Source organism: Shewanella sp. SM74 (assembly GCF_025653725.1).
GTDB classification, from domain to species: Bacteria; Pseudomonadota; Gammaproteobacteria; order Enterobacterales; family Shewanellaceae; genus Shewanella; species Shewanella oncorhynchi.
The window spans coordinates 1-115343 of the sequence record NZ_JAKKRZ010000010.1 but is presented as its reverse complement, the minus strand read 5'-3'; the positions used below and the strand labels follow the sequence as shown (position 1 = coordinate 115343).

Sequence of the window (115343 nt, the reverse complement as noted above, 5' to 3'; positions counted from 1 at the left end):
TTTGCCGTAGGCATCGAGCACGACAAATGCCACTTGGCGTTTTGCCATTTCAGTACGCATCACAAGGCAGTGCCCCGCAGCATTCGTAAAGCCTGTTTTGGTTAGATGAATATCCCAGTTATCTTTATAAACCAAACGATTGGTATTACGAAAATCTAAACTGTATCTTGGGTTGGCAAAGGTAACCGTCTTCTTCTCGGTCGAACTCAGCTGGCCTAGCATAGGATACTTTTCACTGGCCTTGAGTAAGACAATCAGATCACTGGCACTCGAAACGTTTTTATAGGATAAACCTGTAGGTTCAACATAGCGGGTATTTTTCATTCCCAGCGCTTTTGCTTTGGCATTCATCGCCTTAATAAAAGCTTTATGACCACCGGGATAATGATGTGCAAGACTTGCAGCTGCACGGTTTTCTGATGACATTAAGGTCAGCAATAACATTTCTTTACGGCTGATTTCACTGCCGATACGAACTCGAGAATAAACACCTTTCATTTCTTTGGTATCACGGATGTTTACCGCAAGCTTTTGCTCCATAGGTAACTTTGCATCCAGTACCACCATAGCTGTCATCAACTTAGTGACAGATGCAATTGACATTACTGCATTAGGATTATTGGAATAAAGCACTTCATTGGTTTTTAAGTCCACGACTATCGCACTACGTCCTGCAATTTCTTGCTTTAATGGTGCTTGCTTCGTTTTTGCTGTCGATTGAGTTTTGGTGCTTTTATATGCGACAGAGGCCGAATCGGCTGAATGCGCTGTCGTGGCAACGGTGAGACTGCTGCACGCAAGAATAAAACTACTGAGCAGAAAACGGATCTTCATATAGATTTCACTGAATAGATAAGGGATCGATTGTGCTATGGCACAGGTTTTGGCTAAGTATAGGAGTTCTACAGTGAAAGAAATAGAATGCAATTAGACTTTTATCAGTAAGATCAGCACTTTCTTCTCAATTTTTTTATATAAAACCAGCTTAACCTGTCACCAATTCAGAGCAATAAAGCATCTAGATCTAGGCTTTTCAATTACAGTAGAGACAAAATCTTAGAAAAAGGCTTTTTTCAGTAGAATAATTTAAAATGAAAATAATGGGCGACTTTTTGCACTTTTAACAAAAGTCCCTGTACAACAGTGGTTTCAAGCATCTAAATACGTCATTTTAGGCGAATGAAAGCGTTAACATACGCCCTAAAATGTCGCGTTATAGCATCTTATCCGCTAGCGTAAGACAAATTCGAGTAAAGCTTCAGTATCTTCACACTCTTGTATCAGTTGGTCTGTCAGCACAAAGCCGTGTCTGAGCAGCACTCGCTGTGAAGCTAAATTATGTTTAGCCACATGGGCAAAGAGGGGTCTTAAACTGACTAAAGGCAAAAATTGCGCTAAGGTCTGTGTCGCGATACCTTTGCCCCAATATTCACGGTCAATCCAATACCCTATAAGCGCTTGTCCATCACTTTGCCAATGCCCAATATTGCCCACAAACTTGCCATCGACCACTATCGCCCTTGGCAATACATTTACTTGTCCCAGAATATTTTGATGCCAATGTTTAAAAAATGCTTCTCGATCCCGAGGAGGAAATTGAGCAAGCTGGTTAGCAATGGGATCGCTTTGATGCACAAAAATAGCTTCAAGATCACTTTCAATAATCGGGCGTAAACTCACGCTGTATTGCGTGTTTGGTTGTTTGTCTGACTTACTAGACATAGGTATCACCATTAATACTATGTATTTCAACTTGGTACAGCATGCCACATTTTATGAAGGTAAGCTCAAAAAAAAAGCGCATAACCGAGAAGGAGTTAGCGCTCGAAGAGGCAAATTTGCCGAAATTGAGTTGTGTAAATTCAAGCCATAAAACTCACACGATAGCATTCAAAGCCTAGATAAAAATCAATGCAAAAACGGGTGCGCCTAATACCATAGCGATACCAATAAAAATCATAGTCAAACTGGCGATAACGCCCTCTTGCTTGCCGATTTCATTGGCTTTTGCGGCGCCAGCACCATGGGCAGATGCCCCTAGAGCAACACCTTTACCTAACGAAGTACGAATACGCATAAATTTAAATAAGGGATCGCACACCAAGATGCCAATAACGCCTGTAATTAACACCATCATAGCCGTCAACTCAGGCACGCCGCCAAAGGCACTGGTCGCCTCCATCGCGAAGGGCGTCGACACCGAACGTACCAGCAAACTCTTAGACAACTCCACCGGCAGAGGCACAAACTTCACCAGCAGCCAAGAAGACATCATCCCCAGAAACAATCCGGCCGTTACACCTAACCCTATCGTCAGCGGATACTGGCGGATCAAGTTACGCTCACGATAAATCGGCAAAGCAAAGGCGATAGTCGCGGGCGCTAACATGGCCATCAACCAATGGGTGTATTCAAAATAGGTTGGCAGCGGGATCTTAAGATTAAACACCAATAAGGTAATCACTATTGGCGCTAACACTATGGGCGCTAACCACCAGACTCTATGGTACTTATAGAGACGCTTGGCACCGAAGTAACAGAATATTGTCAGCAATAAGCTGAATAAGGCTAATCCGGTCTGCGACAACACAAAATCCACCACTTTTGAGTCTGTCATCATTAAGCCGCCTTAGCGTGGCGACGGGCTTGCTTTTTGATGTTCAGTTGGCGCTCAAAACGAAACACTCTATCGACCACAAAGCCTGTACCAAACATCACACACACACTGCCCATCACTAAAGTGAACAATATATTGGTGCCGTATTGCTCAAACAAACCTTCGTACTTAATAACGGATATCACTGGCGGGATGAAAAACAGCAATAACTCACCAATCAACCAAGCGGCACCCAGTTGTACTGCATTTTCAGGAATGAGTTTAAAACCTAATAAAAATAAGAGTATGCCTAAGCCAATCACACTCCCTGGAATAGGAGAATGTGCCCAAGTGGCGAACCAGTGACATGCGAAGGACAGTAAACAGAAGAGGCCGATTTGGCTTAATAACAAAGCCCAATGTCGACACTGACGTATTGCGGCTTGTGGGAATGACATGATTTTCTCGGTTAGAACAAAGTTTTCTATAGGGCTATTCTAGGCTTGCCTATTTGATAAAAAAAATGAATATTAAGAATGTAATGCATGAATTTTAAGAATACATTTAAAGGTGAACCTTAATGGACCTCAAAGTTATCCGCTATTTTATCGAAATCGTCGATGCTGGAGGCTTCGGTAAAGCCAGCGAAAAAGTCCATCTCACCCAACCCGCACTATCAAAGGCCGTACGCCAATTGGAAGAGGAGCTAGACCTCATCTTACTCGAACGCGGTAAACGCGGCACCCAAGTCAAACTCACGCCCGCGGGCGAAGTTGTTTATCGACATGGCAAAGAGTTACTCGCTGGCCGACAACGCATGCTCGCTGAACTCACGGCCCAACGCAGCTTAACCGCGGGCGAACTCAATCTCGGATTGGCTCCTCTAGGTAGTGCCGAAATTTTTGCCCCAATTATTGCCAAATATCGCCAGCAATATCCGCAGATAGAGATGCACTTACTCGTCCGTGGCGGTGTAGAGCAAACCGCGGCAATCCAAAAGGGCGAAATTGAACTGGCCACTGGGATTATTGATTTTGATGAGGGCTATGACGGCATACGCGTGTTTAGCGATCCTATGGTAGTGGTACTGCCTAAGGAAAATCCGTTATCCACCCGACAGATATTATCGTTTAGTGATCTTAGTGCCGACCCTCAGGTGATGTTCGAAACCGAATACACTCTCTATCAATTAGTGCTCAATGCCTGCCGACAGGCAGGATTTGTCCCTAAAAACATTACCCGCGTTAGCCAAGCCGATTTCGGTATTGCCTTAGTCGCCGCGGGCACAGGGGTTATGGTATTACCGCGCTCCATCGCGCGGCGCTACAGCGTACCCGGCGTCGTAAATATCCCGCTGGCGAGTGACGAGCTGCGCTGGGAGTTATCCCTCTTTTGGCGCAAAGACCAAGTCTTATCCTTCGCGGCTCAAGCCATGATCGCCTTAGTCGAGAAGCACTTAACCCATAAATAACCCTATTCTTACCAAGGAACCACTAAGCTTAAACGCACTAGCGTATCACTATCCCATGGCAGAATAGGCAAATACTCAGCCGAGTTAACATCGACTTTAGCATAGTGGTCTAAATTGTATTTAGTATGCTCGGCGCTCAGCATTAACACGCTATTGGGCCGCCAAAAATCGGTTTGGTAACTCAGCTCAAAGCGATATTGATTCTCTAACCATTTATCCTCGTCTTGCCAGGTTTGTGCGGCCACTTGCATATGTAGCTTAGGCGTCACATTAGCCCCTACACTTCCCATAAAGGTATAAGCAAACGTACCATTCCCAAAATCGCCACGATCGTAACCTCGAGTTCTAGGCACATCATCATCGATTTCGAGATAATAATAACCCGCACCCGTCTTGAACTGGGCCTGTAATTGTTGTCCGTCAAAGTTAGCTGTCAGCCCAGGAAATACCTTCGCTTGTTTCTCAACCGAGCTAACGGTATTACGCTTTCCCTGTAAATCGAACTGCCAACCGAATGAAAATGCGGGATTAACACGATAAAGTTCACCGCTCGCGGCATAGGCAGACTTAAACCACACAGGGATGTGGTCAGGGTCGAGTTTATCGACATCTACGTCTATATAGGCATCCAGCGCCGCCGTCAGCAAAATATCGCTTTGGGTTTTATGTTCTAACAATAGACTCGCATTCACCCCTAAGGTGTGAGAATCCTCGACCACAAAATCATGGCTGCCTAAGCTGTAATGCCACTGAGTTTGCTCTTCGGCCTGCAGTGCACCCGATAAGCACAGGGCTAAACACACTAATGCTGAGTTGAGATAGTTCACTTTTAACTCCTGAAACATCGTTTCTAGCTTGATAATCAAATCAGCCAGAGGATTAAACTGCATAAAATAGGAATAACACCAACTAAGGTTGCCGTTAAAGAGCGGCTAAACTAGCCAATTTAATCAAAGAATAATAGGCGATAGTTCAAATTATGACACTCTCATTGAGAAGCCGCTAATAAACACCACAGAAGTATAGATAGCCAAAAACCTAACAGTAACAATAGTTATAGACCAAAGCACAATAATTCAACCCAGAAAAAACAACTTACACACAAATTTGTACAGGAAAGCAGCGGGCCTCAATCTTGCGACTGAAAACTGCAAAATAGAAATGAATTTTTAATCAAATTAAAAGCATAATTATTGACACTTAATGCTCATCTGCCTATAGTCGCCACACTGATAGTGAAATCGAACAAGAGAGTCTTAAATGAAAAAATCCATGTTATTAGGCGGCCTGACCTTAACTGCCACCTTGTTGTTAGCTGGATGCGGAAAAAGCGATGACGTGTTAGTCGTTGGCACTAATGCCGCCTTCCCTCCTTTTGAATATGTTGGCGGCCAAAGTGGCGATGAAATCAAAGGCTTTGATATCGATCTGGCCAAGCAAATCGCTAAAGATGCGGGCAAGACGCTGAAAGTCGAAAACATGAAATTCGATTCACTGATCGTCGCGCTTAATTCAGGCAAGATTGATGTTATCGCCTCAGGTATGACGATTACCGCTGAACGTCAAGCAAACGTAAACTTCTCTGAGCCTTACTACGAAGCGACTCAAGTCGTACTCGTCAACAAAGATAACGATAGTATTCATACGCTTGAAGATATTAAAGGCAAACACTTTGCGGTGCAGTTAGGCACAACCGCTGACATTATGTCGAAAAAATACACCCAAAATATCACCGCCTTTAATACGGGTTTCGAAGCCATTATGGAGCTTAAAAATGCCAAGGTAGATTTAGTGTTATTCGACAGCGAACCTGCCGCTAACTATCTGGCTAAAAATCCTGAATTAAAGATGATTAAACTGGATTTTCCTGCTGAGTTTTATGGTTTCGCCGTGTCGAAAGAGCAGCCTGAACTGTTGGCGAGCATCAATAAAACACTGGCTAACATGAAAGCCGACGGCCAATATCAGACGCTCGTTTCTGCCCATATAAAGTGATATCAGCATGATAGACGCAATTAATACCTCGCTGTTTAGCCCGATTGGCGAAGATGGCATGATAGGCATACTGCTGATATTAAATGGTTTGAAAGTGACCTTAATCGTCACTTTCTTCGCCATGTTATTAGGCGCAGTGTTAGGCATTGGCACCACCTTTATGAAGATGTCGTCTAAGTGGTATATCCGCTTCCCCGCCAATCTTTATGTCGGTGTGATCCGTGGCACCCCAGTAGTTGTGCAATTAGTGATCCTTTACTTCATCGTGCTTTCTGCCTTAGATGTCGATAAGATCACTGCCGCCATTATCGCTTTTGGTCTCAATAGCGGCGCGTATATTTCTGAGATAATCCGCGCAGGGATTCAAGCCGTTGATAAAGGTCAAACCGAAGCGGCCCGTTCACTTGGCTTGTCCCAAGCAATGACCATGAAGTCGATTATTCTGCCCCAAGCGATTAAGAATATTCTGCCCGCACTTGGTAATGAATTTATCGTGCTCCTCAAAGAAACCGCCGTCATTGGCTTTATCGGTGGTGTTGACCTTATGCGCGCCGGTGAAATCATCCGTAGCCGTACCTTCGAGGACAGTGTGCCCTTATTTACCTGCGCCCTTATTTACCTATTCCTGACCTACAGCTTCACGTTTGTGCTGTCGAAATTTGAAAAGAGGTTGAAACAAAGTGATTAAAATAACCAACCTACATAAAAACTTCGGCGATAACCAAGTGCTCAAGGGTATTAGCGAGCATATTCATCAGGGCGAAGTGGTGAGCGTGATCGGTCCAAGCGGCAGTGGCAAGAGTACCTTTTTGCGCTGTATTAATCTGTTAGAGCAGCCAAGCCAAGGCGATATCGAGATTGAAGGTCAATTGATCACAGCGCCAAACGCCTGCGTAGATAAACTGCGGCAAAAAGTGGGCATGGTGTTTCAAAACTTTAACCTGTTCCCCCATAAAACCGTCATCCAAAACATCACCTTAGCGCCCATTAGTCTAAAACTGATGACGCCAGCTCAGGCCGAGACCAAAGCCCTCGACCTACTGGCACAGGTTGGTTTAAGTGACAAAGCCAATGCCTACCCAGCCAGTTTATCGGGCGGCCAAAAGCAAAGGGTCGCCATTGCCCGCGCATTGGCCATGGAACCAGACTTGATGCTGTTCGATGAGCCAACATCGGCACTCGATCCCGAAATGGTCGGGGATGTATTAGACGTGATGAAAGACTTAGCGCTAAAGGGCATGACCATGGTCATTGTCACCCACGAAATGGGCTTTGCGCGCGATGTATCCGATCGAGTGATCTTTATGGACGGCGGTTATGTAGTCGAATCAAGCCCACCCGATGAACTATTTAGCCACCCGAAAGAAGCCCGTACCCAAGCATTTTTAAGCAAAGTATTACGCTAGCTTAAGCGGCTTAAGTCCTGTCACTCACGCTCACTGTCATGACCTTTATAAGTACGTGCAGTGAGCGAAGGATTCAAATTAGGATCCCAACATTCAACGTTTATGACAAAGACTAAATTAGACAAGTCAGGATACAATCATCTTTCACAACACCATAAAAATTATGCCTTTGAATTAATAGGTATTGAACAAAAGCTAAATAGCCGTTTATCTGTTCAGGGAGTTTATTGTCATTGTGTCTCCAGCGACACGCCGTGAATATGTCCTTATAGGCTCGACGGCGACATCCATGTCGCCAACGGTCACTGGTGCCCCAATGCCAATTTTAACTACCAGTTTGCTATATATACGTAAAAAGCTAGTAAATATAAATGGGTTAGAATTCTTGCTCTAATCTATGATTTTCGGATTAAATTTTCTATGGATTAACGCCGCGCTCTAGGACAAACCGAAGCGCAGCGTAGGTTTGTCACAGAGCGCCTTGCTATGCGCTTGCCGCTTCACTTAAATCAATCTCCATTGGAATCTGATATGAATTTGTGTAAAGGCTAGCTTTAAATGATGCCCTCGGCTTGATCAGGACTTTTCCATCTTTTACTGAAATTGTACCGACCAGAGGAAATATATCCGATGGTCCCTTAAGATCAACAAACCTTTTAGTGAAAGTAGCACCTGTTTTGTGGTTAATGTATTTTACAAGCCCATGAGATGCTTCGCCATTTGGGCGCAATTTATATGAAACCAAAACCGAATATGACTTAGTATGTTTTGCCTTAACCGGAAGCTCGACCGCAGAACCAAATCTTTCCACCTCGTTTGAAGCAAGCTTGATTTTTTCGGTTTTTTCTATGCTCAACTTACAAAGGTGCTCAAGACACTCAAAGGTACTGCGAATTACAAATTGTTCAAGTTCGGACTCATTTAATGATTTTAATTTCTCAAAATTTACACCACAGTCTATATACCTAAGCCACTTTTCTGGTGTTCTATCGGAAAAAACCATCGTGCCTTCTGGAATAGCATTTGTGTAGTTTACATATAGGTGATCGAATTCTCCGAGGGATAATCCATTTTCACCAAGTATTGTGGCTATACGAGCACCCCAGTAATGAAGCAGCTTAGGAAATTTGAAAAATCTAGAACAACTCGAAGGTAGACTCTTACCTATCTCATATAGGGAGTCGCTAGCGTAATACCTAATATCTATTAATGCTTTTTCCATTTATATATCCGATCTCTCTTCACGCATAGCCACAAACAGCTGCTTTGTAGTGGATTGTTTTGCGGTAGCGTAGCAAAACAAGGAACGAAAAAGCCATCAGGCTGGTTTGCATTGTTATGTGTTACTCACAGAATGGACAAAATAAGTTGTTCATGAAGTCTAGTGGATCAATGTTGCAGCTAGGTAGTAGAACCGTAACTCTACCGTGCTTTTGACATTCTATTTCTTGGAAGCCACCTTCTGCTTTTAAAGTACTTATTTCCAGATCGCTCCAGCCGCACCAAGGGCAACATTTTATCTCAGCTTCAGTGATAGCAGCTATTTCCTGCTCCCAGTTACACTCTCCGCAATGGACTTTGCGAATCGTTCTGGCTTCTGTGAGGTTTATTACTTTGGGTCTTTCGATCATTAAGATTCCCTTACACATAACGTTGGGTATAAGCGGATCCGCGTTAGCGAATAATAAATCAAGCCATCCATTTTAAACCAACAACATCATGCACTTTTGGTTTGCCTTCAACCAACGATGACTTTGTTAAGCAACTGAAATAATTCAGCTTTGCAGGGTGTTCATTGGAAGCAAGATATTCCGATAATACCTATTCTTGCTCCCAATTATCCCCTTCTCGGCGACAAACATAGTCATAGTAAAGGGTGGAACCAAAGGGCTGAAATTCCATCTCAATGCCGTTTTCGTAATACTGACCATTTTCGCAGTCCATTCTGTCATTAAGTCGTACTAAGGCATCATGAATACCACCACGTCTAGCATTAATAAGCATCTTGACGAGAATCACTCTTTGCTGGACAGTTAGTGACGTTAAGAACTCATTTATTTCTGAATTTTCCTGCCTGTTTGGATAGCTCCCTTCTTGCAAGACCCATTTTTCAAATACTCCATCATGTAACTGAGCAAACTCGTCAACAAAGCATTTCCACAATTCAACTGAACTCATTTTTTCTCCTGAAAGCATAACGCAGTGCCCATGCGCGTAAACTTGTAAATGCCGCAGGCCTCGAATGCCTCACTCTGTTATGTGTCTGCTGCTTCATTAAACAAAATCCTGTTTGAAAACGGATCTGTTACAGTAAAGCAACGATCGCCCCAAGGCGCATCTTCAATACTAGGTTTGTTGTATTTATATGGCTTAGAAGTCACATGAGCAAATAATTGATCAAGTTCACTCACATTCACAAAAATCTTACAGCCAGGAGTACAGTCGCCTGAATGTTCACTCAAGTGCAAAACAAAATTGCCAAGTGAAACTTGTATATAAATCGGGTAGCCATCCTCAAAGCGATGTTCCCAATCTAATTCCATACCCAGAAAGCCAAGGTAAAACTCTTTGGCTTTATCTTCATCAAAGATCCGCATAATTGGGATTGTCTGAAACTTCATGCCATCGACTCCATCACACATAAGCTTTGTCTAGTGCGCATAAACACCCAGTTTCAAATTTTTTTTGAAACTAATACCTGCCTTGATCACATTGTTTTTTACTTAAACCTGCTTAAAATGCTGCCATTGAATTTGTATTCCTTAATGATTTGGAGCCGTTACATGAGTGATTTAAGTTTCTTCGCCAAAAAGCGCTACACCACTAAGGCCTTTGATCCAGCTAAGACGATTCCTGCGGATAAAATAGCAGAAATCAAAACCTTATTGCAGTACAGCCCATCATCGACTAACTCACAGCCTTGGCATTTTGTGTTAGCGAGTACGGCGGAAGGTAAAGCGTTAGTTGCCCAAGCGACCGAAAACTATGCGTTTAATACCCAAAAAATTCTCGATGCTTCCCATGTACTCGTACTCTGTGCTCGTGCTCAATTAGATGAAGCACACTTACTGCAAGTGCTCGAGCAAGAAGCGAAGGATGGCCGTTTTGCTAATGAAGAAGCCAAGCAAGGCCAACATAATGGCCGTTCTTTCTTCGCGAATATGCATAAATTTGAGCTGAAAGATGCCCAGCATTGGATGGAAAAACAAGTCTACTTAGCACTTGGCACTTTAATGCTCGGTGCAAGTGTATTAGATATTGATGCGTGTCCGATCGAAGGTTTTGATGCCACTAAAATGAATCAAGTCCTAGGCTTAAGAGAGCAAGGTCTATGTGCCTGCGTGGTTGTCGCCTTGGGTTATCACTCAGAAAATGATTTCAACGCTAAATTGCCTAAGTCTCGCTTAGATCAAGAAGTGATCTTCACCGAGATCTAGTCCTTCACTCTATGTGAAAAATAAGCATGCCCTTGATTTTATGTGATATAAACAAGGGCATCATGTCTAAAGCTAGCCCTCTCTTAACTACCTTCCCCTAAAACCTAACTGCTGTTAACGGCTTATTTACGCCGAGAAACCATCTAAAGTAGGAGTCAACCATCACGGTATTGCTCTAAAATTCATCTTTGCCTACACTTTGGCTCTGTGGCATAGTTTGCGGCTAAACTTCGTGAATGATCATTTATCGTCGCCTTTCGAGTCATCTTTGTTGCAGCACAGCGGTTTTATCGGCGCATTGGTAACACTCACAATTTAGGATGGGACAGTCAGTATGTTATTTGCCAAACCCTCACTCACTGAAAAACCTCAATCGATTCGAGTTGCAAACACTAAGGGCGATAACCCACTGATTTGGCCGTTGCTTACGGTTTTACAAGCTTCAAATCAAAGTTGGAAAATCCATCACTTAGCCACTGAATTACAAACCCAAGGGCTGATCCACCAACTTGATGAAAACCCGGGTAACGATTTATTCAAACGTAACTTCCTGCTGATGAACGCCCTGTTTGAACTGCAGGAAATATTACTGCCCAAGCAATGGCTGCAAGTCAAAGCCATGGAAATTCAAATCTTCCGCTTAGTACCATCAAACGTTAACCTGCTGATAATGCAAGATACTTCCCTGCGTGAGTATTACCTCGATTGGAATAACTACGACACCAGCGAAAACGTAGTACGAGAATTACTTGAGGCATTCTGGAGCAATTATAAGAGCTATATTGGCTTAAATATCAATCTGATGAACAAAGGTAACGCGCTGCGAGTTTTCGAATTAGACGAGAGTGCTACCGCCCGTGATATCCGCAAGCAATGGCGTCGTTTAGCGCTCAAATGGCACCCAGACAGGCCCGATGGCGATGCGGCGCGTTTTCGCGAGGTGTGCGAAGCTTGGCAGTCGCTTAGGGATATTGCGTAAGAATTTAGCCAGTGGTGATGCAGAACTGAGCTTTAATCAACATGCACCAACTTAGCGATGCGCTCCTGTCTACAGTCCTGCCAAATCTAAGGTAAAACTTCCATTGAGATCACAGATTTAGCCTACTAGCTTCATGCCAATTCAGTCATAATTAAGCCTTTCCATTTAACCTAAACCTATGTGTCAACGCTGCCATTTTGGCTAGCTTAACTCCTAGGTTGAAGCTCACTCTATCTCTTATGTTGACCATTGAATGTCAACGATAACAATGACTGACATTGTGAATTCAATCCCACCGAATTTGAGGAAACTATGATTAAACAATTAGCCTTGGCTGTAACCTTAGCGATTGCACCATTGAGCACCTTTGCCGCCAATTTTGTTGAAGGCACACATTACACTCAAATCTCGACCAAAGCGCCTAGCAGCGAACCAAAACTCACTGAATTCTATTCATTTTATTGCCATAACTGCTTCAATATGGAAACCAACTATTTGCCTGATATCAAGGCAAACCTCAACAAACAGATAAGTTTCGACAATAAGCATGTCGACTTTATGAATAGCGACATTGGCACCGAAGTGATGCGTTCATTAGCCGTGATCCAAAGCGTTGATAACAAAGACGCCTTAACCCATGCCATGTTTACCGCAATCCAAGGTGCTGAGGGCGCAAACGGCCACGATCACAGTGCACCAGGCCATCAGCACGAGCCGCAAATTAACAGCCGTGATGACATCAAAAAAGTCTTCGCCCAATTTGGTGTCGATGCTGCTAAATACGATGAATTAGCCGATAGCAAAAGCACTAATGAAAAGCTTTCCCTGTGGCGCACCCAGCAGAATGAATTCAAAATCGACAGCGTACCCGCCTTTATCGTGAACGATAAATATGCGGTAAATTTAAACAGTATCAAAACCTTAGATGAGTTAGTTGGGTTAATTAACTACCTTGCTGTTGAGAAAGATGCCGCCCCCGCTAAAACCTCATCGGGTGGCAGTCTAGGCTGGTTATTTCTAGTCTTCGCCGCCGCAATTGGTGTGACCCGTCAGCAACGTCTTAGCTAATTCAAAACAATCGTTGAAATAAAAAATGGCCTCCAAATTAGGAGGCCATTTTTATGCGTGTTCAATCCAAGTGATTGGTATAAGCGCTCAATATGGGTTCTGAAGTTTATTGCCGAATAAAATCAAGAATATGGCTCGCAGCCAAGACGAGATGTAGGAGCAAGAAACCAATAAAAGCCTGTGCAAAGACTTGGTGATAACCACGCCATGACAGTGCTGTTGGCGTCCCTTGAACGATAAACCAAACTAGACCCGTAACCCCTGTAGCCACCAGCAACAGCATGCCAATACCTTCTATGGCACTAAACAGCCCTTTGCCACCAGCGACGGGGAATTTGCCTTTAGCAAGTCCAACAATATCTTGCTTTAACTGTGACCAATCGCCCGCCAACCAGCCAAAGTATTGGTGCCACTTGCCACGCAAGATATTGCTGAGTAAGAAAAGAATCCCAAGCACAGTGCACGCTAAACCTAAATATACATGCAAATAATCCCAAAAACTGGCGTTATCGGGTATCCGTCGGCCCATAAAAATCCACGGACTGGAACACACGAGTAAAATAGTCGACACGACAATCCACACATGCAGTTGCGCCATAATGACTCGGCACAAGGAGCGAAGTTTAGTCATCATACTGATCATATTTAATGCTCCTTTGCCCTTGTGACTAAGGCATACATACCGCTTTCAGGGCGCGAATAGAATAGGGCTAAATGAAGCACCGAAATTTGATATCAAGCTTAAGCGCTGTGGATCTGCTCACCAAACTCAGTCACTTTCTGCCAATCCGTATATTCAACATTAGTAACAGGGTCCGTAGGTCCTTTCGTTAACCACATGATGAAACGGATAATATTTCTATCTAAAGCGTTATAGCCTTGGTAATTCAAGTTACCCCCAAAAACGCGCAGCAATTGTGGCCGCCAAGTGGTTTTACTTAAAAATGCCTGCATGTAAGGATTGGTCTCTGGGGTGTTTTTCTCGGGTTTACGTGCCACTAAACTGACAGAGAAAAAACCACTGACCTTATCCGTCAATACGGCTTGATGCTTTTCAATAAACTCGTACAAACTTGGATTATGTTTACCATGGCGAATACTGGCGCCTATGATGATTTTGTCGAACTCAGTGAGCACTGGGGCGGCCTTGATATCGGCAGTAACCACTTCATTACCTAAAGCCATTAACTGCTGTGCGAGCTTTTTAGCAATCTTTGAGGTCTGGCCGTGAACACTAGAGTAAATGATAAGAATTCTTTTCAATTTAGCCTCGATTAATCCCAAGCAAAATAACAATAAGCGGCCTAGAAAAGACGGTGCAGGCGACTTAATTTCGACTCTCTATGCCCGTTTGGCATATCAAATGACATCACAACGCTCAGACTAAATGCGCTAAAAGTAGCAATGGACACCCAGAGTCATTGGCATTCCAGTGGAATTTAACTTGGTATGCAAAAGTAAAATGACAATTATGATATTTCATACTAGGTGATTTACCCGCCAATTTACATGAAATAGATCACGGGCTTAGCGCCAAACAACCCAAGTATATGCGGTAGTTTTAACTGCCTCACAAAAATAACGCCTTAGGTATATTCTCGCTTTAGCGTCTTTGTAACCTAGGGAGTTAATTCGTCTAAACATTGTTACAAAATTGAAAGGGATAAGTCACACCTTATATAGCCAACCTAAGAAAAAAGCATTAGCATTTGAACACTTATCGCCTGAGTCCCTTATCCATGAAAGCTATTCAAGCAAAAGATCCTAAAGCACTCTTGCTGTGGATGACCTTTGTTATGTCGCTCGTGTTTGCCGTTTGGCAGGCATTGCTCAACAACTTCGTGATTGAGAAAGCCCAATTCACTGGTGCTGAAATCGGCATGTTACAAAGCCTGCGCGAAATCCCCGGCTTCTTAGCTTTTACGGCAATTTTTGTGCTGCTGCTCATTCGAGAACAAGCCTTCGCCCTGCTCTCGCTCGCCATTTTATGTATCGGTGTAGTGGTAACAGGTTTCTTTCCTCAGGTCATAGGCCTGTATCTAACGACTGTGTTGATGTCTGTCGGGTTTCACTATTTTGAAACCATCAACCAATCGCTAACGCTGCAATGGGTCGATAAAAAAGACGCGGCTGGATTTATGGGTAAAGCACTGGCGTGGCGTTCGGCGGCCGCTTTAGTCGGTTATGCCAGCATTTGGCTAGTAATGACTTGGTTGAAGCTAGACTACCTACATATGTATTTGATTATAGGCGTATTAGGTCTCATCATTGTGCTAACCATAACATGGTATTACCCCAAGTTTGAGACAACGGAAATACAACACAAAAAAATCATACTGCGTAAACGCTATTGGCTCTATTACCTGCTCACCTTTTTTTCAGGTGCGAGGCGGCAAATCTTTATGGTATTTGCGGGCTTTATGATGGTTGAAAAGTTTGGTTATAGCGTCAGTGAAATCACTGCGCTGTTCTTAATCAACTATGCCGTTAATCTACTGTTTGCGCCTGCTATTGGTCGTTTAATTGGACGTATTGGTGAGCGTAATGCGCTTACTGTGGAATATATCGGACTCATCTTAGTCTTTATCAGCTATGCCCTAGTCGAACAAGCCCATATGGCGGCAGCACTCTACGTTATCGACCATTTACTTTTTGCGATGGCAATTGCGATGAAAACCTATTTTCAAAAAATCGCCGACAGCAAAGATATTGCCGCCACTATGTCAGTCAGTTTCACCATAAACCACATAGCGGCAGTGATTATTCCTGTGCTTTTGGGCTTATTATGGTTAACCGATCCCGCCTTTGTATTTTACATAGGGGCGGGCTTTGCCGTATGTTCGTTAATACTAGCGCTGAATGTTCCGCGCCATCCTGAACCGGGTAATGAAACCTTATGGTCTTGGCCAACTAAAAGTGCGAAATCAATCGCTAAAGTCGTTAAATAAAACGGCATAATAACGAACCAAAGAATTGGCTTAACGAGATGCTCAAACTAAAGAGATGATCATCTAAAGTAAGCTACAACCGAATGTAAGAGTTCACTAAACCCTCACCTCAACCACAGTGCAGGCTCAAGGATTAATAACGCGATGAAGGATTCAGATATTTTACTGTTGGCAGAAGAAGGCGAGTCAGCATCCGAGGTATCCGCTCGCAAAAAAGCCCTGCTACTTGGTCGCCAATTAGGGCTCGCCAGTGAGCAAGAATATCGCCCTGCGAACGCCTCAATTGCCGAGCGAGCTCAACATAGAGCACGCAAGTTATCGAGCGAATATCAGGCTAATGTGGAAACCATTTTTGCCTTAGCCCTCAGTTATACCCACTCAGATGTCACTGGGGTCGATCTTGATCCCGATTGGAGCCATCAATTTTTCTTGATGGCGGAACAAATCCATAACCGTAAGATGCAAGATTTGTGGGCTCGGATATTGTCGAGCGAGATAGTCAATCCGGGCAACTTCAGTCTACGTACCCTAGCGCTACTCAAGCAACTGACTCACAGGGAAGCACAAATTCTAGAAAAAGCCCTTGGCATGGCGGCTAAGGTGAATAACGAGCAGCGCCTAAAACTCATCAGTGGCTACCGCTTGTCGGGTGGGATTGGCCAGTATTTCCGTAAAACCACCTCAGTCAATTTAGGCTTATCCCAGTTTGGGCTACCTTATTCCAGTATTTTGACCTTAGTCGATGCGGGAATACTTCACAGCAGTGAGTTCGAAACTGGTTTACTCAATAACAAAACACCAATTCAATTTGCCCTGCAAGGCATACAAATGAAGCTTACGCCCAAGAGCGGTAATCTGCTTTTTAGCTATTATCGCTTAACACCGATTGGTGATGAACTCGCCCAACTCGTGCAACCTAAGCCGGATCAAGAATACTTGAAGGCTCTGCAGCTCTTGTTTGCTAAAGACTTTAAAATAGAATAATGCTCACGCCATAAAAAATTATGAATCAATGGTATAAGCAGTAAAACCCAGAAATAACAAAGGAGCCTAAAGGCTCCTTTTAAGCAAGATAAGGGCTAAATGTTAAGCTAGCGCTTTTGCCTTATCGGCATTAATGACATTGATCGCCGTTAAATAATCGATTAATGCACGCACTTGAGTCACTAAATCGCCTTTGCTGGTATCTATGGTTAACTCGGCGGCTAATGGCGCTTCATAGGGTGATGAAATACCAGTGAAATTGCTAATTTCGCCACTGCGCGCTTTCACATATAACCCCTTAGGGTCACGCTGCTCGCACACGCTCAAAGGCGTCGCTACATGCACTTCAATAAACTGCCCCGCAGGAAAACGGGCACGAATACCATCACGTTCTTCACGGGTCGGGGAAATAAAGGCCGATAACACCACAAGCCCCGCATCCACCATCAATTTAGCCACTTCGCCCACACGACGCAGGTTCTCATCACGGTCTTCAACCGTAAACCCTAAATCTTTACACAGACCATGGCGCACATTATCACCATCGAGCAAATAAGTGTGGAATCCCGCCTCAAATAACGCCCGCTCTAATGCACCCGCCAGTGTTGACTTGCCCGCGCCAGAAAGTCCGGTAAACCAAAGTAGTACTGGGTTTTGGCCTTTCTGCTCGGCTCTGGCGGCTTGGTCTACAGGATGTTGATGCCACACGATATTTGTCATAAAAACTCCTCAATCCCCATGTTGACTAACCGCTAACATAAGGGCAATAAACTCAAGCTAATCACTAAAATGGAAAGATGATCGGCACCATAAATATCACTATCAGGGAATACAGCACAGATAACGGCAATCCAAGGCGGACAAAGTCACTGAAGCGATAATTACCCGCATTAAATACCATCAAATTGGTCTGATAGCCGTAGGGTGAAATAAAGCTCGCGCTGGCACCAAAGACAACGGCCATAATAAAGGGCCTTGCATCGACACCGTAATTAAGCGCAATCGCGTAAGCAATAGGGAACGCCAGCGCCGCCGCTGCGTTATTGGTCACCAGTTCAGTCAGCAATAAAGTCATTAAATACACGCCGACAAAAGCGCCAAATACCCCATAACCGTTAATAACTGAGAGTAATCCTTGGGCTAAACTGTTCGCAAGGCCTGTACTCATCATCAAGTTGGCAAGCCCTAACGCACTCCCCACGATCACCACTAATTCCAATGGGAAACGGCGTTTAAGCTCAGCTAGCGTGACTGCGCCTATGGCAAAATAACTGAGCAGCAATATCACTAAACCTTTAGCCAAGGGTAATATGCCAGTGACACTCAGGATGATCGTTGCCGCAAAGCCCAGCAATACCCAACGACCACGACGACTGTCTAGACGCACATTCAAATCTAAACCACTGATCGCTGCAAACTCTGAACTCAGCTTTGCGCTATTGCTAAAACCATCACCTGGCGTCAATAACAACACATCACCGGGTTGCAGAATAATGTCACCGAGTCCCCCCTTCAGCGGATGATTTCCGCGGCGAATGGCCATCACAGCCGCATCAAATTGCTCACGAAAACGCGATGCTTTCAATGAACTGCCCACTAAACTGGACGACGGTGCGAGTACAGCTTCAACTAAATTTTGTCCTTTGGCTTGATGTTTACCAAACCAATCTAAACCATCGAATTGGTGCAATAACTCAACCGATTCCACCGCGCCACTAAAGCGCAGCACGTCGTCCGCTTGCAACACTAACTGGGGCGGCACAGGGCAAATACAAATGCCACTGCGTTCTAATTCAACCAGATATAACTTTTTCAGCGCCCTAAGTTTATTATCCACCACACTGCGACCGACCAAGGACGAACCTTTCGCCACATGGGCTTCGAGCAAATATGGCAGCGCTTCTTCACCTGATTCTTCCCGTCTGTCGGGCAGAATGTTCGCCAGTAAGGTCAGTAACAATATACCCGCGACAACGATCACCACTGCAACTGGCGTAAACTCGAAGAACCCTAAGGCGGGTAAGCCGGCGTTTTCTACAAAGGAGTTCACAATCAAGTTAGTCGAGGTACCAATCAGGGTCAGTGTGCCACCTAAAATTGCCGCATAATTTAACGGCAATAATAACTTAGCCGGCGCGTGAGCCTGATTGCGGCGCACAACACCAATCAGTGATGCCACGACCGCAGTGTTATTGGTAAATGACGACAGCAAAGCCGTCGAAAAACCGAGCTTTGCCATTGTCATAGGCAAAGAATTATTACCTATGACTTGACTCAACTTTCCCAGCAGGGACGTTTTTTCTAACGCAGTCGCGGCCAACACCAACAGGACCAGCGTGACTAAGCCAATATTGGTAAAGCTTGTTAATGCGGTATCGAGCGCAACCATGCCAAGCAAATAACAGAGCAAAAATGCAAATAAAAACAATACCGCTGGATTGATACGGCCACTAATTAAGCCAGCCACAAGCCCTAACAAAATAATCGCTAATAGCCACAAGTCACTCACAAATTAAGCTCCAAGCTTAGTGATATCTATCGCTTGCCAATGGGGGAAGTGTTTACGCACTAAGGCATTAAACTCGACTTCAAAGGCACTAAATTGTGACGCTGTTTGCTTGTTAACATGTTGACCCGACACCACCATAACCGCGGCAACCGTCGCATTACTCAGGCGGTCGATTAAGATCATTCCGCCGGTATCGCGTACTAACGAATATGCATCAAACACTATGTCTTCGGTCAGTTCTAAGGTCACACGCGCAATGGCGTTTAACCCAAGAGTGTCCGTCGCACTGCGTGCTAAGGTATTAACGTCAACCACATAATCGATAGCAGTCACAGAAGCTTGCGTCTTCTTACCGGCCACTTTGATGTCGTATAACTGACCGAGTTGTAATGGCTTTTCATCCATCCACACTATATCAGCGCTGATCACGTTAGCAACGGCTGGGGCAGAATCCGGTCTTGCCAGTAAATCGCCACGGGAAATATCAATTTCATCTTCCAGCGTGATAGTCACAGCTTGGCCTGCAACCGCTTCTTGTATGTCACCATCGAAGGTCACAATACGTTCAACCTTGCTGCGTTTGCCCGATGGCAAAGCGACTAACTCGTCGCCGACATTGATGATGCCAGAGGCTAAAGTGCCTGCAAAACCGCGAAAATCTAAGTGAGGGCGCGACACATATTGCACAGGAAAACGCACAGGCAATGAGCTGAGTTCACGCTGAGTATCAATGGTTTCTAGCAGTTCAAGCAGTGTACCGCCTTGATACCATGGGCTTTGGGTGCTGCGCTCAACCACGTTGTCACCATTAAGCGCCGATAACGGCACAAAGTGGATATCGAGGTTGCCGAAATCTTTAACGAAATCCGTAAAATCGGCACGAATACGGTTGAATACTTGCTCGTCAAACCCAAGCAAATCCATCTTATTCACGGCCACAACAAAGTGACGAATACCCAGTAATGACGCGATAAACGCATGGCGCTTAGTCTGAGTCTGCACGCCGTAGCGGGCATCGACTAAAATCACCGCTAAATCACAGGTTGATGCACCCGTTGCCATGTTGCGAGTGTACTGCTCATGCCCTGGCGTATCGGCGATGATGAACTTGCGCTTATCACTTGAAAAATAACGATAAGCCACATCGATAGTGATGCCCTGCTCGCGCTCAGCTTGTAGGCCATCCACCAGCAAGGCTAAGTCAATCGTTTCACCTGTGGTGCCCATCTTGGCGCTGTCGCTCTTGAGGCTCGCTAATTGATCTTCATAGATCTGCGCGCTGTCGTGTAACAGACGGCCGATTAAGGTACTTTTACCATCGTCGACACTGCCACAGGTTAAAAAGCGCAGTAAGCCTTTGTGCTGCTGCAGGGCTAGATATTCTTTCACACCATGGAGGGTAATTTCTGCCGCCATGAGATTGGTTTTATTGACCGCTTTGTCCATCTTATTCTCACTCTTGATCTGCTTGGCTGAAGGTCGCGCTGATTAGCGCCACTTTCGCGAAATAGGGTTAACCCTGTAGAGATTAGAAGTAGCCTTGACGCTTCTTCTGCTCCATAGAGGCACTTTGATCTGAGTCGATCAATCGGCCCTGACGTTCGCTCGAACGGGTTAACAGCATTTCTTCAATAATCTTTTCTAGACTGTCGGCCTCAGAATACATGGCGGCCGTGAGTGGGTAGCAACCTAAGGTTCTAAAACGCACCACTTCTTCTTTAATCTGCTCGCCCTCGGCTAACTTCATCCGCTCGTCATCGGCCATGATTAACTGACCACCGCGCTCAACCACTTGGCGTTTAGCTGCAAAGTACAAAGGCACTAACTCAATGTTTTCTTGATAAATATATTGCCAAATATCCAGCTCAGTCCAGTTAGATAATGGGAACACGCGAATACTTTCGCCCTTGTTCACTGCGCCGTTATAGGTGCGCCATAATTCTGGACGTTGATTTTTAGGGTCCCATCTGTGGTGACGGTCGCGGAAGGAATACACGCGCTCTTTGGCGCGGGATTTTTCTTCATCGCGGCGAGCCCCACCGAAAGCCGCATCGAAACCATATTGGTTAAGTGCTTGCTTTAAACCTTGGGTTTTCATGATGTCAGTGTGTTTCGCACTGCCATGGTCGAAGGGGTTAATCCCCTGCGCCAACCCTTCTGGGTTAATGTGTGTCAGTAACTCGAAGCCAAATTTCTTTGCCTGCGCATCACGAAACGCGATCATCTCTTTGAATTTCCACCCTGTATCGACATGCAGTAGCGGGAATGGGATCTTGCCCGGGTAAAAAGCTTTACGTGCTAAATGCAACATAACGGAAGAATCTTTCCCGATGGAATACAACATCACAGGATTATCGAATTCGGCTGCAACTTCACGAATGATCTGGATGCTCTCAGCTTCCAGTTGTTGTAAGTGGCTTAATTCACGCCCGGCCATACTATTCTCCGTTACCTTAAATTCGCCGTGTTACCACAGCATGGATTAGCTTAATTTGTTTAACTGCTTAATAGCTTTAACTGTTTGCGGCTTAGCTTATCGACGCGACGGCCGAGACTCTAACCGATTGAGTCTGTTCATCGCTGACCTGAGTCGATTCAATCGCTTCAGGTTTGAACCAATGCAAGGTGTCACTCAGCGTGACGACTTCACCTATGATCATCAAAGCTGGCATTTGTAATTCTGGATCGGCGGCAAGCTGTTCAAGCTCACCTAAACGGCCGATAAAACGACGTTGCTCTTTAGTGGTTGCCTTTGACACTATCGCCACGGGTGTTTCAGGGCTTCGGCCCGCATCGACTAGACCTTGGCGAATAATGCCTGCGTTCAGAATCCCCATATACACGACTAAGGTATTGTTAGGATTAGCATAACCTTGCCAATCCATAGGGCGACTCTCTAACTGACAATGGCCAGTGATAAAAGTGACGCCTTGGGCATGGTCTCTATGGGTTAGGGGAATTCCCGCATAGGCTGACGTGCCGTTGGCAGCGGTAATGCCGGGAACGACTTCAAACTCAACCCCAGCTTCAACTAAGGTTTGTAACTCTTCGCCCCCGCGGCCGAAAATAAAAGGATCGCCACCTTTAAGGCGCACCACATTTTTACGGGTGTAGGCTTTAGTGACGAGTAACTGATTAATCTCGTCCTGTGCGGCGCTATGCTTGCCCGCACGTTTACCTACGGCAATCTTCTCAGCGTCTTTGGGAATAAGATCGAGGATATCTTGGCTGACTAAAGCATCGTATAGCACTGCATCAGCGGTTTTAAGGATACGCCATGCCTTTAACGTCAATAACTCAACGTCGCCGGGGCCGGCACCCACCAGCCAGACTTTGCCTTTGGCCGCTTGGCCCGGTAAAGAGAAAATTTCCATCAGAATCCCCAAGATCACTTTAGTCTGTAGAAATATAGCGCGTCTTATATTCCATAATAAATAGATAATAATTAGTTTTTATATCATTTAGATATAAAAGAATAAGGGATCACTCACTTAAAGTGGGGAAAACCTTAGGTTTCAAAATCAAAAATGCCCTAAATCTAAGTTAACCCATTGAAATAAAAATGACTTAATAAGATTAAGCTAATTGCATCAAAATAATTTCTGTCCGCTAAGTGCATGATTTTGGAACTATGTTATTGCCAAAAATTCTACCTAAACATGTCTCTATGGGACTAAAAATGGCTGACGACAAGATTTGTCATTAAGTGACACAGGATTTTTCCATAACCATAAATTCACTTTCTAATGTTAAGCTGGAAATAACTATCTTTGTTGAGTACGACTGACAAATAAATAAACACATCAAGGAGGGCAGATGAAACCACTTTACTCAGGTATTGCATTGGCAGGGCTATTAGCCTGTACGGACATAAATGCCGAAGAATCATTAGTCAAAGGAAGAGTAAAAGATGAACTTGCCACGGCGGATCTACCTTTTGTGATTACGCCACATAAAGTGAATTACCTTTTACCAGTCACCTACAGCCCAGATCCCAACATGGCACCTTTCACCGAAGATGCAATACTCAACCCCTATTCTTTAGATGAGTTTGAGGCTAAGTTCCAAATCAGTTTTAAATTTCCTATTTGGTACAATGTGTTTGGTGATAATGGCCATTTATTTTTTGCTTACACCAATCAATCCTATTGGCAGGTTTATAACAAAGACACTTCATCACCTTTTAGGGAAACCAATCACGAACCTGAAGTCTTTATGCTGTTTAATAACGATTGGAAAATTGGCAGTGTGACCAATTCCTTTTGGGGGTTTGGTGCCGTACATCAATCGAATGGTAAAGCAGGGCCACTTTCCCGCAGTTGGAATCGCCTCTATGCCACTATGATTTTTGATGCAGGCCCACTCGCCTTCTCCACCAAAGTGTGGTGGCGTATTCCTGAAGATGAAAAAACAGATCCATATAAAGCCAGCGGCGACGATAACCCGAATATTGATGACTATATAGGTAAAGCAGAGTTTATTGGCGTTTATGGTATCGATGAACATAGATTCACTTTAACCGTTAAAACGAATCTAGAAGATATCGACAGAGGCTCAGCAGAACTGACTTGGAGTCATCCTATCGTCGGCAACTTACGCTTTTATACTCAATACTTTAATGGTTATGGCGAAAGCCTAATCGATTACAACTATCACAATCAACGTATTGGTATCGGAATTTCACTCAACGATATTCTTTAAGAAAGATATACCCACTTGATCCCGCTATTTAAGATTGTTTGGGTATATAAAGTGACTAAGTACAAAAATCGACCATAATTTGCTGCTAATCTACCAAACCTGCTGCTAAATTGCTCAGATGGACCTGAGTTTAGGGTTAAGTAGGACGATTTACATTGATCCTAATGGCATTTAAGCCGATAGTCGCACACCTTTTTGTGCCCTGAAGCCGCGCCTTAACATCATGGAGGAATATGAGTTTTAGCTACCGCAGCATAGTCATGCTACTCAGTGTCATTATTTTCGCGAGCTTACTTAAGCTCGCGTTTTTCGCTGCGCCAAAAGATAGCGCCGCACCAGTGCTGAATGCACAAGAGGTACGCCAAGATCTCTATGCCTTATTGGATCAAATCGAGCAACACTCAGCGTTTTATGCCTTAACGGCCGACAAAGCCAACCCGCAGCTTAAATTTATGGCTAGCCTTATTGTTGAACAGTATCAAGATATTACGCCCAATGATCGCTTTGCTGCTGAAGTCACTAAATTACTCAATACCCTCAAAGATCCAGGCGCTCAAGTGCATAACTTCGATGATCAAAGCGGCGATCTCCCGTTAACGCTAAGGCCAGTCAACGACCAATGGTTAGCCTTGGATAACGGTAATAATCCAGTCAACAACGACTTCCCCTTTATCACTCATATCGATGGTTTACCTATGAGCAAATGGGTAGCGGCCAGCCAAGCCTACTTACCTGAGCCGGCAAAACAGAGTCAAGAAATGCAGTTAACTTGGCTGAAAAAACTTAACCTACTGCGCGAAGACTTAGGACTCAGCATAAAGCCCTATGTGGTCATTACGCTAATTAATGATGACCTGCAAAGCCAGCAGGTGACTCTCGCCCTGCCAAGCCATAAACCGCAAGTTCAATTAGCAACTATCAGTGAAAAAGACGAGGCTCAAGATATTAATGTGCTCGAATTTATTAACCAATTATCTCAATTTGAGCGCACCGAATTTCAAGACATGCCAAATCAATTAGAGACGGTCAACAATACGACGGTCAAACTTAAGATCAGCGACCTCTACGCCTTTGAATTAGATAAAGAACAACAGCAAGAACTGCTAAAAGGCATGACACATCCCTTACTGATCATTGATTTACGTGATGCCAGTGGCTTTAGTCCGAAATTATTGACTATGCTGTCGCGATATCAAGATGCGGATTTAAATAACACTTTAGCACCTAACGTGATGGGATTTGCGCACTATCGCCGCTCACCAGAGCTGAGAAATGATTATCTACAGCCGCTCAATTTTATGCCTCTGGATGCGTTAGAGTACAGCCCTCCTAGGCTCAAATCTCTCACCCGTAACTTACCCTCTGTCGATAAAGAGAAATTCAGCCCTTGGTATGTCCGCACTAAGCCTGCGGTGGCTCCTGAAGGGCGAAATCGCTTAGCGCTACTCGTGAGCCCCCATTGTCGCCAAGAATGCGAGTGGATTGCCTATCGTACTAAATCTTGGTCTAGGGCAAATTTGATTGGTGAAAAAACCTCAGGCGACTTTGCACGTCAGTATCATTTCAAACTGCCAAACAGTGGATTAAACATAAGATTCAGCAGTTCGTTAACCTATGATGCACAGGGGAGACTCCTGTCCGGTATCGGGACTGAACCGGATATTTTGCTCCCTCAGAACAGTGATATTCAATGGCAAGGGCTCGTTAGTTTAATGCGCTCCGCCAAGCCCAAAGCGCAACTTGTTCTGCCAGCACAGCACACTAAGTTGGCTCAAGCTAAGCTAAATTAAGCCAAAAAAAGAGCCAGCAATCTGCTGGCTCATTTCAAACAAATATGAGTTTACTAACGCATTACTTCTTTTCAGTCGCTTTAGAATTGGCGACTGAACCTATGACCAATCCTTGCTTATTCACATCGAAGCTCATTTGAACTCGCATGTTGTAATCTTTAAGCATTTGCATTTCTTCAGGGATCGGCTCACCGCTCATTTCTAACAGTGTTAGCACTGGCGTAAACATCTTGCCGTAATCAGCAGACAAGCTGTACATGCCATTTGCTGACAGTTTCTCGCCTGCTAATTTGTTGGCTAAAGCCAAGCCTTTATCACCGCTATACACCACTAAATGTTGGCCTTTAATCGCCAGCATTGGCTTAACACCTAACTCTGGAGGCAACATCAATATTGGAGATAAATCAGTAGCATCGCCATTATCGGCTAATTGCACTTCAGCCAGCATAGGGGCGAAAGGTTTGACCATATTGAACAACATGGATGGGTTTTCGGCGCTGAGGCTGACTAAAGCATCTAAGCTTTCTAACTTAGGCTCTTGATCTTGTGTGCTCATTTTAAAATCGAGCAATGAAACGCTCATGCCTTTCACACCGTTAGCCATACCAGTGAACATGCCTAGCATAGCTGGGCTCTGTTGGCTCAACTCAGCCTGCAACTCTGCCAATGGTGCACAGGTCAGTTGTGGCTTTTGCAGATCATCCCAAATAGCCGTTAATGAAGGGGTAATTTCATTGATATCTAGGCCTATTCCCATGGAGAAGATAGTGCTGTCGATATCCGCCAGATGCGATGGAATAAAACCACGCATCTTTTGCATTGCCGCAAGAATAGGTTGATTCTTCGTTTCGACAATAAATGAAGCCGCCATATGGCTTTCTTTTTCAGTCACAGAAAACGCCGTTAAACCAGCAACGGTACGCGGCCAGTTAGCGGCAATCGCAGTCAGTTCGGTACGACATTCTGGTGTTCTGATTTGAGCTAATGGATCTTCACCCTCACTTTCATCAGCAAAAAATTGAGTCAGTTGCTTAGCTAGCATATTGCTATCTGCAGAGGCCAATGCCTTTACAATTTCCACATGGTTAATAAAGCTAATGCTGTCATCTTTAAAACCATGGGTCTTAATAATATCTTCTAATATGCCAGAAGCGGCTAATGACTGCGGCGCCTTCTTAATACCAAATGCCATATCTAATAACTCAGGCTCGGTAATAGAGGTGCTGAAAGTCATCGTTAATATGCCATCTTTCTGGGCAAATAGCAGTTCAGCTTTCTCTGCTGAGCTTTCATCCGATAGTGCATAAGCGCGATAATCAACATCGCCCACTTTACGCATTTCGTGGGTTACACCACTGTCTTTTTCGGCTTTATCTAATACAGCCCAAAATGCTTCGGCCTGATTAACATCAATCTTTAATACTGGCAAAGCACCTAAAGTATAAATATAAGGTTTAACTTCATCGGGGAAACCGAAGGTTTTTAACAGTAAGGCAGGATCTTTCATCCCATCCATATACTGCTGATAAATGCTAACGAAGAACTTGCCCATAGGGCTATCCTGCACACCGAGTTCATCAAGCGTGTTACTTGGATATTGCTGATAATTTCCAGAAATAGACTGTAAATACGCTTTTAACGGGAAGGGTTTTAACTGGCCCGAAAATATCGGCGTATCGGCAGGCACATAGTCGAGCAAAGGATTAGCAGAGGCACTAGAACCCGCGCCATTCTGCATATACCAATAACCACCAGCACCTGCTGCAATAATTGCCGCGGCAATCACAATCTTTTTCATTTAAGAAACTCCATTTAATGACATTCAATTTTATGAAAACAATACCTAAAGAACTCACCTTAGGTATTTAAATATTTATCCGCTCTTACATATCCCTTATGCAGATAATGCAAAATCAGAAAACGCAACGACTCAGCCCTACGCAATACAAACCCAGTTTAAAATGCTTAGGCTAAGCGAAACTAAGGTATAAAATATTCCCGATAATTTAACATTAAACCGACACAGAAGCGAACAGGATAGGAGTTCGCAGCATTAAAAACGTATTAGAACTAACGTTTATTCAACATGATTCCAATCTTATTTCAATTCGGTAATAAAACATCTCAAAGTCATCGACGATTAAGCAAAGAACCCAATGACAAATTAAGCTCATCTCACTCAAACTAACTCACCAGAGCGTCATCGTGCTTCGTGGACTTTTTTAAGCGTGACGTCACCTAGCTGACGCATTTGCTTACGGATCCAAGCTGAGCGCTGCTGCACATAGGATGACGGTGGAGACACCTTATAGCGCCAAGGATTGGGTAAAATGGCTGCGAGTAATGAGGCCTCGTATTGGGTAAGTTTTGCCGCTGACTTTCCAAAATAATGCTTTGATGCCGCTTCGGCGCCATAAATGCCTGGGCCAAATTCTACAATATTTAAATACACTTCAAGAATACGCGACTTATCCCAAGTCAACTCCATCAATAACGTAAACCAAGCTTCCAATCCCTTACGAAAGAAACTGCGACTCGACCACATAAAAAGGTTTTTCGCCGCCTGCTGACTTAAGGTACTTGCCCCGCGGACTTTGGTACCTTTTTGGTTGTATTTCAGTGCCGAACTTATCGCGGCTAAATCGAATCCAGTATGCTCAACAAAACGTTGATCTTCCGCAGCAATCACAGCCAATTGTAATTCGGGAGAAATTTGCGCTAAATCGCGCCATTGATGCCTGATCTCACCGATATGAGCAGGTGGAAATAAGGCACGTTCGATACGCCAAGTCCACATAGGAGGATCGACAAATCGTAGTAGGATCACTAATAAAATTGAGCAAATAAATGCCCAAACTAATCCCTTAAATAACCAAGACAATAAACGACGAAAACCACGCTTTCGTCTCTGAGGTGCTGGGTCACTCGACTTATTGACACTTGGACGCCTGACATGATCTCGCATCGCATATAAAGGGGCCGTCATTTATACCATCTCATCCACACACTCTCATTTCTTGTTTCTCATCTATCCAGTCAAGCCATCCCATTGCAAGGATTCTTTGGGGCAACCTAGGCTTACAGAAAATATTCTAAAGCTTTACGCGAGTTGCAAGCTGATCATGCTACGAGAGTAAAGGAAACACCAAGGATATCTTACTCGATAATCAAAGATAGGTTGAGAAATAACCATAACAAGAACAAATCACTATTGGAGATTGACTGGGGTCGACTTAACTTGACCTCGGCAGCTTTGACGACAGCTGACCGAGGTAATGATGGCTGATTAACGAGAGCTAGCAAGTCAATCAAACTGCTTGATACTCGCAGGTGCGAGTCAGGTTTTCAACGCTTTCACTGCATCCAATCAAGCCATATCGATACACAGCAAACCCAGCCCATAAATACCGATATACAACAACTTAACCTCATAAAAGACATGAATCATGTCAATTAACGCAGTAAAATGCTTCAAAACCATCTACGGGAACTTCAAAATATAGCGCAGGCTTAACCAATGTGCATAACTCTGTGAGTAAAAATGTACAACATTTTTAGCATTTAAAAATGAATGCAAACTAACTCTATGAATATCAATCTATCTTAGTTAAATGACGCTTAAATGACATCACTTAGTTTCCTCGACAGTCCTGAGTATTAAATTCAATCCCACTTATCTTAAAATGATAAAAAAACGCCCCAAACTAAGTTGAGGCGTTTAATATTTAAAATCAATAAAATGACTAGATTTCGTAGTGCAGACCACACTCACGTTGTAGGCCATTAAAGCGAGTTTCTTCCTCTGTCATCCCTAATTCGAGTGGTTTACTCGAATGGGTATCCCCCACAGAAACATAGCCTTGGTCCCAAAGTGGATGGTACGGCAAGTCAAATTGCGTCAGATAGAGGTGAACATCTTTATTCGACCACTCGATAATTGGCAGTAGCTTAAAGCGCGTGCCATGAATCGCCAGTATCGGCAACGCCTCACGGGTACTGGCTTGGCTGCGTCTAAGCCCTGCAAACCAAGTGCCGACCTCAAGCTCGGCTAAAGCACGTTGCATAGGCTCAACTTTGTTTAACCGGTTGTATTGCTCTAGTCCGTTTACCCCTTGCTCCCACAACTGGCCAAAGCGCGCCTCTTGCCATGCCGATGTCATCACTGCTTGGTACACTTTTAAATTCAGTGATAAACGCTCTGTCAGTTCGTCGATAAACTGATAAGTCTCAGGAAATAAATAACCCGTATCCGTCAGAATAACCGGAATATTCGCCTGTGCCTGACTCACCATATGCAGCATTACAGCGGCTTGGATCCCAAAGCTTGAGGACAGCGCATGATTACCGGGCAAATAAGTTAAGCCCCATAGCACTCGCTCTTGCGCGCTCAATCCGGCTAAGAACTGATTTATGCGCTCAAGCTCTATCACTTGCTCTGCCTTAGGCGCACTCAATAATGCCTTGAGTTCGGCAGCGCTGACCACAGTCGGCACTTTATCACTGGTTTTTTGCTCAAGATCAGCCATGAAAATCCTTAGCGGCATCGATCACCGCCTTCACTACACCCACGCGGACTGTGAAGTTACCAAAGGTTTCGCCTGCATCACGCTCTACGGCGTAGCGGCCAAACAGGGCATCCAATTCGGCGAGAATGTCCGCCTCTTGGATATTTTCTCTGTGCATTTTGTTCAAACGAGTCCCTTCAAAACTTGCACCTAAGTACAAGTTATAGCGACCCGGCGCCTTACCCACAAGCCCAATTTCAGCAGCAAATGGGCGAGCACAACCGTTAGGACAACCCGTCATACGCACGACAATCGCTTGCTCGCTAATGCCGTGTTTTGCCTGCAGTGCATCGATATGATCGATAAACTCAGGGAAATAACGCTCGGCTTCCGCCATCGCTAATGGGCATGTCGGCAACGCAACACAGGCAATCGAGTGACCGCGGGTTTGCGTCAACACTTGGCCCAGCAGACCATGTTTACGGGCTAAACCTTCAATGGTAGCTTTATCTTCCGCTGCGACGCCTGCGATGATCATGTTTTGATTCGAGGTCATGCGGAAATCGCCCTTGTGGATCTTAGCAATTTCACGCAGCCCCGTTTGCAGGGTTTGGCCTGGTAAATCTTTAATACGACCGCTTTCGATAAATAAGGTTAAATGCCACTTACCGTCAACGCCTTCGACCCAACCATAACGATCGCCGCGATCGCCGATAACAACCTCACGTTTAGGTTCAAATTTCACCCCAGCACGTACTTCAACTTCGGCTTTGAACTTTTCATAGCCGTGGTCAACGATAGTGTATTTAAGGCGCGAGCGCTTACGATTAGATCGATTACCCCAGTCGCGTTGCACTGTCATCACAGCTTCGGCAAATTTCATCACGTCTTCAGTTTTAATAAAACCAAAGTCGTCAGCAAGACGTGGGAAAGTCTCCACCTCGCCATGGGTCGAGCCCATGCCGCCGCCCGCGGTTAAGTTAAAGCCAACCAACTCACCGTTTTCAGCAACGGCGATAAAGCCTAAATCGTTAGTGTAAACGTCAACATCGTTATCGGGAGGAACCGCAACCGCCATTTTGAACTTACGTGGCAGATAAGTTTTGCCATATACAGGTTCAACGGTTTCATCTTCGGTCGAAAGTAGCTTTTCTTCATCTAACCAAATTTCGGCGTAGGCGCGCGTATGGGGCAACAGATGATCTGACAGTTGTTTCGCCACCGCATAGGCTTGCTCGTGCAGTTTCGATTCCACCGGATTAGGATTACACATCACGTTACGGTTAACGTCACCACAAGCGGCAATCGAATCCAGCGCTTCACGATCTAAGTCTTGAATAATGGTCTTCAAGTTACGCTTAGGAATACCGTGGTATTGGAAGGTTTGACGGGTCGTCAAACGAATGCTGTTCGAGCTGGTGAGCGTCGACGCAATTTTATCTACGCCTAACCATTGCTGCGGAGAACAAATACCGCCAGGTACACGGGCGCGCAACATAAAACTATATAAAGGTTCGAGTTTTTGCTCTTTACGTTCATTACGTAAATCGCGGTCATCCTGCTGGTAGAAGCCATGAAATTTGATCAGCTGCTGATCGCCGTCACTGAAACTGCCAGTCACAGAAGAATCTAAACCTTCTTTGATGGTCCCGCGCAGGTAATCACTGTCGGTTTTTAGGTATTCGTTTAACGCTAACTTTTGCTCACTCATGGCAACTGCCTCTTAAAATTGGGTTCGCTGGCTGCACAGCTCATCACGTGTGCAGCTTTGGCTATTTTTATGCGTTTCTTATCTGTGCAACGGTTGAGATTAATACACGTCTTTTTGGTAACGTTTATCGCTGCGCAGGGTTTCAAAATAGGCTTCGGCAGCTTCGGTATTCAAACCACCGACTTCGACTGCCACCTCAATCAAGGCTTGGTGAACATCTTTGGCCATACGTTCAGCATCACCACAAATATAAAGATGCGCGCCATTTTGCAACCATTGCCACAGGGCTTGGCCTTGTTCTTTAATGCGGTGCTGCACATAAATCTTATGGGCTTGATCGCGTGAGAACGCCACGTCGATACGGCTGAGATCGCCATTTTTCAAATACTGTTGCCACTCCGTTTGATACAAGAAATCCTGCTCAAAGTGTGGATTGCCGAAGAATAACCAGCTATCGCCTTGGATCCCTTGTGCTACGCGCTCCTGCATAAAGGCACGGAAGGGTGCAACACCGGTACCAGGACCCACCATGATCACCGGTGTTTCTGGATTTTCAGGTAAACGGAAATGCTTGTTCGACTCAACATAAACCTTAACTTGTGTGCCTTCCTGCGCAGATGCTAAGAAGTGTGACGCGCCGCCAAAACGTGCTGAGCCGTGGCGCTCATCTTCCACTAAAGCCACAGTTAAGTGGACTTCTGTTTCGACTTCGCTTTGACTTGAGGCGATAGAGTAAAGTCTTGGCGTTAATGGACGCAGTAGTTCAAGCAGTTTTGCTGCATTTAAGGTTACTGAGTTATTTGATAATGGATACTGAGTGACTAAATCGGCAAATTGATGCTTAAGGATAAAGTGGCGCACTTGTTCTTTATCTTCGCTCAATGCCAGCAGTTCAGCGCTGCCGCTCAATTCGGCCCATGCTTTGACTAATCCAGGGTATAACTGAGTCAGTTCTTTCTTATCAACCAAAGCTTGCTTAAGGGACAAGGATTCTGTGCCTAGGGTTACTAACTCATCGGCGACCAATGACAGGCCTGCTAAGACTTCATCGACTAAGACTTCGTTATTACTAAACCACACACCAAGGGCATCACCCGCTTGATAGGTTAAGCCTGAGTCGCCAAGGTCAATTTCAACATGGCGCACGTCTCGGTCTGATCCACGGCCGGTAATTTTCTGGCTCACAAGCACTTCGGCGCTATAGGGGTTTTGCTTAGTAAATTCACTTTCGCCAATCGCTTTAGCGGTGCCGATGGATACCACACTGGCGGACGAGGTTTCGATTAGCGGCTTAACGGCCTCTAATACATCGGCGTGCCACTGGCCAGCGGCTGCTTCATAATCCACATCACATTCAATTAAAGGTAATAGTGATTTAGCACCGAGTGCTGCTAGGCGGGCATCGAAGTCTTTACCAGTTTGGCAGAAAAATTCATAACTAGAATCCCCCAGCGCAAGCACAGAGTAATGTAGATTGTCTAACTTAGGGGCTCGTTTCGATGCTAAAAACTTGTGTAATTCAATCGCATCATCCGGCGCTTCACCTTCACCATGGGTGCTGACCACCAATAAAAGCACAGCTTCTTGCTTTAATTGGCGAACATTGTATTCGCCCATTGAAGCCAGATTGACCGCATAACCTTGCGCTTGCGCCTTATCGGCGAGCGCTTTGGCGACACCACGGCCATTACCAGTTTGGCTGCCATAGAGGATAGTCACAGTTTGAGCCGTTTGCGCCTGCGCGACGGGCGCTAATTGGCCCGCATTAGCTGTAGCAGCAAGATAGCCACTCACCCAGGCCAATTGCACAGCACTTAACTCAGAAGTGAGTTGTTTTAGCTTATCGACTTGTCCTTGAGACAATGGCGAAGCCAGCGATGAAAGTTCTTTTAACAACATGAGACGGCCCTATGACAGTGTAATGTCCACAAGCTTATCGCGGTTTAAGAAAAGCAAAAAAGAATAAAATAGGATTTTTAATTCCATTTTGGAATATACAAAGTGCAAAATTTAAGCTACAAAAGTGTGCACTGGTTAAAAGTTTTTGATCCGACCAGTGCAGAAACGGCCTGCTTGAGAAATATGCACTTGTGCCAAGCTAAAGTATTGCCACAATGGTCATGAGCCTGTCGAACAATAATTTCTGTTGCCCACAGAATAGTTTGTTTTAAAAACAAAAAGTGTCCATCCTAGATTGAATGCCCTAACTGACTCGAATCACCCGCCGAATAAACGCTGGTGACGACAGATTTTGCAGTTGAGTACGATGAAGGAAGAACAGCAGGCGGAACGATTATATAAACCATCAGGGAGTAGTCATGCAGATTGGAATACCGAGAGAAAGTCTCGCCGGTGAAACTAGGGTCGCCGCGACCCCAGCCACCGTTGAGCAGCTTAAAAAACTCGGCTTTGAAGTTGTTATTGAGGCCAATGCGGGTCAACTGTCAAGTTTCGATGATGCAGCCTTTGAAGCTGCGGGCGCGAAGGTGACATCAAACGTTTGGCAAGCCGATCTGATCTTTAAGGTCAATGCGCCAAGCGACGCCGAAATTGAACAAATCAAAGACGGGGCGACTATCGTCAGCTTTATTTGGCCCGCACAAAACCCTGAGCTGGTTGCGAAGTTATCTAAACGTAAGATCAACGTGATGGCAATGGACATGGTGCCACGCATCTCCCGTGCCCAGTCACTTGATGCCCTCTCCTCTATGGCAAACATTGGTGGATATCGTGCAGTTGTTGAAGCCGCGCATCAATTTGGCCGTTTCTTTACCGGTCAAATTACCGCTGCCGGTAAAGTGCCACCCGCTAAAGTGCTAGTCATTGGTGCTGGTGTTGCAGGCCTTGCTGCCATTGGTACTGCTGGTTCGCTTGGCGCCATAGTGCGCGCCTTCGATACTCGCTTAGAAGTGGCCGAGCAAATCGAATCCATGGGCGGTCAGTTCCTTAAACTCGATTTTGGTAACGAAGAAGGTGCATCATCCGATGGTTATGCTAAAACCATGTCAGATGAATTTATTGCTGCCGAAATGGCGCTGTTTGCTGAGCAAGCCAAAGAAGTCGATATCATCATCACCACAGCGCTAATCCCTGGTCGTCCAGCGCCTAAGCTCATCACCAAAGCAATGGTCGATAGCATGAAGAGCGGCTCAGTGATCGTCGATTTAGCCGCTGCGACGGGTGGTAACTGCGAATACACTCAATCGGGTGAGCTGTTTGTTACTCCTAACGGCGTAAAAGTGATTGGTTATACCGACCTTCCCGGTCGTCTACCGGCACAATCCTCACAGCTTTACGGCACTAACTTAGTCAACCTGATGAAGTTAATGTGTAAAGAAAAAGACGGCACAGCCAGCATCAACTTTGATGATGTAGTCATGCGCAATATGACAGTGATTAAAGAAGGTGAAGTGACCTTCCCGCCACCACCGATTTCGGTTTCTGCGGCGCCAGCAAAACCAGCGGCGAAAATCGAGCCTAAAAATACCGCCCCGAAGGCACCATCTAAGCTCAAATACGTGCTCGCCGCCTTAGGCGTTGCAGGATTTGCTGCCGTGGCATCGGTAGCACCACCAGAGTTCCTGTCGCATTTCACAGTATTCTTGCTGTCCTGCGTTGTTGGCTATTACGTGGTATGGAACGTATCCCACTCACTGCATACGCCTTTAATGTCAGTCACTAACGCGATTTCGGGCATTATCGTGGTCGGCGCCCTACTGCAAATCGGTCAGGGTTCAACTTTGGTCACTGTACTGGCGTTTATCGCCGTGCTGATCGCCAGTATTAACATCTTCGGTGGCTTTACCGTCACTCAGCGCATGCTGAAGATGTTCCGTAAGGATTAAGGGGGTTTAACGTGTCTCAAGGACTGGTAACAGCAGCTTACATTATTGCCGCCATTCTCTTCATCTTCAGTCTCGCGGGACTGTCGAAGCAAGAGACGGCAAAACACGGCAATTTATTCGGTATCTTAGGTATGGCAATCGCCCTACTGGCTACCATTTTCAACCCCGATACTAACGGAATTGCGTGGATCTTAATCGCTATGGTGATTGGCGGCGCGATTGGTATCCGTTTAGCACTAAAAGTCGAAATGACTGAAATGCCTGAACTGGTTGCCATCTTGCACAGCTTTGTGGGTATGGCCGCGGTATTAGTGGGTTTCAACAGCTTTATCGACTTACACCCACAGGAAGTATCACAAGTCGTGGTGGCAGTCGGTGGTGATATCAATACGACCCTCGCCGCAGTACAAGATGCGCTAAGTGAAGCGGTGAAGACCGCCAGCAAAGAGCACCTCACTGGCGCTATGCTTAACATTCACTTGGTCGAAGTCTTCCTCGGGATCTTCATTGGTGCGGTGACCTTTACGGGTTCTATCGTTGCCTTTTGTAAGTTACGCGGACTGATTTCATCTAAACCTCTGATGCTGCCACATCGCCACAAGCTGAACCTAGTCGCAGTGCTAGTGTCTTTCGCCCTGTTGGTATACTTCGTACAGACAGGCGGCACTATGCCAGCACTGCTGTTGATGACCTTGATTGCCTTCGCCTTTGGCTGGCATTTAGTGGCATCCATTGGCGGCGCGGATATGCCAGTGGTTGTGTCTATGCTGAACTCCTACTCAGGTTGGGCAGCGGCAGCGGCAGGCTTTATGTTGTCGAACGACCTCTTGATTGTGGTCGGCGCGTTAGTGGGTTCATCGGGTGCTATTCTGTCTTACATCATGTGTAAGGCCATGAATCGCTCATTTATTTCAGTTATCGCTGGCGGCTTTGGCACAGATGGTGTGGCCTCGACTGCCGATGAAGAAATGGGTGAATACCGTGAAACCAACGCAGAAGATGTGGCGGATATGCTGAAAAATGCCACTTCAGTCATCATCACCCCTGGTTACGGTATGGCAGTGGCGCAGGCGCAATATCCTGTTGCGGAAATCACTCAAAAACTACGTGATCGCGGCGTGAAAGTGCGTTTTGGTATCCATCCAGTTGCTGGTCGATTACCAGGCCATATGAACGTACTGCTCGCTGAAGCGAAAGTCCCCTACGATATCGTGCTCGAAATGGACGAAATCAACGAAGACTTTAAAGACACAGATGTCGTGCTCGTTATCGGCGCCAACGACACGGTTAACCCCGCGGCAATGGAAGATCCAGGCAGTCCAATCGCAGGTATGCCAGTACTGGAAGTGTGGAAAGCACAAAACGTGATTGGCTTTAAACGTTCGATGAACACAGGTTATGCCGGCGTGCAAAACCCACTGTTCTTCAAAGAAAATACCCAAATGCTGTTTGGGGATGCTAAGGCCAGTGTTGAAGCCATTTTAAAGGCACTTTGAGTTTGATTTAATATCAACAGAGTAGAAATCGCTTAGGCGATAAACACTATTCTAAAGAAATAAAGGGAGCCACTGGCTCCCTTTATTTTCACATTTTTTTAAGCCTATTAAGCTAGTCTCTGCACCAATATGATGCAAGGCTTATCTGCCCCAAATGCTGATACGCTTAATGTAAGCTAAAACACTAAGTTAAATCTAAAGCTGGTTTAAGGAAATAATAAATGTTGCTTGGGCTGTTTATCCTGTCTGCCGTATTAATCAAAACCTCATTACTCGGGCTTGGCTGGATATCGATTACCATCGGCCTGAGTGGGTACCTATTTTGTCGATGGTGTAATATCAAGTTAGATATCAAACTGATTAATAAATTTAGACGACTTTTTATTACTGGCGCGACCCTGCATCTTCTCGTCTATATCGGCTTAATCACTAAGCTTTTCCTTATCGATAGCTTTGAAGACTTGCCCACATTCCTGATAAGTCACTTAGTCTTCCACCACGCAATCAGTGCCGTGATTGCTGCCGCATTAACCTTCTTGGCGATTCGCATCTATCTACAACAGCAAAAATTAACTCAAGCCTATCGACAGGAATTAAGCTAACTCAACAAGGTTTTGATGACAAATACCGACGGAGAAAATCTGACTAGATTCATCGTTAGCTTAAGTGCCATAAAATAATGGGGACTAAAGCAGATCAGGCAAAGGTGTTGTCAGCAACACTGAATTCATCAATGGATTCAAACATCAGGGATAAGAATGACCCCTGATGTTTGGGGGGAGCTAAGCCAAGATACGTTAGTCGACGGCAATATCGTTATCTTTAAGCTCTTTTGACAGGGTTTCATAATTCGTTTTGAGTTTTGGCAAAGTATCTTCTTTGATTTTACTCAATACATTTTGCAACTGATCCTTACCGTAAGAAACGCTATAGTGACGGGTTTCAATATTGCTAATGATCTTCTCAGACTCTAAATACAAACGACGAATATCAGACAAAATATCACTCGGTGTTTCTAGCGCATTAGCAGAATAGCGCATGTTATCCCAGACAAATAATCCCATCTGCGGATGCATTTTCACTAAACTATTACTACTCACAGTCTCAACTGTGTCAGCGTAATGACTCAAGATTTCAACATTGTCACTCACTTCGTCATATAGGGCATGACGCAGATGATAGTTATTCTGCATATTGCTCAGGGCATCAAATTTAATTGCCTGTGACAACCCTTCTTGCGCGGCTAAATACACGCCAACAACAGTCGCAATGATTATAAAAATCTGACTCACCCAAAAACTGGTTTTGATAAGCTCAGTGTTATCAAGCTTAATGGTGCGTTTAGGCATATCTGCCTCATTAGAGATGGGTGTCATGTCCATATGTTTTATCCTGTCAAATCAAGAGTACAAGGCAATATCACTAACTTAAATCATTATTGAGTGGTCATCCTACACTATTGGGGTATGACTTACCTCAGTACAAATCACGATTTTTACCCACAAAAAAGGAGCCATCTGGCTCCATTTTTATATTCATTGGTCAGTCTATTATGCTGCTTTTGCCACATCAAAATTGGATAGCAACATCACAGCTGTACGGCCTAATAAATGGTTGATCGTGCGATCGCCCGCTAAGCCTAACTCTGCAATCGCTTGCTGACGCGCTGTACTCACCGCTCTAAAGAGGGTAATTTCATTATTCGCACCACCACAAAGACTAAAGAACAGTCTCAATACTGCGCGGTAATGTTCTTCCTGCATTGCCTGCATCCAGGATGTTTCCAATGCCTCTTGGCTAGAAAAATTCAGCGCAGCAACAAATAGATTGCCGATACGACTATCTAAACGAACAAGAAAATCGCTTTTGCGTGGAAAATGGTGACTAATACCTGTGCGACTAATACCCGTTGCTTCAGATAACGTAGTATAAGACATAGTCTCAAAGCCGATAGTCAAAATTTGTCTTAACGCTTCATCCATAATTTGATTTATGGTTTGCTCAGTTTGTACTCGCGAGCGCTTAGCCATAGTAATGTCTCCCCTCTTATTTTTAGGGGGAAAGCTTACCAAAGCCGCTCAGGGATTACTGCTGTTCACTGGGCCGTAACCAGCGTATTTCACTTTTGTTCAGCTAGGGTTCAGTTTAAAACAGGCTTCACCACTGATTTAATTAACACATTCATAACATTGAATTTTGTACCAACCAGTTATGTGCTTTTTCTTCGCCCATGAGTAAAACGAACGTCGGTTGGAGATAGTGTCCAAGATCGGCTTTTCGCCAAAATAGATATTCAGGAAGGGGTTGCAATACACTCGCGCCAAAAGTGCGTTGCATTAAGCTCGAATACTCACCTAATAATCTCGGCTCTAATTGCTCGGCTTTAGGGTAAAAATTCGTTAAAAAGTCCCGATATTCGGCAAATTTAGCCACTTGAGCAACATCGTATCGATGCAACACTTGTATCAACATTGGCGAACTCCAATGCGACAAATATTGCGGGCTTGTTAATGCATCAAGGTTACGTCTGTGGTATTGCTGCCACGCCAAGGCAAAATCATTTTTCTCCCGTGCGATACGCCAAACCAAATAAATGTCAGCTAGCCATTCATGTTGATATGCACTCAAGTGAGTAGGTAACACAGAGCCTTGCAGAGCAAGGTTCTCCAAATGACCGAGCTCATGCCATAGGGTTAATTGCGGCTGTTCAAGCAAAGGTAATTGATAGGTCACCATATCGACACTGGCTAACTGTACTTGTGGTGTCAGCTGCTCATTCACTAAGACTAGGCCCGCAATTTTATTGTCATCGACGGGCATGACCATGGCACTTCTGCGGCCTAAATCAAGCCTAAATTGTTCGAGTGTTGCAGGAAGCTGCACCAACACTTGCTCTGGCAATAATGCCAAGCAAGTGCCAAGCTCTGGTAAAGGGCAAATCAAAGCCTGCTTATCGGCAATGGGCGTCCAAGTCAGGCTAGATGCGAATGCCAGAGCGACTAAGCTCACTGATTCGCCATGATATTTTGTATAATCGCCGTGGTTGAAATACCATCCTCAAAGCCCAGCACTTGCACTTGACCACCGGCGGCAATCACTTCAGCGCCACCAGCAATATCCTCAAGCTTATAATCACCACCTTTGACCAGCAGATTTGGCAGCAATCGAGTAATGATGCGCTGCGGCGTATCTTCACTAAAAGGCACAACCCAATCGACAGAAGCTAAGCCAGCGAGCACAGCCATACGACGATCAACCTGATTAACTGGACGGCCTTCACCCTTGAGGCGTTTAACCGAGGCATCATCGTTTACCGCGACGATCAAACGATCGCCCAAAGCTTTCGCCTGTTTAAGATAGCTCACGTGGCCCGCATGTAAAATATCAAAGCAACCATTAGTCATCACCACACGCTCACCGCGCAGTTTGGCTTGCTCTAAGGCGTAGGCCAGTTGATCTTCACTCACCACCCCAAAACCCGATTCTCCATGGTGCAAAGCTAAGGCTTCGATAAGCTCAATGCGGCTCACGGTAGAAGTGCCAAGTTTACCGACCACAACGCCTGCGGCGGTGTTCGCAATCGCACAAGCTTGCGGTAAATCGGCGCCCGCGGCTAATGAGGTTGCTAAGGCTGAAATCACAGTATCGCCAGCACCCGTCACATCATAGACTTCACGGGCAACGGTAGGAATGTGCAACTCAGGCGCATTAGCGGTCACTAAGGTCATGCCCTTTTCAGAGCGGGTCACTAAAATGGCATCAAAATGATGTTGCTTGAGTAAGCCACGGGCTTTTTCCAGCAGGTCGGCTTCAGAGGTCACAGTGCCAACAACAGCTTCAAACTCGCTCATATTTGGGGTAATGAGTGACGCACCATGATAACGACCAAAGTCACTGCCCTTAGGATCGACTAATACCATCACACCTTTCGAACGCGCTAATGCAATAAAATCTCGCGGCTGATCGATAGCGCCCTTTGCATAGTCGGACAACACCACGACATCGACAGAATCGAGTAAGGCCTCGGATTGTTTCAATAAACGCACGCTATCGGCCTTGTCGAAGGCTTCTTCGAAATCGAGGCGGATAAGCTGCTGATTACGTGATAACACCCGCAGCTTAGTGATGGTTGGTTTATCAGCAATACTTAACCATTGGGGTTCAACCCCTAAAGTTTGCACACCGAGCGTTAGGGCATGGGCAGTATCATCTTGGCCGACGAGCCCGGCAAGTTGGACTTGCCCCCCTAAGGTCGCGATATTGAGCGCCACGTTGGCCGCGCCGCCGGGTCTGTCTTCGACTTGATTAATCTTCACCACAGGTACGGGGGCTTCAGGAGAGATACGTCCCGTAGGGCCAACCCAATAGCGGTCTAACATCACATCGCCGACGACTAACACTCTGGCTTTTTCAAATGCTGGCAGAGAAACCTTCATAGTGCTCTTATCTTTATGCAGAAATTAAACCGTGATTGTACCTAATTTTCAGCAAAAATTGAGTTAGAATGAGCAGTAATTTTCAAAAGTAGTGAGTATTTTTGTGGTCGAGAAAGCCGAGTTTTCATCTTCTTTATATCATCCTAAGCATTGGCCCATGTGGTTTGGCGTATTTTTGATGCGTTTAACTCAGCTTCTACCGCTTCCTTGGCAGATGACGCTGGGTAAGGGATTGGGTCGCTTAGTGATGAAATTCGCAGCTGGCCGCACCCACACAGCGCGCCGTAACTTGACCCTCTGTTTCCCTGAAATGACGGAAGCACAGCGAGAAGATTTACTCACGCGTAATTTTGAAGAAACGGGCAAAGCCATTTTCGATACCATCAATGCATGGTGGTGGCCCGATGAAAAAGTGCAGCAGCACATGAGTATCAAAGGCGAAGAACACGTACAAGACACGTTAAATGCTGGCCACGGCGTGATCCTCTTTGCCGTGCATTGTTTGCCGCTGGAAATGGGCGCACGTATCTTCGGCCAATTCCAACCCGGCGTGGGGGTTTATCGCCCACACAATAATCCAGTGATGGAATACCTGCAGGTCAAAGGCCGTTTACGCTCCAATAAAGGTCTCGTTTCTAAACGCGACTTGCGCCAAATGATACGCTGCCTCCGCAATCCCGATGTGATTTGGTACACGGCCGATCAAGACTTTGGCCGTTCCAGTGCGGTATTTATCCCATTTTATGCCATGCCAGATGCGGCAACGATTACCGGTGCCACCACGTTAGCTAAACTCGGCAAAGCCAAAGTCCTGCCTTTTTTTGTGGAACGTACTACAGATGATAAAGGCTATCGAATTGAAGTGATGCCACCGCTGGATAATTTCCCCGGCGAAGATGAATTAGCCGATGCCATTCGCGGTAACAAGATTATTGAATCCATCATAGATAAAAACCGCGCCCAATATATGTGGTTACATCGCCGCTTTAAGACCCGTCCCGACCCAACGGATAAATCTTTATATCAATAAGCTCAATTAGCTTTGAATACAAAAATGCCAGCAAATAAGCTGGCATTTTTTATGGTGACTTTCGATAGTAAGGACCATCTAGCACATAGGATTAGAGCGCATTCTCAGTCGGTAAACGAATACCTACGTTAGTGACTTTACCTTCATATAGCCCCGCCACCACCCAATGCAACGACTGCCAGTGGAACTGATCCCCAAGTACAGGATTAGCGCCAAGCTGAGATACCACAAGGTCTGCGACTGTCATATCATCAGCGAGATTATCTAAACTCAAACCATAAATAGGCGCGAGATCCGCAAGCTTAACGTCTGTTTCAATAAAGAAATCACCGAAGAATCGTTGTACTTCTTTATTTTCTGGCGCTTGGCTAAAGAGGTTACTCAAGGCTTCTAAACTTTTCTCCTGCCCCAGCACACAGAGTATATCGCCCGCTTCGAGGCGAGTGCTACCCGATGGATGCAACAAAGTGTCATCCCTAAATACCGCCGCAATCCGTGTCCCATCTGGCATAGCCAAGCGCTTTAGCGGCTCACCAATACACCACTTACTTTCACTCAAACGATAGACAAACACTTCCCATTCGCTGCTCGGGTAAATTTCAACTCCCGAGCGCGAAACGGGTAACGGCTTTGGGGGCAGTTCCACCTTAGCTAAACGCGCTGCTGTGGTCAAAGATGCACCTTGAACCAGCAACGACACTAATACAACGAAGAAGGCTAAGTTGAAGTACAACTGAGCACCCGGTAAGCCCGCCATCATAGGGAATACAGCTAAGATGATAGGCACAGCGCCGCGTAACCCCACCCAAGAAATAAACCAGCGGTCGCGACTGCTAAAGCTCTTAAATGGCAATAGACTGATCCATACGGCGACAGGGCGAGCAAATAAAATCATTCCGAATGCCAGAGCAAAACCTGGGATCATGATATCGACTAAATCTGAAGGGGTAAGCAATAACCCTAATACGAGGAACATGCCGATTTGACTGACCCAAGTCATACCATCCAGTACGTTCAAAATCGCATGACGGCCACGGGTTGGCTTATTGCCGAGGAACAGACCCACTAAGTAAATCGACAAAATACCGCTACCACCCAGTTTGTTGGACGCAGCATAAATAATCAGACCACCGCTTAAAACTAAAATAGAGTACAGACCATCAGCTAACTTGCTTAAATTGACGAGCTTCCACAGCATCCAGCCGCCGCCTAAACCTAAACAGATCCCCAGACCAAATTGCTTAATAAAGCTAATAAGCATAAAGCTGAAGGACAACTCACTGTCGACATTGGCAAGAATGGCAATCAAGGTTACGGTTAAGAATACCGCCATGGGATCGTTACTACCGGACTCAATTTCTAAGGTCGCACCAACCCGCTCGTTAAGGCTACGCCCTTTAAGCAGGGAAAATACCGCAGCGGCATCGGTCGAGCCCACAATCGCGCCCACCAGCAAACCTTGCAACCAATGCAAGTCGAACAACCATGCGGCCATCATGCCGGTAATACTGGTCGTAATGGCAACGCCAAAGGTCGCCAACGATAATGCAGGCCATAGCGCCACCCTAAAACTGGCAACGCGGGTGCGCATACCGCCATCGAGTAAAATAATCGCTAAGGCTAAGTTACTGACTAAATAGGAAGTTGAATAATCATCAAACTGGATTCCACCAAGGCCATCTTCGCCAGCCAAAATACCCACAGCGAGGAAAATCAATAAAATAGGGATGCCCAAACGGGAAGACATAGGACTAAGTAAAACACTCACTGCTGTAAGCAAGGCGCCAATCAGAAAAAAACTATTGATGGAATCTGCATCCACAAACGCCTCCTTAATACAGGTTGTTTAGTTAAACGATAGACAAATCACCGAGGTTAAAAATGACTCAACTCACAATTTTATGATTTTATATTAGCACAAAAATATCGAATTATTGGAGCGTTAAATATTAAATTTCAATCATCTACATAAAAAATGTCATAAAACCAACTTTCTATTAACCTTTAGATAAAAGCTAACGTAAAACCTAAAGGATAGCAGAACATCTCCACACGACTTAATAAGAATTAAAATAAATAAATATCAAATAGTTAAAAATAACAAACAGAACGTAAACTCAAATCATTCAAGCAAAACTCAGCTCACAAACCTGTATAAACTAACGGTATCATAGCCAATTTAGTACCAGATAAAATAATGTCGTGTAAAGGGTGAATATTTGAGCATTATTCTTAAGCTAATTGTTTTAACTCCATTTATTTGCCAATGAGATGATTTAAACTCACTTTATCCGATGAGCAATAGCCTTGTCAGAAAAGGACCGCACTCTGTTTTCCCAAAACAAATCAATTCCAGTAACGCCATACATGCTCGCCATTCAAACAGACGCGTTTTAGATTGGTTAATTTTTTCATCAAGCAGGAAGGCATGCACAAGACAATTGAGTACAGCAGGTTTTAACGACAAGACTAAATACTGACAATTGACGCCGCCAAGGAAAACCGTTAAAACAAAAAATTAAGCGATAAATACGCCGTACTGATCATATTTCAGTTGAAATAATGTCCAAAATAAGGAAGGATGCGAGCTTCGCGCGCCAGTGCATTTTGCTCGTCAAATTGCCGCTCTCGTTTTAAGAGAGAAAGCTGCGTTAAACACGCTTTTTTATTAACAGGAATCGTAGTATCCGCTTATGAGTATGCTTCGCACCACAGCTTTATTATTGACTTTGGTTTTCCCTAGTCTGTCCGCTTTAGCAACGGAATATCCTTTACCAGCCGCCCAAAGCAGGCTAATTGGCGAGAACCAGTATTATACGGTTCCAGAGGGTAAACACACTCTCGAAGATATCGCAGCCAAATACCAGCTTGGTCTCAGTAACCTACTCGAAGCTAACCCAGGTGTGGATCCATTTCTGCCAAAACCAGGTAGCCAACTGATCATTCCATTGCAATTGATCCTGCCAAACGCTCCCCGTGAAGGCATAGTGATCAACGTGGCTGAAATGCGTTTGTATTACTATCCAAAAGGCAAAAAGACTGTTGAAGTGTTGCCTATTGGTATTGGCCAAATCGGTAAAGACACACCAGAAAACTGGGTGACCACTGTACAACGCAAGCGTGCGAACCCAACTTGGACGCCCACACCGCGCATTCGTAAAGAATATGCTGCTAAAGGTGAAATCCTGCCAGCGGTATGGCCAGCCGGTCCAGATAACCCTATGGGACTGTATGCGCTGTATATCGGCAACTTGTATGCGATTCACGGTACTAACGCGAGTTTCGGTATTGGTTTGCGTGTCAGTCAAGGTTGTGTGCGTTTACGCCATGAAGATATCGAGCATCTATTCAAGACTGTACCAGTGGGAACCCGGGTACAATTTGTGAACCAGCCGATTAAAGCAACCGAAGAGCCAGACGGTAAACGCTACTTAGCCGTGCATCAACCATTGTCTCGCACTGTGGCGGAGTTTGAATCAAATGAGCCCGTTGCGATATCACTGCCAAAAGAGATCGCTAAGTTTATCGCTAAAGCTGACACTGATTCTTCTGTGATCAAGAAGCTACTCGATGAACGTACTGGTGTGCCAATGCGAATTAATCAATAATTCACTGGCGAATATCACCTAAAAAAATACCCGCAATCTGCGGGTATTTTTTTGTCATGTCAGGCTATTCACTAACGTAATAGACTAACATATCAATCACATAAAGGTGCACACAGGGCCAAGAAGTGAGTCATAGCAGCACTGTTTGCTAATACGCGTTGATCGAAGTTTTGCAACGCAGGCGTTTCAGTACAAGCACCTACACGAGCACCACTTCGTACTAAACAAGCTTCAAAAGACGTATCAAAATGATTGAAGATCAAACCATCCTTAACAGGACACCCATCAATCTCACCGTCTACCGCAATCGGGAAATAACCACCTAAAGTATCGCGCAGATCGAGACTAAAACGTCCAGGCACTTGGCTTGGCTCAAAAGAATACACATAGGCTTCACGACTCAAGACATCTTCATGGCAAGTTAAAATACCGTCTCGGCTCGCAGCAAGCAGTAACTGTGCGTGCTCTAACAATAGCTTACCTTCAACCGATGTATGTTCATTCGCTTTAGGTTTACCGTTCTCAAATACAAAACCACGATTTGGGTTTTCGCCGTATTTATTAAATCTATGACCACGACTGAATCCAGTAGGATTGACGAGAGGCAATAAACTCAAGTTCACCCGTTCAAATAGGTCTGCTGAAGCTTCACTCAAAAAATGCAACAAACCCCATGGGCCTGCAGATTCTTCGCCATGAAATCCTGTGCTGATCAATAAAGAAGGTAAGCCTGACTTAGCGGCCGGTGACTGATACAAGCTAACATCGTATTTACCCACTTCACCCAATGTTTTCTCAACCATGCCCAAACGGGTCATTTCCTGCTCAAGCAGCAGATAGAAATTATCAATATCAGTGCTTTCACAGTTAAAAATATCGCTTTTCCACTGAAAGGATTCGAACGGAGATCTGCTTACCATATCTTGTACTTATGCCAGAAAAAGAACTGTGCCATCATAGCAGTTCTTTTCAAAAACTGAATGCTATTCAACTGATTTCGATGAAATCCGAGCAGTCGTCGACAGTGGTGCAATCTGTATCGATACCTGCGAATGTATCAATTGCCTGTCGTTAATGGTATCCAGCTTGAGTAAGACATTTAACGAATTAAAAAATAAGCTCGGCAGGACGCACTTATGAACACTCAAATCACCTTTTTTATCGCCATTTCGGCCAGTGTTTTCAGTCATACGCTACAGGCCCAATGCCGCGCCGAGCAAGATGCGCAAGCCTTATATGCGCTCGAAGCGAATATAGAGACCTATACGCTACAAAATGGCCTAACAGTGCGATTACTGCCCATGACAGATAAACAGACAGTCACAGTCGCCAGCCAATTTAATTTAGGTGCCCGCAACGAAGCCCAAGGTCAGAGCGGTTACGCCCATCTGTTTGAGCACATGTTGTTTAAAGGGAGTGAAAATGCCCCCGGCGATACCTATGCTCAGCAGTTCAGTGCTTTAGGTGCACGTTTTAATGCCAGCACGCATTTTGACTACACCAACTACTATGTGACGCTGCCAAACCAAGCATTAGAACTGGGCTTATATCTCGAAGCCGATCGCTTTATCCGCCCTAGCCTTAACGCCACTACGGTTAAAAATCAGCAGGAAACCGTACTGCAGGAAATGGCACAAACCATAGATAATCAGCCCTATATCCGCAGCGCGATGGCGTTTTTACTCGAGCAAGTAAAAGGCACTCCCTACGGTCACGGTATTATTGGCAATCGCGAAGATATCTTGCAAGCCACACCAGAAAACCTAACAGCCTTTCACCGTGCTTATTATCGTCCCGATGCGATGCAGCTTTCCCTTGTCGGCAAACTAAGCCCACAAACCCGACAATGGATTGAGCAAAATTTTGCGGCTTGGTCTAGGCCAACGATTGCTGAACCTGAATTTTCTGAGTTAACAATCCAGCCTAAACAAGTACATGCTGAGTTAGTTGATGAGCGCGGACCTTGGCCCGGATTACTGCTCGCTTGGCATACCGTAGGTAAAGATCACCCCGATGCTGCGGCAATTCGGCTGCTAGAAGGCTATTTATTTCAAAACACCGCCAGTGCACTCGCTAAACTCAGTCTGCATAATCCCGAACAAATGCTCAGCTACTCCCTGCCCTTTGAGTTAGAAAATCACGGCATAGCGAATATCGTCTTGGTTCCACGGGCACGGACCTCACTCGATGCCTTAGTGCAAAAAGTATTGGGACTTGTGGCACAAACGCAGCAAGATGCTCTGGATGAAGCAAGTCTTTGCACACTTAAACAAGTGTGGTTAAACAATCAATTACAACAACTGGATGACACACAGGCCTTAGCCATCAAGCTTTCCGCAACGTCGCCTCAAGATAAAGACCATCCCTTTACCGCGCAGTGGCAACGGATCAACGCAGTCACGGCCGACGATATCCAAAGCGTCGCAAAACGGTATTTCAACCAAGATTATGTCCGAGTCGACCTACTGCCACCTTGGTATATTCGCTGGGGTAAAATGCTACTGGAATGGCTGCCTAACGATATGAGTGACAGTTTAGAGGATGCGGTATTATGACGACTCAGACAATGTCAAAGCAGCTACAAGGCTTAATGTTCTGCGCTGTGGCTTTATCACTAAACGCCTGCCAGCAGACGCAAATCGTCTTCACGCCGAGCGAACCGCCGAGTTTGGCCCATTTTGAAACGCCAAACTCTTTAGCCCATTCTTTGCCTAGCTCTTTGAACAATCATTTACCCAAAAGCAGCGTCATTATCCCCGTAACGGATGAAATTTTTACCGATGAAGTCCATACCGAATTGGATTTACCCTATCAGTTACATCGCCTTGCCTCACTTCAAATGAATAGCAGTGTGAGCAACAGGGTCAGTTTAGCGGCAGTGAGCCCGCAAGTTCCCTTCAATAATCCTGATATTTTACAGATTGCCTTTCAAGAAAAGGCCCGCGCACTTGCCATTAGCCGCGCAGATCCCTGTCTTGAGACTTTCAATATGCGTGTCAGCTTGCACAGCATTAATTTAAGCCTCACTTGCCCCGACGATGTTAACCATATCTACGGCTTACTACTGCAATTTTTGCAGCCAGATGCCTTTGTTGATGCGACAACAGCCCCCGTCGATGTCGACAATATTCGCCGTCAACTCAAGCTCAATAAACACTTAAACGCCTTTAGTGGCGCCGAGATAGATAAAGTGTGGCGCGATAAACTGCTCGGCCCTGAACATCCCTACAATAGAGTGATCAATAATAATGCATTGTTCGATTCACTCAGCCTAAGGCAACTACAACAAATCCAACAGCAGGCGGTAACACAAGCACAGTGGCATCTTTTTCTACCCAACTCTTTGGCAAATAACGCTAAATTTGACCTTCAAGCTAGCCTTAAACTGTGGCCATTATTGCCTAATTCAGTGCCGAAAGCGGATAAACCAGAGACAGTAAAGCCTCAGCAAATCAAGAGGATTTACCTTATTGATGCGCCGGGCAGCGTGCAAACCCAAGTCCGCCTAGGTTATGCCATAGATCATGTCCTAAGTGATGCATCAACTCAGCAGCAACTGAACCCACAGGAAGTAGCCTTAAGCTGTCGCAGTTTATCCGCACTCATGGGCCGCAGTTTTTCGGGCAGACTCTACTATGATTTACGGGAAAAACGCGGCCTCACCTATGGCATCTACGGCCAGTGCGCCAATGCACCGCTCTCCAGCAGCATCAAGTTTTATGGCAGTACAGCCATAGAACATACGGGCGCGTTTGTGGTGGGCATACTCGATCACCTCGCACTCGTTAAGACGCAAGGTGCTAGCCAAGGTGAAATCAATGCACTTAAAACCTATTTGATCGGTGAAGATTTGCTCAGCCAAGACAACAGCATTCAACGGGAAAACCAATACATCCACCAAGTCGCGACAGGATTAACTCAAGTTGATGTGCAAAAGCTGAATGCAGAGTTGCAAGCTCTAACGCCTGATAGGCTACAACAGTTAGCAAACGCGGCTTTTAGTAATGATCCATTGATTATTTTGCGGGGCGATGTTGCTCGAATTCTTCCTGACTTAAAAACCAAGCTACCAGAGTGGCAGTTTGAAAGGGTCAAGGTTGGCCGAACTGACAACTAAAGCCAAATAATCCTTCTAAAAGATTCAAATGCGCGATCGACAGATTAGAGCTTATTGGTCGCATTGTCGCTGGCAGGCGGTGCGCCATTATCCCCCTGCGTCATCTGTTCATGGCCTTGTTCCATTTGTTGTAAATCTTCCATCGCCGAATCCTGCTGCATGGCCTGCGGATCAGGATCCGCTGCCGGTAATACCGCCATATTGTCGGCATTCGCGCTATTTGGCGTAGCAGGTTGATCAGGAGCCATACCATTTACGGCCTTAGACCCCTCGATTGCCGGAGACACCTCAGTTTTCAACGTGCTGTCACTAAGATTAGGTAACCACTCACGCAATTGCTCGGGTCCAAAACTAAAACCTAACGCTATGACGACAGTTGCCACTGCAACATACAGCCAAGGGCGAATCGCCAGATTATCACCTCTTAGCAAAGTGCTTTCACTGGCATATAAATGCGCATCCGAGCGTTGAGCTATTGGCGCGAGTGCTTGTAGCATGTCCGGCAAGGCATCGAGTTCAGGACCTTTAATACGCTGACCAATAAACTGCCCACCTTCGTAAATCTCCATCTGATGACTGGCGACTTCACCGTCAACCACACCAGAACTGGTAATAATCAACTTATTACAACAGACTCTTCCGCGAAATACGCCGCAAACCCGCAGCTCATGACAACTGACTTCACCAGATATTTCGCCACCAAGTTCGATCTTAATTTGTCCTGCTGATCTAATCTTGCCCTGCAATTTACCCGCAATGAATGCCGCGCTCTCTAACTGAATGTCGCCCTCAATCAAGGTTTGTGCACTGATAACCGTAATGCCATTGCCCTTACTCGCCATAGGATTCATTCCATATCATTATTTTTGTGACAAAGATGTTATGGTAAAAGTCCTCGAGAATAAAGCACTGGTTTCGCTTAGTATTTAACCTAAGCTTCAGAGCGGGACTTAAGTCACGTCAGCGACTATGTTACCCTGCGCATCTTGCCATATGGCTCCCGAGTACCTGAATATGAGTAACAGGATGCCTCAAAAAGGTGAGTGCTGATATCGCACTAAATTAAGCCTAAAGAGCGCAGGATCTACTGCGACAAACACCGAAAACAAACCGCCAACGAGACCCCGACATGGCACATTCAAACTCCGCTAGCTCGCAATCGATAACCCCAATCGTGACACCACTTGAAGCGTATCGCGCCAAGGTGAGCATAGATCTCATTGACGATCCCGCGCAGCAACAGGCGGTGTTGGCGCTCGATGCGCTATTTAAGCAGTTGATGCTACGACCACATTCAGCACACTTTCCCCTTATCAACAAACAAGCAATCAAAGGTCTGTATCTGTGGGGCGATGTGGGTCGGGGCAAAACGTTTCTGATGGATTTGTTTTTCGATTGTTTGCCGAGTGAAGGCAAGTTAAGACTGCATTTTCACCGATTTATGGCGCGGATTCACCAAGCATTACGCGAACATTCGGGTAAACGAGATCCGTTAACTCTCATAGCTAAAAATCTCGTAAAAGAGTGCAAGGTGCTGTGTTTCGATGAGTTTTTTGTCTCGGACATTGGCGATGCCATGATACTCGCTGGGCTCTTTGAATGCCTATTCAAACAAGATGTGGTGCTGGTCGCCACCTCAAATATTCCTATTGAGCGCTTATATGAGAACGGCCTAGCTAGGCACAGATTTTTACCTTGCATCCAACTGCTGCAAACACACACTCAAATGCTGCATCTCAATGGCAACCAAGACCATAGAATGCACGCCATCAATGCTTCATTAAACAACGAGATTATCATTGATAGCGCTGAAGTTAACGCCTCGATTTCCCGTAATATCGGCATTACCGGAACACTCGATTTTGAGCAGATTTTTGACAAGCTAGTGAATGGGTTAACGCCAAATACACCCTATATGAGCGCTATTGGCATTAGTGATAGCAGAATGAGTAATGCTAGCCTCACCATCTGCAACCGTGAAATCCCAGTGATCCGCGCCGCTATAGCACCAACAGGCAACTCAGTCGCTTGGTTCGACTTTTATGCCCTATGTGACGGCCCGAGATCCCAACTCGATTACATCGAAATCGCCAGTCGATTTAAGATCTTAATGGTAAGCGGCGTTCCCAAATTAGGTGGCGAAATGAAAAGCTGGATCCGTGCCCGCGGCACAGAGGACGGTACAGGTGATAACCAAGCCGCAGCCACGGGCGAGCGCAAACTCTCCTATGCGGCCAACGACGACCCAGCACGGCGTTTTATCAGCTTAATTGATGAGTTATATGATCAAAATGTCAGCTTATATCTCAGCTGCGACGTGCCACTGAGTGAACTCTATCAAGGTGGCGCACTCAGTTTTGAATTCCGCCGCACCTACAGTCGATTAATAGCAATGAGTCGAAGTGAATGGCCGTAAAACATTAGCGATTTATCGCTCTGTTGAGTTAGACCAAAACCCTAATATTGATAAGCAAGAAGTTAGCCATCACGATAAAAATTCGAGGAACAATTAGTGACAAGATAATTCATGCATTCAGAATATAACAAGTCAAATACGCTATTTGCAGATACAAGCCTAGAAAGATGAATAAGTACCTAAATTGAAAATCTGCAATCATAGACAAACTAGTACAACAAAAAAAATTATAATAATTAAAAATCAAATACATAAAATAGAAAACTCATCTGCCATAATCGATTCAATTCACACAACTAAATGACTCATTACGTTCAATTTGCTTCTAGCTGTTGCTAACCTTGAGTTTTAAGGTACGGTGTAACTTAGTTTCAATTGTTCTAATTTACAGCCTATAGGTTTAAATCGATCAAATTTACAACCTGCAACATAAAAGCTGAAAAATATAATCTATAGTTTATGCAATCAACTAAAGACTCATGATTCTGAATAAGCGCCATGACACTTAGTTCGAAGTATTCGCTAGAAAATATTAAGAACTGCCTTAAACGGAACTATTTTAAATACAGGGACGATTAACTTATGTGGTTACGACAATTTAAGATTGGCTCACGATTAATTGCTGCGTTTGGATTACTTGCTCTTGTGTTGCTACTTCAAGGAATCATGTCATTACAGACGATGTCATCCATGCGATCCACTGCAGAAGAAATTGAAGATAATACCCTACCTACGCTGGTCAGTCTGTCGAGCATCAACCTCAATGTGATGCGCGCTAGGGTGTTTACATTTCGCCTGTTATTAGCAAATTCGGCAGCAGAACTTAACAAAGGACTCGATACATTAAGGCAAATCCGCCAGAGTATTAAAACGGATCAAAAAAACTATGAGCCTTTAATTAGCCTGCCAGGTGAGCAGGAGCTCTATCAAGAATTTAGTGGCAGCCTTGATCTGTATTTAAAGCATCAAGATGAGATGATCAGCAAGCTACAGGCGAATGATGCAGCCGAAGCTAAACGGATCATGGATGATGTCATGATAGTGCAAGCCGAAAAAATGACAAAGACGCTCATTAGCATTGGCAGCTTGAATACTGAATATGCAAAGGAACAAGGTCAAATAACTGCACAAGCCTACGACGAGAGTAAATGGCTAAACAGCATTATGATAGTGGGCTCCTTAATCGCTGCATTTGTAGTGGCAATATTTTTAACTCGCAGTATCGTGCAGCCAATGAAGGAAGCTGTAGGCATTTCAGTAGCAGTCGCAAGGGGGGATTTAACACAGAAAATCAGTACAGAGGGTAAAGATGAAACCAGTCAACTGATGCAATCATTAGCTGAAATGCAGCAAAACCTGCGCGACACTTTATCCCATATAGCAAACTCCTCTAGCCAGCTCGCCTCCGCCGCCGAAGAACTCAATTCTGTCACCGAAGATGCTTCCCGCGGCATACAGCAACAAAATGATGAAATTCAGCAAGCGGCAACTGCGATTACCGAAATGAGTTCGGCAGTAGATGAAGTTGCCAATACGGCGGTGCTCGCTTCAGAAGCCTCTGAAGAAACCGCCCGCAGTACCGAATTAGGTAAAAAACAGGTAGATCAGACAGTCGCAGCCATTATCGACATGAATCAGGATGTAACGCAAAGTTCACAGGTTGTTCAAACCTTAGCGATTCAAGCGAGGGATATAGGCAAAGTTCTCGATGTGATCCGCGCCATTGCTGAGCAAACGAATTTACTGGCCTTAAACGCAGCCATTGAAGCGGCGCGAGCGGGCGATACAGGCCGTGGTTTTGCGGTTGTTGCTGATGAAGTTCGTGCCCTAGCCCATCGCACTCAGTCCTCGACCCGTGAAATTGAAGACATGATTAACAAAATCCAGCACGGCACCGAAACGGCTGTGCAATCGATGCAGCACAGCGGCCAAAAGGCTGAACAGGCACTCTCAGTCGCAAGATTGGCAGGGGATGCATTAAACACGATTAATCGCCAAATCAGTACGATGAATAACAGCAACATGGTCATTGCAAGCGCCGCCGAAGAGCAAGCGAAAGTCGCACGTGAGGTCGATAAAAACATTGTGAATATTAGTGATCTTGCCAGCCAAAGTGCTGCGGGGGCACAGCAAACCAGTGCCTCAGCACATGAGCTCTCAAGACTCGCCGTTGAACTGAACAATCTACTGACGCGATTTAAAGTCTAGAGTATCACTTTATAATGGAATCAGAGGGTAATGGCACAAGATGTGTTAAACCGTTACCCTCAATGCATAACGCTATGATCTAGTTTAATAAAGCATTCCATAATACAAGCAAGACTCAAGAGTGCTAGGACCGAGTTTGCGGTGCATGATTAAAGTGCATAGCCAGTTCACTGATATCAGTGGCAACCCATTCTGGCTCGATACACTCGACCAAATGCGCCGCCATAAAATCCACCAGTTGCATGGCGGCATAGGGCAAACGGCGATCTTTACGGCCAACTAGATACCAGTTACTTTCGAGCGGAAACCCCGTAACAGTTAGAATTGCAGGTTTTTCGCGCCCTTCTTGCAAGGTATGCGCCGAAATCACCGACAAACCTAAGCCCGACGCGACGCTCAAGCGTATCGCCTCATTACTCTCGATTTGCATAGTGTCACCGAGCGTGATGCCTTGTCCGCTGCACCAAGACTCGAACATTAAGCGGGTGGCTGACCCCGGTTCGCGCACGATAAAACGCTCATTCTTAAGCTCGTTAAAATTCACTTGCTCACGACCCACAGCCCAATGCTCCTTTGGTGCAATCAGTTGCAGCGGATTTTTAATGATGCGTGCAGATAACACGTTATCGCCACTTGGAGGATGACTGAACAGGTATAAATCATCTTCTTGACGTTCAAATCGACCTAATACATGGGCACGGTTACCAATGTTTAAGGTCACTTTAACCTGTGGAAACTGCCGATAAAATGCCCCTAAAATCCGTGGTAACACGTATTTGGCGGTAGTGACAATACCGATATTGATGTGACCGACACTGCCACCTTTAGCCTGCTGCATAAAAGCATCAAAATCCTCAAAACGACTCAAGGTATCGCAAGCTGCGCGGTACAACTCATTACCAATCAAGGTCGGTAACATGCGGCCATCACGACTCTCGAGTAATGGCTCGCCCAACACATCGGCCAGTTTTTTAAGCTGTAATGACACTGTGGGTTGAGTTAAATGCAATGCCCTCGCAGCTGCGGAAATATTACCTAACCGCACCACTTGCACATACACCTGCAGTAACCGAAAACTCAAATGCCGCAATTTAAGCTGAGTCGATGACGAACGCTTATCCATAGACAATTATCTATACCTAGGTGGTAAACAATTTATTTTTCAATATAACCAATTAGGTCCAAAATCACCAGCCATCAGGATCACCCGACAAACAAGCGCGTTTTGTACGGCTTAAAAGTCAAACTTAATGAGATACCCATGCCCGATATTGTCATTGCATTTTTCGCCTTAGGCCTGTTAGCTGGCCTAGTGAAATCAGATCTTAAAGTCCCACCCGCGATCTACGAAACCCTATCCATACTGTTAATGCTTACCTTAGGTTTAAAGGGCGGAATGGCGCTCCACGGTCACACTCAAAACTTAGTGTTCACTGAGCTGTTAGCGGTTGTTGCCTTAGGTTTGATTATCCCCTTGGCCTTATACCCTGTACTAACCCGGCTGGTTCGCATTGGCCATACCGATGCCATTAGTATTGCCGCCCATTACGGCTCCGTCAGTGCGGGAACCTTTGCGGTGGTGATGGCTATGGTTGAAAAATCTGGGCTGATCTTAAGGCCAGAAACGACCCTGTATCTCGTTCTGCTGGAACTACCTGCTATTGTCGTAATGCTCTGGTTACACAGATACTTAAGTGCCAAAAAAGCAATTGAAACATCACCCAAAAATGAAACTCAATCAAGCGTGTTGCACGAAGCCTTAACCAGTCGTGGCGTTGTATTACTCCTTGGCGGTGTGGTGATAGGTTGGCTTTACGGCCCAACGGGACTTGCGCCGCTTACACCTGTGCTACTAGGCGGATTCAAAACCTTACTGGCATTATTTTTACTGGAAATGGGCTTAGTAACGGCCAAAGTGTGTTTGCCGCTACCACTTAAACAATGGCGGTTATTAATGTTTGCCGCCGTAGCGCCCTTTGTATTGGCTTGGTGTGGTATTGGTGTAGGTGTTTGGCTGGACTTACCTTCAGGCAGCATTTTAGTGTTAGCGGCATTAAGTGCCAGCGCATCTTATATCGCAGCGCCAGCGGCCATTCGTGCCGCAATCCCCGAAGCCAATATAGGGCTGGCTATGCTGGCCTCACTCGGCATTACGTTTCCGGTTAACGTGTTAATTGGCTTACCCTTATATCAACATTGGGTAACGCTCATTACAGCTTAGTACTTCTTCGCCGAATAAAGTCCAATGAAAAGGGAGGCATTATTGTCTCCCTTTTCATTGGCATAAGCGTAAACAATTTAAGATGCATCACTGTGATGTGTGGCTTTATCCTGATACATGGCTTTATCGGCGGAATCTAACAGATCCTCTAAGCTCATATCCGAATCCGGTGTCCAATGGGCGATACCTATGCTGGTCGCCAATCTATGTTGCTTAGGATGCTGTTGATTATATTGATCAAGTAACTGCTTAAAACGCTCGATGACCCGATTGACTGTATCGCTATGCACAAAACTTAATAACACCACAAACTCATCACCGCCAAGCCTTGCGATCACATCCGACTCCCTAAAAGCAGTCATTAAGATATGGGCAAAATCGTATAACACTTGGTCGCCCTTGCGATGACCAAAGCTGTCATTCACTTCCTTAAAAAAGTCGAGATCGAAGAAGAGTAAGGCCGACTCAGATTCGGTACGTCGACAACTCGCCAGTGACTGATGGGCCAGTAATTCAAAACCACGTCGATTCGAAATAGCCGTCAAGGGATCTAAGGTATTTTGCGCGATAGAGAGTAATTCAGCCTCTACCATTTGTCCTAAATCCGTTAAGGTTTCAATGTCTTCAGCCGTAAAATCCCGCGGTTCAGTACCGATTAAACACAAAGTACCCACCCGATATTGCTCGTGAATGGTGAGGGGATAGCCGGCGTAAAAGCGAATATGCGGCTGCTCAGTCACCAGAGGATTGTCACTAAAGCGGGGATCTTTGAGGGCGTCGTTCACGATGAAAATGCCGTCATGATTGATCGCATGTCCACAAAATGAAATTTCCCGAGGTGTTTCAGTCACCTCCAATCCTTGACGGGATTTAAACCATTGCCGATCGGCATCTACTAAGGTCACAACACAGATGGGCAAGGAGAAAATTCTGCGCGTAAGCCGAGTAATACGATCGAAACGTTCCTCGGCATCGGTGTCGAGCACATTAAGTGCCCGTAACGTAGCCAAGCGTTGCAGCTCGTTTTCAGGAATTGTAGGTAATTGCATGGCACTCTCAGCTAACTGCTCTCATTAAACTCTAGCCTAAATGGTGTATTCTTGCGGTGTTAAGGCTGAAATTCGTATCAGCCTTAATCCCCTTAAAGACTGCACTATTCGAGCACAGCACGATAAATGTTTAACACCCGCTCAGCATGGTCTTCTACCTCTGACACTGGTAACTGCCCCGCCTTTTGTTGCAGAGTCAGTCGATGATTTTCATCCCGTAGTAAGCAATATGTCTGAGTTAAATGCTGGGCACTCATCATTGGCAAAAGTTCAAGCTCAGCTAACACACCAAAAATCCGCACATTGTCAGACCAAATCGTTAGCTCTGGATACTCGTGAGCATTAGCCAGCACTAAGTACTGGGCAATAAACTCAATATCGGCAATCCCGCCTGGACTCTGCTTTAAATCAAACATGCCATCACTGACTTTAAGCAAGTGATCGCGCATCTTCTGACGCATCTCACGTACCGCTTTTTGCAGCTCAGCTTTATCACGGGTTTTTTCCAATACTGAAGCGCGAATATGACTGAATTTAACCGCTAAACTATTGTCGCCAAAAACAAAACGCGAGCGAACTAAAGCTTGATGTTCCCAAGTCCACGCCTCATTAGCTTGGTATTCGCCAAAACGCTCAATCTCACTGACCATCAAACCCGAGGCGCCAGAAGGACGCAGGCGCATATCCACTTCATACAACTCCCCCGAAGTGGTGCGAGTCGAGAATAAATGCAGAATGCGCTGGGCAAGTTTGAGGTAAAAATGACCAACTTCAATCGGGCGATCACCATTGGTCAGGCCGTTCTCTGTTTTATTTTCACACAAGAAAACTAAATCGAGATCGGAGCCGTAACCCAATTCAATCCCGCCGAGCTTGCCATAACCGACAACGGCAAAGCCTGTGTCACTACCCTCAAGGTGAGCGGGCACCCCATGGCGCACTGAAACCTGTTGCCACGCCTGCATCACCACTTGTTCGATAATAGCTTCGGCTAAAAAAGTTAAGTGATCGCTCACTTGCATCACGGGTAAAACACCCGTGACATCGGCGGCGGCGATTTTAAGTTGTTGTGAAAGCTTAAATTGTCGCAGCGCTTCCATCTGCTGCTCCATATCATCCTCGGGCACGCGCATCATGTACTGACGCAGCTCGCTCGGATAATCGTCGATGGAGGTCGTGTCATAGAGCTGCGACGGATCGATAAGCTCATCAAGCAACATGGGAAATTTAGCCAACTGCGCGGCAATCCAAGGACTGGCGCAACACAAGCTCACTAACTGCTGCCGCGCACCTGGGTTTTCACACAAAAGCTCAAGGTAAGTGGTGCGAGTTAAAATTTGCTCCAGCACCTTAGACACGGGCTCAAAAGCTGACGATGGACTCTGTTGATGAATCAATTCTTCCAATAATCTTGGCATTAATTTATCTAAGGTTTCTCGCCCGCGTGGACCAATGGAACGCTTAGTCACTGTTTCGCGCCAGCTGCTAAGCATAGGGCACAGCTTGTCATCATCAATTTGCTGTTCGGCCAACAACGTAATGCCATCATCAAGGTCTTGCATATTCCACAGCTGCGCTGTCCAATGTTCGGCTTTTTCTTCGCCTTCTTCGCCACCCACAGTGGCTTTAAAATGACGATGGATTTTGCTCATTGCCGCTTCAATATGAGTGCGTAAATCAACCTCATTGGCCATATCGAGTACATGGCACAATCGCGCCCAATCCAGTGGATTATTCGGTAAGGTTTGGGTTTGTTTATCGTCAATGGCTTGCAGCAGATTCTCAACCCGGCGCAGCAGTAAATAGCTGTGTTTAAGCTCATCCACCGCCAAATATTCAAACTGCCCTAAGCTGTAAAGCGTATCGATAGCACCGAATAAACTCTGCTGACGCAACGCAGGCTCACGGCCGCCACGGATCAATTGAAAACTTTGCACCACGAACTCGACCTCACGAATACCGCCTGCACCGAGTTTAATATTGTCGGTCAAATGACGGCGCCGCACTTCTTGCGCGATGAGTTGCTTCATTTTCCGCAGGGATTCTATTGCCGAAAAGTCAATATAACGGCGATACACAAAGGGTCTCAGGAGGCTGTGTAGTTCATCGGAGAAATGGTTCCAAGGCCCGAGCGCACGAGCCTTGACCATGGCATAACGCTCCCAGTCTCGCCCTTGTTCTTGGTAATAATCCTCAAGACCACTAAAACTCACCACCAAGGGGCCACTTTCACCGTAGGGACGCAAACGCATATCCACGCGGAACACGAAACCATCGACTGTGACTTGATCGAGCAAGTTCACTAGCCTTTGCCCCATGCGGATAAAGAATTGTTGATTATCTAAACTGCGACGACCGCCGACGGTTTCGCCATGCTCAGGAAACGTGAAAATCAAATCGATATCGGAGGAGAAATTAAGCTCGCGACCGCCTAACTTCCCCATGCCTAAAATCAGTAGCGGTTGCGGATTTCCTTCTCTGTCCATCGGCGTGCCATATTGAGCGCACATATCTTTATAGAGCCAATCGCGGGCACAGATTACTAACGCTTCGGCGAGCGCCGACAGATCAAGCAAGGATTCATCTAAACTGGCATAGTCTAAAAAGTCACGCCAAGCTAAACGCACCATTTGATAGTTACGAAACCGTCGCAGGGTGGTTTTAGCCATCTCCTCAGTGGTCGTGCTAGCAAGTTCTTCATGTAAATCAACATCAAAGTTTTTACGATCAATCAGGCTTAAATCACCCGCAAACAGCATAGCGATCCACTCGGGATGTCGGCATAGTTGAGCCGCAACATAATCACTGAGTCCCAAAACCGTTTTGAGTTCTCGCTGCTGAGCAGGCGTTAATTGCGCAAGTCCTTCGGACCATGCTTCCTCTAATCGCAGCCAATTGCGTTCAGCGGTTTGATTAATAAGAATAGACAATGACTTATTACTGTCTTTTTGCATGGTCATAATAATCCCTAACAAATTTAGCTATCGACATATTATGTCGTAAATGATATAGATTGACGCCACATCATGTTATGTTCGACGAGACTTGCAGCTACCTGATGTAACACACAAATAAAGGTTTACACTTTTATCTGTGGCATTTAAGGGTACTATAACCTGCGCGGCAGGCATATTGGGCAAGCGGATTATTATTGCCTGCAAGTATTTGAGTTTTATTTCATTACCTTTTGGAGAAAACATGGCAGGAATGCTAACCCGTGTTCTCACATCGATACTTTTTTTAGCCGTTTCGCTATCGCTGACGGGTTGTGGCGATGACAGACCGGATAAAATCGCGAAGTATCAACAACTCACACAGCAACGTCTCGCTACGCTCACGACGATGATCGATGACGGCCAGTTGCGTAACGCTAATCTCTTAAAACAATACACGACACTGCTAAAGCAACAGAAACCCGATTTAGCACCCTTACTCGATGAATTAGCAAAGGATTCTGGCACCCAAGGTCCCATGTATACCTCGCTGAAACGTCGTTTAGATGAATCGAAAGTGGCGAGTAACTTTGCTGATCTCGAGCAACAGCTGGCCGAAGCGGAAAATCTTTATCAAGCCGCAGATCCCAGTCTGTTTAACGATATGTTGTCTGATCCCGTCAACGTGGTCGCCGATATGTCCGACGGCAAACTGGCTCGCGTAAATGCGATTAGCCGTGAGGCCGCAACATTAGCCAATGGCGGTGAAGATTTCGGCCCTGGTAGTCAACTGGTCGGCAATCCCTCTTACGGCAACTGGCAAACCGACTCAAGCGGCACTTCGTTTTGGGCTTGGTATGGCATGTATTCGATGTTTTCGAATGTTTTCAATCGCCCAGTTTCCTACGATCGTTGGTCGGGTAACCGTGGTTATAGCTATTACAATGACGTAGGTCGTTATCGCTATACCTCACCCAAACAAGCGGATGCGCAAAATAAGACTTTCGAACAAACGAAAAAACGTTTCGACTCACAAGGCAAGCGCTTTGACAGCCCTTATGCTAAACCGCGAACTGGTGGCACGGCGTTATCCCGTGAAAGTACCAGCGCACCTAAGGCCAGCACGACAAGTGCGAGCAAGAGTTCGAACAGTAAGTTTCGATCTAACTATGCTAAAGACAGCAGTTTCCGCAATTCCAGCAATCGCACGACCCGCAGTGTGCGCCGGGGCAAGTAACTAAGGATTTCCAATGACATTATTTCAGGATTTCGGTATCACACCAGAGCTAGCCATCATTCTGGCTATCGATCTCACCATAGCCGTAATTTTGCTAACGCTAATGCGTTATTTGCAAGGTTGGAGTGTAAAGGTCAATAGCAGTAAGGAGCTGGCAGAGCGGGATAACTTTGCCTTTGGCATAAGTACCGCTGGCGCAGTTGCCGCCCTAGGCATAGTACTTACAGGCGCTATCACAGGCGCTGCGGCACACTCTTATCTTACCGAAGCGATTGGCATGAGCTGCTATGGTTTATTTGGTTTAGTACTGATTAAACTCGGCCGTTTTCTCCACGATAAAATAGCGCTAAATGAGTTTGATAAGAACGAGCAAATCATCAAAGGTAATGTGTCCGTCGCTATCGTCGATGCCAGCGTTGCTATTGCTACCGCCATTATCATTCGCTCCGTCTTGCTGTGGGCAGAAGATTTAACGGTCGATACCTTCATTGCCATCTTCAGCGCCTTTGCGATTTCTCAGTTGATGTTAGTGCTACTCACGCGCTGGCGTGAAAACCGTTTCGCAAGCCGCAACCAAGACTCGTCTATGCAGCAAGCCTTAGCCCAAGGTCATACAGCGTTAGCGCTACGCCATGCGGGTTATATGATTGCTATGGCACTGAGCTTTAATGCTGCCAGTCACTTTATTATTTATAATCCAACGGCTTATGTGACTAACGTGATCGGTTGGTTAGTGTTCTCAGTCATTATGCTGATCGCGCTCTCCTTACTGCTGTTCGTCGTGAAGAAACTGGTATTGGCCCGTATCGATTTAGCCGATGAAGTGGAAAGACAACACAATATCGGTATCGCCGCAGTAGAAATGGCGATCAGTATCGCTATCGCACTTATTCTTACGGCACTGATGGCTTAATCGAATGCAAGAAATTAGCTTAACTCCCTCGGCGGCTAAACCTAGCCGCCTAGGTTGGTTCGACGATGTTCTCTTATTGGGCATTATGGCCGTATTAGCAGGTTGCGGCCTGATCTACGAATATCTTTTATCCCACTATGCGGGCCGCATTTTAGGCGCATTAGAAGCCGCCATTTACACCATGATAGGCTTAATGATTGTCTCCATGGGGCTAGGTGCCTTCGCCGCCCGTAAGATCCGTGATGCCTTTACCGGTTTTGTGATCTTAGAACTTACAGTTGCACTCTGTGGCTCACTCGCCATTTTAATCACAGCAGCGGTGATTGGTTTTGGTCAACAACTACCATTGATCATTGCTAACACCTTAGGTTTACCGCCAGATCAACTGCCCGAAGGTGGCATGATAGGCTCGCTGCAAAAACTCAGCGAATACTTACCCTATGTGTGGGGTGTGTTATTGGGCCTGATGATTGGTATGGAAATCCCGCTGATTGCTAGGGTTCGCCAATCCCTTTCCGACGAGCATTTACTGCATAACGCGGGCACCATTTACGGAGCTGATTACATAGGCGCAGGCATAGGTGCCGCCATTTGGGTTGGCTTTATGCTCGCCATCGATATCCAACTCGCCGCCGCCTTAACCGCCAGTTTCAATTTATTGGCAGGTTTTGTGTTTATTTGGCGATTCTGGCCTAAAATCCGCCGCCCTAAACTGCTTTTGAGTGGGCATTTTATCGTGACTGGTGTCTTACTCGTATTAGCAATCCACGGCCCACGCTGGGAGCAAGAATTCAATAATTTGCTCTATAAAGACAAAGTGGTTTACGCCAAGGCGACACGTTTCCAACAGCTGACCTTCACCGAGCGGTTGCGCGGTAACGGTCTGCCGCCCGTTTATGCTTTATACATCAATGGTCGCTTACAATTTTCTAGCATAGACGAGCACATCTACCATACGTTTCTCGTTCATCCTACGCTCGCGGCCAGTGCCCGTCACAACAAGGTGCTGATCATTGGCGGCGGTGATGGACTCGGTCTCAAACAAGTACTGCGCTGGGAACCTGAACAAGTCACGCTGCTCGATCTCGATGTGGGCCTAGTGCAATTATTTAAATCGCCCGATACAGATATGCCCGATAGTCTCAGTCGCGCTATGTTGGCGCTCAATGGCAATGCACTGAACGATCCCCGTGTCACAGTGATCAACGACGATGCATTTAATGGTGTCGATAAACTGATTGCCACAGGCGTGAAATACGATGCGATTATCGTAGACTTGCCCGATCCGAGCCATCCCGATCTTAATAAGCTCTATTCGGACTATTTCTACCGTAAATTAAAGGAACTTATGAGCAGTGATGGCGCTCTGACTGTACAGTCAACATCGCCTTACCATGCCCCTAAGGCCTTTATTTCGGTAGCAAAAACCTTGGCATTGGCGGGATTTGACGTCAAGCAGTACCATCATAATGTGCCCAGTTTTGGCGAATGGGGCTGGAGTATTGCAACCTTAGGCGGACTCGATGCACAACACAGATTAGCGAAGTTAACTGAGTTGCCCATCAAAGATGACTGGCTCACTTTAGGTTTAGTGGATGGCGCCTTTGAGTTTCCAGCCAATTTTTATCAAGATGCCGCCAACATAAAACCCAATAAATTGGGTTCATTGCAGCTGTATCACTACCATTTGCAAGATTGGTCCGAGAATCAAGGACTGGATCTTTTTTAATAGGATGAGATAGTACTTGACATATTATGTCTCAGTGCTATCTTTGAACACAGACATAATATGTCAATAAGGACAAATATGAATATCCATACCATTGCCAATCACCTCAACAGTCTTGGCAACAACAGCCAAACTGGCTTTCAATTTGATTGTTATCCAATCGATGGTGAAGTCGAAGTGTTGCAAGTGAATGTGGTCGGCCGTGAAGAAATCCCGGTATTTGTATCGGTAACGGACAACCAAGTACTTTGCATCAGCTACCTGTGGGGCGAGAACGAAGTAAATCAAGAACGTCGCAGTGAAATGTTTGAAACCATGCTAGAGCTCAACATTCCAATGCCCTTGTCAGCTTTTGCAAAAATTGATGACAAATACGTGGTTTACGGTGCGCTATCACTACAATCTAGCATGCTCGAAATCGAGCAAGAATTAGCAGTTTTATCTGATAACTGTTTAGAAGTTATTGATGAATTGGTCGACTATCTGAAATAAGGAGCCACAAAATGGGCATTCTGAATAAAATTTTAACAGCGTTTCGCGGTGGTGCCACTGAAGTTGGCCAAAGCATCGTTGACGCAAACTCAACCCGTATTTTCGAACAGGAAATCCGTGATGCAGAAAAGCATTTAACCAATGCTAAACGTGAACTGACCGATGTCATGGCAAAAGAAATGCAAGCCAGCCGTGAAATCGACCGTCTGAAACGTTCGATTGCAGAACACGAAGGTTATGCAACTCAAGCATTGGACAAAGGCAATGAAGCCTTAGCGATTGAAATTGCTGAAAAGATTGCTCAGTTAGACCAAGAGTTGTCTGAGCAACAAAGCGCCAACGACAGCTTTAGCGCCCATGCTGCACGCTTGAAAGACTTAGTGAAGAAAACCGAACGCCAATTGTCTGATTATCAACGTCAGTTGAGCATGGTTAAAACCACCGAAAGCGTGCAAAAAGCGACGGCAACCATTACTGACTCGTTCGCGTCTAGCAACTCTAAGCTGCTGAACGCTAAAGATTCACTAGAACGTATCAAGGCACGTCAGCAACAATTTGACGACCGTTTAAAAGCGGCTGAAACCTTAGCCGATGAAAACAGTGATAAGTCGTTGCAAGCCAAACTAGCCGAAGCGGGTATTGGTGAGCAAAAGTCAAACGCAAATGCAGTGCTAGATCGAATCAAAGCACGTAAAAGCTAAGCAATGATTGACCGAATGCCGAGTCTCAGTGGGATCATCACCCCCTACTGACCTCGGCATTTTTTGTTTCATCCTCATTAAATAAAAATGACCACTATTGCCCGTGAATATCCGCAGCCAATCAATATGAGGCCGCACGCGAGCATAGTCAGCAGGAGTCACTATGGGATTTTTCAATAGTATTTTTGGTAAGAAAGCCCCGCCACAGCGCGAGCTCAATCACCCGTCCCAGCTCAATGTCGGCGACATGATCTCAATCGATGATAGTTTTGCCCTGCCACCACAACTCCGTGGTCAACAATTAAGAGTCGAAGCCGTACATACTTACGAGTCTGAACGTAAACAACACTCCGAGTGGTTACTCAAGGGACATGGTAGCGATACTCTCTTTTTGAGCATTGAAGAAGACGACGAAACCTATCTCGCCTTTTCGATTAAGGTTTCCCGCGCCCAAGTGGAGCAATTATTCGATCTCGAGCAATTCAGCGCCCTGTTCGAGGAACCGGGTCATGCCGAGTTAACTACGCAAGTATTACCGGCCGACTTAGCTGAACAACTTGAACAATGGCTTGGAAAACAATACCACCAAGTGACTTTTGCCGCTTTTGGCTATTTCCATCGTCAGGATTATCGTGGCCAAAAGCCGCCACAGGATGCCAATGGCGCCACAGGTGAGCCCTTTGAGTACTATTTATTACTTGATGACAATGAAAGCTGCGCCGTCGAAGTGGAAGTCTACGAAGGGGGTGATACCGATGTCGTCTTGACCCTATATCGCCCGCTAACGGATATTCGGGAATACTGGCCGGCGAAATAACACGAAAATAAGATAAAGTGCGTGCTCGCACTTTATCAATAATCCCAATACAATCTCACAGATAAGCGCTAGAAACGGTTGATAGCAATAGGTAATACGCCATGAGTAAAACCAAACACCCTCTGCCCGAGCAATGGTTAAAGAACCAACAAGCCGCTAAGGCGACACAGGTTGCCTTCGATCTCGATGAAAAATTTCAATACTCTATTCGTAAAGCCGCGTTAGATGCAGGCGTTAGCCCTTCTGATCAAATTCGCACTATTTTAGGTCTTAGCGTATCGAAACGGCCAACGCGTCCGCGTCTTACCGTGTCACTCAATGCAGATGACTATGTGCAACTGGCAGAGAAATATGGTTTAAGTGCCGATTCACAGCTAGAAATTAAACGTCGTGTACTCGACGATTTAGTCCACTTTGTTGATGAAACCTAAAGCAACGCTGATCTCAAGCGCCAACCCTTCTTACCATTGGCTGGCGCGATTAATCGATTTATAGCCCTTTTATTAACTCAGTCAATTTACTCACAGCCTAAAGTCTTTTACTTTAGTAGTGATATTCGCCGCACTTAACAGGGATCATGTTTGGCATGACAGATAAAACCCCATGGTCGCTTCGCACCCTTGGCACTCCTTCTCCATTCGAAATGGCGATGATGCTATTGTCCTTGCTGTCGGTGATCATAGTACTTGTCATGACCTTCGGCCGCCTAGATAGCGAAACCTACCGCTTGCTCTTCTTTGTCGATACCAGTATTTGCATGATTTTTATGATCAACTTCTTTGTTGGGTTGATCCGTGCTCGCGATAAACGCTTTTTCATTAAACACCATTGGATTGATTTTATTGCCAGTATTCCGGCGATTGAAGCCCTACGTATGGCACGGCTTTTTCAAATCCTACGGGTAATACGCCTGATCCGCATGAGTCGCTCACTGCTGCTCCCACTGGTAAAACAACGTAAACAAGCCACCTTAGCCAGTTTACTGGTTGCTATGGTGACGATTCTAACATTAGCTTCCGTCATTATGCTCATCGTCGAAAGCGGCACCGAAGGCGCCAATATCCAGACCGCTGAGCAAGCGATTTGGTGGGCATTAGTCACTATCTCTACCGTCGGCTACGGCGATTATTATCCTGTAAGCACAGCAGGCCACATCATAGGTGGCGTGGTCATTGTCAGCGGTGTGAGTTTTTTTGGGGTGATTTCAGGTTATATGGCATCGGTATTTGTCGCGCCAGATGAATCTGAACGCCAAGAACGCCAAGATGCGCATAAAGCCGAAATCAAATCAGAGCTTGAATTAGCCTTAGCGAGAATGGAAGAGAACCAACAAAAAATAGAACAAAATCAAGCGCAAATGCTGGCTCAAATTGCGGAACTTAAGCAGGCTATCGAAACAAAAAATAGCTGACTTTGTTGCGAAAACGGACTAATGAAAAGGCTCAATCTATTTTAGATTGAGCCTTTTCCGTTTATCAGCGATAAAAAGTAATACTACCAGTAGACCTGCTGTTGCATCGCGTTACGGCGTGTCGATTCCATAGCAAACAACAAACTCTGCTGCTTGTCTTCCAGCCACTCAGCTAAATTGATATCTAACTCCCGACTCGCATCCTGTAAGGCGCGATAACAAGCCAAAGTTTTAATCCCAAGCGCGAGATCTTGCCAAGGTGCACGAAATGCGTCCCGTGATTTCGCCTCATATAAACTGCCGTAGGCATGACCCACAAGAATGCTCGCATCCAACACTGTGGCCACTTGTAGATAATTCGCCGCTGTCATGACGCTATTGAGTGGCATGACCTCAATTATCGCCATCCAAGAAGCTTGCTGAGCACGATCGGCATGCTGGCGTAAGCTAGGCTGATGGGTGATGTCCACTTCACCAGCACTGATCTTTAGCAACAGTTCAACAATAGCCAGCTGTAATTGACCATATTCGGTCTGTTGCCATAGGAAGAGTAAGCGTCCCGTCAGATTAATCTCTGTCAGTTGCGCCAGAAGTCGCACTTTAACTTGGGCGTGTTGGCCAAGTTTAGCAAATAAGCCTCTTTGGCTACCAAGCAAAGCGGTCAACGCCTGTGCCTGCTCAATAAAATCGAGCTGCTTTTCAATCAGCATAAATTGGCTAGACAGTGTCACATTCAATAATTCGAACTGATTTAGGGTCATGCGCAGCAAACGAATACAGGCGCGCATCCGCCACCATAGTACCACACAGGCTTCAGGGTCGCTTTCCTCTGCGATCATGCTCTCTAATAATTGCCAACGCTCAAGGGCGGTTTCAAGCAGGATTTGGCAGTTTGCACTTAAATCCTGTGAAGAAGAATCGTGTGACTCGGCCAGTGGCAGAAATTCCAATGCTTTTAAATCGAGCGGCTTAGCCTTGCCCGCCAATCGATAGCCCCGCTGCGCTTTACTGGCCTTACCTAAACGCACGGGCACAACGCTCGCCACTTGCATCGCCAGCTTAAGTAGCGCCTCAGTATCGCCGCTGAGGAGTTCAAACTCGAGCTCACACAGGGCTTCTTGCTGGCCATTTGCGGTGATTTCACCTATGTCTAACGCCACTTCGACCACGCTGTTATCAATCTGAACATGCCAAGCGCGACGATAAAAATCGGTGTGAAATATACAAGTCAACTGAGCTTGCGTCGCCGCTAAATCGGCATCAACGGGCCAAATGCTGGTAGGAAATAGACTTAAGTCTGGGCTATCGGATTGGATAGTCACATTGTATTCGGGCCGCGAATGAATGCCGCCCACGACTTGTCCTGCGGTTTTTATGGTCTGCTCTCGGTGCGCATCGTAACCGCGCACCCGCAATCCCATGTCCCACTGACGTAATTGCAAGTCAGGGGTGTCGAAGTAACCATTCGCCAAACGACGTTGACCTTGAGGTACGGCATTATCGAGACTATCTAACTTATTTATCAGGGATTCTTGATATATCGGCAGGAAAAACAGTTTTAATTCAATCTCAGCATTCATTGCGTAACCGCTCATTTTGTCATCAAATATTCATCGATGCGTCATCTTTAGTTCATAATGTCACAAATGTGTCATAAAAATCCCGTAGGATTTGGTTTTGCAGTTGGTATATAACCCGTTAGAATAAACCTGTCGTTTTTTCTGAAAAACACAGTTTCAATACGCGGACGCATAGGTTAACATGCGCCCGCTTTTTCCAATAATGGAACAATCTAAATAGGTAAACGGCAATGCCAGTAAACTCTATTTTGGGCGTGTTTGCAAAATCGCCAATTAAGCCTCTTCAAGAGCACATGGACAAAGTACACGATTGCGCATCGTTACTCGTCCCCTTTTTCGAAGCCACTATCACAGGCAACTGGGACAGTGCAGTTCAATTACGTAAGCAAATTAGTTTAGCCGAGAAGCAAGCAGATTCACTGAAGCGTGAAATCCGCCTTACTCTGCCAAGCGGTTTATTTATGCCAGTAGAACGTACAGATTTATTGGAACTTTTAACTCAACAAGACAAGATAGCCAACAAAGCCAAAGATATTTCCGGTCGTGTTATCGGCCGTCAGCTGTTAATCCCTCAGGTCATGCAAGTCCCATTTATTGCTTATCTACAACGCTGTATCGATGCGGTAGCACTAGCAAAACAAGTCATTAATGAACTCGAAGATCTGTTAGAAACAGGTTTCCGTGGCCGTGAAGTCGACTTAGTGGCAAAAATGATCAACGAACTCGATATCATCGAAGAAGATACTGACGATCTACAAATTCAGTTACGCCGTCAGTTATTTGCTATGGAATCTGAATTGAATCCTGTCGATGTGATGTTCCTCTACAAAACGATTGAATGGGTCGGTGGTCTTGCAGATCTTGCCGAACGCGTCGGTTCGCGTCTTGAGCTTATGCTGGCTCGCGTTTAACAAATTAAGGTTATCAAGGTATCAATATGGTTGATGCAGGTATTGAGGTGGCTAACGTCTTAGTCACCAATGGCCCGTGGCTTATTGCCATTGCGGCTGCATTTGGTTTTCTCATGGCATGGGGTATTGGGGCGAATGACGTTGCCAATGCGATGGGAACCTCTGTAGGTTCAAACGCAATTACAATTAAACAAGCGATTATTATCGCAATGATCTTTGAGTTTTCCGGTGCATTTTTAGCTGGGGGCGAAGTTACCAATACTATTCGTAGCGGTATTATTGATTCTAGCTATTTCACTGCGACTCCTGAATTGCTGGTTTACGGCATGATAGGATCATTGTTGGCAGCAGGTATTTGGCTTGTCGTCGCATCGGCTCTTGGCTGGCCGGTATCAACGACTCACTCCATCGTCGGTGCGATTATTGGTTTCGCCGCCGTGGGTGTTGGTGCAGATTCAGTCTCATGGGATAAAGTGGGCGGGATTGTAGGCTCTTGGATCGTAACCCCCGCTATTTCGGGCTTTATGGCATTCATCCTCTTCCAAAGCACTCAAAAACTCATTTTTAACACTGATGACCCATTGAGTAATGCAAAGCGTTTCGTACCTTTCTATATGGCATTTGCTGGTTTCATCATGTCATTAATGACGATTATGAAAGGCTTATCCCATGTTGGTCTGCATTTCTCAGTTACCGAGTCTTACCTACTCGCAAGTGCTGTTGCCGCTGTAGTTGGTATCTTAGGTAAAATCGCCATTTCACGCTTACAAATGAGCGATAAAGCAGATCGTCAAACCCAGTTCAAAAACGTTGAAAAAGTGTTTGCGATCCTGATGGTTCTGACAGCTTGTTGTATGGCTTTTGCCCATGGTTCAAACGATGTAGCAAATGCGATTGGTCCATTAGCGGCGGTTGTTTCAGTCGTCAATAGCGGTGGTGAGATTGCAGCGAAATCACCTCTAGTCTGGTGGATTTTACCTTTGGGTGCCGTAGGTATTGTGATGGGTCTGGCGATTTTTGGTCAGCGCGTTATGCAAACTATCGGAAAAAACATCACTCACTTGACGCCAAGTCGTGGTTTTGCGGCAGAATTAGCCGCGGCAACAACTGTAGTTATTGCTTCTAGCACTGGTTTACCTATTTCTACCACACAAACCTTAGTGGGTGCGGTATTAGGTGTAGGTATGGCCCGTGGTATCGCAGCGATTAACATTGGTGTGGTACGTAATATCGTCGTATCTTGGGTTGTGACCCTACCAGCAGGTGCTGGCCTATCAATCATCTTCTTCTATATGATTAAAGGTATTTTTAATTAAGAAGTCTCGCTAAATGTGTTGCTGACATTAAGCAGTATTAGCGCCTAAGACTAGAAGGTCGTAGGAAAGATTGAATTAAATTGGAATGGTCATAGCATGGATGCCGTAAAGTTGAGGGAAGTCTATGACTTCCCTCTTGCATTACAGGCCTCAAATCCCTAGCATGTGCAGACTATTTCGTTGATGAGAATACAAAAGTGTTTAGACTCCTGACTCTGGTAGGAATGATCTTGCTGTCTTCCAACCTGCTGGCCGAAGGCCAATCCCGCTACATCTCGGATAACGTGTTTCTGTATCTTTTAGGTGGCCCTGGTACTGAGTTTCGAATTGTTGGATCAATTGAAGCGGGTCAACCTGTGACACTGCTCAACGAAACTCAAGGTGATTACTCCAAAATAATCGACCATAAAGGCCGTGAAGGTTGGGTACAAACCAACTTGATCAGTTCGACTCAAAGTTTCCGTGAACAAGTCCCAGTGTTAACAACTGAACTCGCACAGGCCAAAGCTAAGTTAGCAGAAGTATCAAGTTCAACGGATAATCATGCCGGCGAACTGCTCGAATTAAAGGCTAAACTAAGCGAGTTAGAAACCAACCTAGCTAAAACGACTCAAGAACGTGATCAACTGAAAAATGCGGTAGATCGCACAGCTCAAGACGAACGTTTTGAACTTTGGCGCCAAGGTGGATTAATCGCAGGCATGGGCTTAATCCTAGGCATTATTTTGGTGTATTTACCTAGACCACAACGTCGCAATAAAAAACGTTGGATGTGAGTCTGACACACAAAAAGTCTTAATTTACCTTCCAAAAGCCAGTGTTTGAAAACACTGGCTTTTTTGTCAATCAAGCGTTACATCGACTTATACCAATCACCTTAAATATCTAATCAGTTCAGAGCCTCACAGGCATCTCAATCCAAGGCGCATTGGCGCAGAAATGGTTATTCCCTTTTAAGTCAATGCAACACGGGAGTGGGATGCCTGTGAGGCTCCCGAAGGGCGGCTGATGTTCACTACATGGCAACGCGCTTTATACTGCGTTCAAGGCTTTCGACAGAGCACCACTATGTCTTTAAGCCTTCGCCTTGTCTAAAGCGCGTTGAACTCCCGCTGAATGAACAGATATTTAATACGATTGGTATTATTAACAAGCTAATCAAACAAGCTTCACAATCTTTCACGCTATAGTGTTGTCCGTCACATTTTGGTTGTATAATCTGCGCGCGCAAACCTTCATATTGTATACAAAATATCAAATGCGTTTAGCGCCTCCCAATTTGTTTCAACAATAGCGCCCCAATAACGGCCAAGATGGAAGCGATAACTATGTTCAAAGCGAGTGAAGTGCTGGCAGGCCGCTACGATTCTGCCAATCTCGACGAACTGTTCAAAGCAGTCAGCGACAACTACATTGTCGATGAAGAACAATACTTGTCAGAGCTGATCAAACTAGTTCCCTCAAGTGATGAAGCCATAGAGCGCGTCACTCGTCGTGCCCACGAACTGGTCAATAAGGTTCGTCAATTCGATAAAAAAGGTTTGATGGTCGGCATAGATGCCTTCCTGCAACAATACAGCTTAGAAACACAGGAAGGCATTATCCTGATGTGTTTAGCCGAAGCTTTACTGCGAATTCCCGATGCGGCCACTGCCGATGCGCTGATTGAAGATAAGCTTTCAGGCGCTAAGTGGGATGAGCACATGAGCAAGAGTGACTCAGTGCTGGTTAATGCATCGACCTGGGGCTTAATGCTCACAGGTAAAATCGTTAAACTCGATAAAAAACTCGATGGTACCCCAAGCAACTTGCTGAGCCGCTTAGTGAATCGTCTGGGTGAACCCGTGATCCGTCAAGCCATGATGGCTGCGATGAAGATCATGGGTAAGCAGTTCGTACTGGGCCGCAACATGAAAGAAGCCCTAAAAAACAGTGAAGACAAACGTAGGTTAGGTTATACCCATTCCTACGACATGCTGGGCGAAGCCGCGTTAACTCGCAAAGATGCCGAGAAATACTATACCGATTACGCCAATGCGATCACTGAGCTCGGTGCTCAAAGCTATAACGAAAATGAATCACCGCGCCCAACAATCTCCATCAAGCTATCGGCATTGCACCCACGTTACGAAGTGGCCAATGAAGACCGCGTCTTGACTGAACTGTACGACACAGTGATTCGCCTGATTAAGCTGGCACGTGGTTTAAATATCGGTATATCTATCGATGCTGAAGAAGTCGATCGCCTCGAGTTATCACTAAAACTGTTCCAAAAACTGTTTAATGCTGAAGCAACTAAAGGCTGGGGATTACTCGGCATAGTAGTACAAGCCTACTCTAAGCGTGCCCTGCCCGTACTGGTTTGGTTAACGCGTCTAGCGAAAGATCAAGGGGATGAAATCCCAGTTCGCTTAGTTAAAGGCGCCTATTGGGATAGCGAACTTAAGTGGGCGCAACAAGCTGGCGAAGCCGCTTATCCACTCTACACTCGCAAAGCCGGTACTGACGTTTCTTACCTCGCCTGCGCCCGTTACTTGTTATCGGATGCGACTCGCGGCGCTATCTACCCACAATTTGCTAGCCACAATGCGCAAACCGTGGCGGCAATTTCCGATATGGCGGGCGATCGTAACCATGAGTTCCAACGCTTACACGGCATGGGACAAGAGCTGTACGACACGATTCTGGCTGAAGCCGGTGCTAAAGCGGTACGTATTTATGCCCCCATCGGTGCCCATAAAGATCTACTGCCCTACTTAGTTCGTCGCCTGCTGGAAAACGGCGCGAATACTTCGTTCGTCCACAAACTGGTGGATCCTAAAACCCCCATCGAGTCATTAGTGGTACATCCGCTAACAACACTGACGGGTTACAAAACCCTGGCTAACAACAGAATCGTTTTACCTGCCGATATTTTCGGTAGCGATCGCAAAAATTCCAAGGGACTCAATATGAACATCATTTCCGAATCTGAGCCATTTTTCGCGGCACTAGAACAGTTTAAAAATACCCAATGGCAAGCGGGCCCTCTGGTTAACGGTAAAACCTTAACTGGCGAACATAAAACGGTTGTTAGCCCATACGACACTACCCAAACCGTAGGTCAAGTCGCCTTCGCCGACAAAGCTGCAATCGAAGCAGCCGTCGCGTCTGCTGAAGCAGCATTTGCCTCTTGGGCACGCACACCAGTGGAAACCCGTGCATCTGCACTACAAAAATTGGCCGATTTATTAGAAGAAAACCGCGAAGAATTGATCGCCCTGTGTACCCGTGAAGCAGGCAAGAGCATTCAAGACGGTATCGACGAAGTACGTGAAGCCGTTGATTTCTGTCGTTACTACGCTGTACAAGCTAAGAAAATGATGGCGAAGCCTGAACTGCTTCCTGGCCCAACGGGAGAGCTGAACGAACTGTTCCTCCAAGGCCGCGGCGTATTCGTGTGTATCAGCCCATGGAACTTCCCATTGGCCATCTTCCTCGGTCAAGTCTCTGCGGCATTAGCGGCGGGTAACACTGTTATCGCGAAACCTGCGGAGCAAACCTCGATTATTGGTTATCGTGCAGTACAACTTGCTCACCAAGCAGGTATTCCTGTTGAGGTTCTGCAATTCCTACCCGGTACGGGTGCGACTGTGGGTAGCGCAATTACGGCCGATGAACGTATCGGCGGCGTATGCTTTACCGGTTCAACTGGCACAGCAAAACTGATTAACCGTACACTGGCCAACCGTGATGGCGCGATTATTCCGTTGATTGCCGAAACTGGCGGTCAAAATGCCATGGTAGTGGACTCAACCTCGCAACCTGAGCAAGTGGTTAACGATGTGGTTTCATCGTCATTCACCAGCGCAGGCCAACGCTGCTCCGCACTGCGCGTGCTCTTCCTCCAAGAAGACATCGCCGATCGCGTGATCGAAGTCCTGCAAGGCGCCATGGATGAATTGGTGATTGGCAACCCAAGTTCAATCAAAACCGACGTAGGCCCAGTGATTGACGCCACCGCCAAAGCTAACTTAGATGCCCACATCGACCATATCAAGCAAGTCGGTAAGCTTATCAAGCAAATGCCACTGCCCGCTGGTACTGAGAATGGTCACTTTGTGTCGCCAACCGCCGTTGAAATCGATTCAATTAAAGTGCTTGAGAAAGAACACTTTGGCCCAATCCTGCATGTGATCCGTTATAAAGCGGCAGATCTTGGCAAAGTGATCGATGAAATCAACAGCACGGGCTTTGGCTTAACCTTAGGTATCCATAGCCGTAACGAAGGCCATGCCTTGGAAGTTGCCGACAAAGTGAACGTGGGTAACGTCTACATTAACCGTAACCAAATCGGTGCTGTGGTGGGCGTACAGCCTTTCGGCGGTCAAGGTCTGTCAGGCACAGGTCCTAAAGCCGGTGGCCCACACTACTTAACCCGTTTTGTGACTGAAAAGACTCGCACCAACAACATCACAGCTATTGGTGGTAATGCGACCTTACTGTCACTCGGTGATAGCGAAGAATAAGTACACTGAACTTGCTTTAGAATATCGCGATGCATCTTTAGCCATCGCGATAACAATAAAAAAGCCAGACTGAGTCTGGCTTTTTTATTAGAGTCTAAAACGGTACTTATCTATGACGTAACAACTTAATTAAAATCCCAGTCATTACATATCCGTCATTAATACGGGTTGACCAAAACCTTTAAGTTCAGCATGGGAGGACTCAAAATACTGCTGCCAAAACTGTTTCAACGGCAACATTACTTGACCGCCTCTAAATCCTTTTGATGTAGCAGGAACCCAACCCGCACCTAATACGTAAATATCTGCCTGCTTAAAATCACTCAGCATGTTCGCTTTTTGTATTTTTAGCATTTCTTGCTCAGGTTCGATAACTTTTAAGGTGTTTTTACTGTAAAAGCTGGTCACATCTGAATTTTCAACCATATCGGACACAAGTAACAATACTCGGCGTCCTTCGGTATCGGCAGCCACTTGCGGCGCAATAACCTGAGATAAATTACTGAGGATTTCAGTTTTAGGCAAATCCACATCATTAGGTTTAAAAGCATGTTTTATATGGGCATCAATTTTACTTCTAACGAACTGAGCCTGCTTATTCATGCAATTATCAAAAGCCATTAGATTTTTCTTCGATACGTCATCCCTGTCAGCAATATCAGTATCCAGCCTGCCACTAAACAAAACATCGGTATAAAAATCTTTTACATAAGCACTAAAGCTAATGATAGTGATTTTATCCCCAGCTTGTAGGAAGAGATGCACTTTCTCATGAACTAACTGTTTAATATTTATGTCCGGAGAAAAAGTACCATCGATCGCCACAAACAAATGTCGGCCAGAAACTGTCTTTGCTGTTAGTGGATCAATTTTGGCAAACTCGTAGCAACTTTTAATATCATTTCTCTCAGCGGCCATCGCAGGCAAACACATAGAAATAGCTAAAGTGCCAAACAAGCCAGTAACCACCAACTTAGCAAGCTTTGTCATTCCTGTCATGAACTTAACTCTCCAAGTATCTCTTTGCGTAAACGATCGCGCATCTGTTCTTCCGTTTCAACAACCTTTTTTTGCTGAGTTATTTCAGCAAGCAGCTCTTGTCGAATACGTTGTTCAGCTTGTTCTGGCGTTTCGGCCTCTGCAGCTTTTTTAGCATTCGCTTCAGCAACAAGCTCGGCTTTCAATCTTGCTTCCATCGCCTCTGGTGCTTCGGAAGTTTCTACCTCAACAATATGAGACGTTGCCACCACAGCGGCACTTTTCATCGCCTGATGGCTGGCTAATGTTTGATGCTCACGTAAACGTACCGATTGATCATATCGATTTTCGGCATTACCTAAATCTTCCATATACGTCAGGAATGAACGCTCACCACAGGCCTCTAACACCTCTAGCACCTTAGGATCTTGGCAATTAGTTTCGGCTTTTTGATTCATTCTTTGCTGCAAGTTAGTTAGGCGCTTCTGGGCTACACGCGCAACTTGCTGCTTTAAACGAGAATAATGCGTCTTAAACTCACGCTCACTTTTAAAGTTGCCAATTTCTTTACGCGCATCTTTAGAATGTTTGCCAGCAAATCCGGTTTTAAAACCAATTAAAATACCGAAAATCTGTAATAGGATGAATAAGAAAGCAAGAAAAATAAAAGTTCCCCAACCGCCTTTCTGTTCACGATCCCACACGTCATCCTTTGCTTTATCACCTGCACTTTTAGACTCATCCAGTAAGAGTGCTGGAGGTGCTTCAGCATAGGGGTCTTGTTCTTGATACAATCCACTCGTTTGCTGAATATTGACTTCATCAATGTGCATTTTTTCAAGCACTTGACCACGCACATAGGTTGCCAATACTGCAATAACTAGGATCGCAATAGCAGTAACCGTGGTGATGAAATAACGGGGCTTAACCTCTGCGTTAGTAGAGATCCGATTAATGAGTTGCTTATATTGAGGCTCATTATCATCCTCAAAGGTTTTATCTAAATTAATGCGAGTATTAGGTGCCAGTTCTGGCGTCGATTTGTCGCGGTTTTTAGCATTCTTCCACCAGACCTTGGCCTTTTTAATGAGCGAGTTAGCATGCAGCTCATGTCCAGTAAAGTGAGTTAAACCTACCAGTAAAACCGAGATTATGAAGGCGATACCCACAGCACCTTGCTGCTGTAGTTTTTCCGATGCTCCGGGAATCGTGAAACCTGAAAGAACGTAACTAAATCCCATTGCTTCAACAAACACTAAAGCGGCAATCAATATCCACCCCAAAATATGTAAGTTGTTACGACCATTTTCTGTCACTTTACCTAAATAGTCTTGGCTTTTACTGAAAAGCTCCTCGTCCTTATTCACTTTCTCATAATGAGCGGCAAAATCAGTACACAGTGCGACTTCAGTATTCAACCAATCCTTATCGTAAATCTTAACTTGGGTTTCATAATCTTTCGCTAAGCGACTCTCCTTACCGATTACCGGAAAGGCATACCATGTATTAAGCCACCAGAAACTGACCTTATCCCACCAAACCGTAATAATGACCACTAATACCATCAACGAAAGTAACAGCGACACTAACGTGCGATACTCATTAAATAACATAGACACAAAATCCATTTACCGCTCCTAAGCACATTGCTTATAACAATTTGGGTTCAAAATCGGCTTCATAAACCGTTTTATTCTTCTCGTAGTACAACTTGCCAGCAATCGCGGTCGCTGAACGATCGATTGGCATCACCACATCTATACAGCGCACAGGAGAGTCTTTTTCCGTTGTAAAAACACGATATAACAAGCCTTTATCACCATAATAAGTCTCTACATGGCTCGTAAGCTGATAATTTGGATCATCTTTACTTGAACCTTTGTAATTCTTCCAAATATTCACTTTAGGCGCAGAAACAGCAGTGCCACTGTCCTTAATCACAGCAACAGGGGTCAAACCAATATAATGGCCATTCACTTTATAACCCCAAGCAGTACCATTCATACCCGGTAAATAATCTGCTGTGTTGTAATCCTTACGATTATAGCTCTCACCTGTGGCTAAACTCTTCACGTCCCCCGTGACTCTCGGTCCCTCAACGGCGCAATTTAGGCTAGAGACTTCAGATGCATACGCCTTGCTAAATAATGCAAAACCGCTCTCTTTTTTAGCACCCACTAACTGGGTAAAGTTTGTCGATGGGTCGAGCATTTTCTTACCACCAAAATCTACCAAGGCTTTTTGCAGTTTCACTGGCTCAAGTAACTTGACGATTTCCGACTCCGTCATTTGTATTTGAGCTGGTTCAAGGCGAGAAGTGCTCGGTTTAGTTGGCTGAGTTGTAGGCTGCTTTTCCACTTGATTAGTAGGCTTGGCTGCTGCCACTTTATCCTGCGATCGGCGGGATAAATAACTCAAATTTGCCTTCTGTTTGTATGAATAAGCCAGTAATTGATCCGGTTTACCGTCAATTTCAATAATTTCTACTCGACGATTTTTTGCTTTGCCAGCGTCATCACTATTAGCTGCAACAGGCTGTGACTCCCCTGCACCTTGGAAGAATAATCGCTCAGTCGGAATGCCAGCTTGATTAAAGAGGGTTGCCACATAACGCGCTCTCGCTTCGCTAAGCTCTTGATTTAACGATTCAGCACCACTGGCATCTGTATGACCTGTAATCAAAATGTTTTGTTTAGAGTCTTTATAGATAGCGGCGAGTTTTTGAAATTTTTGTTTAGCTTGTGGCGTCGCCTCTGAAGCTCCAGAAGCAAACATCACTTCACTATTACTCGAAACTGTCGCAGCCATACCCACAACTTGATAATTAGCGTACTTTTCTGAATCTTCCTTCGACATGGTTTGTTCGGTTGAACTGATCAGTAAGCTACTTTGTTGTTCATCTGATGCTTTTGAAGCGCTGATTGAAGTAAATTGAATATCAAGATTTTCTGTTTTCGCTAACTGTTCTAATGCTTCGCGTTTTTGCTGAAAATCATAACCAACGGTACAACCAATCGCAGCACCAGCGGCACCGCCATAAAGCATACCTTCATTGCCACCTAAATAATTCCCAATCAGTACACCTAAACCAGTACCAATAGCACAACCAATAACAGTTTCTTTATTATCTTCAACAGATTGAGTGATGGCACAACTGCTAAGCGCTAATACGCCAGCAACTGCGAGCGATATGGATTTCAAATTTGACTTCATAGTCATCCCTAACTTTTTAAAAATTCAAAATTGAATTTTAGATGCAATAAATTAAGTTAAGGATTAGAAGGAATTAGCCCTAAAAAGTCAATCTAAAGTTGATACTGATGTAACCAAAATATTAATTAAGGCTGAAATTTGTGAGCAACTTTATATCGAAGATATTTAAGCGACTGACACAGGAGTTGTCATAAAACAGTTTTATCCTAATGTGAAATCACAATCACTATGCAAAAAAATCATTACTGGGAATCGTTTCTCAGTTGCACCAAATCTTTCATAGACCTCATAATCTGCACATGACTAATCTCTCTCTTTCTCCCCATATTACATTTTACTAAGGTGGCTATGACATTTTCGTTGTTAGATATTTCTGCATTGGTGTGGTTTATCGTTTCTTGGGCTGGCTACACCGCCTTTGCCCGTAGCAAGGCGAGAGATACAGACTGTATTGCCCGTGGTCTGCATAAGCATAGAATTTACTGGATGCTTGAGGTGATGACCCGCGGTGTGCGCGTGGGTGATGCGGCACTACTGGCCAACTTAGAACGCAATATTGCCTTTTTTGCCTCGACCACGCTGTTTGTGCTTGCGGGTGTACTGACCTTATTTGCGCAAGTTGAACGACTAGAAAGTGTTATTGCGACGATTCCCTTCGCTACGCCACCGAATCATGCGCTGGTGCAAGTCAAGTTAGCTCTGCTAGTCGGCATTTTTGTGATGGCCTTCTTCCAGTTTACTTGGTCAATGCGTCAATACGGCTTTGTGAACGTGATGATAGGCGCGGGTCCTCTGGACACCGATGGCTCAAATGACAATCTCAAAGCCTATGCAAGACAAATGGCGACAGTGCAAGATCAAGCGGCACACTCCTATAACTATGGTTTACGCGCCTATTACTTTTCAATGGCGGTATTGTGCTGGTTTGTACACCCGATACTCTTTATCTCGGCCAGCTTATTTGTGGTAGCAACCTTATATCGCCGCGAGTTCAAGTCCCGTGCCGTTCTGGCGATCACGGCAGCGAAAGGCCATCTCCAAATAGAGAGCCAAGTGCGAGAAACCGCCCGCAACCATAAAATAGAATCATAGCCTTGGCGGTTTAGGCCGCTGGCGTCATCTTGATTGGAATTATTGTTCTATACTCTTTGGGTCATGTTTCTATTGAATTACTGGGAGAGTGCCATGAGCGATAACTTATTAACCTTAGATGAAGTGTGCAAAATGCTAGATAAAACACCAGCGACCATCAAACGCTTCGCTCGGGAGAATTTACTCTCAAGTGTTCAAGATGGTGACGAATTAAAATTCCCTGAAGCGGAAGTTAAACGCTACCTCGCCTTTTCACAACGCTTAGGCTAAAACGCATCAAGTAACTCACGGCAAATAAAACTGAGTCATCAGTATTTAAGCCGTTTGAATTTGTAAAGGTGGCTTGAATTGAAATGTGATACTCGAATTTAAGTATGCTGCTTAAGTTTAAGTCGTCGATAGCAAGTTAAAACAGGCAGTGAATGCGATATGGACAGTGACGCTCAAAGGGATTTGAACTGAGCTATAGCGGTTTGTTTCGAAGGATTGGTTAGCCGAATTTAGCGGTGCAAGCCATTAAACTTAAGCTATGGAACTTTAAGCTATTAAACCTCAAGCTGTTAATCCAAAAAATTCAATCCATTACTTATTATTTAAAGCCTGCTGCAACTGCCGATAGGATAACCACTCCCGCTGCGTTTCACTTAAACCCAAATCGGCGGCGAGTTGTTGCAATTGCACTTCATATTTAGGCAATAGGGTTTCATCATTGGTCATAATCGCGAGTTCAGCAAAATCCCCTAAACCTTCGATATGATCGATTGTTAGATGAAATTCACCCAGAAAATAGATACTGCGGCGCTTTTTAATTTCCAGTACACACTCATAACCTAAGGTATGCAGCATACTTTTTGCTTTTGTTGCTTCAGTGATATTCACGGCTTCACAGCGGTCTTTTTCTGGCCCTTTCACTATCCACAGCATTATCCCCGATGGCTGCATCTCACGGATACACAAGCTCTTGTGCTCACCTTTAAGTGACTGTGATGGCAGATCAAAGTAACAGTCATGCTCAAGGTTATCTTCGAGCATGACCTCGGGATTTCTCATTTGTAAGGCAGCGAAAAAATCGTGGCGATCCAATAAGCGATATTTAAGCTCGACCTCAAACTTACCATTAAAATGAGCATTAATTTGTGGGGCTAATGCTTCTGGCATCGCAGGGTTCATAGATTCATATCCGCTTTTAATGAGTAAAATATATCGCTATTTATAATATTGAGCGCCAACATCTTAATTCCAAAAGATTAAATCCAAAACCTTAAGCGAGTCTTTGGTACAAGGCCTGATACTCCACACAGTCTTCAATTAAGCTCTGGTGAGTACCAGACGCAATAATCTTCCCCTGACCGAGTAGATGAATTTGATCCATCTTCGCCATAGCAGTTAAACGATGGCTAATCATAAGTAAGGTTTTATCCTGAGCAAATTCAAACAGTAAACTTAAAATTTCCCGCTCGGTGCGTTTATCTAGCCCTTCGGTTGGCTCATCTAGCAATAACAGCGGTGCATCACGCAGCAGCGCCCTAGCAACACCAATACGGCGCTGCTCGCCGCCCGAAAGCTGACGTCCACCTTCACCTATCCACATATCCAGCGGCTTATCACCCGTGAGTAAAGCGCCAAGCCCAACCCGCTGTAACACATCAATCAAGCGTGCGTCGTGGGCCGTGCGTTTCTCGCCCTCGATAACAGGTAAGGCTAATACTAAATTTTCCCGCAAAGTACCTGCAAACAAATAGATGCGTTGACTAATCACAGTAATCGCATCCCTAAGACCGCGCTCACTGTACTCTGAAAGTGCATGACCATCGAGCTTGATGTGCCCTTGCTGCGCTTGCCATTCTCGGGTAATCAGCGTCAATAAGCTCGACTTACCGCACCCCGTTGGTCCAAGTAACGCGACTTTTTGCCCAGCTTTTATCTCAAGGGACAAACCTTGCAGCACGTTTTGATCGTCTCGATAACCAAAGTGGATACCTTCAATCTGTAATGCGCCAGACTTTGCCCTCAAGCCAGTATCGACAGCAAATTGAATATCGGCCTTTTGTTCGGTGATTTCATTAATTCGCGTTGCGGCCAATACGCAACCTGACAAATGCTGAAACGCGCCCGCAATCGGCATCATCATCTCGACGCAGGCCATAGTCGCAAACACCATAAGTGCAAACATGGGCCCCGGCGGCACGGCATCACCCACACCTTGAGCGGCTAAATAAAGCATCATGATCAAGGCTGAGCCCGTGGAGAGGATCAACATGGCTTGGCTGAGAGCAGTGATATTGGCCATCGCGCTTTGGCTGCGAAAAAGTGCAATTTCAGCATCATTCAGTTTCTGCCTGAATCTGTTGTTCGCGCCAAATAGGCTAAGTTCGGCTTGGCCTTGCAACATATCGAGCAACTGCACCCGATAATGACGCTTGGTTTCGAGCATAGTCCGGCTTGGCGCGTGTCCAAGGCGATAAAATAGCAGTGGCATCACCAGCCAAACAGCGACTAAGAATAAGCAAAGACTGAGAGCAAGTTTGGCATCGAACCAAGCGAGGAATAGATACAAGAGCCCAGTCATCAGAAGTGATGCTGCCATAGGCGTGAGCAGTCGCAGGTAAAGATGATCTAGGGTATCGATATCGGCCACTAAGCGATTGAGCATGTCGCCACGGCGCAGCCCCTGCAGATTTTTAGCACTGAGCGGCAAGAGTTTACACCACGCCCAAACACGAAGTTCAGTCAGCAACTTAAAGGTCGCCTCATGGGTCGCTAAACGCTCGCCATAACGACTAGCGGTTCGGGCAATTGATAAGAAACGCACGCCGCCCGCAGGAGTGAAAAAGTTAAAGGACTGCGCCGTAACTATCGTCAAACCCGCGACCGCGGTAGCGGAAAGAAACCAGCCCGAAAGTGACAGTAAACCTATGCCGGCCATCAAAGTAATAATGGTCAGCAGCAAGCCCACGGACATCATCAGCCATTGACGCGAGAACAATCGAATAAAGGGGATCAGCACTTTCATTGGGCATCTCCTTTAGTAGACTCGGCTGCACTGTCGAGTGGAGCGTCACTATCAAGCTGCGTCTCACTGGCGCTTGCCAATAACGGTACAAGTTCAATATCAGCCACGGACTCAACATTTTCACGCAGTAAAGTTTGGAATAAGCCGTTTGTGTCAGACAAAGTGGTGTAATCGCCCCGCTGCACTATCAAGCCTTTATCGAGCACAAGAATAGTATCCATTTGATCTAACTGATCTAATCTGTGGGTCACCATAATGCACATCTTACCCGCCATGGCGCGATTCAGCGCAGAACTCACCGCCTGCTCACTCTGGCTATCTAAACTGGCTGTGGGTTCATCAAGAACAAACAAACTCGCCTGCTGCCCAAGCGCCCTTGCTAAAGCAATACGTTGAGCTTGGCCAACGGATAAACCGGAAGATTGCTCACCGACTGGGGCATCTAAACCCAATGTCTGCGCCTTAACAAAGTCGCTGATATTGGCCTCAGCCAGTAAGTGCCACAGCGTATCGTCGGGCAGAGTGGGGTCGGCTAAGGCAACGTTATCCCGCACTGTGCCGTGAAATAACTGCGGTTCCTGTCCAAGCCAAGCTAAATGCTGTCGCCAATGGGCTAAGTCTAATGCGGATAACTCATGGCCATTAATCAACAAATGGCCCTTGTAGGGTAAAAATCCCAATAAGGCGTTGAGTAAACTGGTTTTACCCGCGCCACTCGGGCCAACTAAGGCTAAGCGTTCACCCTCTTTTAACTCAAAACTCAGCGGGCCAAGTAAACGCGTGCCATCGACACTGAACACCTCAAGATTGTCGGCACTCAGCGTCTCTATGCTATTGATATGGACGTGGCCGGCAAATTCAGGTTCAGGATGTTCTAGCAAGGTAATCAAAGCTTCTGCCGCGCCTATAGCCTGCGCCTTAGCATGGTAATGAGTCCCCATGTCGCGCAGCGGTTGATAAAACTCAGGAGCTAAAATCAGAATAAATAGCCCAGTAAATAAGCTGAAAGGAATACCGCCCATGTCAGGATCTGTACTTGAACTAATATTGGCATGGGCGCCATAATAGCCAAAATCTAAGTGACCTAAGTAACTGAAACCAAAGTAAACCGCCAAAACAGCAATCGATACCGCGGCAAAAAACTCTAAGACTGCTGAGCTTAAAAAGGCCATGCGTAGCACAGACATAGTGCGGCTACGAAACTCTTCTGAAGCACTCGCGATCACCTTAAGCTCGGCATCACCACGGTGAAAAAGTTTCAACGTGCTTAAGCCTTTTAATCTATCCATAAAATGGCCGCTCAATCTTGCAAGCGCACTGAAGTTTTTGCGATTAGCATCGGCAGCGCCCATGCCAACTAAGATCATAAACATAGGGATTAATGGCGCTGTGAGTAACAGGATTAAGCCTGCCGCCCAGTTAATCGGGAATACCGCCGCTAAAATGAGTACGGGAATAAAACCTGCAAGGCTGATTTGTGGGAGATATCTGGCATAAAAATCTTGTAAATCTTCGACTTGCTCTAAAACTATGCTGGCCCAACTCCCTGCGGGTTTACCTTTAATAAATGCTGGACCTAGCTTAGTCAACTTATCCATCACTGCCGCGCGAATATGGCCACGTAGACGCTTACCCGCCTCAAAACTGGCGCGTTCACGCCCATAAGCCAACAAGGCACGCAGTAACATTAAGGCAATTAGCGCAATAAAATGAGGTATATAGGTATCAATACTCACGCTGGAACTGACCGTTTGGGCATTGTCAGTTAGCGGTACGACTTGCTTCCCTATGATCACGCCATCCAGAATCGTCGCGATAATATAAGCCTGCGCCACCATAGCGACGGCGCTTATCATCCCAAGCCATAACGACAATTTAAGGAACAGGCCACAGGCTTTTTTCTGGGCTTTAAGCCAAACAAGAAGGGATTTTTCTAACGACTTATCCATAGTGCTCCAACAGGAAAACAATTAAGCGACTCGTAGCGGGGATCGACTATCGATAACAATTCAGTTTAAGGGGCTTGCAACAGCTAAAAAGTTCCGATAGGGACGCAGTATCGCAGGCATCTACAACAGATGAAACCCTATCACAGACTTTTGCTAGCGGACTCACAAAAACGAGCTAAAGATAAATAAATCTAGGAGTTAACGGAACTTTACCTAGTACTAGCCTGATTTAAAAAACTTAGGTAGCATGAAGCTCTTTGTATTGAATGTCCTCTATCTATGCCAAATAAAAATGCTGGTTTCACCCTGATTGAACTCGTTGTGGTTATTATTATTCTTGGCGTATTAGCCGTAGTAGCTGCACCTAAATTCATTAATTTACAATCAGATGCCTATAAGAGTCAGCTCTCAGGTGCACTGGCTTCGATGAAATCCGCCGTCACTTTATTCAAGGCAAAGTCGGAAATTACTAACAGCGGCACCACGAATAGAGTCGTTTACGACGAAATCCGTGGCGAAAACTATCAGCCTTGGGCTGCCAGTACCAGCGGTATAACGCCAAGTACAGCTTACACGACTCCGCCAGAAATTTTTAAAGCGGCAGGGCTAAATGTGAATGAGTGGTCCTACCGAATTTACACCACCAACGGTACCTATGAAGTTATCGCCACGCCAAAGCAAAAACTGAACCTTGCCACGCCCACAGAAGCGCAAGTCGAAGCGACAAATTGCTATATCGACTATAAATGGGAGACAACGGGCGTTCCCACTTATAAAAAAGTCGACACTGGTTGCTAGGCGACCTTAACGATAAAATATCTATAGAAAAAAACAGCGAGTTAACCAGAGGTTATCTCGCTGTTTTATTTACGCCCTAAACTCATTTAGTTGTTAATGCTTACGTTTACAATTAAGCATTTTTAAAGAGCTAGCGCTTATTGCACTCCACCGTATTTCACTAGCACATGCCAGAGCAACTTAAGTTCATGGGCGACTTGCGCACGATTACCGCGCTCACGCCAATGCTGGGGAGAATGGTATAAATCCCGCGCCGCCACGCCTATGGCATAGGCATCGACTCTGTCTTCTATGGCAATCCGATTAGCCAGCGATGGCATAGTTGGCCCACGGAAATCACTGGGGATCTGTGCCATATGCAGGCTAAAGCCACCATGATATTGCAGCTCAATATCATATTTATCGCAAATTTTACTTAAGCTTGCGCCAATATCAGTCCCCTTAAAACTGGGGTCCGCCACCAGCATGGCGATATCTTCATCGAGGGAAACATCACCATGGATCTGCGCCTCTATATAATGGTCAAGATTATTCGATAGCGGCCGCTCGAAACGTGACAGCAAGGAAGCATTGAGCTGATGCCCCAAGTAATGGATCACATTCAGCGGCTTAAAATCGGTTTTGCCTAAGGCATAGTGACGCTCAAAACTCTCAGTCAGCAGCGCCGCTAAAATATCATCGAAACATGACAGCGTGCCCTTCTCTTTCGGATTACGATACGAGTCGAGATAACTAAAGGTTGAGCGCGCCATCGCACTTGTATGAGTCAAAAAATAACAGCTTCCAAAACGTGGGGCGGGACCGTCCTGCCACATCCCCAGATCGAGTGCACCGTATTTAGGCCGAGATTTAGTGCCCTTGTATACATCACCAAAAAGCTGATTTTCCCAATGATCCCGTGGGCCACCTAACTCAGGTGACAACTGACCATTGGAAATATGAGTCTCAAACTGGCTGCGGTATTGACCATCGCGCAGTAAACCTTCGGCAACCGTCATACCACGGCTATCAATTCTATCGGGATGAAAATGCAGCGCAATTCGGCCACAGTTGAGCAATTGTTTAAGCGCGAGTTGCATCTCATGCATAGGGATATTTGACATCTGCTGCACATTTTTAATCACAGCGACGGCTTGTTCACTGCGTCCTCGTGCAAGGCGTTCAATATGCTGTATCGCTGTCATAATCCACCTATAAATGAGAGGCGTTTAACCGTTCCCACAATGCCTCATCCTAAAATAAACGTGAGATAAATCGCAAGCTGCAGAGAACCGCTCTTAAGCCACTCCATCTAAATGACTAAGTTAAACATGAATGACTCGGTTAAACATGAATGACTCAGTTAAACGTGACTGTGAAAACACTCAATAATTCTTTCGCTCGGTTCATTGTTAAAAATTCAGCGAATAACATCAATCACGAACTGAACAAATAGCTAAACCAATTGCGTCATTGATTAATTCTACTCCAATCGACTTTAGTTTATACCACTCTCATTATTGTAGCGTGATCTACCGCTAACTCATTCTAACTCTAGATAAAAAATGCCTATGACTTCAATTGATATTATGAAATAAGCCTAATAGTCATCTTGTTCCTTGAAATCAATTAACTTCCATAACCTCAAACTCTGCCATCTAAACTTGCGCCTAAAGATAAGCGAGGCCGAGTGAAAGCCGCCGACAAGCGATTTATGTGCCAATATGAATGAAACCCAGCCCAAAAACCTTTATTAGATGGCACTTAAAGCCCTGATCCTGTAAGCTGCACGCCCGCCAGCAGACCTGGCTATTGACCATAAATGCAGCACAGTGTTGCCACAAGAGACCAATCTATGAGTTTTACCTCCCTGGGCTTATCGGCCCCGATACTTAAAGCCGTTGCCGAACAAGGCTACGACACACCTTCGCCAATCCAAGCTCAAGCAATTCCCGCTGTGCTTCAAGGCAAAGATGTGATGGCGGCCGCCCAAACAGGAACAGGTAAAACAGCAGGTTTCACCCTACCTATGCTCGAACTCCTGAGTAAAGGTAACCGTGCCCAAGCAGGCCAAGTGCGCGCATTAGTGTTAACTCCGACACGCGAATTGGCAGCTCAGGTTGCAGAAAGTGTTGAAACCTATGGTAAGAATTTACCACTACGCTCAGCGGTAATATTTGGTGGCGTGCCTATCAATCCACAAATCGCGAAATTGCGCCACGGTGTCGATGTATTAGTCGCGACGCCTGGTCGATTGATGGATCTATATAATCAAAAAGCGGTGAAATTCAGCCAGCTTGAGATCTTAGTGTTAGATGAAGCCGACCGCATGCTCGACATGGGCTTTATCCGCGATATCCGTAAAATTTTGGCAATTTTACCTAAGCAACGTCAAAATCTGATGTTTTCGGCCACCTTCTCCGATGAAATTCGTGAGCTGGCCAAAGGCCTAGTCAATGATCCAGTCGAAATTTCGGTCACGCCACGTAACGCGGCAGCGACCACAGTAAAACAATGGGTTTGCCCAGTTGATAAAAGCCAAAAATCGGCACTCTTGATCCAACTCATCAAGCAAAACGATTGGCAACAAGTGTTGGTATTCTCGCGCACTAAACATGGCGCTAACCGTCTGGCGAAAAGCCTTGAAGAGGCAGGTATCAAAGCCGCCGCTATCCACGGTAACAAGAGCCAAACCGCACGTACTAAAGCCTTGGCCGACTTTAAAAATGGTCAAGCTCGCGTACTGGTTGCGACCGATATCGCCGCCCGCGGTTTAGACATAGACCAATTACCACAAGTGGTTAACTTCGACTTACCGAACGTGCCAGAAGATTATGTGCATCGTATCGGCCGTACTGGCCGCGCTGGCGCATCGGGTCAAGCCGTGTCACTGGTGAGCAACGAAGAAATCAAACTGCTGAACGATATCGAGCGTTTGATCAATCGCGTATTAGACCGAGAAATGGTTGAAGGCTTTAACCATGTATTGCCTGAGTCACGTTTGGGTGGCGGCGGGAAAAGTAGCGGTAAATCAGTACCAAGCCGTAGAAATACCCGCAGCTCAAACCAACCTAGCTCACGCGATGGTGCTCCAAGAAGCGCCGAGCATAAAGACGGTCAACGCAGCGGTGACGTCGCGCGCGGTCACAAGCCAAACGACAAGAATCCAAGACACAGCGGTGAAGCCAGTAGCGCCCCCCGCAGTGATGCCAAACCTCGTCCCCCACGTTCAAACGATGGCCGAGCCAATAGCGCAGGCGCTAGTCGTCCAAGTGAAAGCCGTTCAGGCGCTGGCGAAAATCGTGGCCAAGCGGGTGAGAATCCTTACGCCAATGGCCCAAAGAAAAACACCCGTCGCCCAAATAACGGTGCGAGTCGTCCAAGACATTCACAGGATTAATGCAAAAGCTAAGCGAACTTGCTTAGCGATTTAGCCGTATTAAGTCCTAAACAGAAACGCCCAACTCCATATGGAATTGGGCGTTTTTGTTTGTCTTTGTTTATTTTGATGTTTAGCTCGTTATCTACGCTTTGAACAATAATCGGCTTGAACAATCACTGCCTTAAACAACCTAAAACGGCAACCTAAGCTAATTCGCCTTTGTATCTGGCAACTGCTGCAGGACTTCATCCGTAAAATAGGGTTCATCTTCAACCCAAAAAATGTAGTCTAAGCCTAGGTAGTTTTGCGCAAAATCCAACAGCTCAGGCACAGTATTCTTTTTACCCGTTTTAGGATTAATCTGCCGCAAATTACCGTCTTGCACCGCCATACCTTTCACCAGTGTCGCTGGGTACTCTTTAATAAAGGCATAACTTTGTGCCATATGACTTTTACGGTAAGGCATCAGATCTGGGCCACCAACACCCATGTTGAGCGATTTGGCTTGCGCAAATAAGCCTCGCATATAGCCTTTGTCATTCCATGGCAGCCATTCGTCTGGCAAAAAGTTCAAATACACCATAGCGGTTGAATGCTGAAATGACTCAGCTAATACCTGCATATTCTCGCCAATCGCATCAATATAGGCTTTAGGATTAAAATCACTGGGGAAGGTGGTTGTTCCGTCGGCGTTTTCAGTCCCCACATCAATTGAGCTTTCACTAAAGTTAATGCCCGCAATTTTCCCATCAAACTCTTGGCCAAGCTGACGCACCAATTGTTGATAACGTGCACGCACTGAGGGCTCCCACATTTTGGCTGACCAGCCATACTCATCATCCGTCACCGGTTTATTGGGATCACGCTCTGGTGCACTCAACATGCTTTGCTTCAACACACCGCCTTGATAAATAGGATCATCGAGCAAATAACGCGGCACATTGACTCTGGGCGTAAAGGATTTCTCTTGCAGCTGGATCCACAATTTTTTGCCTATCGAATCGAGATACGCAATATCGGCCCTAATCGCACTGAAATCATATTCGCCCTGCTTAGGCTCTAAACTGCGCCAAGTATAAACAATCTGCGCACCGCCAAAACGGGGATCGTGCAGCGCCTTGTCGGCACGAATGTTTTCTCCGTTAGCCTCACGATGGTTAATGTAGATGAAATGCTGTAACGGTTGCGGCTCTGGCTGAATTGATGCAGCGCTCGCTGCGCTCAAAAAGATGCTTAGTAAAATAGTCCATCGAAACATAAATACTCCAAACCGATGCAGCCCTATCACCTGACAAAGCCGTTAATCCGCTCATTTATTTTTTACTCAGAATCACTTCTAACACAGGCAAGCTGAGGGGCATATCAATTAAGCAGACAAATACAAAGTGTTACTTAATCGCCCAATAAGATTCGCGGTGAAGTAGACACAAAGGTGTAATGACTACCGCTATAAAACCGAACAAAAAAAGGGAATAAACCTGAGTTTATTCCCTTTAAAAATAGAGCGAATTAAATCGAGGTACGATTCAACTCAAGCTAGGCCAAACTTACTTCATTGGCCAAGCGCGGTAAGATTTTCCTTTGATCCGGCCGCCAGTAATTTTGTTCAGTGCTTTCTTGGCAACCTTACGATTAACGGCCACATAGGCGCGGTAATCTGTCACTTGGATTTTACCCACCTGTGAGCCTTCGATACCGTTTTCGCCTGTCAGCGCGCCTAAGATATCCCCTGGGCGCAGTTTTTCCTTCTTACCACCATCGATCTGCAGAGTGATCATGGTTGGCGCTGCAGGCGTGTTGCCGAGCAGGCTTTCAGATGGCAGTGATTCACTGGTAATTTCGCGCTCTAAATACTCTTCTAACAAGGCAATTTTATAACCGTCTTGGTCGTTATAGAAGGTATAAGCGGCACCTTTACTGCCCGCACGGCCAGTACGACCGATACGGTGAATGTGCACTTCGGTGTCATAGGCGACGTGATAGTTAAACACGGCATCGAGCGCATCGATATCCAAACCACGGGCAGCAACGTCAGTCGCCACTAATACACAGGCACTCTTATTAGCAAATTGCAGCAGGGTTTCGTCCCTGTCTCTTTGCTCTAAATCGCCGTGCAAAGCCAATACGCTAAAGCCTAAGCCTTCAAGCTCATCGGCCACTTTTTGAGTTTCGCGTTTAGTGTTACAAAACACCACAGCGCTTTCAGGCTTATGTTCTAACAACAATAATTGCAGCGCTTGCATACGCGCCTTGTCATCGTCTAAGTGATAAAAATGTTGAGCTATGCTCAAGCTGTCGTGATTACCTTCAACTTTAACCATGCTTGGGTCATACATGATTTGCTTAGCAATCGATTGAATTTGCTCCGGGAACGTCGCGCTGAATAGCAGCGTCTGACGCTCACGTGGCGCTTGTTCGATAATCGCATCTAGAGCGGGTTGGAAGCCCATTTCTAACATGCGATCGGCTTCATCGAGCACTAACATGTTGAGATTGCTTAAATCTAGACGGTTGCGATCTAAGTGATCGACGATACGACCCGGCGTACCCACAATAATGTGCGCGCCGTGTTCCAGCGAGCCAACTTGTGGCCCCATAGGTACACCGCCGCAAAGTGTCAGTACTTTAACGTTATGAATACCACGGGCAAGGGTACGGATTTCCTGCGCCACTTGGTCGGCCAACTCGCGGGTTGGGCATAACACTAAGGTTTGAATGCGAAAGCGTTTAACGTCTAACTTGTTCAGTAATCCTAAGCCGAAGGCGGCCGTTTTACCCGAGCCAGTTTTACCCTGACCTATCACATCCTGCCCCGCTAAAATGGGTGGCAAACTTTGCGCCTGAATTGGCGTCATCTCGTTGTAGCCCATAGAAGAAAGGTTCTCAAGCAGTTCGGGTTTTAGCTTAAGAGTCGAAAAAGCCATTGATGGATTAGGCTTAGTATCAGAGTTGCTCAAGGTGAATATCCTGTGGTGGGTAACGAAGCGGCTGCTAGGTTACTGAAATTGCGTTACTTATCGATTTAACTGGTCTATCAAGATTCAGGTTAGCTTTGGGCTAGCTTGAGTTTAGATTTAAGCTCTAGGCTCGCTCAACCCAAAAGCACGGCTATTGTAGCAACAAAGCGCGGCTTTTGCCTCAAGTCCTTAAGCAATAGACATAGCTTGCGTGAACAGCAACAAAAAAGCCCTGTAGGAATTCAGGGCTGAGGATTAATTCAGAGTGGCCAACTCACCCAAATCAAGCGATTTGGCCGAAACGCCCTGCTTGATAATCGCGGATCGCCTGCTGAATCTCCGCTTGGGTGTTCATCACAAAGGGACCCATTTGGACGATTTTTTCACGGATAGGTTTACCCGCAAACAGTAGCATCCCAGCGCCGCGCTCATCGGCTTTAAGCTTAAGCACACTTTGGCTATCGATCACTAAAAACTCGCCCTGATGATGTTGATTTGAAGCAGATGACCACTGCGAATCTTCGCCTTTACTCGAATCGCTTTTATATAAGTCACCTTGGTACAAGTACAAGGCGACAAACTCATGTTGAGACAAATCGAGCGTGGCCTCAGCATTTGGCGATAGACTTAAATCAGCAATAGCAGCCTCACCCGCTAATCCTTGAATAGCCGCACTAATAAGCGGCTGATCTTTAAAGCCCCAATCACCCGCTAAGGCTTTTAAGCTAGCGCCAGTGTTATTGGTCACTTCAACGCTCGCGCTACCCGCAGTATCTTGATACTTAGCTGGACGCAGCTTGTCTTTGGCGGGCATGTTGACCCAAATTTGGAATCCATGCAGACCATCAACCGCATCGGCCAGCGGCATTTCAGAGTGTACTACTCCGAACCCGGTGCTCATCCACTGCACATCGCCGGCACGAATCGCCTTCACATTACCCATTTGGTCGCGATGCTCAAAACCGCCCTTACGAATATAAGTGAAGGTCTCCATTCCGCGATGAGGATGTGCGGGGAAGCCACCGATAAAATCTTGTTCATCATCGGATTTTATTTCGTCGATCATCAAGAAAGGATCAAATTTAGTCGTCACAAAATCGGCGACACGGCGAATATTGACCCCATCGCCATCCATCGCGGCTTTGGCGGAAAACTGACTTAATACTTTCATTGCTGCTCTCCTATCGGTTGAGCAAAGCGATACGTGAAACGCCAAGACCGTACGGCTAACACAAGACGCAAACGCTTTGCTGATGGAGGCAGAATAACAAGGAAGTTTACAAAAGAATAACGCGAAATCACGACCTAAACATTCGAAAAAATAGAACGATAGGCTGTTGATATCCACTCACACAGGTTTGTCATAGCATTAGCGTAACCTGTCGATTAAAAAGCCTTACGCAGCACGCTTTTGGACATTTTCGAGTTAGATCGTTAGCTCGAATTAGTGAGTTTCGGATTAAGATTTCTATGGGTAACGCTTGCCTAACCGACGCAAAATAGCAGTCTAAAATTAGCGACTTAGGAGTGCAAGCCTGCTGTTGTGCTTCCTTTAGTTTAGGCGCTTGATGGAGAGCCAATTACTCGACTAGGCTATATCCTTTTTATGCTCAAGAATGTTTTCAGCTTGCTTCTTGTAAGTTAACGAATTAACGGTAGTGTTGTATTTGTTCTTCATTTCCTGAGCAATAGAGTTGTGTAATTCTTCAAGCTCTATATCCATTTCACTCACAGTCTTTTCAAAACCTTTTTTGAGCTGCTTTACCACTGGGAGTGAATCTAGAGATTCCCATAGAGTATTCTTTATAAAGCCGCCCATAAATTCCCAACTTGCCATTACAGAAAAATAGGAACCAGACTTATTCTGCCTTAAAAGTGATAATAGTTGCTTAATACTATTGATTGTTTTAATGCTATCAATTTCACCGCTAGCAATCATTTTCTCTAAAGTACTTATTAAGGCATCAAAAAACTCAGGAAGCTTACTTTCTTTTTTAAATCTTTCGTACATTTCATCAAAATGAAAGTCAGCATCATCTTTCTCCTTAGATAAAGACCATTTATGTTGCAATAGATCATTTCTAACTGGCGATATATTACTAAAAAGATATTTGTTTGCGTCATCTATTTTCAGATTATCGATGTACCACTTGCACCACTGTAAAGTTATTTTCAGCCAGTCTGGACGATCTGCTGTAGCAAGAGACATAGATAAATTATTTGCAGCATCTAGATTAGCTTGGCAATTTTTCTCTTTCGTGTCTTTATTTTCACCAATTAAAGCATCAAAAAGAGCATCATTGGTTTTCTTTAAATTATTATGCCTTTCCGTTAATAGCCTCATAAAATAGTTAAGACTTTCATTGTTATCCATTTACAACTCCAATACTTACGATGGCTATCTAACGTCTTAGTATTTATGCGCTGCGCTGTTTGCAGCGCATAAATTAAAAATCTGGCTATCCATTTTAGATCAACAATATAATATTAAGGTTGGGTGTCTCTGTTTCTTACATTGTTTCTTACAACATTAATAAACCTACGGGTTACTCACCAGCGACAACTGCATCTCGTCCGCATACAGCAAGTTAAGATCTTGTAGCTAAAGCTAAAGTAAATAAATCAAATGCAGCTAATTTAGCCTCATTTTCAGTGTCAAATTTACGATATAAATATTTTGAAAAACTACTATTTTTCGAACTTACCGTAGCTCCCCATTTATCCTCTTTGTTATACACAGTTACCCAAAAACCTTCTATATTTAAACGCGGATTACCTTTATGTGATAACTTCCATTTTCTTGTTAACCAGCGTTTTTTGCGACTTGCCCAGTTTCTCGCCACTCTTTCCCTGTTCGAGGCTGCACTCAAATTACCTTCCAAATGACCGGCACATACACAACCAACTTTAAGAATAATCGGATAGTTCAGATGCTGCATATGATGAACATACCTAACATTCTGAGATTCACACATTTCACAAGTAATATCAGGTTCTTCTAAGTCTTCAATGTGAACACAAGTCTATCCTTTATGAGGTACGCCGGATTCAGACCATTTTCCTCTTCTTTGAGAAACTAGCTGTTCTTCACATTCATAAACATTCATTTAGATTCGCCATCTATTTAGAGAAACCTAGCGCCGTAAGCTGGGACAACAAAGAATTCAAGCTACCTATGTTCATATAACCTACAACACTTATCACGCCATTGCCAAACGTATTTATGATGTTAATTAGCGATGACGTTACCGACTGATTATTATCAAAAGACCGTGATTACAGTTCGAAACAGGTGTACTCAGAGATAAATCGAATTAAGCACTAGCATGGAAGTGACCGTTGGCGGCATGGATGCCGCCGTCGAGCCTATAGGGATATATTCACGGCGTGTCACTGGAATGCGAGTGGTTAATGAGTTGCGCACCTTTACTCACAAAGCTACAAACGGAAAAATAAGAGATAGGACAGGCATCCTCAGCCGAAGCGATCCAATTGAATTAAAGCTTCAACCTAATCCGGTTTAAACACGCCGATCACAGCGCCGGTGGCTTTTTCAGTGACCTTTTCATCGGTTTGCTGTTCACGGTAGTCACACTCTGTGCATTCAACGGTTTCGATGCCGTTTTGTTTGTAGAGTAAAATGCTGTCTTTGGCGCTGCATTTTGGGCACTTAGCACCAGCTACGAAACGCTTTTTGATTTTAGTGTTTGTCATAATAGATAAAGGACCAGATAGCAGGGCCAAGGAACTCGGCCGAAGAAATTGGCGCTATTTTGCCACACTGATGATTGAATGCCAGTGTTACCTGAAAGTATGAGGCCTTAAGCCAATGTGATGCGATTCGCTCAAGATCGTCCTGAAAAGTCGAATAATTGTCCTAGTTATCGGGTCAGGCTGTGGTTTGAAACTGGGTTGTACGCTATTATCTGTGCCCTGACGAATTCACGTTCTAACCAAGTTGTAGTTAATGATCAGCATCAACCAAGCGCAATTAATCCGTGGCAGCAAAACCCTGCTAGATGAGACCTCTCTCACGATTTATCCCGGCCATAAGGTCGGTTTAGTCGGTGCTAACGGCACAGGCAAATCCTCACTGCTCGCATTAATTTTAGGTCACTTAAGCCTAGATAAAGGTGAATTTAGTCTGCCTTCTGGCTGGCAAATTGCCACTGTGGCCCAAGAAACCCCTGCGCTCGACGTCTCGGCACTGGAATATGTGATCGATGGCGATAGCGAATATCGTCAATTAGAAGCCCTATTACACAAGGCCCAAGAAGATAACGACGGCAATGCCATCGCACTCTTACACGGCAAAATCGACGCTATCGGTGGTTATGCGATTCATTCGCGCGCGGGTTCATTGTTAGCGGGTCTGGGCTTTAGTGAAGCCGAGCAAAGCAATCCAGTGAAAAGCTTTTCGGGTGGTTGGCGTATGCGCCTCAACTTAGCCCAAGCGCTACTGTGCCGCTCTGACTTATTGCTCCTCGACGAACCAACCAACCACTTAGACTTAGATACCATGTACTGGCTCGAAGGTTGGATTAAGTCCTATCAAGGCACGCTGATTTTAATCAGCCATGATAGGGACTTTATCGATGAAATCGTTGATGAAATCGTCCATGTTGAAAATCAAAAACTCAATTTCTACAAAGGCAATTACAGTGCCTTTGAGCGCATTCGTGCCGAACGTATGTCGCAACAACAGGTTGCCTTTGAACGCCAACAAAAAGAACGTGCACACATGCAGTCCTTCGTTGACCGTTTCCGTTACAAGGCAAGTAAAGCCAAACAAGCGCAGAGCCGCTTAAAGGCACTAGAGCGCATGACTGAGTTGTTGCCGTCTCAAGCCGATAGCCCCTTTTATATGGAGTTTCGTGCCCCTGAAGCCCTGCCCAATCCGCTGATTAAGATGGAGCAAGTCGCAATAGGCTATGGCGACAAACCCATCCTGAGCAAGGTGCATTTAAACTTAGTACCGGGGGCGCGCATTGGTTTACTCGGCCGTAACGGCGCGGGTAAATCGACATTAATCAAGTTGTTATCGGGTCAATTATCGCCAATGACAGGTTTGTATGAACCTAATCCCGGCGTTAATATTGGCTACTTTGCCCAGCACCAAATCGAATTTTTACGCCTCGACGACACGCCTATGCAGCATTTAGTACGTCTGGCACCCAATGCCAGAGAGCAAGAGTTGCGTAACTTCTTAGGCGGTTTTGGCTTTAATGGCGATATGGCGCTCTCACCTGTACGACCCTTTTCTGGCGGCGAGAAAGCCCGTTTAGTGTTGGCGCTATTAGTTTGGCAACGCCCTAACCTATTGCTGCTCGATGAACCCACCAACCATTTAGACTTAGAGATGCGCCACGCTCTAACGATGGCACTGCAAACCTTTGAAGGTGCTATGGTTGTCGTCTCGCATGATAGGCATTTACTGCGATTAACCTGTAGCGATTACTATCTGGTGGATCAAGGTGAAGTACGTGCCTTCGACGGTGACTTAGACGATTATCACCAATGGTTGCTCGATGCGGCGAAAGCCAACTCGAATCAAAACAGCACCAGCGACGAGATCAAACCTGCCGCCGATAAAAAACAGCAAAAACGCCTCGAGGCCGAGATCCGCCAAAAGGTATCGCCGCTCAAGCGCAAACAAACTAAGTTAGAAACCGAGCAACAAAAGCTGAGCGAACGCCTCGCCGAGCTAGAGCACTTGCTGGCCGATAGCGAATTGTATGATCAAGATAACAAAGCCAAGCTAACCTCGGTATTAACCGAGCGAACGAGCTTGACGCAAACCTTAGAAGACAGTGAAATGCAATGGCTCGAGTTGCAAGAAGAGATAGATGCAATGGAGCAAGAGGTCATGGAGCAACAATAACTCCAGCGTTCTTTTACATAAAAGTCAGTAGCAGCGGCAATACAAGGAAATAGTATGGCGGTTTTAACCCAGTTCGACAGTCAACTCTGGCAATGGTGTGATATGAGCTATGCGCAAAACAAAGCGCTCTGTCTCGAATTGCAAAATAGCTGTCAGGTGAACGTCAATCTACTGCTACTGGCACAATATTTAGATATCACTATGGATGTGTCTGGGCCGCAGCAATACAGCACGGACCAATGGCAAACGCTGATGAATGCTGTGGGTGAATGGGATGAAAGGTTTCTCATGCCCTACCGCAAATTACGCAAACTGGCTAAGTCCAGCCTGAATGAGCAAGAGTATCAGCAGATGCTCGCCGTTGAGCTGATGATGGAACGTAAAGCGCAGCGAACCATCTTAAATAAACTCAATGAACTCAGCCCAAGCGGCCAAGCGACAAATCTAGTGAGCTACTTAAGCCTGTTTGGACTCAGTGACATTGACGCCAACGAAGTCGGCCTCATTGCGCCCTGATCTCCCCCAAACAAATCACGTTAAATCAAGCACCGCCAAGTTAGCTCGATCAAATCAACGCAGTGATCATCTGATCCGCTAACAGCTGCGGCCTTGCGGATAGCGTTCACAGTCATCCTCGATCACCAACCAGTTCAGCTGACTCTCAGTATAAATATGGTACTTAGGCTGAACTTGGTTAGCATCGTCCAGACTCGCTATAATAATCAGGATATTGAGTATGCCGGTAAGTTAACGATGTACCGCATTGGTCACAAAATCCACGGCGAATAAACTCAGACGATGCAAACTCTGTCACCTGACCTTTAAGCCAAATCACTTGGCTGAGTTTAAAATCCATCCAAGCCCCAAATGCAGATCCCGTGCTTTTTTGGCACGAACGGCAGTGGCAATAATCCGCATCAAAGGGGTCACCTTCAACCTGATAACGAATCGCCCCGCATAAGCAACCACCTTCCCGTAATATGTTTTCAGACATTCACACCCCATCAAGCTTTATCAAGCTAAGCTGCATTTTGATAAGATAACATCAGGCTTTACCGTCAGTGAGCTTCTGTGCGAGTGCGGTGGCATTTCGTGCCGTGATGCCATAAATCGACAGCTGCGGGTTAGCGCCAAGGCTGGTCGGGAAGATAGAACCATCCATTACAGATAAATTCTCTAAATAGTGCGACTGACCATAACTGTTGACCATAGAAAGCTTTTCATCTTCGCCGAAGGGACAACCGCCCATCACATGGGCCGATGCAACGATAGTGCGCAGTGGCGCGAGTGACATCTGCGCAATGCTCTCTTTGGCGTCTTTCCACGAGGATAAGTAAGGCATACCATCGCTGATCGGCAACACTTTTAAGGCGCCCGCCGAGAATTGTAACTCCGCCATACTAGCAAAAGCGCGTCTCGCGGCCCGCCAAAAAGCATCGGTCAACGGATAATCTAAAGCAAAGCCCTTATCCGTTAAGTGTACTTCACCGCCTTGACTGTCGGGATGATAGCCATCGCGGATCAAAGCGATAGTCACTTGCAACTGATTGAATTGTGACATTAACTCAGCATGACTCGTACCATAACCTAAGGTTTTAGAGGCAATTAAAATCGGATGCACCGGCGGCACTTCGAGTTTATAACCCAGCTCACCATCGGCGCCATTGTTCCACACAAATTCATCGGAATAGATAGATTGCGGCGCACCGCTATGGCCATTGATCGAATCGGCAAATACGCCGCCGGATAACAAAGTAGGATGTAAAAAGGTGCGTTTACCCAAAAGTTGGTGGGGATCGGGCACTTGCGAACGCATCAAAATCGTCGGTGTATGGATAGCACCCGCACTCAAAATATAATGTTTAGCCTTAAATAACAGCTCAACGTCAGTGGGTCGTAAATTCACATCCAGCGCCTGCGCCTTTAACGCAAACACTTGGCCATTATGGTGCTCAATCTTAGTCACTTTAGCGCGACTGATCAGCTGCGCGCCTTTCTCAAGTGCCGCGGGAATCGTGGTGACTAACATAGATTGCTTCGCATTGACCGGACAACCCATGCCGCAATAGCCAGTATTCCAGCAACCCGCCACATTGCGTTTAATGACTGTGTATTCCCAACCAAGATTGATACAACCTTGCTTCAGGGCGGCATTATTGCGATTAGGCTCATAGTTCCATTCATGGATATTGAGCCGCTGCTCCATTTGCTCAAACCAAGGGTCTAAGCTCTCGCGATTAAGCCCTGCAACCGATTTATGTTGCGTCCAAAAAGCTAACGCCTCGGTCGGAGTGCGAATTGAAGTGGTCCAGTTAACTGTGGTTGAGCCACCGACTGCGCGGCCTTGAAAAATGCCAATCGCCTTATCGACAGTTTTCATCGCCGCAGCTTGTTGATACAAGTTGGGATAAGCAACTCGCTCTTCCATATTAAAATCGCTGGAGGATTTTAGCGGTCCCGCCTCAATCATGATCACGCTTAGCCCTGCTTGGGTGAGGATTTCAGCCGCCACACCGCCGCCAGCACCTGTGCCGACAATAATCACATCAGCTTCAAACTGCTGGTTTTCTTGCAATTGGCTTGCATCAGTGTGCAACCAACTAGAGTTTAAACCATTCACTATAGGATCTATGATTGCCAACTTGAGTGCTCCACTGTCGCGGGTAAGATGCTTATTATTCGGCGTTTGATTAGGTTAAAAATGGACTCGCTATTTGAACAGTTCAGGCTTGGCATAATGCAGGCGGCTCCAGTGCTCAGGACAAGCGTAGTAACTTGCCATCACTAATTCCCGCAATCCAAGATAAGCCGTTTGTAACAAAGCAAAATAACTGTGGCGCCAGGTTTCTAACATATCAGTTAACTCGGCGGGAGAGCGCATCAATAGCGGCGTCATGCTCGAGGTGAGTACCAGTAAACCAAGACGATTTTCGAGCATATCGAGCAGTTCAAATAACTCGGTTTGCTGCTCATCGGGTAACACAGCAATCGACTGTTTGATGGCATCTAAAGTGCGGTTTTGCGCCGCCAACTTATGGATGGCCACATCAGGCAAGGCGCCGTCGAGCATCACAGGCAAAAGCACGCTAAACAACAAACGATAATCTTTGCCTTCGCTATCCTCGGGCAAACTAAACTCAGGAGAATAGAGATTAACCCCTAAGGCTAACGCCGCCGTACCGGCAAACGCACCCATTATAAAGGTTCGTCGCTTCATCTCTATCTCCTAATTATCAACCTAAATGTCGGCCTAAATATCAGCATAAAAAACAATTGTGCTACAATGGCCGCGAGTTTATACCCAAGCGACCTCAAAATACGAATTTCAGCATTTTGAGTTGGTTTGGGTATAAATTAAACACACGTTTTAATTTTCAGCAATAGCCGATACCAAGATAAACATCTATGCCAAATTCCTTTATGCCACCTTGGTGGGCCAAGAGTCCCCATATACAAACGATTTTACCCGTATTCACTAAAGTGGCCAAACCAGCATTACAGCGGCAGCGCTTAGAGTTACCCGATGGCGATTTTATCGATTTAGATTGGCAGGATGTTCCACAGTCTGGCAAACCGATCGTGGTGATCATCCACGGCTTAGAAGGAAGTGCTCAGTCCCATTATGCGCGGCGGATACTGCAAGCCTGTAAAGAACAGCAACTCGCTGCCGTCGTGCACCATCACAGAAGTTGTTCGGGTGAGGCCAATCGCCTCGCCCGCAGTTATCACAGTGGCGATACGGACGATTTACAGTTTAGTCTATCGACACTGAAAAGCGCGTATCCGCAATCGCCCTTATTAGCCGTAGGTTACAGTTTAGGCGGCAATGTGCTGACTAAGTATCAAGGCGAATATCAGGATGATAGTTTATTAGCCCGCGCTGTGGTTGTCTCTGCGCCGCTGCAATTGTCAGCCTGCGCTAAACGCTTGGAAAATGGCTTTTCAAAGGTGTATCAAAGCTATTTAATCAAACAGTTACAACAGAAAATCAGCCATAAACTGAATGATCCCGACTTAGCCATCTCTATGCCGCTGAGCCAGTTGCAGGTCGACCGTTTAAATACCTTCTATGATTTTGACGATAAAGTCACAGCGCCATTACACGGCTTTGACGGCGTAGACGATTACTATACGCGTGCCAGTGGCTTACCCTTTGTCAGCCGCATAACTAAACCGACGCTCATCATACATGCCAAGGACGATCCCTTTATGACCGATGAAGTGATCCCCAAATCAAGTCAATTGTCGGGCTATGTGGAATACGAACTGCATCCCTATGGCGGCCATGTCGGCTTTATCGAAGGCGGTACACCTTGGAAACCGCGCTTCTACCTTGAGCGACGGATTTTACATTTTTTACTAGGCGATCAAAGTGTTCACTCGCTTACTGCAGACCCAATCAACGGCGACAATATTACCCAAGGAAACACCGATGCTCATTCCCTATGAAACCCTGTTACAACTCCCCAAGGAAACGCTCGCCAATGTGATCCGCGAATATCTCTTCGGTCAAGTGGAGGATGGCAGCTTTGCCAGTCTCGATGAACAGGAGCTTGCTCAGGCGATAGTCCAATGTCAACAAGCACTTAAGCAAGGTAAACTGAAATTAGAGTACAGTGAAGACGATGAATCCTTCGCCATACGTTCAGCGGAACAAATAGCACAGCAGCAAGATTGACCAGTCCTACCTCTGTACCGTATAAATAGTACTCGCGTTTTTATCGCTTCCCCATAAGCGGCTCTTTTGGTTCCTAGCTAGGTAGAAAAAATGTCAGCAAAACATCCCATTATTGCAGTTACAGGCTCATCAGGCGCGGGAACCACCACGACGACGACTGCCTTTAGCCATATTTTTCGCCAACTCGGGATCAACGCCGCCTTTGTCGAAGGCGACAGTTTTCATCATTTTACCCGCGCCGAAATGGAAGTCATGATCCGCAAATCCCAAGCTGAAAACCGCAATCTTAGCTATTTTGGCCCAGAGGCTAATAACTTTGCTCGTTTAGAGCAATGCTTTCGCGATTACAGCACCACAGGCCAAGGTGAAACCCGCAGCTATTTACACACCTTCGATGAGGCAGTGCCTTTTAACCAGATGCCTGGCACTTTTACCCAATGGCGACCACTACCTGAAAATACCGATATGCTCTACTACGAAGGCTTACATGGCGGCGTAGTTACTGGTGATGCCAATGTCGCCCAGCATGTGGACTTGCTGATCGGCATGGTGCCCATAGTCAACTTAGAGTGGATCCAAAAAATTATCCGCGATACTTCGGAGCGTGGCCACAGCCGTGAAAAAGTCATGGGCTCGATTGTGCGCAGTATGGACGACTATATTAAGCACATGACGCCACAGTTCTCCCGCACTCACATTAACTTTCAGCGAGTACCGACGGTCGATACCTCTAACCCATTTAGTGCCAAAGATATTCCGAGCTTAGATGAAAGCTTTGTGGTGATCCGCTTCCGCGGTATCAATAATGTCGACTTCCCCTATTACCTCAATATGATCCAAGGTTCATTTATGTCACGGGTCAACACACTCGTCGTCCCCGGCGGCAAAATGTCGCTGGCGATGGAGCTGATCCTCACGCCTTTGATTAAAGATTTGATGGAAAAACGTCAGCAACTTAATACCCCAGAAGCGAACTGAAACCTTGAGGATTTGTGGGCAATTTTGACTAAAGGCTAAGGAAATAAAGTCTTTTTTTGCAATGGATTAAGTTTTATTTAAGCCACTAGCGCTAATCTTGTCGGCATCGGGATTTCAGGCGAAAGAACGATAGTTGGCATACTCTTGGGAGTTAATTCCCCCATCTTGATCTGTTGATTTCCTTGAGTATGTCAGCAACCTTTTTAACGAAACTATAAGTCTTCAGAGTTAATTCCACATCCATACTTGATCTGTTGATTTCCTTGAGTACGTCAGCAACCTTATATGAAGAATGAATTCCACATCTATGCTTGATCTGTTGATTCCCTCGAATATGTCAGCAACCTTATCTTAAACTCTAAATCTTCAGAGTTAATTCCACATCCATACTTGATCTGTCGATTTCCTTGAGTATGTCAGCAACCTTTTTAATGTGACTTTATATAAGTTAATTCCGCATTCATACTTGATCTGTTGATTCCCTTGAGTATGCCAGCAACCTCTCAGAAAATAGGTTCTAGGCTCTAGATTCTAGGAAAACAGAACGTTCGTAAACTCACTCACAGAACGCAGCGCTCACAGTAAGGGCAAAGCCCGTTGCGTAAATCGTGAGTCACAAAGTGACGTTCTGTAGCAGTTTGCTGCGTGCCGTTATCCGTAGCCGCAACGCGGCGTTCTAGCAGTTGCAAAGCAACGCCCTAGATTCTAGCCGCAGCGTTTTTTGCTGCGCCCTAGCAGGCCAAAGACCGCCCTAGATTTTTATACATCACCATACACTCTAAGGCTATGCCTCTGGGCGAACAGTAAATAGATTCCTCCTCTAAACCTTCACCACCAAAACCACAGTGACGATAGAAATCCACCGCATTTAAAGTTGACTCCAATCTGAGTTGGGCTATCCCCTGATTAAAAGCCATAGTTTCAATAAATTGCAGCAGCACTTTACCAACTCCTAACCCCATAGCATCGGGGGAAACAAACAAGGCTTCTAACTGGGCATAGGGTTCATCCAACATGGCAGTGCCGACCACAGTCTTAAGCTGCGACTCGTTAGAAGACAACTCTGCCACATAAAAATGTGCATCGACGATACGACTAAATTGCTCGGTCAGTTCGCCCTCGGTCCAAATCACCAGATCGCCCGCATCATAAAATCCGGCGCAACCTTTATTGATGGCCGCATTGCGGATATCCCAGCAGGCCTGAGCATCCGCTTTCGTCGCTTTTCGTATAGTTATCATCATGTATCCCGATTAAAAATGCTCAGCCATAACATGCCATGAAGCCGCTAAAACGCCAAGTAAACGAGTGTTCTAATCTTTCAACCAATAAAAAACCGCCCGTAGGCGGTTTAATCAAAGCTACAGAACCTTAATGAATCTTAGCTAACATATCTGACTTAGTCTTAGCGCTAGACTTAGCCTTTAATCAATTCACTAGCTAGGCTTAGCCTTTAATCAATTCACTAATAGTCAATACGCCATGGGTCGTTGCACCAGCGCCCCACATGGCAGAAGCTGAATCTTCAAAAGCGCCTGCTAAATCAACGTGTAACCATTTAGCTTCGGGTGACACGAAACGCCATAAGAAACCAGCAGCATTAGAAGCACCACCTGCACCACCGCCTTTCATTGCGCGGCTGTTGGCGGTGTCAGCATAGGCAGATGGACACATTTCTTTGTGCCAAGGATCCAGCGGCAGCGGCCATACGCGCTCGGCAACGCTAGTAGCTTTTTGCTGGGCCAGTTGCAACACATCCGCCTGTGGCGAGAAAATCGCGTTGTAGTTAGAACCCACCGCCATCACAGCGGCGCCTGTAAGGGTCGCTGCATCGATAATAAAAGGTGCGCCTGTAGCAGATGCAGCTTGTAGGCCATCGGCCAACACTAAGCGCCCTTCCGCATCTGTGTTCACTACTTCAACTGTTACACCATTTTTGTAGGTCAGAATGTCACCTAACTTATAGGCGCGACCGCTGATCAAGTTTTCAGCACAACATAAGAAGAGTTTAACGCGTTTGTTGAGGCCAGACTTGATCGCTAAACCAAGTGCTGCAGTCACAGTCGCCGCGCCGCCCATATCGCATTTCATGCCTAACATGCCTTCAGAAGCTTTGATGCTGTAGCCGCCAGAATCAAAGGTAATCCCTTTACCCACAAGCGCCACAGACACAGGTGCATCGGCGGCTAATGGGTTGAAGTCTAACTCTAACATTGCCGGTGGACGCTCACTGCCGCGACCGACGGCATGGATACCAATCCACTGTTCTTCAAGCAGCGCTTCACCTTCGATAATCCGATAACTCACCTTGTCGCCACCAACCTCAGCCAACCATTTTGCGGCTTGCTGGGCGAGTTTCACTGGCGACAGGTTCTCAGGCGTATCGTTGATCAGTTGACGGGCAAAAGTCGCCACATCGAGTCGACGTTGCAATTCTGCTTGCACAGACTCATCACCACACCAATGGATTTGATAGCCTGGTTTTGCCGTCGCGAAACCTTGGGCAAATACCCATTGGCTATTGAGATCCCAAAACTGCCCAGCTAATTCCACACTGCTAATGCCTTGACTGCGCAGTTTACGGGCCGCCATTTGAATTTGACGCAGCTCATCGCCACCCGCTAAATGAATTTGCGCACCGTCGGCAGTATAAGTCACATCAGCCTTGCCCCAGTGCGCGGCGGGTGCTTCTTTGGTTAATTGCACTTTCATCAATTCAGTTACTTTTAGTTCACTCATTAGGGATCCTTATTTTTCGATTCGTTTTAGAATAATCAATCAGAACAATCAATCAGCAATCAGAACAAACTTTATGGCGGCAGTTTACTGCTAGCAGGCGATGACGCAAAGCGATTGGCTGAAGTTACTCAGGTAAAATCTGTAAACATTTGCGAAATTTGCTAGGCTTTACGACCTAGAACAGCCGAGATAGGTCTACCTATGGAATTTACACCGCCACTACAACAGGGCATTTTATTGCGCCGCTATAAGCGTTTTCTGGCCGATGTGCAGCTAAGCGATGGCAGTGAGATCACCCTACATTGCCCCAATACCGGCTCTATGCGTAATTGCCTGTATCCCGGTGAAACCGTATGGTTTTCTACCTCTGATAACCCTAAACGTAAATATGCCCATACGTGGGAACTGATGACCACGCCAGATGCAGGCTTAATCGGTATCCACTCGGGTCAGGCGAATACCTTAGCCGAAGAAGCCATCAATAAAGGTATCATCAAGGAACTCACGGGTTATGATAGCCTCAGCCGTGAAGTCAAATACGGTGATGAAAATAGTCGCATCGATATCCTGCTACAGGGTGCTCAAAAACCCGCCTGTTATATAGAAGTCAAAAGTTGTACTTTGCTCGAGGATGGCCAAGGTTATTTTCCCGATGCTGTGAGCTTACGCGGTCAAAAACATTTACGTGAATTGATGCACATGGTGAGTCAAGGCCACAGAGCCGTATTGCTATTTGTGGTGCAGCACAGTGAAATATTCAGTGTTGCCCCCGCAGCACATATCGACCCTGAATATGCTAAGTTACTGAAAATGGCTGTGTTAGCCGGCATTGAAGTGCTAGCCTATCGCTGTAAAATCTCCCCGACTGAGATTCACCTAGCCCAAGCCTGCGATGTACGAGTATGATGTTAAGGCTGAGTTAAATTTGATTTCATTTGAATTAGCGAACATAGTCAAAAAATTCAATCAAAGCAGAATGAAAAGTTTGCCTCGATGTGAAGATTCTGCTATAGATAGCGGCCGTTCTTAAGGACGCCCTACAAACGCAAATGATTACAGGAGATGCGTTATGCCTGAAGGCACCAAAAAACTTGGCGTACTCGCTATCGCAGGTGTAAATCCTTACCAGGAAAAGCCGGGTGAGGAGTATATGAACGCTAAGCAACTGGGTCACTTCAAGACAATTCTTGAAGCTTGGCGCAATCAGTTGCGTGAAGAGGTCGACCGTACTCTTAGCCACATGCAGGACGAAGCCGCAAACTTTCCCGATCCTGTTGACCGTGCAGCACAAGAAGAAGAGTTCAGCCTCGAACTTCGTGCTCGCGATAGAGAACGTAAGCTGATCAAAAAAATCGAAAAAACACTGCAAAAAATTGAAGAAGACGATTTCGGCTTCTGTGATTCTTGCGGTATCGAAATCGGCATCCGCCGTCTCGAAGCGCGTCCAACAGCAGATCAATGCATCGACTGTAAAACGCTTGCAGAGATCAAAGAGAAACAAATGGCTGGTTAATCAAGCATACTGGGCGGGGATTTCCCCGCCTATTTGTTTCTAGCAACTCGTAAACTCGACGAGCTAAAGCCGAGCTCACTCCAATTTACCCCGATTCGCTTTTCTCTTGGCATCCCTCTAAAATACATCCACTTTTACCGTCGCGACTTTAAAACGCCATCTAGTTGTTATGTCAAAGCCATTACATTCCGATTTATCCAGCCAGCCCTATGTCGGCCGCTTTGCGCCTTCGCCTTCGGGTGCCTTGCACTTTGGTTCGCTTATCGCCGCCCTTGGCAGTTATCTGCGCGCCCGCTCACAACAGGGTAAATGGCTAATTCGCATCGAAGATATAGACCCACCGCGGGAAGTCAAAGGCGCCGCCGATGATATCTTACGCACCTTAGAAGCCTATGGATTTGAGTGGGATGATGTGCCTCTGTATCAAAGCCAGCGCACAGCGGCTTATCAAGCGCAAATTGACTCGCTGCTCGCCCAAGATAAAGCCTATTTTTGCCAATGTAGTCGCAAGCAAATTCAAGCCATGGGCGGCGTCTACGATGGCCGCTGCCACCGATTGCCACAAACCCAGTCTGCAAATCTTGTTAGGTCGGGTGCGGTGCGAATCGTCAACACGGCGCAAGTGCAAGAATTTGATGACAATCTAATGGGCCATATTTGCGTTGATAGCCATTTTGCCGCAGAGGATTTCATCATCAAACGCAGTGATGATCTGTACGCCTATCAACTGGCCGTGGTACTCGACGATGCTTATCAAGGGATCACCGAAGTGGTTCGAGGCTGCGACTTAATCGAGGCCAGTTGTCGCCAACTGAGTTTGTATCAAAGCTTTGGTTTAGCCACACCGCAATGGCTGCACTTGCCACTCGCCTGCATAAGTAAAGGCTTTAAGCTCTCAAAACAGAATCATGCACAGGCAATTGATACACTTAATCCACAGGCGAGCCTCAATGCGGCACTGACATTTTTAGGCCAACCCCCCGTCGAAACCCGCGGCTCTGTGGCGCAAATGCTCGCTCAAGCCGTGGATCAGTTTCAATTATCCACTATACCGCAACAATCTGAGATACTGATCGAGCCCTGATATACTCATTAGGCCGCATTTGGTATATGATAGCCGCCAGATTTTTAATCAAATAACAGATCATATTTCGAGGTGTCCCATTTTTCGCCGTATCAGCCAATTCTGCAAACAGCTATTTGAAGACGCGCCTAAAACGACCGCTCCGACTCCAGCTCAGATTGAACCAACAACACCTGAACAAAGTTCCGGTGCTTTGAGTTTAGAGTTAGTACCAAGAGATGCCCATACCATCTCGCGCAAACAAATCAGCGAGAATGCCCTTAAGGTATTATACAGACTGAATAAATCTGGCTTTAAAGCCTATTTAGTCGGCGGCGGTGTACGCGATTTACTCTTAGGGATTGAACCGAAAGATTTCGACATAGTGACCAATGCAACACCGGAAGAAATCAAAAAACTATTCCGTAATTGCCGTGTTGTCGGTCGCCGTTTCCGCTTAGCGCACATTGTTTTCGGTCGCGATGTGATTGAAGTCGCCACCTTCCGCGGTCACCACGGCGAGAGTAATGAGAAAGTCTCTAAAGCCAATGCCGAAGGGCGTTTGCTGCGCGATAACGTCTATGGCGAAATCGATGAAGATGCCGAGCGCCGCGACTTTACCGTCAATGCCCTCTATTACGATATCAGCGATTACTCGATCCGCAGCTACGGCGGCGGTATGGCCGATCTCAAAGCGGGCACCCTAAGATTAATCGGCGATCCTGAAACCCGTTACCGCGAAGATCCCGTGCGTATGTTAAGGGCGGTGCGTTTCGCCACTAAGCTCAACATGGGTATCGAAACCGTCACAGCCGCACCGATTAAACAATTAGCGCCGCTGCTCAAAGATATTCCCGCAGCACGCATGTACGAAGAAGTGTTAAAACTCTTCTTTGCAGGCAAAGCCTTAGCCAACTTCGAATTAATGCAAGAATACAAGCTATTTGCACCGCTGTTTCCGCAAGTGGCCGCTCTGCTAAAAGATGATCCTAAAGGTACGACCATGAAAATGGTGCAAGCCATCATGAAGAGCACAGATCAAAGAGTTAACGAAGATAAGCCGGTCACACCTTCATTCTTCTATGCTGCGCTTCTCTGGTATCCACTGCGTCAACGCGCCGAAGATATTGCCGTTGAAAGTGGCCTGACGTTATATGATGCCTTCTTTGCCGCCATGGGCGATGTGATGGAGCAGCAATGCCAAACCATTAGTATTCCACGCCGTTTTAGTACGCCAGCAAAAGACATTTGGCAGTTACAGTTACGCTTTGATCGTAGCCAAGGCACTCGCGCCTTTAAACTAATGGAACACCCTAAGTTTAGAGCTGCATACGATTTACTCTTACTCAGGGGCGAAGTCGAAGCGGGTAATGTCGCTAAAAGTGCCGCTTGGTGGCAACAATTTGTCGAAGCCGATGAAACAGAACGTTTAGCTATAGCGCGTAGCGGCAGTAAATCGCCAAACCGTAACCGTAATGCCACCCAACGTCGTCGCCGTCCTCGTGCACCGAATGCCGATGGTTCAGCGCCGACGAGCGCACCTAAAGCGAGTGGCACACCTAAAGTTAAAACGGCTGAATAATGCCCCGTGTCTACGTCGCATTAGGCGCAAATCTTGAAGATCCCAAGGCGCAATTAGACAATGCCGTGACGGCATTGTCCACCTTAGGCAATAGTCTCGTCGTTTCTCCCTATTACCATTCGACGCCCATGGGCGATGTCGTGCAACCCGATTATGTTAATGCGGTAGCGAGTTTCGATACTGATCTTGCGCCATTAGCTTTACTCGATGCACTGCAGCATATCGAAAACACCCAAGGACGAGTCCGCCTAGAGCGTTGGGGGCCTAGAACCTTAGATCTCGATTTACTCTTGTATGGTAATGAGAACATTGACATTCCTAGACTCAAAGTGCCCCACTACGGCATGAAAACGCGCAGCTTTGTACTCGTGCCTTTAGCCTCAATTGCACCGGATCTGATTCTGCCGTGCAACACTGCCATCGACAGTCTTATCGATACAAAAATGTTGGCCGAGTTACAACAACTGGGCATTGATCATTGAAGTCCGTCCTCAGTTAGCTTATAACACCACTTCTATTTGGTTTGAAGATCATCCATATGTCTAAAATTACTAGCTCAACCCTGTTGAAATACAAACAGGAAGGTAGAAAATTCACGGCACTGACAGCCTATGATGCCAGTTTTGCCAGCGCGTTCGATAGCGAAGGTGTCGATGTGCTGCTGGTCGGCGATTCTTTGGGAATGGTTCTCCAAGGCCATGACGATACCCTGCCCGTCACTACTGCAGAAATCGCTTACCATACTCGCTGTGTTCGTCGCGGTATCGAACGTGCCCTGCTGATCGCCGATATGCCCTTTATGAGTTACGCCACACCAGAACAAGCCATGGTCAACGCCACTGAGTTAATGCAAGCTGGCGCGAACATGGTCAAAGTCGAAGGCGGACACTGGTTACTCGAAACCGTCACTAAGCTCACCGAACGCGGTATTCCTGTATGTGCCCACTTAGGCTTAACGCCTCAGTCGGTTCATGTGTTTGGTGGTTTTAAAGTGCAAGGCCGCGATGCCGAAAATGCCCAGCGCATCCTCGACGAAGCTAAGGCTTTAGAAGCCGCGGGGGCTCAACTACTCGTAGTGGAATGTATCCCTGCGCCTCTCGCTACGGCGATCACTCAAGCCTTAACGATTCCTGTCATTGGGATTGGCGCAGGCGCATCGACTGATGGACAAATCTTGGTGATGCATGATGTGTTAGGTATTTCAAGTGGTTACATTCCACGTTTCTCGAAAAACTACCTAAAACAAACCGGTGAAATTCGTTCTGCGGTACGTGCTTATATCGACGAAGTTGCCCAAGGAACCTTTCCTGGCGAAGAACACACTTTTAACAAATAACAGATTTATGCAAGGTAAGGCTCAATGATCACTAGCGCCCATATTGATGATATTCGCACTCAAGTGCGTGCATGGCGTGCCAAGGGCGAAACTGTCGCCTTTGTGCCGACCATGGGCAATCTCCATCGGGGACACATCACCTTAGTGAAAGAAGCGGCTAAACGTTGTGATCATGTGGTGGTATCGATTTTCGTCAATCCAATGCAATTTGGCCAGAACGAAGATCTCGATGCCTACCCACGCACACTCGCCGCCGACAGTGAAGCCCTCACCGCCGCTGGCGCTGAGTTGCTGTTTACCCCAACACCAGCCGTGATGTATCCCAAGGGCTTAGCGCAACAAACCTATGTTGAAGTGCCAGGTATTTCAGATCTGCTCTGCGGCGCTAGCCGTCCGGGGCATTTTCGAGGCGTTGCGACTATCGTCTGTAAACTATTCAACATAGTACAGCCCGATGTGGCACTCTTTGGCAATAAAGACTATCAACAGCTATTAGTCATTGAAACTATGGTTGAAGACTTGTCATTACCGATTGAGATTATCGGTGTTGATACCATACGTGAGGACTCAGGTTTAGCCATGAGTTCGCGCAATGGTTATCTCACCGCCGCAGAAAAAGCCGCTGCACCAGCATTAAAACAGGCGATAGATGCTATGGCTGCAGGGATCAAACAAGGTCAGAGTGTTGATGCTGTCACCGAGCAAGCGAAAATCAGTTTAGTGGCGGCGGGCTTTACGCCGGATTATCTGGAAATTCGTCATGCCCACACGCTTGAGAAAGCGCAGAGCCAAGACCAAACCTTAGTCATTTTGGCCGCCGCCTATATAGGTAAAGCGCGACTTATCGACAACTTAAGGTTCGATCGCTAATCTCTTAAGCGTTATCAATAAGTAAAGAATCCGCCTTCTTAGAAGGCGGCTTTGACTTGCCCCTGGAAGGGGCTATTCCAAGAACCTACATCATCTGCAACGACAATTGAGCCTCATGTTCCTGATCTTGTTTATCTTGATGGCGCACATATCGTCTAATGATTTCTTCATTAACACCTACTGTATCTACAAAATAACCTCTGGCCCAAAAGCTATTGCCCCATAGCTTTTTACGTACATGAGGGAATTTATTGAATAACCTTATCGC

Annotated in this window: 98 protein-coding genes and 2 pseudogenes (1 of these 100 running past the window's edge); 49 read left to right on the top strand and 51 right to left on the bottom strand. The window is 45.8% G+C overall.

The features are described from left to right. From pbpG to L5M49_RS12345, 4 genes are all read right to left on the bottom strand, one after another. Window positions 1-834 carry the 5' portion of a D-alanyl-D-alanine endopeptidase gene (pbpG, locus tag L5M49_RS12360; protein WP_105251600.1) on the bottom strand. Its footprint begins 135 nt before the window's first position, so 834 of the gene's 969 nt are visible here — the first part of the coding sequence; the start codon lies at window positions 832-834; its stop codon lies off the left edge, out of view. 396 nt (window positions 835-1230) lie between these two features. Beyond that, entirely contained in the window at window positions 1231-1722 is a 492-nt protein-coding gene (locus L5M49_RS12355; protein ID WP_198571830.1) for a GNAT family N-acetyltransferase, read from the bottom strand. 175 nt (window positions 1723-1897) lie between these two features. Further along, window positions 1898-2617 (bottom strand): LrgB family protein, encoded by a 720-nt coding sequence (locus L5M49_RS12350; protein WP_028761650.1) that lies wholly within the window; start codon window positions 2615-2617, stop codon window positions 1898-1900. Between the two features lie 2 nt (window positions 2618-2619). Further along, window positions 2620-3054 carry a CidA/LrgA family protein gene (locus L5M49_RS12345; RefSeq protein ID WP_028761649.1) on the bottom strand — a complete coding sequence of 145 codons (435 nt, stop codon included), beginning with the start codon at window positions 3052-3054 and terminating at the stop codon, window positions 2620-2622. 122 nt (window positions 3055-3176) lie between these two features. Here L5M49_RS12345 and L5M49_RS12340 point away from each other — a divergent pair, with 122 nt between their 5' ends. Then, window positions 3177-4067: a LysR family transcriptional regulator gene (locus tag L5M49_RS12340; RefSeq protein WP_219251114.1), complete on the top strand. Its 891-nt coding sequence runs from the start codon at window positions 3177-3179 to the stop codon at window positions 4065-4067. Window positions 4068-4075: 8 nt separating this feature from the next. Here L5M49_RS12340 and L5M49_RS12335 read toward each other — a convergent pair whose 3' ends face one another. After that, window positions 4076-4894: a hypothetical protein gene (locus tag L5M49_RS12335; protein WP_263266167.1), complete on the bottom strand. Its 819-nt coding sequence runs from the start codon at window positions 4892-4894 to the stop codon at window positions 4076-4078. A gap of 433 nt (window positions 4895-5327) precedes the next feature. On the opposite strand from L5M49_RS12335, the gene L5M49_RS12330 reads away from it, so the two are divergent. From L5M49_RS12330 to L5M49_RS12320, 3 genes are read left to right on the top strand one after another with little or no spacing between them, the layout of a single operon-like run. Beyond that, complete coding sequence (locus L5M49_RS12330; RefSeq protein WP_263266166.1) at window positions 5328-6062, top strand: basic amino acid ABC transporter substrate-binding protein; 735 nt, start codon at window positions 5328-5330, stop codon at window positions 6060-6062. Between the two features lie 7 nt (window positions 6063-6069). Further along, a complete protein-coding gene (locus L5M49_RS12325; protein WP_006085903.1) occupies window positions 6070-6750 on the top strand; it encodes an amino acid ABC transporter permease in 681 nt (226 codons plus the stop codon). Then, complete coding sequence (locus L5M49_RS12320) at window positions 6743-7468, top strand: amino acid ABC transporter ATP-binding protein (RefSeq protein WP_131525581.1); 726 nt, start codon at window positions 6743-6745, stop codon at window positions 7466-7468. The genes L5M49_RS12325 and L5M49_RS12320 overlap by 8 nt, the downstream gene beginning before the upstream one ends. A gap of 484 nt (window positions 7469-7952) precedes the next feature. Here L5M49_RS12320 and L5M49_RS12315 read toward each other — a convergent pair whose 3' ends face one another. From L5M49_RS12315 to L5M49_RS12305, 3 genes are all read right to left on the bottom strand, one after another. Then, entirely contained in the window at window positions 7953-8690 is a 738-nt protein-coding gene (locus L5M49_RS12315) for a hypothetical protein (protein ID WP_131525580.1), read from the bottom strand. A gap of 599 nt (window positions 8691-9289) precedes the next feature. Beyond that, a complete protein-coding gene (locus tag L5M49_RS12310) occupies window positions 9290-9646 on the bottom strand; it encodes a DUF6547 family protein (protein ID WP_263266165.1) in 357 nt (118 codons plus the stop codon). A 77-nt stretch (window positions 9647-9723) separates the two neighbouring features. Continuing rightward, window positions 9724-10089, bottom strand: coding sequence for a glyoxalase superfamily protein (locus L5M49_RS12305; protein ID WP_113939000.1), 366 nt, complete (start codon window positions 10087-10089; stop codon window positions 9724-9726). A 162-nt stretch (window positions 10090-10251) separates the two neighbouring features. Between L5M49_RS12305 and nfsB the strand changes: the two genes are divergently transcribed. The 3 genes from nfsB to L5M49_RS12290 all read left to right on the top strand — a co-directional run bounded on the left by nfsB (window position 10252) and on the right by L5M49_RS12290 (window position 12952). After that, window positions 10252-10905, top strand: a complete 654-nt coding sequence (gene nfsB / locus L5M49_RS12300; protein WP_263266164.1) for an oxygen-insensitive NAD(P)H nitroreductase — start codon at window positions 10252-10254, stop codon at window positions 10903-10905. Between the two features lie 334 nt (window positions 10906-11239). Continuing rightward, window positions 11240-11884 carry a DNA-J related domain-containing protein gene (locus L5M49_RS12295; RefSeq protein WP_173496782.1) on the top strand — a complete coding sequence of 215 codons (645 nt, stop codon included), beginning with the start codon at window positions 11240-11242 and terminating at the stop codon, window positions 11882-11884. Window positions 11885-12196: 312 nt separating this feature from the next. After that, window positions 12197-12952 (top strand): DsbA family protein, encoded by a 756-nt coding sequence (locus tag L5M49_RS12290; protein ID WP_263171622.1) that lies wholly within the window; start codon window positions 12197-12199, stop codon window positions 12950-12952. A 106-nt stretch (window positions 12953-13058) separates the two neighbouring features. Here the strand turns inward: L5M49_RS12290 and L5M49_RS12285 are convergent, their stop codons facing one another. Together L5M49_RS12285 and hemG are read right to left on the bottom strand one after the other, a co-directional pair. Beyond that, window positions 13059-13586, bottom strand: a complete 528-nt coding sequence (locus tag L5M49_RS12285) for a cytochrome b/b6 domain-containing protein (RefSeq protein WP_263266191.1) — start codon at window positions 13584-13586, stop codon at window positions 13059-13061. A gap of 107 nt (window positions 13587-13693) precedes the next feature. Further along, the gene (gene hemG, locus L5M49_RS12280; protein WP_263142638.1) at window positions 13694-14215 is read right to left on the bottom strand and encodes a menaquinone-dependent protoporphyrinogen IX dehydrogenase; all 522 of its coding nucleotides are present in this window, start codon (window positions 14213-14215) and stop codon (window positions 13694-13696) included. Window positions 14216-14691: 476 nt separating this feature from the next. On the opposite strand from hemG, the gene L5M49_RS12275 reads away from it, so the two are divergent. Both L5M49_RS12275 and L5M49_RS12270 read left to right on the top strand, forming a co-directional pair. Beyond that, complete coding sequence (locus tag L5M49_RS12275; protein ID WP_219251975.1) at window positions 14692-15900, top strand: MFS transporter; 1209 nt, start codon at window positions 14692-14694, stop codon at window positions 15898-15900. 144 nt (window positions 15901-16044) lie between these two features. Further along, on the top strand, window positions 16045-16884 hold the full coding sequence (locus L5M49_RS12270) for a TIGR03899 family protein (protein WP_028761753.1): 840 nt from the start codon (window positions 16045-16047) through the stop codon (window positions 16882-16884). A 102-nt stretch (window positions 16885-16986) separates the two neighbouring features. On the opposite strand, the gene cysC is transcribed toward L5M49_RS12270, so the two are convergent. The 5 genes from cysC to cobA form a co-directional block, all read right to left on the bottom strand. Beyond that, window positions 16987-17604 (bottom strand): adenylyl-sulfate kinase, encoded by a 618-nt coding sequence (gene cysC / locus L5M49_RS12265; protein ID WP_105251589.1) that lies wholly within the window; start codon window positions 17602-17604, stop codon window positions 16987-16989. A gap of 64 nt (window positions 17605-17668) precedes the next feature. Next, window positions 17669-19393, bottom strand: a complete 1725-nt coding sequence (locus L5M49_RS12260) for an SLC13 family permease (RefSeq protein ID WP_263183631.1) — start codon at window positions 19391-19393, stop codon at window positions 17669-17671. Between the two features lie 3 nt (window positions 19394-19396). Next, window positions 19397-20839, bottom strand: coding sequence for a sulfate adenylyltransferase subunit CysN (gene cysN, locus L5M49_RS12255; protein ID WP_263183630.1), 1443 nt, complete (start codon window positions 20837-20839; stop codon window positions 19397-19399). 82 nt (window positions 20840-20921) lie between these two features. After that, window positions 20922-21830 carry a sulfate adenylyltransferase subunit CysD gene (gene cysD / locus L5M49_RS12250; RefSeq protein WP_168822611.1) on the bottom strand — a complete coding sequence of 303 codons (909 nt, stop codon included), beginning with the start codon at window positions 21828-21830 and terminating at the stop codon, window positions 20922-20924. Window positions 21831-21921: 91 nt separating this feature from the next. Then, window positions 21922-22767, bottom strand: a complete 846-nt coding sequence (cobA, locus tag L5M49_RS12245) for a uroporphyrinogen-III C-methyltransferase (RefSeq protein ID WP_263266163.1) — start codon at window positions 22765-22767, stop codon at window positions 21922-21924. 442 nt (window positions 22768-23209) lie between these two features. Here cobA and L5M49_RS12240 point away from each other — a divergent pair, with 442 nt between their 5' ends. Together L5M49_RS12240 and L5M49_RS12235 are read left to right on the top strand one after the other, a co-directional pair. Then, the gene (locus tag L5M49_RS12240) at window positions 23210-24094 is read left to right on the top strand and encodes a phospholipase A (protein ID WP_113939007.1); all 885 of its coding nucleotides are present in this window, start codon (window positions 23210-23212) and stop codon (window positions 24092-24094) included. Window positions 24095-24327: 233 nt separating this feature from the next. After that, window positions 24328-25884, top strand: a complete 1557-nt coding sequence (locus tag L5M49_RS12235; RefSeq protein ID WP_263266162.1) for a S41 family peptidase — start codon at window positions 24328-24330, stop codon at window positions 25882-25884. Between the two features lie 61 nt (window positions 25885-25945). Here the strand turns inward: L5M49_RS12235 and L5M49_RS12230 are convergent, their stop codons facing one another. From L5M49_RS12230 to L5M49_RS12210, 5 genes are all read right to left on the bottom strand, one after another. Further along, the gene (locus L5M49_RS12230) at window positions 25946-27682 is read right to left on the bottom strand and encodes a hypothetical protein (protein ID WP_263266161.1); all 1737 of its coding nucleotides are present in this window, start codon (window positions 27680-27682) and stop codon (window positions 25946-25948) included. A 402-nt stretch (window positions 27683-28084) separates the two neighbouring features. Beyond that, window positions 28085-28870, bottom strand: coding sequence for a monofunctional biosynthetic peptidoglycan transglycosylase (gene mtgA, locus L5M49_RS12225; RefSeq protein ID WP_263266160.1), 786 nt, complete (start codon window positions 28868-28870; stop codon window positions 28085-28087). Between the two features lie 757 nt (window positions 28871-29627). Beyond that, on the bottom strand, window positions 29628-30410 hold the full coding sequence (locus L5M49_RS12220) for a phosphoadenylyl-sulfate reductase (protein ID WP_263266159.1): 783 nt from the start codon (window positions 30408-30410) through the stop codon (window positions 29628-29630). Further along, complete coding sequence (cysI, locus tag L5M49_RS12215) at window positions 30403-32100, bottom strand: assimilatory sulfite reductase (NADPH) hemoprotein subunit (RefSeq protein ID WP_263207220.1); 1698 nt, start codon at window positions 32098-32100, stop codon at window positions 30403-30405. The genes L5M49_RS12220 and cysI overlap by 8 nt, the downstream gene beginning before the upstream one ends. 99 nt (window positions 32101-32199) lie before the next feature. Further along, window positions 32200-33999, bottom strand: coding sequence for an assimilatory sulfite reductase (NADPH) flavoprotein subunit (locus tag L5M49_RS12210; RefSeq protein ID WP_263266158.1), 1800 nt, complete (start codon window positions 33997-33999; stop codon window positions 32200-32202). A gap of 419 nt (window positions 34000-34418) precedes the next feature. On the opposite strand from L5M49_RS12210, the gene L5M49_RS12205 reads away from it, so the two are divergent. From L5M49_RS12205 to L5M49_RS12195, 3 genes are all read left to right on the top strand, one after another. Beyond that, the gene (locus L5M49_RS12205) at window positions 34419-35945 is read left to right on the top strand and encodes a Re/Si-specific NAD(P)(+) transhydrogenase subunit alpha (protein WP_263266157.1); all 1527 of its coding nucleotides are present in this window, start codon (window positions 34419-34421) and stop codon (window positions 35943-35945) included. An 11-nt stretch (window positions 35946-35956) separates the two neighbouring features. Next, window positions 35957-37441, top strand: a complete 1485-nt coding sequence (pntB, locus tag L5M49_RS12200; RefSeq protein ID WP_105251576.1) for a Re/Si-specific NAD(P)(+) transhydrogenase subunit beta — start codon at window positions 35957-35959, stop codon at window positions 37439-37441. A 221-nt stretch (window positions 37442-37662) separates the two neighbouring features. Then, window positions 37663-38043 (top strand): hypothetical protein, encoded by a 381-nt coding sequence (locus L5M49_RS12195; protein WP_263266156.1) that lies wholly within the window; start codon window positions 37663-37665, stop codon window positions 38041-38043. Between the two features lie 195 nt (window positions 38044-38238). Here L5M49_RS12195 and L5M49_RS12190 read toward each other — a convergent pair whose 3' ends face one another. The 4 genes from L5M49_RS12190 to hldE form a co-directional block, all read right to left on the bottom strand. Beyond that, window positions 38239-38823 carry a hypothetical protein gene (locus L5M49_RS12190; RefSeq protein WP_131524277.1) on the bottom strand — a complete coding sequence of 195 codons (585 nt, stop codon included), beginning with the start codon at window positions 38821-38823 and terminating at the stop codon, window positions 38239-38241. 168 nt (window positions 38824-38991) lie between these two features. Next, entirely contained in the window at window positions 38992-39471 is a 480-nt protein-coding gene (locus tag L5M49_RS12185; RefSeq protein ID WP_263196150.1) for a TetR family transcriptional regulator, read from the bottom strand. Window positions 39472-39622: 151 nt separating this feature from the next. Further along, a complete protein-coding gene (locus L5M49_RS12180; protein ID WP_219251968.1) occupies window positions 39623-40450 on the bottom strand; it encodes a hypothetical protein in 828 nt (275 codons plus the stop codon). Further along, the gene (hldE, locus tag L5M49_RS12175) at window positions 40447-41877 is read right to left on the bottom strand and encodes a bifunctional D-glycero-beta-D-manno-heptose-7-phosphate kinase/D-glycero-beta-D-manno-heptose 1-phosphate adenylyltransferase HldE (RefSeq protein WP_028761811.1); all 1431 of its coding nucleotides are present in this window, start codon (window positions 41875-41877) and stop codon (window positions 40447-40449) included. The genes L5M49_RS12180 and hldE overlap by 4 nt, the downstream gene beginning before the upstream one ends. 103 nt (window positions 41878-41980) lie before the next feature. Here hldE and L5M49_RS12170 point away from each other — a divergent pair, with 103 nt between their 5' ends. Beyond that, the gene (locus L5M49_RS12170) at window positions 41981-42907 is read left to right on the top strand and encodes an LpxL/LpxP family Kdo(2)-lipid IV(A) lauroyl/palmitoleoyl acyltransferase (RefSeq protein ID WP_168822581.1); all 927 of its coding nucleotides are present in this window, start codon (window positions 41981-41983) and stop codon (window positions 42905-42907) included. 91 nt (window positions 42908-42998) lie between these two features. Here the strand turns inward: L5M49_RS12170 and L5M49_RS12165 are convergent, their stop codons facing one another. Next, window positions 42999-44729 (bottom strand): potassium/proton antiporter, encoded by a 1731-nt coding sequence (locus L5M49_RS12165; RefSeq protein ID WP_105251569.1) that lies wholly within the window; start codon window positions 44727-44729, stop codon window positions 42999-43001. A gap of 871 nt (window positions 44730-45600) precedes the next feature. On the opposite strand from L5M49_RS12165, the gene L5M49_RS12160 reads away from it, so the two are divergent. Continuing rightward, window positions 45601-46515, top strand: a complete 915-nt coding sequence (locus L5M49_RS12160) for a L,D-transpeptidase family protein (RefSeq protein WP_105251568.1) — start codon at window positions 45601-45603, stop codon at window positions 46513-46515. A gap of 92 nt (window positions 46516-46607) precedes the next feature. On the opposite strand, the gene L5M49_RS12155 is transcribed toward L5M49_RS12160, so the two are convergent. Next, window positions 46608-47435, bottom strand: a complete 828-nt coding sequence (locus L5M49_RS12155) for a M14 family metallocarboxypeptidase (RefSeq protein ID WP_105251567.1) — start codon at window positions 47433-47435, stop codon at window positions 46608-46610. A 216-nt stretch (window positions 47436-47651) separates the two neighbouring features. Here L5M49_RS12155 and L5M49_RS12150 point away from each other — a divergent pair, with 216 nt between their 5' ends. Both L5M49_RS12150 and L5M49_RS12145 read left to right on the top strand, forming a co-directional pair. Then, the gene (locus L5M49_RS12150; protein ID WP_263266155.1) at window positions 47652-49070 is read left to right on the top strand and encodes a M16 family metallopeptidase; all 1419 of its coding nucleotides are present in this window, start codon (window positions 47652-47654) and stop codon (window positions 49068-49070) included. Next, window positions 49067-50632: a M16 family metallopeptidase gene (locus L5M49_RS12145; protein WP_263266154.1), complete on the top strand. Its 1566-nt coding sequence runs from the start codon at window positions 49067-49069 to the stop codon at window positions 50630-50632. Before L5M49_RS12150 ends, L5M49_RS12145 begins: the two co-directional genes overlap by 4 nt. A gap of 44 nt (window positions 50633-50676) precedes the next feature. Here L5M49_RS12145 and L5M49_RS12140 read toward each other — a convergent pair whose 3' ends face one another. After that, window positions 50677-51474 carry a polymer-forming cytoskeletal protein gene (locus tag L5M49_RS12140; RefSeq protein ID WP_263171896.1) on the bottom strand — a complete coding sequence of 266 codons (798 nt, stop codon included), beginning with the start codon at window positions 51472-51474 and terminating at the stop codon, window positions 50677-50679. Between the two features lie 287 nt (window positions 51475-51761). Here L5M49_RS12140 and zapE point away from each other — a divergent pair, with 287 nt between their 5' ends. After that, window positions 51762-53048: a cell division protein ZapE gene (gene zapE / locus L5M49_RS12135; protein ID WP_263266153.1), complete on the top strand. Its 1287-nt coding sequence runs from the start codon at window positions 51762-51764 to the stop codon at window positions 53046-53048. 582 nt (window positions 53049-53630) lie between these two features. Continuing rightward, window positions 53631-55256 carry a methyl-accepting chemotaxis protein gene (locus L5M49_RS12130; protein WP_168822572.1) on the top strand — a complete coding sequence of 542 codons (1626 nt, stop codon included), beginning with the start codon at window positions 53631-53633 and terminating at the stop codon, window positions 55254-55256. Window positions 55257-55380: 124 nt separating this feature from the next. Here the strand turns inward: L5M49_RS12130 and L5M49_RS12125 are convergent, their stop codons facing one another. Continuing rightward, window positions 55381-56379, bottom strand: a complete 999-nt coding sequence (locus L5M49_RS12125; protein ID WP_173242949.1) for a LysR family transcriptional regulator — start codon at window positions 56377-56379, stop codon at window positions 55381-55383. A gap of 138 nt (window positions 56380-56517) precedes the next feature. On the opposite strand from L5M49_RS12125, the gene L5M49_RS12120 reads away from it, so the two are divergent. Further along, a complete protein-coding gene (locus L5M49_RS12120) occupies window positions 56518-57477 on the top strand; it encodes a sodium-dependent bicarbonate transport family permease (RefSeq protein WP_263266152.1) in 960 nt (319 codons plus the stop codon). A 77-nt stretch (window positions 57478-57554) separates the two neighbouring features. Here the strand turns inward: L5M49_RS12120 and L5M49_RS12115 are convergent, their stop codons facing one another. Both L5M49_RS12115 and glnE read right to left on the bottom strand, forming a co-directional pair. Continuing rightward, window positions 57555-58526, bottom strand: coding sequence for a sensor domain-containing diguanylate cyclase (locus L5M49_RS12115; RefSeq protein ID WP_263266151.1), 972 nt, complete (start codon window positions 58524-58526; stop codon window positions 57555-57557). A 104-nt stretch (window positions 58527-58630) separates the two neighbouring features. Continuing rightward, a complete protein-coding gene (gene glnE / locus L5M49_RS12110; protein WP_263266150.1) occupies window positions 58631-61486 on the bottom strand; it encodes a bifunctional [glutamate--ammonia ligase]-adenylyl-L-tyrosine phosphorylase/[glutamate--ammonia-ligase] adenylyltransferase in 2856 nt (951 codons plus the stop codon). 238 nt (window positions 61487-61724) lie between these two features. Here glnE and L5M49_RS12105 point away from each other — a divergent pair, with 238 nt between their 5' ends. The 8 genes from L5M49_RS12105 (at window position 61725) to L5M49_RS12070 (ending at window position 68759) form a co-directional block, all read left to right on the top strand. After that, on the top strand, window positions 61725-62696 hold the full coding sequence (locus L5M49_RS12105; protein WP_263266149.1) for a hypothetical protein: 972 nt from the start codon (window positions 61725-61727) through the stop codon (window positions 62694-62696). Window positions 62697-62709: 13 nt separating this feature from the next. After that, window positions 62710-63609 (top strand): DUF350 domain-containing protein, encoded by a 900-nt coding sequence (locus L5M49_RS12100; RefSeq protein ID WP_113939026.1) that lies wholly within the window; start codon window positions 62710-62712, stop codon window positions 63607-63609. Between the two features lie 4 nt (window positions 63610-63613). Then, window positions 63614-65338, top strand: coding sequence for a polyamine aminopropyltransferase (locus L5M49_RS12095; RefSeq protein ID WP_263266148.1), 1725 nt, complete (start codon window positions 63614-63616; stop codon window positions 65336-65338). Window positions 65339-65416: 78 nt separating this feature from the next. Further along, a complete protein-coding gene (locus L5M49_RS12090; protein ID WP_105251554.1) occupies window positions 65417-65830 on the top strand; it encodes a YjfI family protein in 414 nt (137 codons plus the stop codon). A gap of 11 nt (window positions 65831-65841) precedes the next feature. After that, window positions 65842-66531: a PspA/IM30 family protein gene (locus tag L5M49_RS12085; RefSeq protein WP_028761835.1), complete on the top strand. Its 690-nt coding sequence runs from the start codon at window positions 65842-65844 to the stop codon at window positions 66529-66531. Window positions 66532-66694: 163 nt separating this feature from the next. Beyond that, complete coding sequence (locus L5M49_RS12080) at window positions 66695-67348, top strand: hypothetical protein (RefSeq protein ID WP_028761836.1); 654 nt, start codon at window positions 66695-66697, stop codon at window positions 67346-67348. A gap of 101 nt (window positions 67349-67449) precedes the next feature. Next, window positions 67450-67779, top strand: coding sequence for a hypothetical protein (locus L5M49_RS12075; RefSeq protein WP_028761837.1), 330 nt, complete (start codon window positions 67450-67452; stop codon window positions 67777-67779). Window positions 67780-67934: 155 nt separating this feature from the next. After that, window positions 67935-68759 carry an ion transporter gene (locus L5M49_RS12070; RefSeq protein ID WP_105253058.1) on the top strand — a complete coding sequence of 275 codons (825 nt, stop codon included), beginning with the start codon at window positions 67935-67937 and terminating at the stop codon, window positions 68757-68759. A gap of 83 nt (window positions 68760-68842) precedes the next feature. Here L5M49_RS12070 and L5M49_RS12065 read toward each other — a convergent pair whose 3' ends face one another. Further along, window positions 68843-70339, bottom strand: a complete 1497-nt coding sequence (locus tag L5M49_RS12065; RefSeq protein WP_263183028.1) for an inorganic triphosphatase — start codon at window positions 70337-70339, stop codon at window positions 68843-68845. Between the two features lie 230 nt (window positions 70340-70569). On the opposite strand from L5M49_RS12065, the gene L5M49_RS12060 reads away from it, so the two are divergent. The 4 genes from L5M49_RS12060 (at window position 70570) to putA (ending at window position 77074) form a co-directional block, all read left to right on the top strand. After that, window positions 70570-71250 (top strand): TIGR00153 family protein, encoded by a 681-nt coding sequence (locus L5M49_RS12060; RefSeq protein ID WP_105251552.1) that lies wholly within the window; start codon window positions 70570-70572, stop codon window positions 71248-71250. 26 nt (window positions 71251-71276) lie between these two features. Beyond that, entirely contained in the window at window positions 71277-72566 is a 1290-nt protein-coding gene (locus tag L5M49_RS12055) for an inorganic phosphate transporter (protein WP_028761838.1), read from the top strand. Between the two features lie 224 nt (window positions 72567-72790). Next, entirely contained in the window at window positions 72791-73342 is a 552-nt protein-coding gene (locus L5M49_RS12050) for a TIGR04211 family SH3 domain-containing protein (protein WP_173248552.1), read from the top strand. Window positions 73343-73879: 537 nt separating this feature from the next. Continuing rightward, window positions 73880-77074, top strand: coding sequence for a bifunctional proline dehydrogenase/L-glutamate gamma-semialdehyde dehydrogenase PutA (gene putA / locus L5M49_RS12045; RefSeq protein ID WP_263266147.1), 3195 nt, complete (start codon window positions 73880-73882; stop codon window positions 77072-77074). Between the two features lie 144 nt (window positions 77075-77218). Here the strand turns inward: putA and L5M49_RS12040 are convergent, their stop codons facing one another. Genes L5M49_RS12040 through L5M49_RS12030 form a run of 3 tightly spaced genes read right to left on the bottom strand, consistent with a single transcriptional unit; the run spans window position 77219 to window position 81265 of the window. Further along, complete coding sequence (locus L5M49_RS12040; RefSeq protein ID WP_219251955.1) at window positions 77219-78031, bottom strand: hypothetical protein; 813 nt, start codon at window positions 78029-78031, stop codon at window positions 77219-77221. Between the two features lie 38 nt (window positions 78032-78069). Beyond that, window positions 78070-79680 carry a hypothetical protein gene (locus L5M49_RS12035; protein ID WP_263142684.1) on the bottom strand — a complete coding sequence of 537 codons (1611 nt, stop codon included), beginning with the start codon at window positions 79678-79680 and terminating at the stop codon, window positions 78070-78072. Between the two features lie 22 nt (window positions 79681-79702). Beyond that, window positions 79703-81265 carry an OmpA family protein gene (locus L5M49_RS12030; RefSeq protein WP_263146494.1) on the bottom strand — a complete coding sequence of 521 codons (1563 nt, stop codon included), beginning with the start codon at window positions 81263-81265 and terminating at the stop codon, window positions 79703-79705. Between the two features lie 348 nt (window positions 81266-81613). Between L5M49_RS12030 and L5M49_RS12025 the strand changes: the two genes are divergently transcribed. Both L5M49_RS12025 and L5M49_RS12020 read left to right on the top strand, forming a co-directional pair. Further along, window positions 81614-82357, top strand: a complete 744-nt coding sequence (locus L5M49_RS12025) for a DUF599 domain-containing protein (protein WP_131524297.1) — start codon at window positions 81614-81616, stop codon at window positions 82355-82357. A gap of 93 nt (window positions 82358-82450) precedes the next feature. Then, a complete protein-coding gene (locus L5M49_RS12020) occupies window positions 82451-82627 on the top strand; it encodes a helix-turn-helix domain-containing protein (RefSeq protein ID WP_006082937.1) in 177 nt (58 codons plus the stop codon). 312 nt (window positions 82628-82939) lie between these two features. Here L5M49_RS12020 and cyaB read toward each other — a convergent pair whose 3' ends face one another. The 3 genes from cyaB to cydD form a co-directional block, all read right to left on the bottom strand. After that, window positions 82940-83527, bottom strand: a complete 588-nt coding sequence (cyaB, locus tag L5M49_RS12015; protein ID WP_263175838.1) for a class IV adenylate cyclase — start codon at window positions 83525-83527, stop codon at window positions 82940-82942. Window positions 83528-83618: 91 nt separating this feature from the next. Beyond that, window positions 83619-85370 (bottom strand): heme ABC transporter ATP-binding protein/permease CydC, encoded by a 1752-nt coding sequence (gene cydC / locus L5M49_RS12010; RefSeq protein WP_263175839.1) that lies wholly within the window; start codon window positions 85368-85370, stop codon window positions 83619-83621. Continuing rightward, the gene (gene cydD / locus L5M49_RS12005) at window positions 85367-87319 is read right to left on the bottom strand and encodes a heme ABC transporter permease/ATP-binding protein CydD (protein ID WP_263266146.1); all 1953 of its coding nucleotides are present in this window, start codon (window positions 87317-87319) and stop codon (window positions 85367-85369) included. The genes cydC and cydD overlap by 4 nt, the downstream gene beginning before the upstream one ends. A gap of 279 nt (window positions 87320-87598) precedes the next feature. Here cydD and L5M49_RS12000 point away from each other — a divergent pair, with 279 nt between their 5' ends. Further along, window positions 87599-88117 (top strand): type II secretion system protein, encoded by a 519-nt coding sequence (locus tag L5M49_RS12000; RefSeq protein WP_263266145.1) that lies wholly within the window; start codon window positions 87599-87601, stop codon window positions 88115-88117. A gap of 137 nt (window positions 88118-88254) precedes the next feature. Here L5M49_RS12000 and L5M49_RS11995 read toward each other — a convergent pair whose 3' ends face one another. Then, entirely contained in the window at window positions 88255-89301 is a 1047-nt protein-coding gene (locus L5M49_RS11995; RefSeq protein WP_263266144.1) for a DUF3626 domain-containing protein, read from the bottom strand. Between the two features lie 650 nt (window positions 89302-89951). Between L5M49_RS11995 and L5M49_RS11990 the strand changes: the two genes are divergently transcribed. Then, complete coding sequence (locus L5M49_RS11990; RefSeq protein WP_263266143.1) at window positions 89952-91496, top strand: DEAD/DEAH box helicase; 1545 nt, start codon at window positions 89952-89954, stop codon at window positions 91494-91496. A gap of 190 nt (window positions 91497-91686) precedes the next feature. On the opposite strand, the gene L5M49_RS11985 is transcribed toward L5M49_RS11990, so the two are convergent. The 6 genes from L5M49_RS11985 to L5M49_RS11960 form a co-directional block, all read right to left on the bottom strand. Then, window positions 91687-92736, bottom strand: coding sequence for a hypothetical protein (locus L5M49_RS11985; RefSeq protein ID WP_173242906.1), 1050 nt, complete (start codon window positions 92734-92736; stop codon window positions 91687-91689). A 289-nt stretch (window positions 92737-93025) separates the two neighbouring features. Further along, window positions 93026-94402: an ATP-dependent RNA helicase DbpA gene (gene dbpA, locus L5M49_RS11980; RefSeq protein ID WP_011847678.1), complete on the bottom strand. Its 1377-nt coding sequence runs from the start codon at window positions 94400-94402 to the stop codon at window positions 93026-93028. A 316-nt stretch (window positions 94403-94718) separates the two neighbouring features. After that, complete coding sequence (locus tag L5M49_RS11975; protein ID WP_263266142.1) at window positions 94719-95606, bottom strand: pirin family protein; 888 nt, start codon at window positions 95604-95606, stop codon at window positions 94719-94721. Window positions 95607-96023: 417 nt separating this feature from the next. Continuing rightward, the gene (locus L5M49_RS11970; RefSeq protein WP_263183044.1) at window positions 96024-96809 is read right to left on the bottom strand and encodes a hypothetical protein; all 786 of its coding nucleotides are present in this window, start codon (window positions 96807-96809) and stop codon (window positions 96024-96026) included. Between the two features lie 214 nt (window positions 96810-97023). Further along, window positions 97024-97374: a hypothetical protein gene (locus L5M49_RS11965; RefSeq protein ID WP_263266141.1), complete on the bottom strand. Its 351-nt coding sequence runs from the start codon at window positions 97372-97374 to the stop codon at window positions 97024-97026. Between the two features lie 571 nt (window positions 97375-97945). Then, entirely contained in the window at window positions 97946-98149 is a 204-nt protein-coding gene (locus L5M49_RS11960) for a YheV family putative zinc ribbon protein (protein WP_263183047.1), read from the bottom strand. A gap of 253 nt (window positions 98150-98402) precedes the next feature. On the opposite strand from L5M49_RS11960, the gene L5M49_RS11955 reads away from it, so the two are divergent. After that, window positions 98403-100316, top strand: coding sequence for an ABC transporter ATP-binding protein (locus L5M49_RS11955; protein WP_198572870.1), 1914 nt, complete (start codon window positions 98403-98405; stop codon window positions 100314-100316). A 54-nt stretch (window positions 100317-100370) separates the two neighbouring features. Beyond that, complete coding sequence (locus L5M49_RS11950) at window positions 100371-100832, top strand: TIGR02444 family protein (protein WP_263266140.1); 462 nt, start codon at window positions 100371-100373, stop codon at window positions 100830-100832. 78 nt (window positions 100833-100910) lie between these two features. On the opposite strand, the pseudogene L5M49_RS11945 reads toward L5M49_RS11950, so the two are convergent. The 3 genes and pseudogenes from L5M49_RS11945 to L5M49_RS11935 form a co-directional block, all read right to left on the bottom strand. Next, a pseudogene (locus tag L5M49_RS11945) lies at window positions 100911-101310 on the bottom strand (GFA family protein). Between the two features lie 51 nt (window positions 101311-101361). Further along, window positions 101362-102957, bottom strand: a complete 1596-nt coding sequence (locus L5M49_RS11940) for a GMC family oxidoreductase (protein WP_263266139.1) — start codon at window positions 102955-102957, stop codon at window positions 101362-101364. A 69-nt stretch (window positions 102958-103026) separates the two neighbouring features. Further along, entirely contained in the window at window positions 103027-103533 is a 507-nt protein-coding gene (locus tag L5M49_RS11935; protein WP_105251529.1) for a TAT leader-containing periplasmic protein, read from the bottom strand. Between the two features lie 188 nt (window positions 103534-103721). Between L5M49_RS11935 and L5M49_RS11930 the strand changes: the two genes are divergently transcribed. From L5M49_RS11930 to L5M49_RS11920, 3 genes are all read left to right on the top strand, one after another. Next, window positions 103722-104765, top strand: coding sequence for a hydrolase (locus L5M49_RS11930; protein ID WP_263266138.1), 1044 nt, complete (start codon window positions 103722-103724; stop codon window positions 104763-104765). After that, complete coding sequence (locus L5M49_RS11925; RefSeq protein ID WP_173246707.1) at window positions 104749-104994, top strand: YheU family protein; 246 nt, start codon at window positions 104749-104751, stop codon at window positions 104992-104994. The genes L5M49_RS11930 and L5M49_RS11925 overlap by 17 nt, the downstream gene beginning before the upstream one ends. Before the next feature lie 90 nt (window positions 104995-105084). Next, window positions 105085-105972, top strand: a complete 888-nt coding sequence (locus tag L5M49_RS11920) for a phosphoribulokinase (RefSeq protein WP_011847692.1) — start codon at window positions 105085-105087, stop codon at window positions 105970-105972. Between the two features lie 560 nt (window positions 105973-106532). Here L5M49_RS11920 and L5M49_RS11915 read toward each other — a convergent pair. The 3 genes from L5M49_RS11915 to pepB form a co-directional block, all read right to left on the bottom strand. Next, window positions 106533-106661 (bottom strand): hypothetical protein, encoded by a 129-nt coding sequence (locus tag L5M49_RS11915; RefSeq protein ID WP_263266137.1) that lies wholly within the window; start codon window positions 106659-106661, stop codon window positions 106533-106535. Window positions 106662-106703: 42 nt separating this feature from the next. Beyond that, on the bottom strand, window positions 106704-107213 hold the full coding sequence (locus tag L5M49_RS11910; RefSeq protein ID WP_219252224.1) for a GNAT family N-acetyltransferase: 510 nt from the start codon (window positions 107211-107213) through the stop codon (window positions 106704-106706). A gap of 205 nt (window positions 107214-107418) precedes the next feature. After that, complete coding sequence (gene pepB, locus L5M49_RS11905) at window positions 107419-108711, bottom strand: aminopeptidase PepB (protein ID WP_113939740.1); 1293 nt, start codon at window positions 108709-108711, stop codon at window positions 107419-107421. Window positions 108712-108912: 201 nt separating this feature from the next. Here pepB and sfsA point away from each other — a divergent pair, with 201 nt between their 5' ends. The 7 genes from sfsA to panC all read left to right on the top strand — a co-directional run bounded on the left by sfsA (window position 108913) and on the right by panC (window position 115075). Continuing rightward, the gene (gene sfsA, locus L5M49_RS11900) at window positions 108913-109617 is read left to right on the top strand and encodes a DNA/RNA nuclease SfsA (RefSeq protein ID WP_113939738.1); all 705 of its coding nucleotides are present in this window, start codon (window positions 108913-108915) and stop codon (window positions 109615-109617) included. A 163-nt stretch (window positions 109618-109780) separates the two neighbouring features. Further along, window positions 109781-110224 (top strand): RNA polymerase-binding protein DksA, encoded by a 444-nt coding sequence (gene dksA / locus L5M49_RS11895; RefSeq protein WP_006082967.1) that lies wholly within the window; start codon window positions 109781-109783, stop codon window positions 110222-110224. 169 nt (window positions 110225-110393) lie between these two features. Continuing rightward, window positions 110394-111308, top strand: coding sequence for a tRNA glutamyl-Q(34) synthetase GluQRS (gluQRS, locus tag L5M49_RS11890; RefSeq protein ID WP_263143077.1), 915 nt, complete (start codon window positions 110394-110396; stop codon window positions 111306-111308). 19 nt (window positions 111309-111327) lie between these two features. Beyond that, window positions 111328-112869 (top strand): polynucleotide adenylyltransferase PcnB, encoded by a 1542-nt coding sequence (locus L5M49_RS11885; RefSeq protein WP_173497280.1) that lies wholly within the window; start codon window positions 111328-111330, stop codon window positions 112867-112869. Then, entirely contained in the window at window positions 112869-113351 is a 483-nt protein-coding gene (folK, locus tag L5M49_RS11880; protein WP_263172553.1) for a 2-amino-4-hydroxy-6-hydroxymethyldihydropteridine diphosphokinase, read from the top strand. The genes L5M49_RS11885 and folK overlap by 1 nt, the downstream gene beginning before the upstream one ends. Window positions 113352-113407: 56 nt before the next feature. Beyond that, window positions 113408-114205 (top strand): 3-methyl-2-oxobutanoate hydroxymethyltransferase, encoded by a 798-nt coding sequence (gene panB / locus L5M49_RS11875; RefSeq protein ID WP_263266136.1) that lies wholly within the window; start codon window positions 113408-113410, stop codon window positions 114203-114205. 24 nt (window positions 114206-114229) lie between these two features. Further along, window positions 114230-115075: a pantoate--beta-alanine ligase gene (panC, locus tag L5M49_RS11870; RefSeq protein WP_173246722.1), complete on the top strand. Its 846-nt coding sequence runs from the start codon at window positions 114230-114232 to the stop codon at window positions 115073-115075. A gap of 85 nt (window positions 115076-115160) precedes the next feature. Here panC and tnpA read toward each other — a convergent pair. Then, window positions 115161-115343, bottom strand: a pseudogene (gene tnpA, locus L5M49_RS11865) (IS200/IS605-like element ISSod23 family transposase); the annotation flags it as partial.

What these genes read in the sequence shown, in the direction of transcription:
- dksA (WP_006082967.1), top strand. Translation starts at nt 109,781, where the DNA reads ATGCCTGAAGGCACCAAAAAACTTGGCGTACTCGCTATCGCAGGTGTA.
- L5M49_RS12070 (WP_105253058.1), top strand. Translation starts at nt 67,935, where the DNA reads ATGACAGATAAAACCCCATGGTCGCTTCGCACCCTTGGCACTCCTTCT.
- L5M49_RS12145 (WP_263266154.1), top strand. Translation starts at nt 49,067, where the DNA reads ATGACGACTCAGACAATGTCAAAGCAGCTACAAGGCTTAATGTTCTGC.
- L5M49_RS12270 (WP_028761753.1), top strand. Translation starts at nt 16,045, where the DNA reads ATGAAGGATTCAGATATTTTACTGTTGGCAGAAGAAGGCGAGTCAGCA.
- L5M49_RS11930 (WP_263266138.1), top strand. Translation starts at nt 103,722, where the DNA reads ATGCCAAATTCCTTTATGCCACCTTGGTGGGCCAAGAGTCCCCATATA.
- L5M49_RS12155 (WP_105251567.1), bottom strand. Translation starts at nt 47,435, where the DNA reads ATGGTAAGCAGATCTCCGTTCGAATCCTTTCAGTGGAAAAGCGATATT.
- glnE (WP_263266150.1), bottom strand. Translation starts at nt 61,486, where the DNA reads ATGACCATGCAAAAAGACAGTAATAAGTCATTGTCTATTCTTATTAAT.
- L5M49_RS12195 (WP_263266156.1), top strand. Translation starts at nt 37,663, where the DNA reads ATGTTGCTTGGGCTGTTTATCCTGTCTGCCGTATTAATCAAAACCTCA.
- L5M49_RS11970 (WP_263183044.1), bottom strand. Translation starts at nt 96,809, where the DNA reads ATGGATAACAATGAAAGTCTTAACTATTTTATGAGGCTATTAACGGAA.
- dbpA (WP_011847678.1), bottom strand. Translation starts at nt 94,402, where the DNA reads ATGGCTTTTTCGACTCTTAAGCTAAAACCCGAACTGCTTGAGAACCTT.
- cyaB (WP_263175838.1), bottom strand. Translation starts at nt 83,527, where the DNA reads ATGAACCCTGCGATGCCAGAAGCATTAGCCCCACAAATTAATGCTCAT.
- L5M49_RS11965 (WP_263266141.1), bottom strand. Translation starts at nt 97,374, where the DNA reads ATGCAGCATCTGAACTATCCGATTATTCTTAAAGTTGGTTGTGTATGT.
- L5M49_RS12315 (WP_131525580.1), bottom strand. Translation starts at nt 8,690, where the DNA reads ATGGAAAAAGCATTAATAGATATTAGGTATTACGCTAGCGACTCCCTA.
- L5M49_RS11985 (WP_173242906.1), bottom strand. Translation starts at nt 92,736, where the DNA reads ATGTTTCGATGGACTATTTTACTAAGCATCTTTTTGAGCGCAGCGAGC.
- L5M49_RS12160 (WP_105251568.1), top strand. Translation starts at nt 45,601, where the DNA reads ATGAGTATGCTTCGCACCACAGCTTTATTATTGACTTTGGTTTTCCCT.
- L5M49_RS11960 (WP_263183047.1), bottom strand. Translation starts at nt 98,149, where the DNA reads ATGACAAACACTAAAATCAAAAAGCGTTTCGTAGCTGGTGCTAAGTGC.
- L5M49_RS12060 (WP_105251552.1), top strand. Translation starts at nt 70,570, where the DNA reads ATGCCAGTAAACTCTATTTTGGGCGTGTTTGCAAAATCGCCAATTAAG.
- mtgA (WP_263266160.1), bottom strand. Translation starts at nt 28,870, where the DNA reads ATGACGGCCCCTTTATATGCGATGCGAGATCATGTCAGGCGTCCAAGT.
- L5M49_RS12275 (WP_219251975.1), top strand. Translation starts at nt 14,692, where the DNA reads ATGAAAGCTATTCAAGCAAAAGATCCTAAAGCACTCTTGCTGTGGATG.
- L5M49_RS12205 (WP_263266157.1), top strand. Translation starts at nt 34,419, where the DNA reads ATGCAGATTGGAATACCGAGAGAAAGTCTCGCCGGTGAAACTAGGGTC.
- L5M49_RS12105 (WP_263266149.1), top strand. Translation starts at nt 61,725, where the DNA reads ATGGCAGGAATGCTAACCCGTGTTCTCACATCGATACTTTTTTTAGCC.
- folK (WP_263172553.1), top strand. Translation starts at nt 112,869, where the DNA reads ATGCCCCGTGTCTACGTCGCATTAGGCGCAAATCTTGAAGATCCCAAG.
- L5M49_RS12190 (WP_131524277.1), bottom strand. Translation starts at nt 38,823, where the DNA reads ATGGACATGACACCCATCTCTAATGAGGCAGATATGCCTAAACGCACC.
- L5M49_RS12340 (WP_219251114.1), top strand. Translation starts at nt 3,177, where the DNA reads ATGGACCTCAAAGTTATCCGCTATTTTATCGAAATCGTCGATGCTGGA.
- L5M49_RS12055 (WP_028761838.1), top strand. Translation starts at nt 71,277, where the DNA reads ATGGTTGATGCAGGTATTGAGGTGGCTAACGTCTTAGTCACCAATGGC.
- L5M49_RS12285 (WP_263266191.1), bottom strand. Translation starts at nt 13,586, where the DNA reads ATGATGACTAAACTTCGCTCCTTGTGCCGAGTCATTATGGCGCAACTG.
- L5M49_RS12295 (WP_173496782.1), top strand. Translation starts at nt 11,240, where the DNA reads ATGTTATTTGCCAAACCCTCACTCACTGAAAAACCTCAATCGATTCGA.
- panC (WP_173246722.1), top strand. Translation starts at nt 114,230, where the DNA reads ATGATCACTAGCGCCCATATTGATGATATTCGCACTCAAGTGCGTGCA.
- L5M49_RS11925 (WP_173246707.1), top strand. Translation starts at nt 104,749, where the DNA reads ATGCTCATTCCCTATGAAACCCTGTTACAACTCCCCAAGGAAACGCTC.
- L5M49_RS11910 (WP_219252224.1), bottom strand. Translation starts at nt 107,213, where the DNA reads ATGATAACTATACGAAAAGCGACGAAAGCGGATGCTCAGGCCTGCTGG.
- L5M49_RS12290 (WP_263171622.1), top strand. Translation starts at nt 12,197, where the DNA reads ATGATTAAACAATTAGCCTTGGCTGTAACCTTAGCGATTGCACCATTG.
- L5M49_RS12230 (WP_263266161.1), bottom strand. Translation starts at nt 27,682, where the DNA reads ATGAAAAAGATTGTGATTGCCGCGGCAATTATTGCAGCAGGTGCTGGT.
- cysD (WP_168822611.1), bottom strand. Translation starts at nt 21,830, where the DNA reads ATGGCCGGGCGTGAATTAAGCCACTTACAACAACTGGAAGCTGAGAGC.
- L5M49_RS12020 (WP_006082937.1), top strand. Translation starts at nt 82,451, where the DNA reads ATGAGCGATAACTTATTAACCTTAGATGAAGTGTGCAAAATGCTAGAT.
- L5M49_RS12125 (WP_173242949.1), bottom strand. Translation starts at nt 56,379, where the DNA reads ATGGATAAGCGTTCGTCATCGACTCAGCTTAAATTGCGGCATTTGAGT.
- L5M49_RS12050 (WP_173248552.1), top strand. Translation starts at nt 72,791, where the DNA reads ATGATCTTGCTGTCTTCCAACCTGCTGGCCGAAGGCCAATCCCGCTAC.
- cydD (WP_263266146.1), bottom strand. Translation starts at nt 87,319, where the DNA reads ATGGATAAGTCGTTAGAAAAATCCCTTCTTGTTTGGCTTAAAGCCCAG.
- L5M49_RS12235 (WP_263266162.1), top strand. Translation starts at nt 24,328, where the DNA reads ATGAGTTTTAGCTACCGCAGCATAGTCATGCTACTCAGTGTCATTATT.
- L5M49_RS12310 (WP_263266165.1), bottom strand. Translation starts at nt 9,646, where the DNA reads ATGAGTTCAGTTGAATTGTGGAAATGCTTTGTTGACGAGTTTGCTCAG.
- L5M49_RS12350 (WP_028761650.1), bottom strand. Translation starts at nt 2,617, where the DNA reads ATGACAGACTCAAAAGTGGTGGATTTTGTGTTGTCGCAGACCGGATTA.
- L5M49_RS12025 (WP_131524297.1), top strand. Translation starts at nt 81,614, where the DNA reads ATGACATTTTCGTTGTTAGATATTTCTGCATTGGTGTGGTTTATCGTT.
- L5M49_RS12150 (WP_263266155.1), top strand. Translation starts at nt 47,652, where the DNA reads ATGAACACTCAAATCACCTTTTTTATCGCCATTTCGGCCAGTGTTTTC.
- L5M49_RS11990 (WP_263266143.1), top strand. Translation starts at nt 89,952, where the DNA reads ATGAGTTTTACCTCCCTGGGCTTATCGGCCCCGATACTTAAAGCCGTT.
- pepB (WP_113939740.1), bottom strand. Translation starts at nt 108,711, where the DNA reads ATGAGTGAACTAAAAGTAACTGAATTGATGAAAGTGCAATTAACCAAA.
- L5M49_RS12080 (WP_028761836.1), top strand. Translation starts at nt 66,695, where the DNA reads ATGGGATTTTTCAATAGTATTTTTGGTAAGAAAGCCCCGCCACAGCGC.
- L5M49_RS11995 (WP_263266144.1), bottom strand. Translation starts at nt 89,301, where the DNA reads ATGACAGCGATACAGCATATTGAACGCCTTGCACGAGGACGCAGTGAA.
- sfsA (WP_113939738.1), top strand. Translation starts at nt 108,913, where the DNA reads ATGGAATTTACACCGCCACTACAACAGGGCATTTTATTGCGCCGCTAT.
- L5M49_RS12305 (WP_113939000.1), bottom strand. Translation starts at nt 10,089, where the DNA reads ATGAAGTTTCAGACAATCCCAATTATGCGGATCTTTGATGAAGATAAA.
- L5M49_RS12075 (WP_028761837.1), top strand. Translation starts at nt 67,450, where the DNA reads ATGAGTAAAACCAAACACCCTCTGCCCGAGCAATGGTTAAAGAACCAA.
- zapE (WP_263266153.1), top strand. Translation starts at nt 51,762, where the DNA reads ATGGCACATTCAAACTCCGCTAGCTCGCAATCGATAACCCCAATCGTG.
- L5M49_RS12220 (WP_263266159.1), bottom strand. Translation starts at nt 30,410, where the DNA reads ATGGCTGATCTTGAGCAAAAAACCAGTGATAAAGTGCCGACTGTGGTC.
- L5M49_RS12090 (WP_105251554.1), top strand. Translation starts at nt 65,417, where the DNA reads ATGAATATCCATACCATTGCCAATCACCTCAACAGTCTTGGCAACAAC.
- cysN (WP_263183630.1), bottom strand. Translation starts at nt 20,839, where the DNA reads ATGGACAAAGCGGTCAATAAAACCAATCTCATGGCGGCAGAAATTACC.
- L5M49_RS12345 (WP_028761649.1), bottom strand. Translation starts at nt 3,054, where the DNA reads ATGTCATTCCCACAAGCCGCAATACGTCAGTGTCGACATTGGGCTTTG.
- L5M49_RS12120 (WP_263266152.1), top strand. Translation starts at nt 56,518, where the DNA reads ATGCCCGATATTGTCATTGCATTTTTCGCCTTAGGCCTGTTAGCTGGC.
- L5M49_RS12330 (WP_263266166.1), top strand. Translation starts at nt 5,328, where the DNA reads ATGAAAAAATCCATGTTATTAGGCGGCCTGACCTTAACTGCCACCTTG.
- L5M49_RS12210 (WP_263266158.1), bottom strand. Translation starts at nt 33,999, where the DNA reads ATGTTGTTAAAAGAACTTTCATCGCTGGCTTCGCCATTGTCTCAAGGA.
- cydC (WP_263175839.1), bottom strand. Translation starts at nt 85,370, where the DNA reads ATGAAAGTGCTGATCCCCTTTATTCGATTGTTCTCGCGTCAATGGCTG.
- gluQRS (WP_263143077.1), top strand. Translation starts at nt 110,394, where the DNA reads ATGTCAAAGCCATTACATTCCGATTTATCCAGCCAGCCCTATGTCGGC.
- putA (WP_263266147.1), top strand. Translation starts at nt 73,880, where the DNA reads ATGGAAGCGATAACTATGTTCAAAGCGAGTGAAGTGCTGGCAGGCCGC.
- L5M49_RS11955 (WP_198572870.1), top strand. Translation starts at nt 98,403, where the DNA reads ATGATCAGCATCAACCAAGCGCAATTAATCCGTGGCAGCAAAACCCTG.
- L5M49_RS12035 (WP_263142684.1), bottom strand. Translation starts at nt 79,680, where the DNA reads ATGGATTTTGTGTCTATGTTATTTAATGAGTATCGCACGTTAGTGTCG.
- L5M49_RS12030 (WP_263146494.1), bottom strand. Translation starts at nt 81,265, where the DNA reads ATGAAGTCAAATTTGAAATCCATATCGCTCGCAGTTGCTGGCGTATTA.
- L5M49_RS12000 (WP_263266145.1), top strand. Translation starts at nt 87,599, where the DNA reads ATGCCAAATAAAAATGCTGGTTTCACCCTGATTGAACTCGTTGTGGTT.
- cysC (WP_105251589.1), bottom strand. Translation starts at nt 17,604, where the DNA reads ATGACAAATATCGTGTGGCATCAACATCCTGTAGACCAAGCCGCCAGA.
- L5M49_RS12325 (WP_006085903.1), top strand. Translation starts at nt 6,070, where the DNA reads ATGATAGACGCAATTAATACCTCGCTGTTTAGCCCGATTGGCGAAGAT.
- cobA (WP_263266163.1), bottom strand. Translation starts at nt 22,767, where the DNA reads ATGGAAATTTTCTCTTTACCGGGCCAAGCGGCCAAAGGCAAAGTCTGG.
- cysI (WP_263207220.1), bottom strand. Translation starts at nt 32,100, where the DNA reads ATGAGTGAGCAAAAGTTAGCGTTAAACGAATACCTAAAAACCGACAGT.
- L5M49_RS12100 (WP_113939026.1), top strand. Translation starts at nt 62,710, where the DNA reads ATGACATTATTTCAGGATTTCGGTATCACACCAGAGCTAGCCATCATT.
- L5M49_RS12140 (WP_263171896.1), bottom strand. Translation starts at nt 51,474, where the DNA reads ATGGCGAGTAAGGGCAATGGCATTACGGTTATCAGTGCACAAACCTTG.
- L5M49_RS12095 (WP_263266148.1), top strand. Translation starts at nt 63,614, where the DNA reads ATGCAAGAAATTAGCTTAACTCCCTCGGCGGCTAAACCTAGCCGCCTA.
- L5M49_RS11950 (WP_263266140.1), top strand. Translation starts at nt 100,371, where the DNA reads ATGGCGGTTTTAACCCAGTTCGACAGTCAACTCTGGCAATGGTGTGAT.
- L5M49_RS12085 (WP_028761835.1), top strand. Translation starts at nt 65,842, where the DNA reads ATGGGCATTCTGAATAAAATTTTAACAGCGTTTCGCGGTGGTGCCACT.
- L5M49_RS12355 (WP_198571830.1), bottom strand. Translation starts at nt 1,722, where the DNA reads ATGTCTAGTAAGTCAGACAAACAACCAAACACGCAATACAGCGTGAGT.
- nfsB (WP_263266164.1), top strand. Translation starts at nt 10,252, where the DNA reads ATGAGTGATTTAAGTTTCTTCGCCAAAAAGCGCTACACCACTAAGGCC.
- L5M49_RS11920 (WP_011847692.1), top strand. Translation starts at nt 105,085, where the DNA reads ATGTCAGCAAAACATCCCATTATTGCAGTTACAGGCTCATCAGGCGCG.
- L5M49_RS12240 (WP_113939007.1), top strand. Translation starts at nt 23,210, where the DNA reads ATGAAACCACTTTACTCAGGTATTGCATTGGCAGGGCTATTAGCCTGT.
- L5M49_RS12065 (WP_263183028.1), bottom strand. Translation starts at nt 70,339, where the DNA reads ATGAATGCTGAGATTGAATTAAAACTGTTTTTCCTGCCGATATATCAA.
- L5M49_RS12185 (WP_263196150.1), bottom strand. Translation starts at nt 39,471, where the DNA reads ATGGCTAAGCGCTCGCGAGTACAAACTGAGCAAACCATAAATCAAATT.
- L5M49_RS11975 (WP_263266142.1), bottom strand. Translation starts at nt 95,606, where the DNA reads ATGAAAGTATTAAGTCAGTTTTCCGCCAAAGCCGCGATGGATGGCGAT.
- panB (WP_263266136.1), top strand. Translation starts at nt 113,408, where the DNA reads ATGTCTAAAATTACTAGCTCAACCCTGTTGAAATACAAACAGGAAGGT.
- L5M49_RS11935 (WP_105251529.1), bottom strand. Translation starts at nt 103,533, where the DNA reads ATGAAGCGACGAACCTTTATAATGGGTGCGTTTGCCGGTACGGCGGCG.
- hldE (WP_028761811.1), bottom strand. Translation starts at nt 41,877, where the DNA reads ATGAAGGTTTCTCTGCCAGCATTTGAAAAAGCCAGAGTGTTAGTCGTC.
- L5M49_RS12130 (WP_168822572.1), top strand. Translation starts at nt 53,631, where the DNA reads ATGTGGTTACGACAATTTAAGATTGGCTCACGATTAATTGCTGCGTTT.
- L5M49_RS12115 (WP_263266151.1), bottom strand. Translation starts at nt 58,526, where the DNA reads ATGCAATTACCTACAATTCCTGAAAACGAGCTGCAACGCTTGGCTACG.